This is a genomic window from Microtetraspora sp. AC03309, from assembly GCF_020826795.1.
GTDB lineage: Bacteria > Actinomycetota > Actinomycetes > Streptosporangiales > Streptosporangiaceae > Microtetraspora > Microtetraspora glauca.
In genome coordinates, this window is sequence record NZ_JADDIL010000014.1 from 1 (window position 1) to 114040 (window position 114040).

Genomic DNA, 114040 nt, shown 5'->3' on the forward strand with positions numbered 1-114040 from the left:
TACGGTGACCGTCCCCAGCGTTCCTACGGGGACCGGGATGCCGCCCGTGGCGGTGACCGTCCCCAGCAGTCCTACGGTGACCGGCCGCAGCGTTCTTACGGTGACCGGCCCCAGCGGTCCTACGGTGACCGGGATGCCGCCCGTGGCGGTGACCGGCCCCAGCAGTCGTATGGTGATCGGGATGCTGCTCGTGGTGGTGACCGGCCGCAGCGTTCTTACGGTGACCGGCCCCAGCGGTCCTACGGTGACCGGGATGCCGCCCGTGGCGGTGACCGGCCCCAGCAGTCGTATGGTGATCGGGATGCTGCTCGTGGTGGTGACCGGCCGCAGCGTTCTTACGGTGACCGGCCCCAGCGGTCCTACGGTGACCGGGATGCCGCCCGTGGCGGTGACCGGCCCCAGCAGTCGTATGGTGATCGGGATGCTGCTCGTGGTGGTGACCGGCCGCAGCGTTCTTACGGTGACCGGCCCCAGCGGTCCTACGGTGACCGGGATGCCGCCCGTGGCGGTGACCGGCCCCAGCAGTCGTATGGTGATCGGGATGCTGCTCGTGGTGGTGACCGGCCGCAGCGTTCTTACGGTGACCGGCCCCAGCGGTCCTACGGTGACCGGGATGCCGCCCGTGGCGGTGACCGGCCCCAGCGGTCCTACGGTGACCGGGATGCCGCCCGTGGCGGTGACCGGCCCCAGCGGTCTTATGGGGACCGGGATGCCGCTCGTGGCGGTGACCGGCCCCAGCGGTCCTACGGTGACCGGGATGCCGCCCGTGGCGGTGACCGGCCCCAGCGGTCTTATGGGGACCGGGATGCCGCTCGTGGTGGTGACCGGCCGCAGCGTTCGTACGGTGACCGTGACGCGTCCCGGGGTTCGGGCTTCCGCGACCGTGATGACCGTGGCGGGCGCCCGGCCCGTGAGGGCGGTGGCTTCGGCGGCCGGTACGGCTCCCGCGATCGGGATGGTGGACCGCGTCCGGCCGACGAGCGAGGCGGGGACCGCTTCCAGCGCGGCGATGACCGGGGTGGGCGTCCCTTCGGTGACCGGCCGCAGCGTTCGTACGGTGACCGTGAGGACCGTGGCGACAGGCCGTTCAGCCGGGAGGGCTCCGGTCCGGGCAGCCGTACGCGATACGGCCAGGAGAACGAGCCCAGAGAACGGGAGAAGCTGCCCGAGCTCGCCCCTGACATCACGCCGGACGAGCTGGACAGCGAGGCGCGTGCCGAGCTGAGGTCGCTGCCGAACGACCTCGCCAACCTGGTGGCCAGCCACCTCGTGGCGGCGGCCCGCGCCCTCGGCGAGGAGGAGCCCGAGCAGGCGTACGAGCACGCGAAGGTGGCCCGTCGGTTCGCTGGCCGGATCGGGGTCGTGCGTGAGGCGGCAGGGATCGCGGCATACCACGCGGGCCAGTACGCCGAGGCGCTCGGTGACCTCCGGGCCGCGCGACGGATGACGGGTTCAGACGCGTACCTGCCGATCATGGCCGACTGCGAGCGTGGACTCGGCCGCCCGGAGCGGGCTCTGGACCTTGTCCGTTCCAAGGAGGCCGAACGGCTGGACCGGGCAGGCAAGATCGAGCTGGCCATCGTGGAGTCCGGCGCCCGCCGTGACCTCGGCCAGCACGACGCCGCGGTGATCACGCTGCAGCGTGTGCCCGAGCTGCGTGACCCGCAGCCCAGGCCGTGGTCGGCCCGGCTCGCGTTCGCATATGCCGACGCGCTGGCCGACGCGGGTCATCAGGGCGCGGCCACTGACTGGTTCGCCAAGGCGATGGCGTTCGACGAGGACGGCGCGACCGATGCCGCCGAACGCTACGCCGAGCTGACCGGCGGCGTCATCGAGGATGTCGAGGAGGACTTCGACGACCTCGACGAGCTGGAGGACGAGGCGGAGGCGGAGAAGGACCTCGATGAGGCCCCGGAGCCCGTGGCCGAAGACGAGGACGCGGACGACGAGCGGGTCGAGGACGTCCTCGAGGCTGAGGAGCCCGAGGAGGAGGCTGCCGCCGAGCCCTCGTCGGCGGAGCCCTCCGCCAAGCCCGTGAAGGTGGCCGACACGGCAGCCGCCGATGCTCCTAAGGAGGAGGTCGGCTCCGGGGAGGACCAGGCGGCGAAGGGTGACCCGGGGGCGCTGGGGCCGGCTTTCATAGAGCCGAACTTCGGTGACGTCCTGGACGGTCCGGAGGACCGGGACAAGCCGGCATCCTGATCAGTACGGCGAAGGGCGGCGCCATCAGGTGATCACACCTGATGGCGCCGCCCTTTTCGTACGGACCTGCTGGGAGATGCCTCGCCACGTCACATCGCCGCGTGGAGAGGCCCGTCGCCCGGCTGTGCGGCCCGGCCGCGTCAGCCGGCCGTACGCTCGAGCCAGTGCAGGATGCCCGCGACGTTGGACGGCGCGCCGCTCAGCAGCTCGAACTGCTCGGCGGTCGTCTCGTCACCTTGGAGGGCCACGTACCGCTCACGCGTCCGATCACGGACCATGGCGACCGCGTGGTCAAGATCGAGTCCCTCCGCGTGGGCCTGCCGGGTCAGGTCCACCCAGACGCGCAGCTCCTCGGCGGACCTTTCCAGGGTCTCCGTCACATTCGCGACCGGACCGTAGTGGCTGAACAGCAGTCGCTGCGGACCGAGCGCCTCGAACAGGGCGATCGAGTCGAGTGCCACACCGAGGTCGAAGTCCGGCGGCGGCGTGGCCGGGCGCAGGTCGCCGGTCTCAGGCAGGTAGACGCCGGCGGCGTCACCCACGTACAGGTCTCCGCTCAGCGAGTCGAGCAGCCCGACATGGTGCTTGGCGTGGCCGGGTGAATAGTGGCTCGACAGCGTCCTCCCGTTGCCCAGGTCGATGCTGCCGGTGTCGCCGAGCGCGCGGATCCGGGCGGCGTCGGTGGGGGCCAGGGCACCGAACAGGACGTCGAGTTTGTCACCCCACACCATCTTGGCGCTGGCCATGAGACGGGACGGGTCGGCGAGGTGCCGGGCGCCCTTCTCGTGGACGACGATCTCGGCCGAGGGATAGTAGCCCGCGATGTCGCCGACACCGCCGGCGTGGTCGAGGTGAATGTGCGTCACGACCACGGTCGCCAGGTCGGCGGGTCCGACGCCGAGCGACGTCAGCGCGTCCCTGACGATGGGCGCGGACGTGGACGTCCCGGTCTCGACCAGGCATGGCCGATCACCCAGGATCAGGTAGCCGGCCGTGATGCCGGAGTATCCGGCCATCCTCGTGTCGATCTCGTAGACGTCCCCGCCGAGCGGTGTCACGTTGTCCACAGTCACCCCACTATCCCCAGAATCTCGTTCGGGCAAAGCTCCTTCAGCCTAGTGAACGACAGTGGTCTCTCGACGAGAGGGGAGAGACCACATGCATCTGAACTCCGTGGTGCTGCGGGGCCGGCTGTCGATGGAGGCCGAGGACCGAGCGTTGCCCAGCGGTGTCGTGCTCACGCGCTGGCGGCTCGCGGTCCGCAGGCCCGAGGAACGTCCCGGTCACCAGCGTGCCGACGGCATCGAGTGCGCCACGTTCGATGATGACGTTCGCGCGGTTGTGTCCGCCTGGCGGCTCGACGATGTGGTCGAGGTGGAGGGAGCCGTGCGCCGCCGCTGGTGGCGCGGGGGAAGCCGCTATGAGATCGAGGTCCGTACGGCGCGCCGGATCGAGGGCCGCCGATCTTCCCAGAGGTCACGCGCCCCGGCGGTGCGGTCAGCGCAGGGCGAGGAGACCGCCGAGATAGATCAGACGTCTGCCACCTCACCGACCGCCGTGCCTCCGCTCGTCACGACGCCCTCGGCTGTGCTGCCGTCATCCGATTCGACATCGCCAGCCGCGTTTCGGCCCGTGTTCACACCGCCGGTGGTGACCACGTCCGCCATGGAGCGCGGCGACGCTGAGGCCGAGCGGTGCGCCGGCCCATTGGATCAGCCGATCGGGTGAGCCATGTCGTCGGTGGGATCACTCCGCGGCGAAGATCCGCATCACGAGACCGGTGCGCGGCTTAGGGCTGAACGAGGTCGACTTCCGGGGGACGCGCTCCCCCTGTGCGGCCACGGCCAGGGCGTCCTCGGTCGCCAGCGGGTTGAGCAGGACGGCGGTCCCCGAGAGCTGCCGCGCGAGCCGTACGGCGGCGTAGGGGTCGTGATGCACCACCAGCACCCGGCGCTCGTCGTCCGGGATGCCCCACACCTTCGGCAGCAGGAACTCGGTGAGGATCGAGGTGTCCATGGCCCGCCAGCGGGCGGAGCGATCGGGAGGCATGGCGTGCTCCACCTGGAGCGGATCAGGACTGGTGAGGAGATGCGACGGGCCGTCTCCGGCGAGCACGAACGCGGGTCCCGTGGCGGTGGCGAGCCCGGAGAGCGCGTCCTCGAGCGAGACGAACTCCTGCACCTGCCAGGCCCCCTTCGCCCGTGCCGCGGCCTCCGACAGGGGGAGGTCGGGGATGACCCGGTGAATCGCCTTCAGGTCCGGGGGATATGCCGTGGAGTCGACCAGCAGAGCGAGCCCGTGGTCCCATGGGCCGGACTCCTCACGATCCCCGCGCAGCTTCTGGTATGTGGCATAGCGGTGATGCCCGTCGGCGATGAGCGCCTGCCGGTTCCGCAGGTCCTCGCCGACGGCGGCGATCTCCACCGGGTCGGTGATCCCCCAGAGGCGATGGCGGAAGCCGTCGCCGGTCTGGACGTCGAGGAGCGGGACGCGCAGCGAGGCCACCTCGTCCACCAGCCGGGAGGCCGTTCCCCCGCCTTCGTACAGCAGGAAGATCGGTTCGAGATTGGCCTCCGTCGTCCGCATCAGCGCCAGGCGGTCGGCGACCGGGCCCGGCATGACGTCCTCGTGCGGCAGCACGGCGGGAGAACCGACCTCCACCGCGCCGATCAGGCCCCGCTGCAGGACGCCGGGCGCGCTCTGCTCGTACACGTAGAGCGCGGGCAGGGGGTCCACGGTGAGCACTCCGGACGTCATCCACGCGTCCAGCTCGGCGCGCGCGTCCGTGTAGTGGCTCGCCCCGGGAAGGATCAGGCGCACCACGTTGTTGGGGTGGGAGTCCAGCAGATCCTGGACGTCCTCGGGGGAGACGAGGTCGTACGGCGGCGAGGTCACCGCAGCGAGATCGTCCACCGTGAACCGCACGCCGCGGAACGGACGCAGCACCAGTGCCGGCCGTTCAGAAGTCTCCATACCGGGCATGTTGCCATAAATGCCCGGTCTTCCCGAGGCTGCGGTGGCCGGTTGGTCAGGAAATCGCATTGCAGGAGGCCCCACAGAATGATCCAGGGACGACATGGACCATCGGATTACCAGCAGGACGGCCCAGCCGGGGGTGTTTACGAATGGTTCCAGCGTGGCGTCAAGTTGTTGGAAGAGGGTAGCCCCGCCGCCGCGGCGGCGCTCCTGGAACGGGCGGCTCAGGCGGAACCGGAGTCGCGCAGCATCCGCGAGGCGCTGGCCCGGGCACAGTTCAACTCCCGCAGGTACGCCGACGCGGCGGGTAGCTTCCGCTGGATCGTGGACGCCAACCCCGCCGAGGATTACGCCTACTACGGACTCGGCATGGCGCTGTGGCGCACCGGCGACATCGAGGCCGCCCAGGAGCCGCTGGCCGTGGCCGTGGCCATGCGCCCGGATCTCCGGCACTACGTCTCCGCGCTGACCCAGGTGCGCGCCACCCTCCGGGCGAGGCAGGTATGAGCCCCCACACGAACGCCGCGGCCCTGATCGAGGGCTACGACACTCTCCTGCTCGACCTGGACGGCGTGGTCTACCTGGGTAGGCACGCCGTCCCTGGTGCTCCCGAAGCCCTGGCCGCGGCGCAGGTTCGCGGGGTACAACTCGCCTTCGTCACCAACAACGCCTCTCGAACGCCGGGCGCGATCGCCGCCCATCTGAGCGGCCTGGGCATTCCGGCGGCCCCCGAGGACGTCGTGACCTCCGCCCAGGCGGCCGCCCGGCTGGTGGCCGAGCGGTTCCCACCCGGGTCCCCCGTGCTCGTCGTCGGCGGCATGGGCCTGCGCACGGCGGTGCGGGCGTGCGGCCTGCGTCCCGTGACCACCGCGCTCGACGGCCCCGTCGCCGTCGTGCAGGGCATCTGGGACGCCATGTCGTACGGCCTGCTCTGCGAGGGCACGCTGGCCGTACGCGCCGGAGCCTGGTTCGTCGCGGCAAACGCGGACACCACCATGCCCACGAACCGCGGCGAGCTGCCGGGCAACGGCTCGATGAGCAGGGTGATCGCCACCGCCACCGGGGTGGAACCGGTCGTCGCGGGCAAGCCCGAGCCGCCGCTGCACCGCGAGTCGATGATCCGTACGCGGGCGGAGCGGCCGCTGATCGTCGGCGATCGGCTCGACACCGACATCGAGGGCGCGACCCGGGCGGGCGTGGACAGCCTGCTCGTCCTCACCGGGGTGGCCGGGCCGCTGGACCTGCTCACCGCGACGCCGCGGCACCGGCCCACGCACATGGCGACGGACCTGTCCGGCCTGCTCGAACCCCCTGCGCGTGTACGGCGTGGGCCGGACGGCTGGGAGTGCGGCGGGTGGACGGCCCGCTGGGAGGGCGGTCGGCTCGGCCTGTGCGGCGCCGCGGACCCGATGAACGGGCTGCGTGCGGCATGCGCGGCGGCATGGGAGGCGGCCGGTGACGGCCGGGCGGACGAGGACGCGGTGAAGCCCGTTCTCGCGGCTCTCGATCTCTAGGGACCCACGCCGTCCGTCACCGGTGCGGATCCGGATGGCGCACCGGGGAAATCAGGAGGGGGACTCGCGGGGGATGTCAGAGGAGCTTGCGGAGCCGCAGCAGGTCCCCGAGGCTGGCGTCGATCTTGACCCGGCCGCCGAAGAGGGCACGGCCCATGTCGAGCTCGCCGTTGACCATGGAGATCAGATCCGCGCTGGCGATCGTGATCTTCACTTCGGTGGGCCGGCCGTCCTGAGGAGGAGCGTCCGTGAACGGGTCGAGCCCGGCGCGGTGGATCCGGCCGTAGAAGGTCATGCCGAGGTCGGAGATGTGGCAGGCGAGCCTGCGTTCGACCACATGCCTGGCACGATCCTCCGCGCTGATCTCGTCGAAATGCTCGACGAGCTTCTCGAGCGCCGCCCGGCATTCCTCGACGGTCGCCATGCGTATGCCTCTCTTCCCGCGGCCGGTCAGATGCCTCTGTACCTACGGACGGTAGCGTTCCTCATGAGTACTGCGCGAAATCTGACACGTACCGGCGTATCAGCGACAAGGGGGGCCGCATGGTGTTCGAGGCCCTGCCAGGGTACGTCCCACGGGAGAATGCCCTGACCACGGCCACTCCGCCGGCACGGCTCGCCGGACGCCGGGTGGAGCCGGTGGCATCCTCTCCTGGACCACGCTCGACGGCCGGCGCGGTCCGGGCTCCGGAACCGCGCCGTGCGGAACGCCCAACGCGAAGCCGTCCCGTTCCGATTCCGCTACCGTCGAGACGGCGAGCGTCACATGTGGCCGCCGGCGCGGCGTCGACCCGTGCGGCCGCGATGACGGACGGGGAACCATCCAGCACGACGAGGACCACGGATGCCGGGTCCACCGGAGGGGACGAATGACCGAGAGCGGCGCCGAGCCGGCGGCGGGGCTGCGGTTCCTGCGGGGCGTCTCCGCAGCGCACGAGTCCCGGCAGGAACCTCGGCAGGACGCGCGGCAGGCGGATCGGGACGCGGTGGAGTACGTGCCCGGGCCGGACACCCTGCCGGGGATCCGGCAGGAGCCCCGGCCCGTACCGCAGGCGCCACGCGGAGGCGAGGAGGCCGTCCAGGGGGCGCTGTCCGCGCTCCGCAGGCTCGGCGACCTGCCCGTCGCCGCGCATGTCGGCGTGTTCGAGGAGGCGCTGACCTGCCTGGAGAGCGCGCTCGCGTCCGTGGACGAGCCCGCGGGAGAGCCGCGCAGGTGAACCGCCGATCAGAGGGCGCGGTGTCCGCGCCACATGTCATGTCCCGTCCGGCGGCGGACTGCGGGTGGGGCCGATGAAGCGGATACGGCTGGACAGCGAACTCGTCCGCCGCGGGCTGGCCCGGTCCCGGGAGCAGGCGGCGCAGCTCATCGAGGCGGGTCGCGTCACGGTGGGTGGGCGCACCGCGGCCAAGGCGGCGACCCAGGTGGACACCGCCGCCGCGATCGTGGTGGCCGAGGACGCCACGGGGCCCGACTACGTCTCCCGCGGCGCGCACAAGCTGCTCGGTGCCCTGAGCGCCTTCGAGGGGCTCAAGGTCGAAGGCCGCCGCTGCCTGGACGCGGGCGCGTCCACCGGCGGCTTCACCGACGTGCTGCTCCGGCACGGCGCCGCGCACGTCCTGGCGGTCGACGTCGGGTACGGCCAGCTCGCCTGGTCGCTGCGCACCGATGAACGCGTCACCGTGATGGAACGCGTCAACGTCCGCGATCTGACGCCCGACATGGTGGGAGAGCCGCCGACCCTGATCGTGGGCGACCTGTCGTTCATCTCGCTCCGCCTGGTACTGCCGGCGCTGGCCGCCTGCGCGGCGGAGGTGGCCGAGTTCGCGATGCTGGTCAAGCCGCAGTTCGAGGTGGGGAAGGACCGGGTGGGAGCGGGCGGCGTGGTCCGCGACCCCGCGCTGCGCGCCGGAGCCGTACGCGACGTCGCGACGGCCGCCGGAGGGCTGGGCCTGGTCGTGAAGGGCGTGACCGCGAGCCCCCTGCCGGGCCCGTCGGGCAACGTCGAGTACGTCCTCTGGCTCGGGAAGGGGCCGGGGCACGAGCCGGTCGCCGACCTGGACGAGGCCATCGAGCGGGCAGTGGCGGAAGGGCCGCGGTGACGACACAGAAGCAACCTCCGCGGACCGTCATGGTCACCGCCCACACGGGCAGGGAGGCGGCGGTGGACAGTGCCAGGCTGGTGATCCACCGGCTGCTGAGCGCCGGGCTGCGCGTACGCGTGTTCGACGTCGAGGCCGAGGAGATCGCCTGCCCGGGCGCGGACGTCGCGCCCACGAATCCCGGCTCCCTCCACGAGGCCGAGCTGATGATCGTGCTCGGCGGTGACGGGACGCTGCTTCGCGCGGCCGAGATGGCCCGTCCGGCCGGGGTTCCGCTGCTCGGGGTCAACCTCGGCCACGTGGGTTTCCTCGCCGAGGCGGAGGTGGCGGACCTCGCCGCCGCCGTGGACCGCGTGGTCGACGGCCACTACGAGGTCGAGGAGCGGATGACGGTCGAGGTGGCGATCCGGCTGAACGGCTCGACGCTCGCCGAGACGTGGGCACTCAACGAGGCCACCGTCGAGAAGGTGGACCGCATGCTCGAACTCGTCGCGGAGATCGACGGCCGGCCGTTGTCGCGGTGGGGATGCGACGGGGTGATCTGCGCCACGCCGACGGGATCGACGGCCTACGCGTTCTCCGCCGGAGGGCCGGTCGTCTGGCCGGAGGTGGAGGCGCTGCTGATGGTGCCGATCAGCGCGCACGCCCTGTTCGCCCGGCCGATGGTGATCTCACCGCGCTCCACGCTCGCCATGGAGATCGTGCCCGAGACCAGCGCGGGCGTGCTGTGGTGCGACGGCAGGCGCCGGTTCGACGTCCCGCCCGGCGCCCGGGTCGAGGTGCGCAGGGGGAGCGTGCCCGTACGGCTGGCCCGGTTGTTGGGTGTGGAGACCACGGGAGCGCCGTTCACCGACCGCCTGGTCGCCAAGTTCGGGCTCCCGGTGGAGGGCTGGCGCGGGCGCGTACGGTCCCCCTGACACCCCCCGTCCTCGAAAATCTTGGCGATTTGTGCGTAGGATCTCTGGCGGGATCTGTCGGCGAAACGGGAGGGGACCAGTGCGGCCACGGGTCGAGGAGGTCCGGATCCAGGGGCTCGGCGTGATCGACGAGGCCGTTCTGGAGTTGTCACCGGGATTCACCGTGGTGACCGGTGAGACCGGCGCGGGCAAGACGATGGTCGTCACCGGACTCGGCCTGCTGTTCGGCGGCCGGGCCGACCCGGCGAGGGTCCGCCCGGGCACGGACAAGGCGACGGTCGAGGGCACCCTTGTCGTCGACCCCGGTGGCAAGGTGGCCCAGCAGGTGTCCGACCTCGGGGGCGAGGTCGAGGACGGCGCGCTGATCATCTCGCGGACCGTCTCCTCCGAGGGGCGCTCACGTGCCTGGCTCGGCGGGCGCACCGTCCCGGTCGGGACGCTCACCTACATCGCCGACGACCTCGTCGCCGTGCACGGCCAGATGGACCAGCAGCGCCTCCTGCAGTCGGGCCGCCAGCGCGCCGCGCTCGACCGCTACGCGGGAGACGACCTGGTCAAGCCGCTCCGGGCGTACGAGCAGGCGTACAAGCGCCACCGGCAGATCACCGAGCAGCTCCAGGAGCTGACCGCCCGGGCCAGGGAGCGCGCGCAGGAGGCCGACGTGCTGCGCTTCGGCCTGGACGAGATCGAGAAGGCCGACCCCAAGGTGGGAGAGGACGCCGAGCTCAAGGAGGAGGCCGAGCGGCTGGCGCACGCCGACGCGCTCCGCACGGCCGCCACCACGGCGCACACCGCGCTGCTCGGCGACCCCATGTCCGGCCCGCAGCTCGCGCAGGACGCGGTGTCCCTGGTGGGACAGGCGCGGTCGGCGGTGGAGGCGGTGCGCGACTTCGACCCGACGCTCGGCGGGCTCGCCGACCGGCTGGCCGAGGCCGGATACCTCATCTCCGATGTGGCGACCGAGCTGGCCGCCTACGCCGAGTCGGTGGAGGCCGACCCGGCCCGCCTCGCCGCCGTCCAGGAGCGCAGGTCACTGTTGACCGGGCTGACCCGCAAGTACGGCGCGGACGCCGCCGCGGTGCTCGACTGGGCGAGGAACGCCGCGGGGCGGCTGGGCGAGCTCGACGGCGACGACGAGCGCATCGACGAGCTCACCCGGGAGCACGCCGAGCTCACCGCCCGACTGGGGGAGCTCGCCGCCGAGTTGACCGGCATACGGGAGGCCGCGGCGGAGCGCTTCGGCGCGGCGGTCACCGCCGAGCTGTCGGCGCTCGCCATGCCGCACGCGCGGGTGGGCGTCGCCCTGACCCGCGGCGACGACTTCGGCCCGCACGGCGTCGACGAGGTGGAGCTGCGGATGGCCTCCCATCCGGGGGCTCCGCCGCTCCCGCTGAACAAGGGCGCGTCCGGCGGCGAGCTGAGCCGCGTCATGCTGGCCATCGAGGTCGTGTTCGCGGGGGCGGACCCCGTGCCCACGTTCGTCTTCGACGAGGTCGACGCGGGAGTCGGCGGCAAGGCCGCGGTCGAGATCGGCAGGCGGCTCGCGCGGCTGGCCAGGAGTGCCCAGGTCATCGTCGTCACCCACCTGCCTCAGGTGGCCGCGTTCGCCGACCAGCATCTGGTCGTGGAGAAGGCGAGCGACGGCAGTGTGGTGCGCAGCGGTGTGGTCGCCCTCACCCAGGAGGGCAGAGCCCGGGAACTCTCCCGGATGCTGGCAGGACTGGAGGACTCGGAGCTGGGTAGAGCGCACGCCGAAGAGCTCCTCACGATCGCATTGGCGGATAAGACCACACCCTGACTGGGTGTGACAAACCCGACACGCTCTGAGCTGCGGGACCATCTAGGTCGCCCACTCTGGCAGGATGGTCACGATGAAGGTCCCGAGCTTGAACGTTCCGGGCCTCCGCCGCAGGAAGGCAGACGACCTTCCCGGGGTGACGGCAGTGGCGAGAATCGACAGGCGGACCAAGAGGCTGACCAAGCGCCTCAAGGCCGGGGAAATCGCGATTATCGATCACGTTGACGTCGACCGAGTGAGCGCGGAGGCCCTTGTCGCGTGTGGCGCGGCCGCGGTGGTCAACGTGGCGGCGGGCATCAGCGGGCGCTACCCCAACCTCGGGCCGCAGATCCTTGTCGACGCGGGCGTCACGGTCGTCGACAACGCCACCCCCGAGCTGTTCGAGCGGATCAAGGACGGCGACGTCGTCCGCGTGCACGAGGGGCTCGTCCACCTCGGCGACGAACTGGTCGGCAAGGGCGAAGTGCAGACCGTCGAGACGGTCGAGGCGGCCATGACCGAGGCGAGGGCCGGGCTGTCGGTCCAGATCGAGGCGTTCGCCGCCAACACGATGGAGTACGTCCGGCGCGAGCGGGATCTGCTCATCGACGGCATCGGCGTGCCCGACGTCCGCACCTCCATGGAGGGCAGGCACGTCCTCATCGTCGTCAGGGGATACCACTACAAGGAAGACCTGGCGACGCTGCGGCCGTACATCCGGGAGTACCGCCCGGTGCTCATCGGGGTGGACGGCGGGGCGGACGCCCTGGTCGAGGCCGGATACCTGCCCGACATGATCGTCGGGGACTTCGACTCGGTGTCCGAGAAGGCGCTGTGCTGCGGCGCCGAACTCGTGGTGCACGCCTACCGTGACGGCCGCGCGCCGGGGCTGGAGCGCGTGCACCAACTCGGCCAGCAGGCCGTCCTCTTCCCCGCCACGGGCACCAGCGAGGACATCGCCATGCTGCTCGCCGACGACAAGGGCGCGTCGCTGATCGTCGCCGTCGGCACGCACTGGACGCTCGTCGAGTTCCTCGACAAGGGGCGCTCCGGCATGGCCAGCACGTTCCTCACCCGGCTCCGGGTGGGCAGCAAGCTCGTCGACGCCAAGGGCGTCAGCAGGCTCTATCGCAGTCGTATCTCCACGCCGTCCCTGCTGCTTCTCGTCGCCACCACGCTGATCACGATCGGCGTGGTGCTCTCGGTCTCGCCGGTCGGCCGGGTCTGGCTGAACGGGCTGAGCGACGCCTGGAACGGCTTCACCTTCTGGCTGGTCGGACTCTTCTCGTGATCGATTTCCGCTATCACCTCGTCTCCATCGTGGCGATCTTCCTCGCGCTCACGGTCGGCATCGTGCTCGGCAGCACCGTGCTCGAGACCGCGTTCTACAAGTCGGCCGAGGAGACCACCGCCCAGCTGCGCCAGTCGAACGCGGAGAACCGTGACACGATCACCGCGCTGAAGTCCAGGGAGGACGGCAACGCCTCCTTCGTGACCGCGCACACGGCCGATCTGGTCCGCGGCCAGCTCCCGGGCGAGCGGTTCGTGCTCATCGAGGCGCCCGGCGCCCCCGCCGGCCGCCGCGACGACATCGTGAAGGTCCTCGGCGACTCCGGCGCGGTGTACACCGGCCGGGTCAGCCTGACGGAGAAGTTCCTCGCCGCGGACCAGACGAACGTCGTCGACCAGCTCGCGAGCACCGTCGCCCCCGCCGGTACGCGGTTCGCCGACGGCGCCTCGCCGTACGCGAAGGCGGCGACGGTGCTGGCCGGGGCCGTCGTGACCGGCGACCGCGGCCAGGCGGGCCGGGAGGATCCGGCCGCGGTGAGCGTGCTCGAGGCGTTCCAGACCGGCGGCTTCCTGGCCATGGGCGGCTCCCCGGCGCAGCGCGCCACCATCGCGATCGTGGTGTCCCCCGACCAGGCGTACGAAGGGGAGGACGCCGAGGCACAGACAGCCGCCATCGTCTCCCTCGCGGCGGGCCTCGACTCGGCCGGCCTCGGCACCGTCATGGTCGGCACCACAGCCGCGTCCGGCACGGGCGGCGTGATCTCGGCGCTGCACGACGCGGGCGAGGCCGCCTCGAACGTCTCGACCGTGGACACCGTCGATATGCCCGCGGGCCGGATCGCCGTCGTCTACGCTCTGCGGGAGCAACTGGCCGGTCGTTCCGGCGCGTACGGTGTGGGAAGCGACATCACGGCGTTCGCCCCTCCCGCCGCGCCGGGTGTCAGCCCCAGCCCCAAGCCGATGGCGTCGGGCGGCTGACCGGTCGCATCCCGAGGAAGATCCGAGGAAGAGGAGCCTGCTGTGGCCAGTCGTCCCTGGACCGGTCTGGCGGCGAACACCCTGCCGCGCCCGTCGTGGGGGAAGCCGTCGCCGGGTGCCGCGCCCGGATCGGTGCTCGGCGTCCTCGCCGCCGTCGCCGGTGCGGCCGCGGGCGCCGTCGCGGCCCGCGCGGCCTACGCCGCCTTCCGGCGCCGTCCGCCGATCGGCGACGAGAAGACGTGGACCAGGACCAACCACAGAGGCGAGCCGATCACGCTGCTGGAGGGCCCGGCCTTCGTCGCCGGAGCCGGTGCGGCGGCGGCGCTCACGCCCGGGCTGTCCCCGCGCCTCCGCTCCGCCGCGCTGCTCGCCGGACTCGGCGGCGGCGTCCTCGGCGCGTACGACGACGTCCTCGGCAACGCCTCGTCCAAGGGGTTCAAGGGGCATCTGTCCGCGCTGGCTCGCGGTGAGGTCACCAGCGGGGCCGTGAAGATCCTCGGGATCGGGGCGACCGGCCTCGCAGCCGCGGTGATCGCCCGTGGCCCGGCGGCCACCCGCCCGCACGGTGGAGCGGCCGCCGGGGTGCTCGACACGCTCGTGAACGGTGCCATCATCGCCGGGAGCGCCAACCTGGCGAACCTGTTCGACCTCCGGCCGGGACGAGCGATCAAGGTCGCGCTGCTGGCAGGGACGCCGCTGCTGGCGACGTCACTTGCGGCCTCGGCGGCCTCTTCGGGGGCGTCGCGTGACGGCTCTCCCGGTACCGCCGTGCTGGCCGCGATCCCGCTCGGCGCCGCCGCGGCGCTGCTGCCGGAGGACCTGGGGGAGCGCGCCATGCTCGGCGACGCCGGCGCGAACGCCCTCGGGGCGCTTCTCGGGCTGGCCGCCACCGTGCGGCTGGGCCGTACCGGCCGGCTGGTCCTGCTCGGCACGGTCGCCGCGCTGACCGCAGCGTCGGAGAAGATCAGCTTCACCAAGGTGATCGCCGCCAACCCCGTGCTCAACCGCATCGACATGCTGGGCCGCCGTCCCGTGCCGCCTCCGCCCGTCGTCGTCTCCCCGACCCCGTGAGATGCGGCTCGGCATGATCGGTCGCCTGAGCGGGCGGATGACCAGGCGCGTCGGCGCGGGCGTCGCCGGAGCGGCCGTGCTCATCGGGGCCATCAGCATCCTCGCCCGTGCCACCGGTTTCGCCAAGCAACTGGTCTTCGCCCGCGCGGTCGGGACGAACTGCCTGTCCACCGCGTACGTCACCGCGAACAACGTGCCGAACATCGTGTTCGAGCTCGTCGTCGGCGGGGCGCTCGCCGGGATGGTCGTCCCGGTCCTCGCCGGGGCCGCCGGACGGTACGCCGCGGTTCCCGCGCGCTCGGGCGTGACCGTACCCGCGACCGGGCCGGACGGATCCGACCTTGAGGCCCACGAGGGCCGTGTGGCCGACGACGCCGACGAGGCGGGCGCGCGCGAGGAGGTCGGGTGGATCTCCTCGGCGCTGCTCACGTGGGTGATCGTGCTGCTGGTCCCGCTCGGCGTTCTGACCGCGCTCCTGGCCCGGCCGCTCGTCGGCCTGGTCGCCTCGACCGTGCCCGGCTGCGACGCGAGCGAGGTGGTGGCGGTCGCGAGCCGCATGCTGGTCGTCTTCGCGCCGCAGATCCCGCTGTACGGCGTGGCCGTCGTGCTCTACGGCGTGCTCCAGGCGCACCGCCGGTTCTCCGCCCCCGCCGTCGCGCCGCTGGTCTCCAGCGTGGTGGTCATCGTCGCGTACCTGGTGTTCGTCCCGCTCGGCGGGAACGGCGCCGACCTGGCCGCGCTGCCGCGCCCGGCCGAGCTCGCCCTTTCCGTCGGGACGACGCTGGGTGTTCTCGCGTTGGTCGTCACCGTGCTCGGGCCCGTCTCCCGGCTGGGAGTGCGGCTGCGGCCCACGCTGCGCTTCCCTCCCGGTGTCGCCGTCCAGGTACGGCGCCTCGCCCTGGCCGGGTTGAGCGCGCTGGTGGCGCAGCAGGCGGCCACGGCGATCGTCATCCCCGTGGCCAACCGGATCGGCGGGGGCGCACTCGCGGCGTACGGCTACGCGTGGGCGATCTACCAGGTGCCGTACGCCGTGCTCGCGGTGCCGATCGCCACGAGCGCGTTCCCCGTGCTCTCGACCCGGGCGGCGGGAGGTGACCTGGCGGGCTTCGCCGCGCTGTCGGCCCGGACGACGCGTGCCGTGGTGCTGGTCTCCGGCCTCGCCGCCGGGGCGCTCGCCGCCGTCGCCATGCCCGCCGCGCAGGTCTTCCTGGACCAGGCGGACACCAGCGTGGACCCCGCCGAGTTCGCCCGCGCGATCGCGCTGTTCGCCCCCGGACTGGTCGGGTACGGTCTGACGGCCCATCTGAGCCGGGTGCTGTACGCGGACGGCCGGGGAAGGGAGGCAGCGCGCGGCATGGTCGCCGGATGGCTGATCGTGATCGTCGCCCAGGTGGCCTTCGCGGCCGTACTCCCCGCCGGGTGGAAGCTCGGCGGGCTGGCGCTCGGCCAGGCGGTCGGTATGACGGCCGGGGGAGCGCTCCTGCTCGTCTCCGTGCTCAGGGCCCGTGGTGGCAAGGCGCTTCACGGGATCTTCCGGGCGACGGCCGCCGGGCTGCTCGGCGGAGTCGCGGGCTGGCTCGCCGGCACGGGCGTGGTACGGCTCGTGGGCGGGACCGGGCCGTGGGCGAGTGCGGGCGTGGCGGTCCTCGCCGGGCTCGCCGCCGTCGCCGCCGGTGCCCTGGTCGCGGCCGCCGTCGATCGAGAGGACCTGCGGGCCGCCAGGCGCCGCGGGAAAGAGGGGGAAGGTGTCTGATCACGAGGCGCGGCGGGTCGCGCTCGTGCTGGGAACCAGCGCGGGAGGCGTGGGCCGGCACGTGCGGATGCTCGCGGAACGGCTGGCCGGGGACGGCCGCCAGGTGGTGGTCGCGGGACCGCCCGCCACCGAGGAGGCCTTCGGCTTCACCGGGGCCGGAGCACGCTTCGCCGCGGTACCGATCGCGGAACGGCCGCGCCCCTTCGCCGACCTCAGGGCCGTTCTCCGGCTGCGGACCGCTCTCAGAGGCGCCCAGGCCGTACACGCCCACGGGTTGCGGGCCGGCGCCTTCGCGGTGCTCGCCTTGGCGGGAACACGGCGGCGAGGCCGGAGGACGGGACGACGGAGCGGAGGGCACGGCGCGCGGCTTGTGGTCACCCTGCACAACGCCGTCACGGCCGGGGGGATGACGGGCGCGATCTACGGAGTGCTGGAGCGGATCGTCGCGCGCGGGGCCGATCGCGTCCTGGTCGTGTCTCCCGACCTCGGGGACAGGATGCGGGCCAAGGGTGCCCGGCGCGTCGACGCCGCCGTCGTGCCCGCGCCGCCCCTGGCGCCGCCCGCCCGTTCCCCCGAGGAGGTACGGCGGGAGCTCGCCGAGCGGGTCGCCGGGTTCGCCGGGGACCGGCCCGTCGTGCTCACGATCGCCCGGCTGGCCCAGCAGAAGGGACTGGAGACGCTGCTGGACGCGGCGGCGGGGCCGTACACGGCGGCGCCGCTCTTCGTCGTCGCCGGCGAGGGCCCGCTGCGCGGGGAGATCCAGCAGCGCGTCGACGCCGAGCGGCTGCCCGTGCTCCTGTACGGCTGGGCCGCCACGGCGGAGTTGCTCCAGGTCGCGGACGTTCTGCTGGTCCCGAGCAGGTGGGAGGGGCAGCCGCTGAACGTCCAGGAGGCGCTCAAGGCGGGCATGCCGATCATCTCCACGCGGGTGGGCGGGATTCCCGACCTCGTCGGCGACGCCGCCGTCCTGGTCCCGGAGGGGAACGCCGCCGCGATGCGGGGAGAGCTCGACCGGCTGCTCGGCGATCAGGGCCTGCGTAAGGCGCTCGCGGAGGCCTCGGCCGTCCGGGGGCGGGAGCTGCCGGGCGAGGCGGAGGCGCTGCGATCGGTGCTGCGGGCGTACGCCGACGCCGACGCCGACGGCTGACGGGCAGACGCTCGCATTTGGCTGCTGACCTGCGGATACGCGCGTCTTGAACCTTCGATTAGGCGCGGTGGACCCTGATCCCTATACTGAGCGCGTTGGGGGGGAGTATCCCTTCGCGGCAGTTCCGTCATCACGGTGTCAGCACCCGGGACTGTCGGTCCGGCGCGTCCGGGCGGGAGAGACCTCCGGCAGTGTGTTTCGCGCGCGTGCCGGAGGTTAGTGATCTTGAGCGTTTCCATTTGGGTGTGGGCGGCGGTCATCGTCGGGCTCCTGCTCGTCCTGGCCTTCGACCTGTGGATCGTGGACCGCGGTGAACCCCGTGAGTTCTCGATGCGCCAGGCGACCTTCTGGGTCGGGTTCTACGTGGCGTTGGCGGTCCTCTTCGGCATCGGTCTGCTCGTCTTCCGGAGTCCTGAGGCGTCGGGCGAGTTCTTCGCCGGCTATATCACCGAATACAGCCTCAGTGTCGACAACCTGTTCGTCTTCTTCATCATCATGTCGCGGTTCTCGGTGCCGCGGTTCCATCAGCACAAGGTCCTGCTGGTCGGGATCCTGCTCGCCCTGGTCATGCGAGGGGCGTTCATCGCCGTCGGCGCCGCGGCGCTCGCACGGTTCAGCTGGCTCTTCTACGTCTTCGGCCTCTTCCTCATCTACACGGCGTACACGCTGGTCCGTGACCACAACAAGCAGGAGGAGGAGTTCAGCGAGAACCTCCTGCTGCGCACCGCCCGCCGCGTCTTCCGTACCACCCCGGACTACGTCGGCTCCCGGGTGACCGTGAAGGTGAACGGGAAGCGGCTGGTCACCCCGATGCTCATCGTGATGATCGCGATCGGCACCACCGACCTGCTCTTCGCGCTCGACTCGATTCCCGCGATCTTCGGGCTCACCAAGGACCCCTTCATCGTCTTCACCGCCAACGCGTTCGCCCTGATGGGACTGCGCCAGCTGTACTTCCTGCTGGGCGGGCTGCTCCAGCGCCTGGTGTACCTGAGCTACGGTCTCGCGTTCGTCCTGGGGTTCATCGGGGTTAAACTCGTTCTTGAGGCGCTGCATGAGAGTGATGTCTCTTGGGCGCCGCAGATCCCGATCTGGGTGTCTCTGGTGGTCATCGGCGTCACCATGACCGTGACGACCATCGCGAGCCTGATGAAGGCTCGTCGGGATGAGGTCGTCGCCTCCGGCTGAGGCCCTACAGGGCTAGCGCAACGGGAAATGACACTGTTTGCTTGTCTCGTTGTGCCGTACAAATGACCACGGGATCGGTAATATCGAGCGTTCAGGCGCATATCGGTCCCCAGTCGCATAAGAGTACAAAGGTTCCCTGTGTCCAACGATTCTGAAAATCCCCGTGGTCGGGTTCGGCTCGCGCGTGGGGTGTCCCCATGGTTGGCTCCGACCGCCGCGGCGGCGGCTGTCACCACGGCACTTGTTCGCAAGTCGCCGAAATGGGCCGTGGCGGCCGTGCCGCTCACGGCGCTCACCGGCGCCATGCTCTGGTTCTTCCGCGATCCCGAGCGCGTCCCCGGCGAGGGACGGATCGTCTCCCCGGCCGACGGCGTCGTGCAGAGCATCGACCCGTGGGCCGACGGCCGCACCCGGGTGGCCATCTTCATGAGCCCTCTGAACGTGCACGTCAACCGCGCTCCTGCGGCGGGTACGGTGACCTCGGTCGAGCACGTGCCCGGCGGGTTCGTGCCCGCCTTCAACAAGGACAGCGACAAGAACGAGCGCGTCGTCTGGCACTTCGACACCGCGCACGGCGATATCGAGATGGTGCAGATCGCGGGAGCCGTGGCACGGCGCATCGTGCCGTACCTCTCCGCGGGCGCCAAGGTGGCGCAGACCGACCGGATCGGCCTGATCCGGTTCGGATCACGGGTGGACGTCTACCTGCCCGAGGGCATCGCCCCGGCGGTGAGCGTCGGCCAGAAGACCGTGGCGGGGGTGACTCGCATTGACAACGCCTGAGCTCGGCGCCGAGAGCTGGCCGGTGGGCGAGCTGGAGGAGGAGCCTCGCGGCCCCGTGGGCAAGGCGTTCCGCCTGTCCGCCGCGGACTCCCTCTCGCTCGGCAACGCGCTCAGCGGCTTCCTCGCCGTGTGCGTCCTGGCCTGGTCGGCGATCTCCGACCTCCAGTCCCATGGCAAGTTCGAGCCCGACCACCGGTTCTTCGGGACCGCGGTGGTCCTCCTTCTCATCGGCGCGACCTGTGACCTCTTCGACGGTCTGGTGGCCCGCAGGTTCCGCGCGTCCGCGATGGGCGCGGAGCTGGACAACCTGGCGGACGTGATCAGCTTCGGGTTCGCGCCCGCGTTCATGGTCGTGATCTGGGCCGGCTTCTCCGGACGGCTCCCACTGTGGCTGGTGCTGTGTGCGGCGGCCTCCGTCCTGCTCGCCGGTGTCGTACGGCTGGCGCGTTTCGCCTGCGTCAAGACCAAGAGCGGTGATTTCATGGGCCTGCCCATCCCCATGGGCGCCATGACCGTGGTCTCGATCGTGCTGCTCTTCCAGCCGAACTACGTCACGATCGCCGGCATTTTCGCGGTCGCCTGGCTCATGGTGAGCCGCATCGAGTACCCCAAGCCCAAGGGCAACGTCGCGGCGGTGGTCCTCGCCTGGATGATGATCAACGTCGCCTGCCTGAGCATCTGGGCGTCCGGCCTGGCCGGGGGCGACCAGCTCATCACCGTGGGCGCGGTCATGCAGATCGCCATCGTCGCCGCGATCCCACTTCGCGTGCTGGTGTTCAAGTGGGAGCGCCGCAGAGCGGGCCGCTCCGAGCACGTCGGCTGACGGCGCGCCTCGACGTGCGCGTCCGAGAGCGCACGACGCGAAGGGCCCGGATGTGCATCCGGGCCCTTACGCTTTCGTCTCCGGCTTCCGTGCGTGATTCCCCTGCTGGTAATCCGGCAGCCGGTCGTCCGGCTGGACATAATGAGGCATGACAGCTACGCCGCCTCGTGAGCACACCCGGACGTACTTCCTCGGCAAGCTGGCCGAGGTGCTGGAGATCAGGGGACTCGAGGTCGCGCTCCGATCCAATCCTCCCTCGCTGAAGGCGACAGATCCGGACGCCGCGATGCTCAGCGAGACCGTCGACTGCGTGGCCACGGCGGACGGCTGGTACTACCGCTGGTCCTGGGGAGAGATCGTGGAGAGCACGAACGACCCGGAGGCGGCTGCCGACCGCATCCTGAAGGTCTTCGCCGGCCGGTCACCGAGCGGGCCCGCGTGACGCGGGCGGCGGCCTGAGAACCGAGTCCCGGGACGATCGACGTCCGACGTTCACCAGCCGCGGGCGCGCCACTCCGGCAGCGAGGGGCGCTCCGCGCCGAGGGTCGTGTCCTTGCCGTGCCCCGGATAGACCCAGGTCTCGTCCGGCAGGCTGTCGAAGATCCGCTCGACGACGTCCGTGTAGAGCTGGTCGAACCTCTTCGGGTCCTTCTGCGTGTTGCCGACCCCGCCGGGGAACAGGGAGTCGCCGGTGAACAGGTGGCCGCCCCCGCCCTCGTAGAAGAGGGCGATCGACCCGGGGGTGTGCCCGCGCAGGTGGATGACCTCCAGCGGGACCCGTCCCACGGTGATCCGGTCGCCGTGCTCGACCGTACGCCCGACGGCGACCGGCAACTCGGGGGCGTCGAGGGGGTGGGCGATCACCCGCGCGCCGGTCGTCCCGGCCACCTCCTCCAGGGCCATCCAGTGGTCCGCGTGCCGGTGCGTGGTGACGATCGTGCCGACGGGCCGGTCCCCGATCAGCCCGAGCAGGCGGCGCGGCTCCGCGGCGGCGTCGATGAGCAGGCCCTCACCCGTCTCCGCGCAGCGGAGCAGATAGGCGTTGTTGCCGAAGTCGCCGACCTCGATCTTGGAGATCGTCAGCTCCGGCAGCTCACGCACGTCCGCGGGACCGCCCTTGGTCACGTCACCGGTGTAGCTCATGCCGCTCCTTCATCTCTGGTCCCGGGCGTTGCCGGGGCGTACGCCATCATCTCCGACTCCGGGGACGTACGGTCGATGGAGCCCATACCCTGGACAGACAGGGGCCGCGCCCCCCGGAGCGTGCACGCGGACCCGGCGGCGATTCCGGCCCCCACGAAATTGTCAGTGCCTCTGGATAGCCTGCCCGTGCACCTCCTGTTGACTCCAACGACCTATCGGGACCGCTGTGGCTGACCGCCTGATCGTGCGTGGCGCACGTGAGCACAATTTGAAGGACGTCTCGCTCGACCTCCCGCGAGACGCTCTGATCGTCTTCACCGGGCTTTCTGGCTCGGGCAAGTCCAGCCTGGCCTTCGACACCATCTTCGCCGAGGGCCAGCGTCGCTATGTCGAGTCGTTGTCCTCCTACGCCCGGCAGTTCCTCGGCCAGATGGACAAGCCCGACGTCGACTTCATCGAGGGCCTGTCCCCGGCCGTCTCGATCGACCAGAAGTCGACCAGCCGCAACCCGCGCTCCACCGTGGGCACCATCACGGAGGTCTACGACTACCTCCGGTTGCTCTGGGCGCGCATCGGCAAGCCGCACTGCCCCACATGCGGGCGGCCCATCGCCAGGCAGACCCCGCAGCAGATCGTGGACCGCGTCCTCGAGCTGGAGGAGGGCACCAGGTTCCAGGTGCTGGCGCCCGTCGTCCGAGGCCGCAAGGGCGAGTACGCGGAGCTGTTCCGCGAGCTCCAGACCAAGGGCTTCGCCAGGGCCAGGGTGGACGGCACGATCGTCCGGCTCGAGGAGCCGCCCACTCTCAAGAAGTACGAGAAGCACGACATCGAGGTGATCGTCGACCGTCTCTCGGTGAAGGACGGCGCGCGCCGCCGGCTGACCGACTCGATCGAGACGGCCCTCCAGCTGTCGGGCGGCACGATCACGCTGGACTTCGTCGACCTGCCCGAGGGCGACCCGAACCGCGAGCGCTTCTACTCCGAGCACCTGTACTGCCCCTACGACGACCTGTCGTTCGAGGAGCTGGAGCCCAGGTCGTTCTCGTTCAACTCGCCCTTCGGCGCCTGCCCGGACTGCACCGGTCTCGGCACCCGGATGGAGGTCGATCCCGATCTCGTGGTGCCCGACCCGGAGCGGACGCTCGGTGACGGGGCGATCAGCCCGTGGTCCGGCGGCCACACCAGCGACTACTTCATCCGGCTGATCGAGGCGCTCGGCCACGCGCTCGGGTTCGACCTCGACACGCCGTGGGAGCGGCTGTCCAAGAAGGCGCAGAAGGCACTGCTGCACGGCTACGACGAGCAGGTGCACATCCGGTACAGCAACAGGTTCGGCCGGGAGCGCTCCTACTACACCTCCTTCGAGGGCGTCATCCCGTGGGTTCAGCGCAGGCACGCCGAGGCGGAGAGCGACGCCATGCGCGAGCGCTTCGAGGGGTTCATGCGGGAGATCCCGTGCCCCTCCTGCAAGGGCTTCCGGCTCAAGCCGGTGTCCCTGGCGGTCACGGTGGGCGACGCCTCGATCGCCAAGGTCTCGGCGATGTCGATCGCCGACTGCGCCGCCTTCCTGTCCGCTCTCGAGCTCTCCGAGCGCGACATGCACATCGCCGAGCGGGTGGTCAAGGAGATCAACGCGAGGCTGGGCTTCCTCCTCGACGTCGGCCTCGACTACCTCACCCTCGACCGGGCCGCGGGCACCCTCGCGGGCGGCGAGGCGCAACGCATCCGCCTGGCCACCCAGATCGGCTCCGGACTCGTCGGCGTGCTGTACGTCCTGGACGAGCCGTCGATCGGCCTGCACCAGCGGGACAACCACCGGCTGCTCGAGACCCTGATCAGGCTCCGCGACATGGGCAACACGCTCATCGTCGTCGAGCACGACGAGGACACCATCGCGGCGGCCGACTGGGTCGTGGACATCGGCCCCGGCGCGGGCGAGCACGGCGGCCAGGTCGTCGTGTCGGGCACCGTCCAGGAGCTCCTCGCCAGCGAGCAGTCGCTCACCGGGGCCTACCTGTCCGGCCGCAAGGCGATCGAGGTCCCCGCCAAGCGCCGCAAGCGCGACAGGAAGCGCCAGCTCGTCGTCAAGGGGGCTCGGGAGCACAACCTGGCCGGCGTCGACGTGGAGTTCCCGCTCGCCGTCTTCACCGCGGTCACGGGCGTTTCGGGTTCCGGCAAGTCCACGCTGGTGAACGACATCCTCTACAGCGCCCTCGCCAAGGAGTTGAACGGCGCCCGCACGGTACCCGGCCGCCACGCCCGCGTGACGGGCACCGACCTGGTGGACAAGGTCGTGCACGTGGACCAGTCGCCGATCGGCCGCACGCCGCGGTCCAACCCCGCCACCTACACCGGCGTCTTCGACCACGTACGCAAGCTGTTCGCGGCGACCACCGAGGCGAAGATCCGGGGCTACCTGCCGGGCCGGTTCAGCTTCAACGTCAAGGGCGGCCGGTGCGAGGCCTGCGCGGGCGACGGCACCATCAAGATCGAGATGAACTTCCTGCCGGACGTCTACGTCCCGTGCGAGGTCTGCCACGGCGCCCGGTACAACCGGGAGACCCTGGAGGTCCACTACAAGGGCAAGACGATCTCCGAGGTCCTCGACATGCCGATCGAGGAGGCGCTGGAGTTCTTCGACGCCATCCCGGCGATCCGGCGTCACCTGCAGACGCTCCACGACGTCGGTCTCGGTTACGTACGGCTCGGCCAGCCGGCGACCACGCTCTCCGGCGGCGAGGCTCAGCGCGTGAAGCTCGCCTCGGAGCTCCAGCGCCGGTCCACCGGCCGGACGATCTACGTGCTCGACGAGCCGACCACCGGCCTGCACTTCGAGGACATCCGCAGGCTGCTCGGTGTGCTCAACCGGCTCGTCGACAACGGCAACACGGTCATCGTCATCGAGCACAACCTCGATGTGATCAAGACCGCGGACTGGATCATCGACATGGGGCCCGAGGGTGGTTCCCGGGGCGGCAGGGTCGTCGCCACGGGCACCCCGGAAGAGGTCGCGGGGGTTGAGGCGAGCCACACCGGCCTGTTCCTGCGCAAGATCCTCGACGTCTGACCGGCGATTGCGCCGGGCGTGAACGCGGCCGGGCCGGTTTCGGAGGCGGGTGGCTCCGTCCATAGGCTGGAGCCACACCCCGATCCCCGAGAAGGACTTCACGATGACCAGCAGTTCCTCAGGTATGCCCACGCGCCGCCAGGTGCTCGGGACGGCCGGCGCCGCCGCCTGCGGCGTCGCACTGGCCGGATGCGGCGCGGGCGTGCCACCTGAGCCCGTGGTGCCCCCCGGGATCAAGGGGAAGGTCATCGCCAAGGTGGCGGAGGTCCCGGTGGGTGGCGGCACCGTCATCAAGGACTGGAAGATCATCCTCACCCAGCCGTCGGAGGGCGTGTTCAAGGCGTTCACGGCGAACTGCCCGCACAAGGGTTGCCTGGTCGGGCGATTCGAGGGCAAGGCGGTGGAATGCCCGTGTCACGGGAGCACGTTCGCCATCGACACCGGCGCGTGCCTCAGCGGTCCGGCGGGCGCGCCGCTCAAGGAGTTCCCGCTCAAAGTGGAGGGCGACGGCATCGTGATCGTCTGACCGCGCCGCCGGGAGCGGTGGGCGTCAGATCGAGATCGTGGATTGTCGGTAGCTGACAGTAGGCTGGTTTTTGTGGCGGATCCGGCAACTTATCGACCAGCGCCCGGCGCGATTCCCGAGTCACCGGGCGTCTACCGCTTCCGCGACCCCGGCGGCCGGGTGATCTACGTCGGCAAGGCCAAGAGCCTGCGCCAGCGGCTCAACTCCTACTTCGCGGACTTCGCCGGGCTCCACCCGCGGACGCAGACGATGCTGACCAGCGCGGCCGGCGTCGACTGGACGGTGGTCGGCACGGAGGTCGAGGCGCTCCAGCTCGAATACTCCTGGATCAAGGAGTTCGACCCCCGGTTCAACGTCAAGTACCGGGACGACAAGTCCTATCCGTACCTCGCGGTCACGATGGGGGAGGAGTTCCCCCGGGTGCAGGTGCTGCGCGGCGCCAAGCGCAAGGGCACACGCTATTTCGGGCCCTACTCGCACGCGTGGGCCATCAGGGAGACCGTCGACCTGCTGCTGCGGGTCTTCCCCGTACGGACCTGCTCGGCCGGGGTGTTCCGGCGGGCCGGCCAGATCGGGCGGCCCTGCCTGCTCGGATACATCGACAAGTGCTCCGCGCCCTGTGTGGGCCGGGTCACCCCCGAGGAGCACCGTGCGCTGGCCGAGGACTTCTGCGACTTCATGGCCGGGAACACCGGCCGGTTCATCAAGCGGCTGGAGCGCGCCATGCGCGACGCCGCCGCGGTGGAGGAGTACGAGCGGGCGGCCAGGCTGCGCGACGACATCCAGGCGTTGCAGCGGGCGCTGGAGAAGCAGACCGTGGTGCTCGGAGACGACACCGACTGCGACGTGATCGCCCTGGCGGAGGATGCGCTGGAGGCCGCGGTCCAGGTCTTCTACGTGCGCGGGGGCCGCATCCGGGGCCAGCGTGGCTGGGTGGTCGACAAGGTCGAGGACTCCACGCCCGGCGACCTGGTGGAACACTTCCTGCTCCAGATGTACGGCGAGGGCGCGATCCCCCGGGAGATCCTGGTGGCCGCGGAGCCGCCGGACACGGACGCCCTGGCCGAGCTGCTGACCGAGCAGCGGGGCGCCAGGGTCGACCTGCGCGTGCCGCGGCGCGGCGACAAGAAGAGCCTGATGGAGACCGTCGAGCGCAACGCCAAGGAGTCCCTGGCGCAGCACAAGCTCCGGCGCGCGAGCGACCTCACCACCCGCAGCCGCGCGCTGCAGGAGATCGCCGACGCGCTCGGTCTGGACCAGGCCCCGCTGCGCGTCGAGTGCTACGACGTCTCCCATATCCAGGGCACCGACGTGGTGGCGTCCATGGTCGTGTTCGAGGACGGCCTGGCCCGTAAGAGCGAGTACCGCCGGTTCGCGATCAAGAGCGCCGAGGGCGACGTCGCGTCCATCCACGAGGTGATCTCGCGGAGGTTCAAGCGCTACCTGGAGGAGCGGTCGGCGACCGGCGAGCTGGGAGCCGAGCCCGCCCCCGACGCCACCGCCTCGGCCGCCTCGGCCGCCGACGGCGCCGAGGGCGAGGGCGAGGGCGCCGATCCGCGCACGGGCATGCCGATCGACCCCGACACCGGCCGCCCGCGCAAGTTCGCCTATCCACCCAACCTGGTCGTGGTCGACGGCGGGCCCGCGCAGGCGGCGGCCGCGCAGCGCGCGCTCGACGAGCTCGGCGTGGACGACGTCGCGGTCTGCGGCCTCGCCAAGCGGCTGGAGGAGGTGTGGCTGCCGGGCGACGACCAGCCGGTGATCCTTCCGCGCTCCAGCGAGGGCCTTTACCTCCTGCAACGCGTCCGAGACGAGGCGCACCGGTTCGCCATCACCTACCATCGTTCGAAGCGGTCCAGAGCCGTGAAAGAGAGCGCGCTGGACGAGGTTCCCGGCCTCGGGCCGGCCCGCAGGCAGGCGCTTCTGCGGCATTTCGGGTCGCTGAAGCGGTTGCGCGAAGCCGGTGTGGCCGAGATCTGTGAGGTTCCCGGCATCGGGCCCGCGACGGCCGAGGCCATCGTGGCGGCGCTGAGCGGTGCGCGGGACGCCGACCGAGAGAAAGCGGTGAGCGACTGATGTGCGCTGCGAGAGAACCGGCGTTCGTGATCGTCACGGGCATGTCGGGGGCGGGACGCAGCACCGCCGCCAAGGCCCTTGAGGACCTGGGCTGGTTCGTCATCGACAACCTGCCGCCCGGTCTGCTGTTCTCGCTGGCCGAGGAGGCCGGCCGGGTCAAACTGGCCGCGGACAAGGTCGCGGCGGTGGTCGACGTGCGCAGCCTCGCCTTCACCTCCGACCTCAACGCGGCGATCGGCGAGCTGGACGGCCGCGGTGTCGGCTTCCGGGTGGTCTTCCTGGAGGCCAGCGACGAGGAGCTGGTGCGCAGGTTCGAGAACGTGCGGCGCCCGCACCCGCTGCAGGGTGACGGGCGGCTGGTCGACGGGATCGCGCGCGAGCGCGGCATCCTCCGCGAGGTCAGGGCCAACGCCGATCTGATCATCGACACCTCGTCGCTGAACGTGCACGAGCTGCGCAACAAGATCGTTTCGTTCTTCGGCGGGGAGGACCGGCCGGGGCTGAAGGTCAACGTGGTCTCCTTCGGCTACAAGTACGGCCTGCCCGTCGACGCGGACCTCGTGGTCGACTGCCGGTTCCTGCCCAATCCGCACTGGGTTCCCGAGCTCCGCCCGATGAGCGGTCTCGACGCCTCCGTCCGCGAGTACGTCCTCGGCCAGATCGGGGCCAAGGAGTTCCTCGACGCGTACGAGGAGGTCTTCGGCGTGGTGGCCGCCGGATACGCCCGTGAGGGCAAGAGCTACGCCACGCTCGCCGTCGGCTGTACCGGAGGCAAGCACCGCAGCGTGGCCATGGCCGAGCAGATCGGCACGCGGCTGCGCGACAGGGGCATGGAGGTGCAGGTCAGCCATCGCGATGTGGGGCGCGAGTGACGCCGGTCGGCGAGCGTGACCGTGTCAGGGGGCGGGTTCGGCCCGTCAGGCGAGGAGGGACGGCATGAGCGGGCCGGCCGCTGAGGACGAGGGGGCGAAGGACGCCGGTCCGGCCGGCCCGAGAGTGGTCGCCCTCGGCGGAGGACACGGCCTGTACGCCTCCCTGTCCGCGCTGAGGACGGTGACGCGCGACCTCACGGCCATTGCCACCGTCGCCGACGACGGGGGCTCCAGCGGCCGTCTCAGGCGCGAGCTGGGCGTCATCCCGCCCGGTGACCTGCGGATGGCGCTCGCCGCGCTGTGCGGCGACGACGAGTGGGGCCAGACCTGGAGCCGGGTCGTCCAGCATCGCTTCCTCAGCCAGGGCGAGCTGCACGGGCACGCCGTGGGCAACCTGCTGATCGTGGCGCTGTGGGAGCTGCTCGACGACCCCGTCATGGGCCTCGACTGGGTGGGCCGGCTGCTCGGCGCGCACGGGCGGGTGCTGCCCATGGCGTCGGTCCCGCTGGACATCCAGGCGGAGGTCGAGCTGGACGGCGAGGTCACGACCGTACGCGGGCAGGTGGCCTGCGCGCTGACGCCGGGCCGGGTCCGGGCCATCTCGCTGCTGCCGCCGGATCCTCCCGCGTGCCCGCAGGCGGTGGAGGCCATCCAGGAGGCCGACTGGGTGGTCTTCGGGCCGGGCTCCTGGTTCACCAGCGTCCTGCCGCATCTCAAGGTCCCCGAGCTGGCCCGCGCGCTTCACACGACGAGCGCACGGCGGCTGGTGATCCTCAACCTGGCTCCCCAGCTCGGCGAGACGGACGGCTTCTCGCCGGAGAAGCATCTGGAGGTGCTCAGGGAGCACGCCCCCTCGCTGCCGGTGGACGCGGTGCTCGCCGACCACGGGGTGGTCGACGATCCACGCGAGCTGGAGAAGGCCGCGGTGTCCATGGGGGCACGTCTCGTATTGGCCGATGTGGGTGCCTCTGACGGTTCTCCACGGCACGACGGACCACGTCTTGCCAGGGTCCTGGACGAGATTTTCCGTGAGAAGCGGTGAGACCGGCCCTGTGTGGTGCGAGAGACTGGCTGTCAAAGTCTGTTTGGGGGAGGACACGCGCAGATGGCCATGACGGGTGTGGTGAAAGACGAGCTGAGCCGCCTTGCGGTGCTGAAGCCTTGTTGCCGTAAGGCCGAGGTCTCGACGCTGTTGCGGTTCGCGAGCGGCCTGCACCTGGTCGGCGGGCGGATCGTGATCGAGGCCGAGCTCGACACCAACGTCACCGCGCGCCGGCTGATCAGGGACATCGGCGAGGTGTTCGGCCACAAGGCGGAGGTGCTGGTGCTGGCGCCCGCCGGGCTGCGCAAGGGCTCCCGCTACGTCGTACGGGTCTACCGGGACGGCGAGGCGCTGGCCCGCCAGACCGGTCTGATCGACAACCACGGCCGTCCCGTCCGCGGGCTGCCCCGCCAGGTGGTCGCGGGCGCGACCTGCGACGCGGAGGCGGCCTGGCGCGGCGCGTTCCTGGCCCATGGGTCGCTGACCGAGCCCGGCCGCTCCATGTCGCTGGAGGTGACCTGCCCGGGCCCCGAGGCGGCCCTGGCCCTAGTCGGCTCCGCCCGTCGGCTGAAGATCCACGCCAAGGCGCGCGAGGTGCGCGGCGTGGACCGGGTCGTGGTCCGCGACGGTGACGCGATCAGCGCCCTGCTCACCCGGCTCGGCGCGCACGACAGCGTGCTCGCCTGGGAGGAGCGGCGGATGCGCCGGGAGGTCCGGGCCACGGCGAACCGGCTGGCCAACTTCGACGACGCCAACCTGCGCAGGTCGGCGCGGGCCGCCGTCGCCGCGGGCGCCCGGGTGCAGCGCGCCCTGGAGATCCTGGGAGAGGAGGCGCCCGAGCATCTGGTGGTCGCCGGGCGGCTCCGCGTCGAGCACAAGCAGGCGTCGCTGGAGGAGCTCGGCCAGATCGCCGACCCACCGCTGACCAAGGACGCCATCGCGGGGCGGATCCGCCGGCTGCTCGCCATGGCGGACAAGCGCGCCCAGGACCTCGGCATCGCCAACACCGAGGCCAATCTCACAGCGGACATGCTGGCCACCTGACCTGGTCGTTTTCCCGCGCCGTCTCCGGCGTGCGACGTGGCGGCCGGTTTGCGCGAACAAGCCGGCCGCTTTGCTGTGCGCCGCGTCCTGTGACGCCTGCTTTGCCGCTGTCGATCACCGGTGGGGCGCGTTGGTCTAAACCAATTTGAGTCGGATAGGGTCTGTGACTGAGGTTTCAAAGCCAGCACTGTCGCCGGAGAGACAGCCGGCGCACGACGTACGAGGAGACCGATTCCGTGAGCATCCGCGTAGGCGTCAACGGCTTCGGCCGTATCGGCCGCAATTTCTGGCGCGCTGTGGCAGCCAGCGGTAAGGACATCGAGATCGTCGCGGTCAACGACCTGACCGACAATGCCACTCTTGCCCACCTGCTGAAGTACGACAGCATCCTTGGCCGCCTGCCGTACGAGGTGAAGGCCTCGGCGGACGAGATCACCGTGGACGGCAAGGCCATCAAGGCGTTCGCCGAGCGTGACCCCGCCAAGCTGCCCTGGGGCGACCTGGGCGTCGACGTGGTCGTCGAGTCGACGGGACTGTTCACCGACGCCACCAAGGCCAAGGTGCACGCCGAGAACGGCGCCAAGAAGGTCATCATCTCCGCTCCGGCGAAGAACGAGGACGTGACGATCGTCATGGGCGTCAACCACGACACCTATGACCCGGCCGCGCACACGATCATCTCCAACGCGTCGTGCACGACCAACTGCCTGGCCCCGATGGCCAAGGTCATCAACGACACCTTCGGTATCGAGAAGGGTCTGATGACCACGATCCACGCGTACACGCAGGACCAGAACCTGCAGGACGGCCCGCACAAGGACCTGCGCCGGGCCCGTGCCGCCGCGCTGAACATCGTCCCGACCTCCACCGGTGCCGCCAAGGCGATCGGCCTGGTCCTGCCCGAGCTCAAGGGCAAGCTGGACGGCTTCGCGCTGCGCGTGCCGATCCCCACGGGTTCGGCCACCGACCTGACCGTCGAGATCCGGCGCGAGGCTTCGGTCGAGGAGGTCAACGCCGCGCTGAAGGCCGCCGCCGAGGGCCCGCTGAAGGGCATCCTCAGCTACACCGAGGACGAGATCGTCTCCTCGGACATCGTGACCGACCCGGCCTCCTGCATCTTCGACGCCGGCCTCACCAAGGTGATCGGCAACCAGGTCAAGGTCATCGGCTGGTACGACAACGAGTGGGGCTACTCCAACCGCCTCGCCGACCTGATCGAGTACGTGGGCGCCTCTCTCTGATGCGAACCATCGACTCGCTCGACGTGAAGGGCCGGCGCGTCCTCGTGCGCGCCGACCTCAACGTCCCTCTCGACGGGGAGACGATCACCGACGACGGGCGGATCCGGGCCTCGGTGCCGACGATCAGGACGCTGCTGGACAGCGGCGCCAAGATGATCGTCTGCGCCCACCTCGGCCGCCCCAAGGGTTCGCCCACCCCGAAGTACTCGCTGGCCCCCGTCGCCCGGCGGCTCTCCGAGCTGCTCGGCGAGCAGGTCGCCTTCGCCACCGACGTGGTGGGCGAGTCGGCCCGTGCGACCGTGGCGGCCCTGCAGGACGGCCAGGTCGCGCTCCTGGAGAACCTGCGCTTCGAGCCGGGTGAGGAGTCCAAGGACGACGCGGTCCGCGGGGCGTTCGCCGACAAACTGGCCGCCCTCGCCGAACTGTACGTCGGCGACGGCTTCGGCGCGGTGCACCGCAAGCACGCCAGCGTCTACGACGTGCCCAAGCGGCTTCCGCACGCGGCCGGCGGCCTGATCGTGGCCGAGGTCGAGGTGCTCAGGAAGCTCACCGAGGACCCGGCCCGGCCGTACGTCGTGGTGCTGGGCGGCGCGAAGGTCTCCGACAAGCTCGGCGTCATCGCCAACCTGCTGTCGAAGGTCGACCGGCTGCTGATCGGCGGCGGCATGGCCTACACCTTCCTGGCGGCCCAGGGCCACGAGGTCGGCCAGTCCCTGTTGCAGGAGGACCAGCTCGACCAGGTGCGCGGCTTCCTGGAGGAGGCGAGGACCCGCGGCGTCGACCTGGTGCTGCCGGTCGACGTGCTCGCCGCGACCGAGTTCGGGGCGGACGCGCCGTACGAGGTGGTCGACGCCACCGCGATCCCGGCCGACCGGCAGGGGCTCGACATCGGCCCGCGTACGCGCGAGCTGTTCGCGTCCAAGCTGGCCGACGCGCGGACCGTGTTCTGGAACGGCCCGATGGGCGTGTTCGAGTTCGACGCGTTCGCGGGCGGGACCCGCGCCGTGGCCGAGGCGCTGATCGCCTCCGAGGCGTTCACCGTCGTGGGCGGCGGCGACTCCGCCGCGGCCGTGCGCCGGCTGGGCCTGCCGGAGGACGGCTTCTCGCACATTTCCACCGGTGGCGGGGCCAGCCTCGAATACCTCGAGGGCAAGACCCTGCCCGGACTCGCAGCTCTGGAGGACTCGTGAGCCGCACGCCGCTGATCGCCGGCAACTGGAAGATGAACCTCAACCATCTCGAGGCCATCAACCTGGTCCAGAAGCTGGCGTTCTCGCTCACCGCCAAGGACTTCGACGCCGTCGAGGTCGCCGTCCTGCCGCCGTTCACCGATCTGCGCAGCGTGCAGACCCTGGTCGACGGGGACAAGCTCCAGATCGCGTACGGCGCGCAGGACCTGTCCCGTCACGACGCGGGCGCGTACACCGGGGAGATCTCCGGCACGATGCTCGCCAAGCTCGGCTGCACCTATGTGCTGGTCGGCCACTCGGAGCGGCGGCAGTACCACGGCGAGGACGAGGTCGTGTGCAACGCCAAGGTGAAGGCGGCCTACCGGCACTCGATCACGCCGATCCTGTGCGTCGGGGAAGGCCTTCCCGTCCGCCAGGCCGGCGAGCAGGTGGCCCACACCCTGGCCCAGCTCGACGGCGCGCTCGAGGGGATCACCGCCGAGCAGGCGAAGTCCCTCGTGGTCGCGTACGAGCCGGTCTGGGCGATCGGGACCGGCGAGGTCGCCACTCCGGCGGACGCGCAGGAGGTCTGCGGGGCGATCAGGACGCGACTCGCCGAGCTCTACGACGGCGAGGTGGCCGCGGCCGTCCGTATCCTTTACGGAGGATCGGTGAAGTCCGACAACATCGCCGGGATCATGGCGCAGCCCGACGTCGACGGCGCCCTCGTCGGAGGGGCCAGCCTCGACTCGGGTGAGTTCGTGAAGATCTCCCGTTTCGGCGAGATGTCGGCGGGCTGAGCCGTTTGGAGGGTGCGACTTGACAACAGGTCGTACCCTCATAGGGCAAGATTGAATCGTCACACCGCTGGTGCCGCGCGGACGCGCGGGTTATAGGAACAGGTCAACGGTGATTATCGGAATCTCCATCGCCCTCATTCTGTCGAGCGCTCTGATGGTGCTGCTCGTCCTGCTGCACAAGGGCAAGGGTGGTGGTCTCACGGACATGTTCGGCGGCGGGTTCTCGTCGTCGTTCGGCGGGTCGGCGGTGGTCGAGCGCAACCTCGACCGTCTCACGATCATCACGGGCGTGGTGTGGTTCGTCTGCATCATTGCGCTGGGCCTGCTGCTCAAGCCGTAACAACCGGTACACCGAAACCGGTCAGGCTGTAAAAAATCGGGCAGAAATGGCTTATCTGCGGCGACACGTGACATAGATTCATCTTTCCCCCGTGTCCCGCGGGGCGTGAGTGCGAGGAGTTCATTCGTGGGTAGTGGCAACGCGATCCGTGGCAGCCGAGTCGGTGCGGGCCCCATGGGGGAAGCCGAACGCGGCGAGGCGGCCCCCCGAGTGCGGGTCTCGTTCTGGTGCGCGAACATGCACGAGACGCGTCCCAGCTTCGCCAGCGACGCGGCCATCCCTGAGCACTGGGACTGCCCCCGGTGCGGGCTTCCGGCCGGTCAGGACGAGGCTAACCCGCCCGCTCCGCCGCGAAACGAGCCGTACAAGACGCACCTCGCGTACGTGAAGGAGCGTCGCAGCGACAAGGACGGTGCGCAGATCCTGGCCGAGGCCCTGGAGCGGCTGCGGTCCTCGTCGCGCCCGATCTACTAGGCCCGTCTCACGGCATACGGCGAAGGCCCCCGTTCCCCTGCGGAGCGGGGGCTTTGCCGTGCACCCGGGCTCCGGTCTCGCATGGATCATCCGTAGGAGCGGCTCCTCCAGATCCGGATCGTGACCGTGATCCGGCCCGCGTTGTCGCCCAGGCAGCGGTCGTCGTCGTTGATCCGCAGCCGGAGCGTTCCCGACCCTTTGGCCCGCAGTTTGCGATAGCTGCCCATGGCGGTGAGCGAGCGCCCCCTCTTGGCGAGGAGGGTGCCGTAGGTCTCGTCATCGTCGATCTTGCAGCCCTGGTAGATGCGGGCGTCGGTGTCCCAGTCGTAGCCGTCGGCGTCCACCCAGCCGAACCTGGCGCGGTCGACGGTCCACTCGCCGCGCACGTACTCGACGCTGTAACGGTCGCCGCGCCGCACATAGATGCCGGTGCTCTGCCATCCCGAGGTGGCGCTGACCACATACCGGTAGGAGCGGTAGCTCTGGGAGCCGGCCGTCGCCGCCTCGGCCGCGCCCGCGGGTAAGAGCGCCAGAGCCGTGGTCGCCGCGGCCGCCGCGGCCGCCGAGCGCGCCAACAATCTGCGCATGAGGGGGGTTCTCCTGTCGTGGGTGATGATGGTTTTTCTCGAATGTAAGCGCGAACCACCGCGTGATCCAGAGGCCCGGATCGCGCACCCGCTCCGGGTACGGTCAACCGGACCGAAGGGCGATGAGACGGTGGTTGACCAGAGCGAGCCGGCGTTCGATCTCGGGGAGGAAGACGGGATCGAGCAGGTCCCGGTCCGCGGCCAGGCGCTCCGACGCCTCGCGGCCCGCGTCCTCGACCAGGCGCAGGACGTCCGCCCGGCCGGCCAGGAAGCCCGCGGCGGCCGCCGCGTCGTGGGCGTCGGCGACGGAGTTCGCGAAGGCGCCGGTGTCGCGATCGAGCAGGTCCCGGAGCCCTGAGGCGCCGACCGTGAAGGCGAGCGGCCACACCAGGGTGGACAGGTCGGCGACGGAGACGGAGTGGGGCAGCAGCCAGGCGCAGCCGCCCAGGACGAGGAGGAGGAAGGCGAGCGCGGCGACGCGCCGGTGCATCGTGAGGTCGCGGAGATACATGGCCGTCAGCGGTCCGGTCCAGAGCAGGAAGTGCAGGAACGGCAGCCGGGTGAGGCCACCGGCGGTGACGTTGCCGAGCAGCGCGGTGGACACCGTCGCGTCGAGCCCGCCGTACGCGAGGGCCGCCGCCAGCACGGGGGCGTGCGCGGCGGCCCCGCGCCGGACGATCAGGGCATGCGCCCAGTACGCGAGGCAGAACGCGAGCAGCGCCAGGGGGATCGTGGCGGCGAGGGGCACCCTGTCCATATCGGGCCAGGAGTGCGCCAGCGAGCCGACGCCTCCGATGGCGATCACGGGCGGGCCGAGATCCAGCGGCGGTACGGCCGCCCTCCCGTCGGCGGGCAGGACCACGCGCCGGCCCGCCACCCGCAGGACCTGTTCCCCGCCCAGCGGCGCGGCGCGCACGACCGCCACCTCCGCCGTTCCGGAGAGGTCCATGGCGTCCAGAGATGTGCCGAGCTCCGCCACCTGGGCGGGGGACAGCAGGAGGCCGCCGTCCGGCGTCGCCGGGAACTCGACGTCTCGGGAGAGGTCGGGTCCGGCGGCGTTGTGCCGCTGCTCCCAGCGCAGCAGTGCCGTACGCAGGTATTCGGCGTGACCGGCCGTCTCCTCCGCGAGCCGGTGGCGCCAGGCGGCCAGCGGGGAACCGACCGGCCGGCCCGTCACGGCAAGCAGCGGCCAGGTCCTGGTGAGCACGTCCACGATCGTGTCGGCCCCCACCGCGACGCTGTTGCGCCCGGCGAGCACCGCCTGGCTGTAGGCGGCCTCCCTCTCGGCGGCGGCGGTGCGGAGTCGCCGGCGCACCCGTCGCTGCAGGTAGCGGCTGAGGAGCAGCCCCTGGGCGAGGCCGAACGCGGGCCAGACGAAGGGAGCGAGGGACTCGGGACGGCCCCCGAGGCGCAGGACGAGGGTCGTCACGCCGCCCACGACCAGTGGCACGAGCACGGCGGCCACTCCGCGCTCGATCACCGCCTCGGCGGCGAGGGGCGCGGCGAGGAGCGCGGGGGCGTCCACAGGATGGCCGAGTGTGACGGCCCAGGCGGAGACGTCGGCGGCGTCCAGTGCCAGCCGGTACCCGAGCCGGATCCGCCCGCCGCGCCGGAAGTACAGGAAGGCCGCCACGTCGTAGGCGCAGCAGGCGGCCCCCGCGGCGCAGGCGACGGCGGGAGGCAGAGTGCCCATGACGACGGCCATGACCACGCAGGCGACCCGGGAAGCCAGCCGTACGTTGAGGTAGACGCGCCGCAGGGTGTACGAGGCCGAGCCGGCCGCCACCTGGGTGATAGGGGGCAGATCAGCCATCGCGTGGCGGCCGCCGGGTCTTCACCCGGGTTGCCCAGGCCAGGAACCGGGAGATCTGCGGCAGCGACGGCGTGGTCTGCTCGCGATCGGGAAGCCGGCCGTCCGAGGTCATCGCCTGCAGGCGGGCGTGCCGGTTGAAGTCGCGGCGCAGCCGTTCCCACGAGCGGGACCGGGGATCGGCCCGCTCGGCCAGCCGCTCGGGCACCCCCTCGGCGAGGGCGTGGTTCACCGCGGCGTTCACCCGGCTGTGCGCCGAGACCCCGAGGCGGATCTCCTCCTCGGGGTCCTCCGGCTCGGGCACCGGACGCCCGGACGGCCGCAGTACGGCGTCGCGCAGGGCGGCGGAGTCGGCCAGTTCGCTCCTGTGATAGAAGAAGTCGGCCCCGGCCTCGCGGACCCTGCGCCGCAGAGCGCCGTTGAAGAAGTGCCCGGTGAGGACGATGACCCGGGTCTGCCGGCGGTCGCGGTGGCGCCGGACGCACTCGATGACGGAGACGCCGGGGAAGTGGTCGTCGTCCCTGCGCTCGTCGGCGGCGTCCACGAGGACCACGTCCACTCCGCGCCACCGCTCGCCCCACGCCGCCGCGGTGTCGTGGTCGAGCGCGGCGACGATCTCCACTCCGGGAGCGGCGCCGAGTATGGTCGTGATCCCCGCGCGGCTGATGTCGTCGTCGTCCACGACGACCAGCCGGAGGCCGGTGTGTGGTGTGTGCTCTGTCCCGTTCACGTCACCCCCTGGGGGACGGATGCACGCAATCTTTACCCGGTGAAGATCGGGATGGTCAAGTGTTCCCGGACATCCCCCAGGTCGGGGGGTAGGCGATGTGACGTGAGCGTGTCCTCGCGGCCCGGCGGGTTCTCCGGGGAGGGTAAGCGAGCCGGGTGTGTGATCTCGGGGACCGGATCACGCATCGTGGGCTCCTACTTTCTTCCGTGAAGGTTCGGCGAGGTTGTCACGGGAGGAAAGATGCGTGGACGCGCGGGAATTGTCACGGCGGCTCTGCTGACGGGGCTGGTGGTGTCGCTGCCGCAGGGCGCGGGCGCCCAGACCGGGGCGTCCGCCGACTGGCGGCAGGGAAAGGTCTTCGGCGGTAGCGAGGCCGCCGTCGCCGTACGCGATCGGCCGTACGGGAGCGTGGTCGGCTTCGCCACCGCCGAGTCGACCATCCGTGCCCTCTGCTATGTCGACGGCGGCAGGCAGGTCACGGGCTGGTGGCATCCGGCCAATCCCTACTGGGACCGTGTCGAGGTCGCGGCGAGCGGCGGCCGGGGGTACACCGGATACGGGTACGTCGCCGACGTGTGGCTCGACACCGGCGGCGACATCACCGCGCAGCTCAAGCCCTGCTCGTCCAGGAAGGCCGGATAGGGGGCAGATACGGGAGAACGTCGAGGACTGCGCGCCGGCACCGCACCTGATCGCCGCCGCCTTCACCCGCTGAGCGGGAGGGCAATGGTGATGTCGAGGCCGCCGCCGGCCCGGGAGGTGACCGCGATCCGTCCGCGGTGGGCGAGGGTGACCGCGCGTACGATCGACAGTCCGAGCCCCAGGCCGTCAGTACGGACGCGGGTCCCCTGCCCGTGTACGAACGGTTCCAGCAGCGTCTCCGCCTCGTCGGGCGGGATCTCGCGGCCGGTGTTGGAGATCCGCAGAACGGCGCGTCCATCCGCCGTACCGGTATCGACGACCAGCCGCCCGCCGGTCTTGTTGTAACGGACCGCGTTGTCGACCAGGTTGCTGATCATCCGTTCCAGCAAGACCGGTTCGCCGCTGACCGGCGCCGGCCGGAGCTCGGACTGTACGGCGACGTCGGCGGCTGCCAGCCGCGCCCGGGCGGCGTCGAGGGCGGCGGCAGCGGTAGCGGCCAGGTCGGCCGGTTCCCGTACTGCGAGCCCGGCCTGGCTGCGCGCCAACAGCAACAGCCCGTCCAGGACGCGCCGCATGTGATCGACGGCGTCGCGGACGTCGGCGGCCATGGTGAGCAGTTCGGCACGGCTGGGGTTCCCGTCCAGGGTCACGTCGATCGCCGTACGCGCGGTGGTCAGCGGCGTACGCAGCTCGTGGGCGGCGTTGGCGGTGAACAGTCGCTGGCTGTCCAGGATCCGGTCCCGTTCGGCCACGCCGCGCTGGATGCGGTCCAGCATGTCGTTGACCGTGCCCGCCAACGCCGACAACTCGTCGGCAGGGGTGGTGACCGGGACCCGCTCGGTGAGGTTCTCGGCCGACAGCCGCCGGGCAGTGGAGGAGATCACGCGGATCGGCCGCAGCACCCGACCGGCCACCACCCAGCTCAGCGCGGCGGCCAGGGCGGTCACCACGACGAGCGCCACACCGGCATGGGGCAGCAGCGCGGACAGGGCGTCGGCCTGCACCCGGTCGGCCAGAGCGCGCAGGTCCCCGGCCTCCGGTGGCAGCGGCTGGGGCGTGCCCGGCGGGCCAGAGCCGGTCAGATGGTAGGTGAGTAACGCGCGGCGCGGCATCAACAGGTAGGTCAACCCGGTCAGCGCGGCGCCGGCGGCCAGCACCAGGGCGGTCTGCAGCGATGCGAGCCGGGCCCGGGCGGTCAGCCGGACCATCCTGCGCCGGGCCATCCTTCAGCCGCCGACGATCCGGTAGCCGGCGCCGGTGACGGTCTCGATCAGCGGCGGGTCGCCGAGCTTGCGGCGCAGCGTGCCGACGGTGATCCGGACCGCGTTGGTGAACGGATCCGCGTGCTCGTCCCACACCTTGTCCAGCAGCGTTTCCGCGCTGACCACATCACCGTCGGCGGCCAGCAGTTGCTCAAGGACGCCGAACTCCTTGGGCGTCAGGCTCAGCAGCCGCCCGTCCCGCTCGGCCGTGCGCCGGGCCGGATCCAGGGCCACGCCGGCGGCGCGCAGCACCGGCGGGCGGGCCGGTGTGCTGCGCCGTAGCAGGGCATGCACCCGCGCGACCAGCTCGGAGAACGCGAACGGCTTGCCCAGGTAGTCGTCGGCGCCCAGCATCAGCCCGCCGACCCGGTCCTCGACGGCGTCGGACGCGGTCAGCATCAGCACCCGCGACCTGCCCGCCCGGGCGAGCCGGCGGCACACCGCGTCGCCGTGCACGAGAGGCAGGTCCCGGTCCAGGACCACCACCTCGTACGGCGTGATCTCGCACTTGTCCAGCGCACTCCGGCCGTCCAGGGCGACGTCGACGGTGAAACCGTGCTTGCGCAGCCCGGCCTGAATGTATCCGGCGAGGGGTTGCTCGTCTTCGACCAAGAGCACACGCATCCCGGAAGTATCGCAACGCCCGCATATGGAACACATATGGTCCGCCGATCGCCCGCCGATAGATGCCGGCCGGTAGATGTGATCACCCTCGAATCCCCAACGCCGAGAGGATCACAAGAAATGAGTCGTGCAAGAACGGCCGGCATGGCCGGGCTGACAGGAGCGGTACTGGCGCTGAGCCTCCCAGCACCCGCGACCGCCGCCGAGCATGCCGGCCCGAGCGCAAGCGCTGTCGCGAACTCCCGCTCGGGCTCCGGTCTGTCGTCCGTGCAGTGGAAATCCTGCCCGGCCTACTCCGACGAGGTGATCCGCAGCCTGGGCGTGACGGAGGACAAGGTCGCGGCCTTCCACTCCTTGATGAAGCGCCTGGAATGCGGGACGGTCAGCGTCCCGCAGGACCACCGTGACCCCGCCGGGCGGAAGATCGACATCGCGGTGACCCGGCTGGCCGCCACGGACGAGGCCAACCGGCTCGGCGCCGTCGCCGTCCTGCCGGGCGGGCCGGGCGGCAGTGGATATCTGGACCCGATCCTGCGGGTCACGCTCAGGAACGCTGAGATGGCCGAGCTGAACGAGCGGTACGACATCATCGGCTTCGACCCGCGCGGGGTCGGGTACAGCACCAAGGTCGCCTGCGAGCCCGGCCCGAGAGGCCCGGACAAACCGGGCCCGTTGACCAAGGAGTCGGCCAGGAAGATCTACGACGCCCAGGTCGCGGCCAACCTGAAGTGCGCGAACTCCAACCCGGACTTCCTTGGGCAGCTCACCACCGACACGGTGGCCAGGGATCTGGACCAGGTACGGACCGCGCTGGGCGACCGTACGCTCAACCTGCTCGGTCTCTCCTGGGGCACCTATCTGGGCGCGGCGTACCGGAGCCTGTTCCCCACGCACACCGGACGGGTCTTCCTGGACAGCCCGGCTCCGCCGTGGACCCGTCTTGACCGGCACATCGAGGAGAGCGCGGCGGCGGTCGAGCGCAACTTCGGGCGGATGGCCGCCTGGTTGGCCCGCGGTGAGGCGACCTACGGCCTGGGCGCCACCGCCAAGCAGGTGCGCAAGCAGGTGGTGAAGCTGGTCCGCGACTACGACAAGAGCCCGAAGACCTACACCGACCTGCCGCTGCCGATCGACGGCTCGGCCGTCGCCGACCTGGCCAGGCGCAACTCGACCGAGTGGGCGCGCGCGGGCAAGGCCCTCTCCGAGCTGCGGACGGCGACCGGGACCACCGCCCCGCCCACCGTCAAGGAGCTGCTCGGCGCCCCGATGGGGGCGCCTGTGCCCGGCGCGCCCGAAATGACGAACGCGACCATGAACTGGGCGGTCACGTGCAACGAGGACGGCAGCCGACCGAGTTTCGACACCACCTGGCATGACTACCGGCGGCTCCAGAAGCGCTTTGCGGCGACCGGCCGCTCCTGGGGCATGACCGCGCTGTGTTCCGGCTGGCCGCTGCCGGTGCAGCAGGCCACGTTGAAGCGGGGCAGCGGGTCGCTGGTGCTGGCCGCGCACCTGTACGAGTACATGTCGGTCTATGACTGGGCGCTGCAGACGCGGCGCGCCGTCGGCGGCACCGTCTACACGATCGCCGACGACGTGCACGTGTCGGCCACCCGGGTTCCCGAGTGCGCCGCCGACCTGGTGAAGTACTTCGAAACGGGCCGGATCGACAGCGGTTGCGAGGGCAGCGGAACCCCGAACTGACGGGGCGCCCGCTTGGGCGCCCCGCGACGGCGGAGGCGTCAGGCGGAGCCGTTGTCCGCGACGCATTCGCCGTCGACGAACGTCATCCGTACGCGGGTGGTCCAGATGTCCTGCGGATCGAGGGTGAAGGGATCCCGGTCGAGCACGACGAGGTCGGCCGGGCGGCCCTCCTCGATCACCCCGGCGGGCGAGCGGTTCAACCAGGCCGATCCGGCCGTGTACGCGGTCAGGACGGTCCGCAGGTCGATGCTCTGGCCGGGGAGGAACGGCGTCTGCGCGGTCGGGTACGACGCGTGGACCGAACTTCCCGGCTCGGTCCGGTTGACGGCCACGTGCACGGCCTGCAGCGGGTCGGCGGAGGAGACCGGCCAGTCCGACCCGGCGGCCAGCCGCGTGCCGTGCCGTACGAGATCGGCGAAGGGGTACTGCCACGACGAGCGCTCCTCGCCGAGGTAGGGGATGCACAGCTCGTCCATCTGCGCGTGGTGGGTGGCCCACAGCGGCTGGAGGTTGGCGGTCACCCCGAGCGCGGCGAAGCGCGGCACGTCCTCGGGGGTGACGATCTGCAGGTGGGCGATGTGGTGCCGGTTCTCCGGCGCGGTGCCCGCGAGCGCGTCCAGGGCCTCCCGCACGGCGCGCTCGCCGATGGCGTGGAAGTGCACCTGGAACCCGTGGGCGTCGAGCTCCCTGACGTACCCCTTGAGGAGACCGGGGTCCACGTACGACAGCCCGGTCCCGCCGCAGCGGCAGTAGGGCTCGATGACGGCGGCGGTGAAGTTCTCCGCGATGCCGTCCTGCATGATCTTCACGGAGGTGGCGCGGAAGCGGTCCAGGCCCTCCGCGGCGGCCCGCCGCTCGACCAGCTCGGGGATCTGCTCGGCCCCCCGCGTACGGTCCCACCACAGGGCGCCCACCACGCGGGCCTTGAGGCGGCCGCTCGACGCGGCGGACAGGTAGGCGGGCAGCTGGTCGTCGGAGCCCGCGTACGAGCCGACGATGGCGTCCTGCCAGCCGGTGATGCCCAGGGAGAACAGGTACTGCTGGGCCTCCAGCAGGGCCGCCTCGGCGTCGGCGGCGGTCGGGCGCGGCGTGAGCAGGCCGACGAGGTCCATCGCCCCCTCGTGCAGCACGCCGCTGGGGGTGCCGTCGGGGTCGCGCTCGATCCGGCCGTCGGCGGGGTCGGGCGTGTCCTTGGTGATCCCCGCCAGTTCGAGCGCGCGCGTGTTGACCCACGCGGCGTGGTGGTCGCGCTGGATCAGGTACGCCGGGCGGTCGAGGAAGTCGAGCTGGGTGCGATGGGGGAGCCCGCCGGGGAAGGCCGCCATGTCCCAGCCGCCACCGCTGACCCACGTCTTCTCCGGATGCGCCGCGGCGAACGACGCGATGTGCGCCAGATACTCATCGAGTCCGTAGATTTCCGCCAGGTCGCACGCGGCCCGCTCCAGTCCCGCCTGGACCGGATGGATGTGGGCGTCGACGAACCCCGGGGTCAGCAGCCCGCCGCGCAGGTCCACGGGTTCCGCGGCGGGCGAGAGCCGTACGAGATCGGACTCGGCGCCGACGGCGGCGATGACGCCGTCGCGGACGAGCACCGCCTCGGCGAAGCCCTCGGGGGTGAGGACCCGGCCGCCGCGAAACAGGATGTGGGAGCTCACGAAGCCGCCCTTTCTTCATCGGTTGTTCCACGTCACCCGCGCCGACGTGGTGGCGAACACGGTATCCGCGCGCCCGGCACGCGCCGGAACGCGCGGCGCGTCAGTGGCCGGTGATCCGGTCGGCGACGCGGGCGAGCACGGAGGTCCGGGTCATGCCCTTGGCCTCACGGGCGTCGGCGATGCGGTACAGGCGGTACATGGAGTGGACGCCGAGCCAGCGCAGCGGCTCCGGCTCCCAGGCGCGGACACGGCGGTCCACCCAGGGCAGGCCGGTGAGCGGCGTCTCCCGCCCGAGCACCAGGTCGCGGAGGGTACGCCCGGCCAGGTTGGTCGTCGTCACGCCGTGCCCGGTGTACCCGCCCGCCCATCCGAGGCCGCTCGCGCGGTCCAGGCCCACCGTGGCGCACCAGTCGCGCGGCACGCCGAGCACGCCCGACCACGCGTGCGCCACCCGGGAGGAGGCGACGGCGGGGAAGAACGACGTCAGCAGGTTCCACAGCGCGTCCACGGTCCAGTCGTGCGTGTGCCCGCGGTCGTCCACGCGGGAGCCGTACAGGTAGGGCCGGCCACGCCCGCCGAAGGCGATGCGGTCGTCGGCGGTGCGCTGCGCGTACATGTAGTAGTGCGCCATGTCGCCGAGCAGCTCGCGCCGCTCCCAGCCGATCGCCTCCCACACCTCGGCGCCCAGCGGCTCGGTGACGATCAGCGAGCTGTTCATCGGGAGCCAGTCGCGGTGGTGGCCGGGCACCGTCGCGGTGAACCCCTCGGTGCAGCGCAGGACATGTGCCGCCCTCACCGTGCCGTACGGCGTGACCGCCCGGCCGGGCGCGATCGTGGTCACCGGGGTCCCCTCGTAGAGCTCGACGCCGAGGGCGCGTACGGTCTCCGCCAGCCCGCGAGCGAGCTTGGCGGGCTGGATCCTGGCACAGTGCGGGCTCCAGGTGGCGCCGGCCGCCCCGGAGACGCGCAGCCGCTCGTCCATCTCGGCGGGGGAGAGCAGCCGGACGTCCTCCTCGGTCCAGCCCCACTCCCGCTGCCCGGCCAGCTCCTCGCGCAGCCGGGCCTCCTGCGCGGGGCCGCGCGCGACGTTGAACAGCCCGCCCTTGACGATGTCGGCGTCGATGCCCTCGTCCGCGCAGACCGCGATGACCTCGTCGATCGCGGCGAACATCTCCCGCTGCAGCCGCTGGGTGGCGTCCCGCCCGTGGGTCCTGGCGTAACGTTCCGGCGATCCCGCGAGCGCGCCGGTCAGCCAGCCGCCGTTGCGCCCGGACGCGCCGAAGCCGGCGAACTCCTTCTCCAGGACGGCCACCCGCAGCGACGGGTCGGCCTTCTTCAGGTAGTAGGCGGTCCAGAGTCCCGTGTAACCGCCCCCGACGATCGCGACGTCCGCCTCCCGGTCCCCGTCAAGAGGGGCGCCCGGCGCGGGAATCCCGAGGGATCGGAACCAGAAAGACACATCACCGTTGACGAAATCTGAGGACAGCGGAGCGTTCATGAGCTATATCCTGCTATATCCGTACTACTTGGTGAACCTCGCCACGGAAGCCGTGGCGAAAAGCCGCTTTACATGCCGATAACGTCGGTCATGACAGGATTCGCCAGGATGAAACGGTCGGCACACCTCCGTGTAGCAATCACGTAACAGATCTACGACAGGATTGCCTCAGTGACGGAGGGAGCGGTACCGATGGGGTTCTTGCGGATTCGAACGACGGTGGACGAGCGGCCCGGGCGGCTGGCCTCGCTGGCCACGGCGCTGGCCGAGAAGGGCGGCAACATCCTCGGCCTGTCCGTCCAGCCGGACACGGACGGCACGGTCGATGAGTTCGTCGCCGAGATCCCCGCCTCCGCCGAGAGCGTACGCGAGGCCCTCGAGGCCGTCGGCGGACGCAGAGTCCAGGTTGTGACCGCGACCGCCCATGACCTCACCGACGAGCCCACCCGCGTGCTGCTGCTCGCCGCCCGCCTGCGCTCCATGCCGTGGCGGCTGCCGGAGATCCTCCGCGAGCTGCTGCGGGCCGACGACGCCCGCTGGGTCTACGGCGCGGACCTCTCCGACCTGCCCGACCCGACCCTGCTCACCGTGCCCGTGGCCCCCCGGCGCGCGATCCGGCTGCGCCGCGTGGAGCTGCCGTTCACGCTCACCGAGGCGGCCCGCGCCGCCGCGCTCGTACGGCTCGCGCAGCCTCCGGTCGAGGCGCAGAGCGCCGAGCGGCCGGTACGGCTCGGCGACGGGTCCGAGGCCGTCATCAGGCCGCTGACGTCGCTCTACCGGGAAGCCGTCCGCGACCTGCACGAGCGCTGCTCGCCCGAGTCCCGCAGGTTCCGCTACTTCACCGCCATGCCGTCGCTGCCGCCGCGGGTGTTCGAGCGCCTCTGCGACCGCAACCACGGCCACTCCATCGTCGCCGGGCACGACGGCCAGGTGGTCGCCATGGCCAACCTGGTGTTCACCCCCGACCCCGGGATCGCCGAGATGGCCTTCCTCGTCGAGGACCGCTGGCAGGGACGGGGCCTCGGCCGCGTGCTCGGCCGGATGCTCCTGGAGGAGGCGCGCGACCTCGGTTTCGCGGAGGTCAGGGCGTCCTTCCTCTCCGACAACGCCCGCATGCGCAGGCTGCTGCTCTCCCTCGGCGCCACGCTCGCCTACACCGAGGACCCCGGTGTGGTCGAGGCGCGGATCGCCGTGGGCGTGATGGCGACGGCATCCCCGAGCTGATCCCATCACGGTGAATCATCCCGGCTCGCGGCAGCTCAGGGGGCCGCGGGCCGGGATGGTCGCTTCCGCCGGCCGTTGACCCGCTCCGCGGGATGACCGGCCGTCGCCTGCCTCAGCCGCGCCGTCGCCCAGCCTCAGTCGCGCCGTGGCCTGCCTCAGTCGCGCCGTCGGCGCCCGAAGGCATAGGCCATGTTGACGGCCACGATGCCGGCCCACGCGACCATCATGCCGGGCATCCCGCCGGTGGCCCCGGCCGCCGCCGTCAGCGGGATGGCGATGCCGAGGGAGCCGAGGGCCAGCCCGAGGCCACGCTTGCGCTCCTGCTGTTCCTCCCACGCCGTGTGCCGCGCGTCCGGAAGCCTGCTGTCGGCCTCCGCCTTCACCCGCTGCGCGATGGCGGTCTCGATCCGGTCGAGGAAAGCGTCCGTCAGGGCGGGCTCATATTCGGGACCCAGATCGCGGCGCGCCTCGATGGTCGCGCGCAGCTCGTCACGGGGTAGGGAGGCATCCGGCATACGACTAATGTGCCAGATTTCTCCGGGCTTCGCGTCTTCCGGCGACGCGGATCGCGGGTAGGGACCGGACGTGGACCTCAACGCGGCCGCCGACCGGCTGTACGGGCTTCCTCCCGACGATTTCACCGCCGCGCGCGACGCCCTGGCGAAGGAGATCAAAGCCGCGGGGGACGGCCGCCTGGCCCGCGACATCGGGAAGCTGCGCCGTCCCACGGTCGTGGCCTGGGCGATCAACCAGGCGTCCCGGCGCCATCTGGAGGAGCTCGGAGAGCTGCTCGACCTCGGGGAGCGGCTGCGCGCGGCCTGGTACGCGCAGGACGCGGCGGCGCTCTCGGAGCTGACCGGCAGGCGCTCCGAGCTGACGGGCCGGCTGTCCCGGCTCATCGCCGGCGACGCCGAGAGGGAAGGCCGGCGGCTCACGGCGCTCCCGGAGGTCGAGCAGACCCTCGACGCCGCGATCGTCGACGCCGACGCCGCCGAGCGGGTACGGAGCGGCCACCTCGTCACCGCACTGAGCTACAGCGGCTTCGCCCCCGCCCCCACGCCCCGGCCGTCCCGTACGGGGACCGGGGAGCGCCCCGGGGCCCGGCGCGGAGGACGGGCCCGTGAGCGCGAACGGGAACCGGAACGGCGAGCCGCGGGCGGCCGCGCGGAGGACCGGCGGGACACGGAGCGGGAACGGGAGCGGAGAGACAGGGAACGGCGGGAGCGGGAACGCCGGGCCGAGCGGCTGCGACGCGCGGCCGACGACGCCGGACGCGCCGCCGCCGAGGCGGAGCGGAGCCACGCCGAGTGGGCCGCCGAGCTGGAGACGGCCGTGCGGGAACGCGACCGGCTGGCGGCCGAGGTCGCCGTCCTGCGGGACAGGCTCGACACGGCCGCGGAGCGGCTGGGCGCGGCCGAGCAGCGCCTGCGGGTGACGGAGAGGGACGAGGCGGCCGCCGCGAAAGCCGCCGCCGGCGCCCGCGACGAGGCCACCCGCGCCCGCGCCGCCCTTGAGGACTGAGAGCGAGGCCGGCCGCCCGTGCACGGTGCCGCCCCGGGGGCCTCACGGTCTGCCGACCGCGCACGGCACCGCCGCCCCCGTCAAGGGGAGGCGATGCGCCCGAGGCCGGGCGGGATCTTGCCTGCGGCGGCCCGGTCGAGCAGGAACAGCGTGCGCTGGCGGCCACGGGCACCGGCCGCCGGGACCTGGATCGGGCCCGCGCCGGACAGGGCCAGGTGGACGGCCTGCGCCTTCTCCGCCCCAGCGGCGACGATCCACACCTCGCGCGCGGCCCGGATCGCGGGGAACGTGAGCGACAGGCGGGTCGGCGGCGGCTTCGGAGAGCCGTGCACCGCGACCACCGTGCGGTCCTCCTCGTAGAGGGCGGGCTGCCCGGGGAACAGCGACGCGACGTGGCTGTCCGGGCCCATGCCGAGCAGCAGCACGTCGAACGACGGCACCGGGCCGTGGTCCTCGGGCCTGGCGGCCTTCTCCAACTCGGCGGCGTAGACCTCGGCCGCCTCCTCCGCGGTCAGGCCGGAGTCCGGGGACGGCATGGCGTGCACGCGTGCCGGATCCACGTCCACGTGGTCGAGCAGGGCCGTACGCGCGCCGGTCTCGTTGCGCTCGGGATCGCCGGTGGGAAGGAAACGCTCGTCCCCCCACCACACGTCCAGGGCGCGCCAGTCGATGGCGTCGCGCGCGGCCGTTCCGGCGACCGCCGCGAGCGTCGCGATGCCGACGCTTCCGCCGGTCAGCACGACGTGGGCCGACCCGCGGGCCGCCTGGGTGTCGGCCAGGCGGGTGATCAGGCGGGCCGCCACGGCCTGGGCGAGCACGTTGGCGTCGCGGTGGACGATGACGTTCGGAACAGTCACGGCGTCTTCTTCTCCATCAGGACGTCGGGGACTTCGCCAGCCACTGGATCGCCGCCCCGTAGGTGTCGTCCGGGTCGAGGCGGCGCAGTTCCTCGGCGAGTAGTTCGGCGGTCGGCCTGCGAGCGAGGGCGACCCGCCGGTCCGGCTGACCCGGCCGGGACAGCGTCGCCAGCCGGGCGTCCGTCCTGGCGATCTTCAGGTCGCCGTCGGCGAGCGTGAGCCGTACCTCGGTGAGACCCGGCCCGTCGCTCTCGGCGAGCTTCATCGGGATGCCGAGCCGCTCGGACAGCCACGCCGCCAGCAGCGGCGCGCTCGGGTTGCCCGCGGCGCCCGACACGACGCCGGACCGCACCGGCCCGGTCGGCCGGTCGAACGCGGCGGCCAGCAGGCTGCGCCACGACGTCAACCGCGTCCACGCGAGATCGGTGTCGCCGGGCAGATAGCCCGCGTGGCGGCCGCCGATCGCCGCCACGGCGTCGCGTGCCGCCCGGGCGTCGGTGATCCGGCGGGTGGCGAGCTGGCCGACGGCGTCCCGCGCCGGTACGGCGGGCGAGTCGCCCGGCCACCACGCCACGACGGGCGTGTCGGTCAGCAGCAGCGGGCTGATGACCGAGTCGGCGTGCTCGGTGAGCCGGCCGTACAGGCGGAGCAGGACGACCTCGCCCGGGGACGACTCGCCCATCCGCACCTCGGCGTCGAGCCGGTCGGGTTCGTAGGGGTCGCGCTTGATGACCGTCAGCACGCGGGACGGATGCTCACGCGCGGCCTCGGTGGCCGCCCGGACGGCGTCGTACTGGCCGGCCTCGTCGCACACCACGACCAGGGTGAGGACCATGCCCACCGCGGGAGCGCCCATCTGGTGGCGCAGCTGGGTGAGCGTCGCGGAGATCTTCGAGGCCGTCGTGTCGGTCAGGTTGAAGGTGGTCACGGCGCTTTCCGTTCACTCACAGCCGACGCCAGACACGCCCGTCACGGGCCATCATGGCGTCGGCGGACGGCGGGCCCCAGGTGCCCGCGGGATAGCCCTCCGGACGGCCCGAGGCCGCCCAGTGCTCCTCGATGGGATCGAGGATCATCCAGGACAGCTCGACCTCCGCCTGGTGCGGGAACAGGGGCGGGTCCCCGATGAGGACGTCGAGCAGCAGCCGCTCGTACGCCTCGGGGGAGGACTCCATGAACGACTCCCCGTAGGCGAAGTCCATGCTGACGTCTCTGACCTCCATGGCCGTGCCCGGCACCTTCGAGCCGAAACGCACGGTGATCCCCTCGTCCGGCTGGACGCGGATGACCAGGGCGTTCTGCCCGAGGATCTCGGTGTCGGTCGAGCTGAACGGCAGGTGCGGCGCCCGCTGGAAGACGACCGCCACCTCCGTGACCCGGCGGCCGAGACGCTTGCCCGCCCGCAGGTAGAAGGGGACGCCCGCCCAACGGCGGTTGGCCACCTCCAGCCTGATGGCGGCATACGTGTCGGTGATCGAGTCCGGCGGGATGCCGTCCTCCTCCAGGTAGCCGACGACCGGCTCGCCGCCCTGCCAGCCCGCGGTGTACTGGCCGCGGGCGGTGCCGAGCGACAGGTCCGCCGGCAGCCGGACCGACCGGAGCACCTTCTCCTTCTCGCGGCGCAGCGAGTCGGCGTCGAAGGACGTCGGATCCTCCATCGCGACCAGGGCGAGGAGCTGCAGCAGGTGGTTCTGGATCACGTCACGGGCCGCGCCGATGCCGTCGTAGTATCCGGCCCTGCCGCCGATGCCGATGTCCTCGGCCATCGTGATCTGGACGTGGTCCACGTAGCCGCGGTTCCAGATCGGCTCGTACAGCGTGTTGGCGAACCGCAGGGCCAGGATGTTCTGGACGGTCTCCTTGCCGAGGTAGTGGTCGATGCGGAAGACCGACTTCTCGGGGAACACGCCGCTGGTGATCGCGTTGAGCTCGCGCGCGCTCTTCAGGTCGTGGCCGAACGGCTTCTCGATGACCACCCGGCGCCAGACCCCCTCGGGCGCGTTGGCGAGGTTGGTCCGCTTGAGCTGCTCCACCACGACGGGGAAGAACTTCGGCGGCACCGAGAGGTAGAACGCGTAGTTGCCGCCGGTGCCGCGCGTCTCGTCGATCTCCTTGAGCATCATCGCGAGCACGTCGAAGGCGCCGTCGTCGTGGAACTCGCCGGGGCAGAAGTGGATGCCCTCGGCGATCTGCCGCCATACCTCCTCGCGGAACGGCGTACGCGCGTGCTCCTTCACCGCCTCGTACGTGACCTGGGCGAAGTCCTCGTGCGCCCAGTCGCGGCGGGCGAAGCCGACCAGGGAGAAGCCCGGGGGCAGCAGGCCCCGGTTGCCCAGGTCGTAGATCGCGGGAAGCAGCTTCTTCTTCGCCAGGTCGCCGGTGACGCCGAAGAGGACGAGCACGCACGGGCCGGCCACGCGGGGCAGCCGTTTGTCGCGCGGGTCCCGCAGCGGGTTCTCCGCGCTCATGTCCTCCACCGACAGGCCGAGCGCGGCCTCCAGGTCGCGCTGCTCCGGCGTCACCTCCGGGCCGGCCCCCGCCGGGACGTCGCGCGTCCCGGCGGGGGTCTCCGCCGTCTCGGTGGGGTGGTTGTCCCGCTCACCCATCGGACCTCCTCGCCTCCCGGCTCGTCGCCAGCGGCGTGTTCATGGTCAGAGTTCCTCGGCCACGGACAGCAGGTGCTTGACGCCCGCCACGCGGTCGGTGAGGTGCAGGCGCACGGCGGGCCGGCCCCGCGACGCCAGCGCGCCGAAGTCGCCCAGGGCCTGGGCGAGCTGCAGCCTGCCCAGGGTGTACGGCTTGCCCGGCACCTCGACGTCCTCGGTGACCGCGCCGGTGATCTGCAGGAACACGCCCGCCTGCGGACCGCCCTTGTGGAACTGGCCGGTCGAGTGGAGGAAGCGCGGTCCCCAGCCGAAGGTCACCGCGTGGTCGGTGCGGTAGTCGAGCAGCGCCCGGAGCGTCGCCGGGTCGGCGGCCGCCCACGCCTCGGTCAGCTCCTCGAACGAGGCGTCACCGACCCGGGCGGCGTCGAACGCGGCCTCCCGGTCCAGGTACGCCATGATCGCGAGGTAGCCGCGCTTCGGGACCGCTCGCAGCAGCGCGGTCAGCACGTCCGCCAGGTTCTTCGGGTCGCCGGGCACGTCGCCGTAGATCTCGACCGGGCCGTCCGTCAGGAACGGCGTGCCGGTCGGCAGCGGCCCGTCGCCCGCCTCCTGGAGGATCCGGGTGGTGTTCTCCTTGGACTCGGCCACGTTCGGCTGGTTGAACGGGTCGATCCCGAGCGCCCGGCCGGCGATCGCCGTGGCGTACTCCCAGACCAGGAACTGCGCGCCCAGCGGGCCGTCGACCGACGTGCCGCCGTCCGGGCCGATGTGCACCAGGAACTGGTCGTCGGCCTCGGCCGCCTCGGCGCCGACGACGGGCAGGATGCCCTTGCCCGACTTGCCGGTCGACTCGGCGACGAGCTGCTCGATCCAGTCGGGCAGCCCGTTGATGTCGGTCATGCTGTCACGCAGGACCATCTTGTCGCGTCCGGCGAGGGCCTCGGAGCCGAGTAGCACGCCCAGGTCGAGACCCGGGTTGCCGTCGCTGTCCGCGAGCCGGGGGACCACCGCCGCCGCGTCGTCGAGCAGCCGCCCGACGTCGGCGCCCGCCAGCGCGCTGGGCACCAGCCCGAAGGCGCTGAGCGCGCTGTAGCGGCCCCCGACGTTCGGGTCGGCCAGGACGACCTGGTACCCCGAGTCGATGGCCGTCTGCTCCAGCGGGGAGCCCGGGTCGGTGACCACGACGATGCGGTCGGCCGGGTCGATCCCGGCGTCACGGAACGCCTTCTCGTAGATCCGGCGGTGGCTGTCGGTCTCGATCGTGCCGCCGCTCTTGCTGGCGACGACCACGAGCGTGCGGTCCAGCCGGTCGTTCAGCGCCCGCCGCACCTGCCCGGGGTCGGTGGTGTCGAGCACGGTCAGCGGCACGTCCTCGGTCGCGCAGATCACCTCGGGGGCCAGCGACGAGCCGCCCATCCCGGCCAGCACGATGTGATCGAGGCCCTCCGCGCGCGCCATCTCGACGAGCTTGGTGATCTCGGGCAGCAGTTCCCTGCTGGTCAGGGGGAGGTTCAGCCAGCCGAGGCGGGTGGCCGCCTCGGCCCTGGCCTCCGGCCCCCACAGGCCGGGGTCGCCGGCGGCGAGCGCCGCCGGCACCCCCTCGGCGACCAGCTTCTCCCGGAGGGCGTGTACGGCCTCCGGCTCCTGGCCGAGCGTTACCTCGATGGTCATCTCAGGCCTTCCCGAGCTCGGCGGCCACGGTCTCCAGGAGCTCCTTCCAGGAGACCTCGAACTTCTCCACGCCTTCGTCCTCGAGCGCCCGCACGACGTCGTCGTAGTCGACGCCGACCTCCTTGAGCGCCGCCATCGTGTTCCACGCCTGCTCGTAGAACGGCCGTACGGTGTCGCCCGAGATCTTCCCGTGGTCGGCGACCGCGTCCAGCGTCTTCTCCGGCATCGTGTTGACCGTGCCCGCGGTGACGAGCTGGTCGACGTACAGCGTGTCCGGGTAGTCGGGGTTCTTGACGCCGGTCGAGGCCCACAGCGGACGCTGCGGCCGGGCACCCGCCGCGCGCAGCGCCTGCCAGCGCGGGCTCGCCATGACCTCCTCGAACGCGGCGAACGCGAGCCGCGCGTTGGCCACGGCGGCCCGGCCCTTCAGCGCGATCGCCTCGGGCGTGCCGATCCCGTCCAGGCGGGCGTCGATCTCGGTGTCGACGCGGCTGACGAAGAACGACGCCACCGACTCGATGGTGGCGAGGTTGACGCCGTTCGCCCTGGCCTTCTCCAGGCCCTCAAGCCAGGCGTCCATGACCGCGCGGTACCGCTCGAGGGAGAAGATCAGCGTGACGTTGACGCTGATGCCCTCCGCGACGCACTGGGTGATCGCGGGCAGGCCCTCGACGGTCGCGGGGATCTTGATGAACAGGTTGGGCCGGTCGACCAGCCACCACAGCGCGCGCGCCTCGGCGATGGTCTTCTCCGTCTCCCTGGCCAGCCGCGGGTCGACCTCGATGGAGACCCGGCCGTCCACGCCGTTGGTGGCGTTGAAGACCGGCCGCAGCACGTCGGCGGCCCAGCGGATGTCGAAGGTCGTGATCGCCCGGACCGCCTCCTCGACCGTGACGCCACGCACCTTGAGGTCGTGCAACTGCGCGGCGTACGCGTCGCCCTTGCTCAGGGCGCCCGCGAAGATCGTGGGGTTGGACGTGACACCCACGACCTGCTTGTCGCGGATCAGGGCGGCCAGATTGCCGGTGCGCAGCCGGTCACGGCTGATGTCGTCCAGCCAGATCGACACACCGGCTGCGGTGAGGCGCTTCAGGTTCTCGCTCATGATCTCCTCAGTTTCCGGTCGTCTCGCCCTTGTCGGCCCCTGTCTTGGCGAGGCTCGCCCTGGCGGCGGCCACCACCCGGTCCGCGGTCAGGCCGAACTGCTCGAAGATGGTCTTGTACGGCGCGGAGGCGCCGAAGTGCTCAAGACTCAGCACTTCCCCTTCATCACCGACGAACTCGCGCCAGCCGAGGGAGATTCCCGCCTCGACGGCGACCCGGGCGCGGACCGCCGGGGGCAGCACGGACTGCTGGTAGGCGGCGTCCTGGGCGCGGAACCATTCCACGCACGGCATCGACACGACCCGGGTCGGGACGCCCTGCTCCTCAAGGATCCTGCGGGCGCCGACGGCCAGCTCGACCTCGCTGCCCGTACCGATGATCACGACGGAGGGCTGGCCGGTGGAGGCCTCCTCCAGGATGTAGCCGCCGCGCGCGACGCGGGCGGCGTCGCCCGTGCCCTCGTACACCGGCAGGTTCTGCCGGGTCAGCGCGAGAGCCGCGGGACGGTCGTCGTGCTCCAGGATCGCCTTCCAGGCCGCCGCCGTCTCGTTCGCGTCGGCCGGTCGTACGACGTCGAGGCCCGGGATGGCGCGCAGCGACCACAGGTGCTCGATCGGCTGGTGGGTGGGGCCGTCCTCGCCGAGGCCGATGGAGTCGTGCGTCCACACGTACGTCACCGGCAGCTTCATCAGCGCGGCGAGCCGTACGGCCGGGCGCATGTAGTCGCTGAAGACCAGGAACGTGCCACCGTACGGGCGGGTGCCGTTGTGCAGGGCGATGCCGTTGAGGATGGCGCCCATGCCGTGCTCGCGGATGCCGAAGTGCAGCGTGCGGCCGTAGCGGTTGCCCGGGAACTCGCGGGTCTGGTACTCGTCCGGAATGAAGGACGGCTCGCCCTTCATGGTGGTGTTGTTGGACTCGGCGAGGTCGGCGGAACCGCCCCACAGCTCGGGCAGCACCGGCGCGAGGGCGCTCAGCACCTCACCGGACGCCTTGCGGGTCGCGATCGACGCGCCGGTCTCGAACGTGGGCAGCGCGTTGTACCAGCCGTTCGGCAGCCGGCGGGCCGAGATCCGGTCGAACAGCTCGGCGCGCTCGGGGTTGTCCACCCGCCAGCTGTGGTAGGTCTTGTCCCACTCGGAGCGGGCCTCGCGGCCGCGCTTCACGACCTCCCTGGAGTGGTTCAGGACGTCGGCCGGTACCTGGAAGGTCTGCTCCGGGTCCAGGCCGAGCACCCGCTTGGTGGCGGCCACCTCGTCCTCGCCCAGGGCCGCTCCGTGGATCTTCCCGGTGTTCTGCTTGCCCGGCGACGGCCAGCCGATGATCGTGCGCAGCTTGATGAACGTCGGCCGCTCGGTGTCCGCGCGCGCCTCCTCCAGCGCGTCGTACAGCGCCTGGACGTCCTCCTTGTACTCGCCGGTGGCGGTCCAGTCGACCTCGAGGACCTGCCAGCCGTACGCCTCGTAGCGCTTGGAGATGTCCTCGGAGAGGGCGATCTGCGTGTCGTCCTCGATGGAGATGTGGTTGGAGTCGAAGACGACGACGAGGTTGCCCAGCTTCTGGTGGCCGGCGAGCGCACTGACCTCGTGGCTGATGCCCTCCTCGATGTCGCCTTCGGAGGCGAAGCACCAGATCATGTGGTCGAACGGGGACGTGCCGGGGGCGGCCTCGGGGTCGAACAGGCCGCGCTCGCGCCGGGCGGCCATGGCCATGCCGACGGCGTTGCCCAGGCCCTGGCCCAGCGGGCCGGTGGTCGTCTCCACACCCACGGTGTGGCCGTACTCCGGGTGGCCGGGGGTGAGGCTGCCCCACTGGCGGAGCGCCTTCAGGTCCTCCAGTCGCAGGCCGTAGCCCGACAGGTACAGCTGGATGTAGAGCGTCAGGCTGCTGTGACCGCAGGAGAGGACGAACCGGTCCCGGCCCACCCACTTCGCGTCGGACGGGTCGTGCCGCATGACTCGCTGGAAGAGGAGGTAGGCCGCGGGGGCCAGACTCATCGCCGTTCCGGGGTGACCCGAGCCCGCCTTCTCGACCGCGTCCATCGCCAGTGCTCGCACCACGTCGACTGCTCGCCGGTCGAGGTCGGTCCACTCAAGGCTTGCGCTGCTCAACTGCTCGATCCCCTCTAGTTCATTGCGCCGGTTTTGGCATTTCCCGCCCACACCGGACCCTAACGGGTCGGGGGTCCTACCGTTCGGTAGACCACCACCGCACCGGCCGCCCGGCGCCCTGAGCGGCGGCGTTCTCATGGGTGTCCGGACGCGTCGCTTCCGGCCCCAGTTCAGGGACCACCGGCTCTCCCGACTACAGTGAGTCCACAAGTGCCTGGCTGCTGCCCGGAGATCCGCTCAATTCAGAGGTTACGCGTTGACCCCGCACGTGCTGGAAGCGCCTTGACGGTGCTGACGAAGATGGAATCGGTGCCCCCGCTCGGAACGGCGGTGGCGACCGCGCCGCGCTCCCTGGGCGCGCTTGTCCGCGCGTACGTCGCGCTCACCAAGCCGCGGATCATCGAGCTGCTGCTGATCACGACCCTTCCCGTCATGTTCCTCGCCGCGCGCGGCCTGCCGCCGCTGTGGACGGCCATCGCGACGATGGTCTTCGGTACCCTGTCCGCGGGTAGCGCCAACGTGCTGAACTGCTACATCGACCGGGACATCGACAAGACCATGCGGCGCACCCGCCGCCGTCCGCTGGCCAAGTCCGAGGTCTCCCCGATGGGTGCGCTGGTCTTCGGCGTGGCCCTGGGCGTGGCCTCCACGGTGGGTCTCGGCCTCACGGTGAACTGGCTCGCCGCCGCGTTGTCGCTGGGCGCGATCCTGTTCTACGTCCTCGTCTACTCGATGGTGCTCAAGCGGCGCACCGTGCAGAACATCGTCTGGGGCGGCATCGCGGGCTGCATGCCCGTGCTGATCGGCTGGGCCGGCATCACCGGCAGCCTCTCCTGGGCTCCCGTCGTCCTGTTCGGCGTGGTGTTCTTCTGGACGCCGCCGCACACGTGGACGCTGGCCATGCGCTACCGCGAGGACTACGCCTCGGTCGACGTGCCCATGCTGCCCGTCGTCGCGACCGAGCGCCGGGTGATCCGCGAGGTGATCGCCTACACCTGGGCCACCGTGCTCTGCTCGATGTTGCTGTGGCCCGTCGCCGGGACCTCGCTGCTCTACCCGATCGTCGCCGCCGTCCTGGGCGCGGCCTGCCTGTGGGAGGTCTACCGCCTGCTCGGCCGGCTAAACGCGGGCAAGACCGGCGTGGACCTGCGCCCGATGCGCTTCTTCCACTGGTCGAACATCTATCTCGCGCTGCTGTTCCTCGCCGTCGCGGTCGACTCGCTGCTGATCTGAGCCGCGCCCGGGCGCGCGCCCGGGTCGTTCCTCCACGAGATCCTCTCCGCGCGGTTCCACTACGCGCAGGCTCTCTACGCGTACGCGCGGTTTCTCTACGCGTAGAACGCGTGGACGTTGTCACGCGGGGCCGCGCGGTGCTCCCCGGCCGGCCCCCTGGCGAAGGCGCGCAGCAGGTTGGCCGTCGTCTTCGTCACGAACTTGCGGGTCCTCGCGTTCATGTCGTGCGCGCGCGGGCCTCCGGGGCGGCCCGCCATGAGCGCCTCCACCCACCGCATCGTCCCCGTCGCGAAGACCCCCGCGCCGCTGGGCGTGGTGTAGTACGCCGAGTCGGCGAAGCTGGGCCGGTTCCCGCACATCAGCGGGGAATGGGCGAGGATCTCGATCGGCCGGGGCGTCGGCACGCTGGGCGTCACCCTGTCGTACTCGACGCCGACCAGGTGCGGGAACGCGTCGCCGCGCCGTACCCCTGTTCCCTCGAACAGCCAGTGGTGCGGGTTCGTGACGACGTACGGCGCGTCGGCCGGGTATCCGTCGTAGTAGACCCCCGTGAGCGAGGACTCCGGGTCGGGCGCGGGAGAGGACCGGAAGTCCGCAGTCACCTCCGCGGGGCGCCGCCCGTACATGGGGTCGCTGGCGTACTGGTCCTTGTAGCAGATGACCAGGCGGCCCTCGTTCGCCACGCGGATCCGGCGGTAGCAGGTGTTGGCCCCGAGGAAGGCGATGTTGGATCCGGCGTCCCTGGCCCGGGTGACCTGCCTGCGTGCCTGCGGCGTCCAGTACTCGTCGTGGCCGAGGAAGACGATGGAGGCCGCGCCCCGCATCGACTCGGGGGTCAGGTCCAGGTTCGTCGTGTACGCCAGAGGGATGCCGAGACGCTCGGCGAGCACGACCATCGCGCGCTCGTGGACGAGGAACTTCTCCGCGCCGTTCTTGTCGTAGGGGCGGTCGAAGCTGACCGCGAGGGAGCGGGCGCCGTAGCTGCCGTCCCGCCCGTAGTAGAGGCTGTAGCCGCCCCACTGGTTGTACGCCTGCCAGGTGGTGGCGGCGTGCACCAGCAGTGTCCTGCCCGTGGCGTCCGTGGACCGCACGACCAGCGGCACGTACCGCTGGTGCCCCTTCGCGGAGTCGAGTCGCAGCAGGTAGGCGCCCTCCGGCCAGCCGGCCGTCGGGACGGTGAGGGACCGCCTCCAGTTCGCGTGCACGGTACGGGTGGCCCCGTCGAGGTCGCCCCGGCCCTGCCTGCGGCCCGGCAGCCACTCCGACCGCCACACCCGGCGCGCCTCCGCTCCGCCGTACCAGCCCATGCGGTAGGCGGTGACACGGAAGCGGTCGGCGGTGGTCGAGACGCGCAGCTCCACCGGATGTCCCGGAAGCACGCTCGCCTGGTCGCAGTATCCCTCGATCGCCTCGGCCGGGCCGTACGAGCGGGCCCGCCAGCCGGGGTCGCCGGGCCTGAGCCGTTCGAAGCGTACGGACTCCGCGGTGGCCGACGGGCTCGCGGACGGGAGCGGCGGCTCGGACGCCGAGGAGGTCCCCGGGCCGGGTTCGGCCGTGACCGGTTCCGCCGCCGTGTTCGCGCAGGCGGAGGCGCCGGCGGTGGCGGCGGCCACCACACCGAGGAAGCTTCGGCGGCTCAGCCGGCCGTCGTCGGTCTCGCTCATCCGCTCCGCCCCCCTGTGACGAACGACCCATGGGAAGATCAGTTCGGCAGCACCGTACTGCGGCCCAGGGAAGGGCCGGTCCAGCTGACGGTCAGACGGGTGTCCGCATTCGGGAAAGGCGGGGAGTGCGCGCGGTCCGGAGGATCTTCGGGGGCGGGGCGGACAGCGGGTCTCCGGTCGGTTACATTCGCGGAATGGCGACCCTGGATCCGCGAAACGTGCTGAAGGAACGTCCGTCGGTCGGCCTGATCATCGGCCTGGTCCTCGCAGGCATCTGCACCCTCGTGACCTTGTCGTTCGACATATTCAACGGCGGTGCCGTCCAGTTCTTCATCGCCCTCGTGCTCGCGGTCGCCCCCGTCCCGCTGCTGCTGGCCGGAGTGCTCGCCCTCGACCGCATGGAACCGGAGCCGCGCGCCAACCTCGCCTTCGCGTTCGCGTGGGGAGCCGGGGTCGCCGTGCTCTTCGCCGGCCTGCTGAACTCGCTCAACCTGATCTACGTCGAGCACCAGATCGGCAACGCGGCCAACGCGCGCAACATCGTCGCGACGTTCGTCGCCCCGCTGGTCGAGGAGACGATGAAGGGCCTGGTCCTGCTGGGCCTGCTCCGGTTCCGCCGCCAGGAGCTCGACGGGCCCACCGACGGCATCATCTACGCCAGCATGGTCGGCCTCGGGTTCGCCATGTCGGAGAACGTCAGCTACTACCTGGCCGCGCTGTCCGAACACGGCGCCGAGGGGCTCGCGGCCACGGTCGTGCTCAGGGGCGTGCTGTCCCCGTTCGCGCATCCGCTGTTCACCTCCCTGATCGGCATCTCCGTGGCGTACGCGGCGCAGCGGCAGGGGAAGTCGGGCATCGGGGTCATCGTCGCGGGCTGGATCGGCGCCATGGTCCTGCACGGCCTCTGGAACGGGCTCGCCTCCTTCGGGGGCTTCGCCGGGCTCGCCGTCGCCTACCTGGCGCTGATGATCCTGCTCTTCATCGAGCTCGGCGTCATCTTCAGGGACCGCAAGCGCATCGTCGGGCTGATCAACCGCTTCCTGCCGCCGTACGAGGCCAACGGTCTGATCAACCAGGCGGACATCTTCATGTTGTCGTCGCTCAAGGGCAGGCGCCAGGCCCGCCAGTGGGCCAAGGCGCACGGGGGCAAGGCGGGCGCGCGGGCGATGAGCGACTACCAGCTCGCCGCCACCGAGCTGGGACTGCTCCACGAGCGGGCGTACCGCGGCGGGATCGACGAGAAATCCTTCCGCGAGCGGCAGTGGGCCCTCGCGGACCTCATGGCGCACGCGCGCATGTCGTTCCCGCTGCCGGGACGGCACCAGTCGGCGGCCGCCAGAGGAATGCCGCCGCCCGGATACGCGCCGGGAGCCCCGCCTCCCGGCCATCCGCAGAACGGCCGGGAGGGGACGCCGCCGCCGTATCCGCCTCCTCCGTTCCCGGGGCCCGGTCAGCATCCTCGCGGGAACCAGCCGCCGAGGACGTAGCCGGTAGTTCTCCGGCGAAGGCGCTCTTTTCCGGCGATGTTCCCGCGTGCTTGAATCGGGGTGCGCGATGGCCCTGATGGGTGGGCTCAGGAGGGGCGTACGGCGTGCCGTACGCGGTTCTCGTACCGACCAACGCCGTTCCGGCGTGCCCGGCGCGCTCCACCGCAGGGAGGGGCGCGCGTCCGCGGCGCGCCCGCCCATCACGAGGAGAACCCCTGTGAGATCCAGGCGCGAACTCGCCGTCCTCACCACGATCATGGTGGCGGTCGCCGGAGTCGCCATCGCACTTTTCCAGGGCGCCGCCGAAGCGCACGGCGCGCTTCAGGCCCCCGCCAGCCGGACCTACGCCTGCTACGTCGACGGCCTGACCGGGGGCGAGATCAAGCCCAACAATCCCGCCTGCAAACAGGCCGTGGCGACCGGCGGCACCCAGCCGCTCTACGACTGGTACGGCGTGCTCCGCTCCGACGGCGCCGGCCGTACGCGGGGCTTCATCCCGGACGGCCAGCTGTGCAGCGGCGGGTCCAGCAAGTACGCCGCCTACGACGTGCCCCGGGCGGACTGGCCGACCACCACCGTGCGGGCCCGTGACGTCTACAACTTCGTCTATGGCGCCTGGGTGCCGCACCCGGGCGGGTTCAAGCTCTACGTCACCAAGGACGGCTACGACCCCACCAAGCCGCTCACCTGGGCGGACATGGAGGATCAGCCGTTCCTGACGGCTGACCCGGAACCCGCGGTGAGCAACGGCGCCTACCGCTTCTCCGGCACGATGCCGGCCAAGCACGGACGGCACATCATCTACGCGGTGTGGTATCGCTCCGACAGCCACGAGACCTTCTACGGCTGCTCGGACGTCGACTTCATCGGCGACATGGCGTCCCCGTCCCCCTCGGCGTCGCCGTCTCCGAGCGTCTCGCCCAGCGTGTCCCCGAGCCCGTCCCCGAGCCCGTCGCCCAGCGGGCCGCTCGGGGCGTCCTGCACGGCCACGGTGACGCTGACCAACTCCTGGTCCGGCGGCTTCCAGGGTGAGGTCACCATCAAGAACACCGGCACCTCGGTGCTGAACGGCTGGTACGTCCAGTGGACGCTGCCGACCGGTGCCAAGGTCACCCAGGCGTGGAACGGCACGTCCATGCAGAGCGGGCCGACGGCCATGATCCATGCGGAGACGTGGAACTCGGCCCTGGCGCCCGGGGCGAGCGCGACCGCCGGGTTCCTCGGCACGTCCGCCTCGACGCCCACGTTCACGGACGTGAGCTGCGGCTGATCCGAGCAGGGAAACGGAACCGGGGAGGGCGGCGTCCCGCTCTCCCCGGTTTCTGCGATGGGTGGGCGGAGGAGGGTCCGCCCTCATACACGCGATGCGATGGCCTCGGTCGTACGGCCTCACCTCCTGAAACGGCTCTGGGAGCGCTCCCATGGACACGGTGATCGGACCCTACGTCCGGGCTGGGAGAGAAGGCCAGGCAAGCGGCCACAGGCGGCCGGATCGCCACAGGTCAGAGGGGGCGCCGGGATGAAAGTTTCGTTCTCCGGCGCGTCGCGGACGTGGCTCGGGACGCGAGTGCCCGGTCGAGCGTGACCTCGCGCGGGCCGAGGAAGTGAGGGTCCGCATGGAGCACCTTCGCCTCCAGCAGCGCCTTCGCCGAGGCGAAGAACTCCCGTGTGGCGTAGACATACGTGTCGACCGGCCAGTCCTTCGAGGAGTCGTCGCCGACCCCGAACGAGTCCAGCCCCGCCGTACGGCACAGCGTCACGGCACGGGGGATATGGAAGTCCTGGGTCACCACGACGGCGCGGGACGCTCCGAAGATCTTCTTGGCGCGGACGCAGGAGGCCCACGTGTCGAATCCGGCGTAGTCGAGGACGACCTTCTCCGCCGGGACCCCGTGCGCGGTCAGGTAGTCGCGCATCGCGGTCGGCTCGTCGTAGCCGACGCGGCTGTTGTCGCCCGACACCAGCAGCGCCCGGACCTTGCCCGCGCGGTAGAGCCGCACCCCGATGTCGAGCCGGGTGCGCAGCATCGGCGTGGGCCGGGCACCCGCGGTGATCCCGGCGCCCAGCACGAGCGCGACCGGCATCGAGGGAACCGAGGCCATCCACGCGTCCGACCGGCCGGCGCTGACGCGATGGCCGGAACTGTCCAGCCAGGCCCAGGTCATCGGGGCGAGGGCGAGGACGCTCAGCGCCACCAGGATCTGGAAGCCGCGCCGCAAACCGGTGCGGGACCAGGTCCAGGGGAGGAGACGGCTCAGAGAGTGGCTCATGGAGCGCCAAGTCTAGATCGAGTCTGCACGGATCTCTCCCGGTTCGCGGAATCGCGCGTCGACGGCGGGCGCCTCCGCGGGTGGCCGCGCGGCGTGCCGCCGCCCCCGGGGCCGCTCCGAGAACGCAGGCCGCCCTGGTGTCAGGACGCCCGTCCCGCCGCCTCGGCGTCATGGACGATCAGCGCGATCTGGACCCTGTTGTTCAGCCCCAGCTTGGTGAGGATCCGCGACACGTGCGCCTTGACCGTCGGCACGCTCATGTAGAGCTCGCCGCCGATCTGGGCGTTGGACCTGCCCTCGCCGACCGCGATCGCGACCTCCCGCTCACGCCCGCTCAGCCTGTCCAGCTGGGCGCGGGCCCGGTCGCGGCGGCCGCCCGCGCCGCCGTCGGAGACATGCGAGATGAGCTGGCGGGTGACCGCCGGCGACAGGATGGGCTCGCCCGCGGCGACCCTGCGCACCGCGGCGACCAGGTCGGCCGGGTGGATGTCCTTCAGCAGGAACCCCGCCGCTCCCGCCCGCAGCGCCCGCAGCACCTGCGCGTCGGCGTGGAAGGTGGTCAGCACCACCACCTCGGGAGGGCCGGCCGTGGCGCGCAGCCTCTCGGTGGCGACCAGCCCGTCGACGCGGGGCATCCGGATGTCCATCAGCACGACGTCGGGCCGGTGCTCGGCGACCATGGAAGGCACCTGGTCGCCGTCCGACGCCTCACCGATGATCTCGATGTCGCCCGCGCCCGCGAGGATCATCGACAGTCCCGCGCGTACGAGCGCGTCGTCGTCGACGACGAGCACCTTGATCGGAGCGTTCACGCCTTCCCTTCCCGCGGTGTCTCCCGGCGGCTTCCAGGATGTTCCGACGTCTTTCTCAGGGTGGTCCGGCGTCACGGCCACGGCAACCACGCGTGCAGCACGAACACGCCCCCGGGCGTGCGGTGATGGTCCAGGCGGCCGCCGGCCAGCTCCGCGCGCTCGGCCAGGCCGATGAGGCCGGTGCCCGTACCCGGGATCTCGGAGATCATCGAGCGGCGGTGCGCCGCCACGGGCGCCGGGTTGCTCACCTCCACCGTCACCCCCTCGCCCGGCGCGCCCGACACGCGTACGGTCACCGGCGCGCCGGGGGCGTGCTTGCGGGCGTTGGTGAGCGCCTCCTGGACGACGCGGTAGGCGTTGCGGCCCAGGACCTCGGGCGGGGCGGCCTCGTCGGACATCGGTACGGCGAGTTCCAGCGCCACCTCGGTACCGGCCTGGCGCGACTCCTCCACCAGCGGGGCCAGGTCTGCCAGCGTGGCCTGCGGACGCTCCGGCCGCGCGTCATCCGGGACCTGCCGCAGGACGCCGATCACCTCGCGCAGGTCCTGCAGAGCCTGGTGCGCACTGGCCCTGATGGCGCTCGCCGCGCGCCGGATCTGCTCGGGAGGGGCGCCCGGGCTGTACTCCAGCGCCCCCGCGTGCAGGCTCAGGATCGAGATGCGGTGGGCGAGCACGTCGTGCATCTCCCGGGCGATCCGCTCCCGCTCCAGCCGCCGCGCCTCCTCGGCCGCGATGGAGGACCTGGCACGCAGGGAGAGGACCAGCTGCCGCCGGGCCCGTACGACGATGCCCCAGGCGAAGATCATCAGGATGAGGGTCGTCATCAGCAGGAACGACCCCCAGACGCCGAGGAGGGGGTCCGGCCGCAGGTGCACGTACGGGATCGCGGTCAGGATCCCGAACGCCACCACCGGTCCGGCGATCTTGAACGGGCGGTGCACCGCCACGGTGAACAGCGCCACGACGGACGCGCCCCCCACCAGCGTGAGCACCGAGGTGAGTAATGACGTCACCAGGGCCAAGGTGACCGGCCGGCGGCGGCGCAGCCACACCGCCGCGCAGGACAGCGCGCCCAGGACCTGCTCGACCACGATGTAGCCCCGTGCCTCGCCCGCGATGTCCGGCGCCGAGAGCAGCGTCACCCCGCAGGCCGCCAGGAACATGCACGTGTCCACGATCCAGTCGCGGGTCGAGCGCCGTACGGGGCGGTCCCCCTCGCTCTCGCCGAGAAGGACCGAGGGCAGCAGCCACCGGTATTCCATTCTCGACGTCATGGTCATCGAGGTTACGGCGTGGCCACCGATCCACGACACCGACCAAAGTAGGTAGCGCCGGCTACCTCGGCACGAAGCGGCCGGCCACGCCGCGAGCCGATGCTTGGAGCATGAAGACGTTGCTCGAAATCGCGGGCTGGGCGGCGGTCGTCCAGGGAGCGGGCGGAGCCGTCACCCACCTGCTCGGCTGGTGGAGGTGGGCGCACGACCTCCTGATCGTGAACCACCTCGACATCCTGGCCGGATACGAGGTGTTCGCCTCGCTCGCGCTCGTGGTGCTCGGGTTCGCCCTGCTCGGGACCTCCGAGACGCTGAACAAGGACGGGACCTCGTGACGCCGTCCCTGCGGATGCGGCCGCCGCGCAACCAGGCAGACCCGCGCGCGGTGGCGTGGTGGACGGTCCAGGCCCTGCTGCTCGCCGTCCCGCTGATGATCGCCGCGTCCCTGGCGTACTGGCTCCTCACCGACCGGTCCGTCTGGCTCGGTGCGATCGTGATCGCGTTCGGGCTGGTCTGCCTGGGGTTCGTCGTCCTGGCGCCCCGGGCGTACTACCGGGTCGAGCGCTGGGAGGTGACCGGCGAGGCGGTCTACACGCGTACGGGCTGGCTCACGCAGACCTGGCGGGTCGCGCCGATGTCGCGCATCCAGACCGTCGACACCGTCCGCGGGCCGGTGCAGCGGCTGTTCGGGCTCGCCGGCGTGACGGTGACCACGGCCTCGGCCGCCGGTCCGGTCAAGATCGAGGCGCTCGACCGGGAACTGGCCGCGGAGCTGGCCGAACACCTGACCCTGATCACCCAGAACACCCCCGGGGACGCGACATGACCCTCGGCACCGAAGAGGCCGCCGCGCGGGAGGAGACCGACTGGCTCGCGCCGCACCCGCGCGTCGTGGCCGCGGCCGCCGTGTTCTCGCTCGGCGTCGCGGTGCCCGCGGTGGTCGCGTTCGCGCGCTTCCTGCTCGGCAGGGACGTCGCCGTCGGCCTGGTCGTCGCCGCGGGGGCGGGCGCGACGGTCTTCATCGCCGCCGCGGCCGCGGCCTACGAGACCGCGCGCCTGCGCACCACCCGCTACCGCCTCACCGGGCAGCGCCTGGAACTGCGCTCCGGCATCTGGACCAAGGAGCACCGCGCCGTCCCGCGCGAGCGGGTGCGCAGCGTGGACGTCACCGCCGATCCCGTACGGCGTGCGCTCGGCCTGGCCGTGGTGAAGGTGGGCACCGGCCAGCACACCTCCGGCGAGCGGGCGGAACTCACGCTCGACGCGCTCGCCGTGGCCGAGGCCGAGGCGCTGCGCCGCGTCCTGCTGGCCGAGCGCCCGGCGGAACAGGCGGACGGGCCGCTCGCCGAGCTGCGCTGGTCGTGGATCAGGTACGCGCCGCTGACGGTGTGGACGGTCGTCGGCGGCGGGCTGGTGCTGGGCGGCCTGTACAAGCTGTTGGGCACGCTGGGATTCGAGCCGTCGGAGTCGGAGGCCGCCGCACGGGCCTGGGAGTGGTTCACCGCCACTCCGTGGCTCACCGTCCCGCTCCTCCTGCTGGCCAACGTCCTGGTGGGGCTGGTGGGCGCGATCGCGCTGTACGCCGAGTCGTGGGGGAAGTATCGCCTGGAGCGCGAACCGGCCACGCTGCGGATCCGCCGCGGCCTGCTCACGACCCGCTCGCTCACCTTGGAGGAGCGGCGGCTGCGCGGGGTGGCGGTGGCGGAGCCGCTGCTGTTGCGGCTGGGCGGCGGGGCGAGGGTCACGGCGGTCGCGACGGGCCTGAAGAAGGCGGAGGAGAACCAGACCGAGGACGTCGCCGCGCTGACGCCGCCACTGCCGGCGGGAGAGGCCCGCCGGATCGCCTCCGGCGTCCTGCGGGAGGAGTTCGACCCCGCCGGGCTGCGCGGCCACCCCCGGGCGGCCAGGGGCAGGCGGGTGCGCCGGGCGCTCCTCACCGTGGTGACGCTCGCCGCCGGGCTGGGCGTGCTCGACTGGCGGACCTCCTGGGTGCCCGGCTGGGCGTGGGCGCTGCCGGTCCTGGCGGTTCCGGCCGGATGGGCGCTCGCCGCCGACGCCTATCGCTCGCTGGGCCACGGCCTCACCCGGCGGCACCTGCTGACCCGGTCGGGTACGGCACGGCGCAGGACGGTCGCCCTGGACCGCGCGGGGATCGTCGGCTGGACGATCAGCCAGTCGGTGTTCCAGCGCCGGGCCGGCCTGCTGAACGTGTCGGCCACGACCGCCGCGGGTGCGGGCCGCTATGACGTGCTGGACGTGGGCCAGGACGACGGGCTGCTGCTGGCCTCGCGGGCGGTGCCCGGCCTGCTGGAGCCGTTCGTCGAGGAGGTCGGGTAGCCGCTCAGGCGGACCCGCCGTGCGGCGCCGCGGCCTCCAGGGGCTGGGCGTCGCCCGCCGTGGCCGCCGCGCGGCCGTCCGCCTCGGGGTCGACGGGGTCGCGGGTCCGCATCAGGAACACGACCCGCAGGGTGGAGATCCACACCAGGGTCGAGCCGAGCACGTGCAGCAGGACGAGCAGGGCGGGGATGGCCAGGAAATACTGCACGTAGCCGATCACGCCCTGGGCCAGCTCCACGCCGAACAGCACCAGAGCGGCCCGCCGGACCCTCGCGGGCGAGTCGGTCAGGTGGAGGGCGAACAGCAGCGCGAACGTGAGGCCGACGACGATCCAGACGATGTCGGCGTGCAGCCGGGCCACGGTCTCGATGTCGAAACCGAACCGTGAGGCGGCGTCGTCGCCCGAATGCGGTCCCGTCCCGGTGACCACGACGCCGGCGACGAGGAGCAGGCCGACCGCGCCCAGCAGGACGAAGCCGAGTGTGCGGATGTCCCGGTGCACGAGCCGCCGCGGCGGCTCGTCGCCCTCCCCGGCCCGCGCGAACATCGCGTACGCCGCCGCGATCATGGCGATCGACAGCAGGAAATGCACGCTCACCGTGAACGGGTTGAGCATGGTCCGCACGACCAGGCCGCCCCACAGCGCCTGGGCGAGCACGCCGATCGGCTGGAGCCAGGCGAGCCGTACCAGGTCGCGACGGCCCCGGCCCCCGCCGTCGGTGTCGCGGACGAGCCGGACGGCGGCGAGGACGCAGGCGACCGCGACGGCGAGGACCACGAAGGCCAGCAGCCGGTTGCCGAACTCGATCGCCATGTTGAACGCGGAGTGCGCGTCGTGCTGGGCCGGGACGAAACTGTCCGGCGTGCACCTCGGCCAGGTCGGGCAGCCGAGGCCCGATTTGGACACGCGTACACCCGCGCCCGTGACCGTGATACCCGCGTTGACGACGACGCTCGCGAGCGCCCATCGACGCATCGTGACAGTGCTGGGCAGCCAGTACGACCGGTGGAAACCGGTGGCGCGATCACGGATCTGGGCGGAGAGGCTGGTCACGCTCAAATGGTAGGCGGCGGTAGGGGTGGTCCTGCCTCCGGCCCGTTTGGACGGGTATCGCCGGGTATTGCGACCACCCAGTGAAATATGACACATTACTGAGCCGAAAGGGAGGTGAGCGGGCGTGCCGGATGTCGTGGTCATCGGTGCCGGAATGGTCGGCGCCGCCTGCGCCTATTACGCGGCCCGCGAGGGCCTGACCGTCACGCTGGTGGACCGGGGATCCGTCGCGGGGGGCACCACGGGATCGGGTGAGGGCAACGTCCTCGTCTCGGACAAGGAGCCCGGTCCCGAGCTCGACCTCGCCATGCTGTCCTGCCGTCTCTGGACCGAGCTGGCCTCCGAGGCCCGCGAAGTCGGCGGGTTCGAGTACGAACCCAAGGGCGGCCTGGTCGTCGCGGAGAACGACGAGGTGCTGCGCGCGCTGACCGAGCTGGCCGGGCACCAGGGCGGGAGCGGTGTCGTGGCCCGTCCCGTGGCCGCCGACGAGCTGGCCGACCATGAGCCGCATCTCGCGCCGGGGTTCGCCGGCGGGATCCTCTACCCCCAGGACGCCCAGGTGCAGCCGATGCTCGCCGCCGCCCGGCTGATCCGGCGGTGGCCGGGCGTCACTCTGCGTACCGGAACCGAGGTCACCGGCATCCTCATGGAAGGCGGCCGGGTCACCGGTGTGCGCACCGCCACGGGCGACATCCCGGCCGGCGCGGTGGTCAACGCGGGCGGCACGTGGGGCGGGGAGATCGCCGCGCTCGCGGGCGTGGAGTTGCCGATCCTGCCGCGCCGGGGCTTCATCCTGGTCACCGAGCCACTGACCGGAGGGCCGTCGGGTGGGCCCTCCGGGGCCTCCGGGCCGCTGGTCCGGCACAAGGTCTACACGGCCGCCTACGTGACCAACGTGGCCAGCGACTCCGAGGGCCTGGAGACGTCGGCCGTGGTGGAGGCCACCCAGGCGGGCACCGTCCTCATCGGCGCCAGCCGCGAGCGTGTCGGCTTCGACCGGACCGTCTCCCTGCCCGTGCTCGCGCGGCTGGCCCGGCAGGCGGTCGCCCTGTTCCCCGCGCTCGCCGACGTCCGGGCGATCCGGGCCTACTGCGGCTTCCGGCCCTACTGTCCCGACCATCTGCCGGTGATCGGGGCCGACCCGCGGGTCCCCGGGCTGTACCACGCGTGCGGCCATGAGGGCGCGGGCATCGGCCTCGCCCCGGTGACCGGGCTCCTCGTCGCGCAGCTCATCACGGGAGCGGAGCCCGAACTCGATCCGGAGCCCTTCAGCCCCGGCCGCTTCGCCGGAGCGGCCGCATGAACGGCGTGGACAGCGTGAACGGCGTGAACAGCGTGACCGGCGCCGAGGGTACCGACCATGCCGACCGCACCGGCGGCACCGGCCGCGTGGACGGCGCGGTGAGCGGCAACGTGGACAAGGGAGGCGGCATGTCCGGGGCTTCGCCGTACCGGCTGGTGGGGGCACGGCCCGATCCGGGGTTCGAGGTGCGCGTGGACGGGCGGGCCGTTCCGGTGGTGCCGGGCCAGACCGTCGGCGCGGCCCTCCACGCCGCCGGGATCCGCACCTGGCGCACGACCCGGTTCGGCGACCGCCGGCGTGGCCTGTTCTGTGGCATCGGCGTCTGCTTCGACTGCCTCGTCACGGTCAACGGGGTGGAGAACCTGCGGGCCTGCCTGACCGAGGCCCGTCCCGGGGACGAGGTGACCACCTCGTGACCGCGTACGACCTGGTGATCGTGGGCGCGGGGCCGGCCGGCCTGGCGGCGGCGGGCGTGGCGGCGCGGGCGGGCCTGCGCGTGGCGGTGCTGGACGCCGGGGCGCGGATCGGCGGCCAGTACTTCCGCCAGCTCCCGGACGGGTTCAACGCCGCGCGGCCCGGTGCGCTCCACCACGGCTTCTCCACGTTCGTACGGCTCCGCGAGGCGCTCGGCGGCGCCGACGTCCTGCTCGGCCACCGGGTCTGGGCCGTCGAGCACGGGCCGGAGGGCGGCTTCGCCGTCCACTGCCTGGAAGGGAGGGAGGAGCGGGCGCGCACCGTCGCGGCGGCACGGCTGCTCATCGCGACCGGCGCGTACGACCGCGTCCTTCCGTTCCCGGGCTGGGACCTGCCCGGGGTCATGACGGCGGGCGCCGCCCAGGCCCTGCTCAAGGGCAACCTCGTGCTCGCCGGGCGGCGCGTCGTCGTCGCGGGGACCGGACCGTTCCTGCTGCCCGTCGCGACCTCGCTGGCGGAGGCGGGCGCGAAGGTCGCCGGGGTCTTCGAGGCGGGCGGCCGGTTCGGGCTCGCGCCCCAGGCGCTCGCCCGGCCGGGCAAGGCCGCCGAGGCGCTCGCGTACGGCTACCGCCTGGCCCGGCACCGCGTGCCGTACAAGGGCGGCCGTGCGGTGGTGGCGGCGCACGGCGACGGCGAGCTGACCCACGTGACGGTGGCGAAGGTGGACGCGGACTGGCGGCCCTACCGGGGCGGTTACGAGACGATCGAGTGCGACACCCTCGCCGTGGGCTACGGTTTCGTGCCCCAGCTCGACCTTCCGGCGCAGCTCGGCTGCGAGATCGCCGGGGACGCCGACCGTGGCCCCGTCGTGCGGGTGGACCGGCGCATGCGGACCAGCGTCGAAGGCGTGTACGCCGCGGGGGAGACCACGGGGGTGGGCGGCGCCGACCTGGCCGCGCTCGAAGGAGCGATCGCGGGCCGCGCCGTCGTGGCCGACGCCCTGGGCGCCCCCGCGGCCGGAGACCCCGAGGATCCCCGCATGGAGGCCAGGAGGCGGCGGCTCGCCGGGTTCGCGCTGGCGCTGCTGCGCGCCTACCCGGTCAGGGACGGCTGGATGTCCTGGCTGCGCGACGACACCCTGATCTGCCGCTGCGAGGAGGTGCCCTACGGCCGGATCAAGGAGGTCCGCGACCTGGGCGCCGCCGACGCGCGCTCCATCAAACTGCTGGCCCGGCCCGGGATGGGCTGGTGCCAGGGCCGGATCTGCGGCCACGCCGTGGCCCGCCTCGCCGGGGAGGACCCGGCGCCGCCCCGGCGGCCGATAGCCCAGCCCGTACGCCTCGGCGACCTCGCCGCCATGGATGGAAGGACACTTGATGACGACACGTGAGAAGCCCTGGCACGGAGTGATGGTGGCCACCGCGCTGCCGCTGCGTGACGACCTGACCGTCGATCACGACGCGTACGGCGAGCACTGCCGGTGGCTGGTGGACAGCGGATGCGACGGCGTGGTGCCCAACGGCTCCCTTGGGGAGTACCAGACGCTGACGCCCGAGGAGCGGGCCGGCGTCGTGGAGACCGCGGTCGCGGCCGTCGGCGGCGACCGGGTCATGCCGGGCATCGCCGCCTACGGCGCGCTGGAGGCGCGCCGCTGGGCCGAGCAGGCCCGCGACGCCGGCTGTCGGGCCGTCATGCTGCTGCCGCCGAACGCGTACCGGGCGGACGAGCGGGCCGTCCTGGCGCACTACCGCGAGGTGGCCGCCGCCGGTGTGCCCGTCATTGCCTACAACAACCCGATCGACACCAAGGTGGACCTGACGCCCCGGCTGCTCGCGACGCTGTACGCCGAAGGGCTCATCGTGGGTGTGAAGGAGTTCACCGGGGACGTGCGGCGGGCCTACGAGATCGCCGAACTCGCCCCCGGGCTGGACGTGCTCATCGGCTCGGACGACGTGCTGCTCGAAGTGGCCCTCGCCGGGGCGGTCGGCTGGGTCGCGGGCTATCCCAACGCGCTGCCCGCCTCGACCGTCGAGCTCTACCGCGCGGCCGTCGCCGGCGACCTGGAGACCGCGCTCCCGCTGTACCGGTCCCTGCACGCGCTGCTGCGCTGGGACTCCAAGACGGAGTTCGTCCAGGCGATCAAGCTGTCCATGGACATCGCCGGACGCAGGGGCGGGCCGTGCCGTCCGCCGAGGCGGCCGCTCACCGCCGAGCAGGAGGCCGCCGTGCGCGCCGCCACCGAGAAGGCGCTCGCCGAGGGGTTGCGCTAGTGGGGCGTCGCCGTACCATCGGCCGGTCCGGTGATTCCGGACCGGCGCATCGGAGAGCGGACCGGAGAGGGGTGCGATGAGGACGAAGCGGGTCTTCCACGCGGTGGACTCCCACACCGAGGGCATGCCCACCCGCGTGATCACCGGCGGGGTGGGGGTGATCCCGGGCGCGACCATGGCCGAGCGCAGGGAGTACTTCCTGGCCAACCTCGACCACGTGCGCACGCTGCTGATGTACGAGCCGCGCGGCCACTCGGCGATGAGCGGGGCGATCCTGCAGCCGCCCACCCGGCCCGACGCCGACTTCGGCGTGCTCTACATCGAGGTGTCCGGCTGCCTGCCGATGTGCGGCCACGGCACCATCGGCGTCGCCACGGTCCTCGTCGAGACGGGGATGGTCGAGGTGACCGAGCCGGTGACCGTGATCCGGCTGGACACTCCGGCGGGGCTGGTGACCGCCGAGGTGCGGGTCGAGGACGGCGCGGCCGTCGCGGTGACCATCACCAACGTGCCGTCGTTCAGCGTCGCGCTGGACCGCACGGTGAAGGTGCCCGGCCTCGGTGAGGTGGCCTACGACCTCGCCTACGGGGGCAACTTCTACGCGATCCTGCCCATCGAGTCCGTCGGGCTGCCCTTCGAACGGTCGCGCAAGCAGGAGATCCTCGACGCGGGACTCGCCGTGATGGCGGCGATCAACGACCGGGACGAGCCGGTGCACCCCGAGGATCCCGGGATCCGCGGCTGCCATCACGTCCAGTTCGTCGCGCCGGGCTCGGACGCGCGGCTCTCCCGGCACGCGATGGCGATCCATCCGGGCTGGTTCGACCGCTCGCCGTGCGGTACGGGCACGAGCGCGCGGATGGCGCAGCTGCACGCGCGGGGGGAGCTGCCGCTGGACACCGATTTCGTCAACGAGTCGTTCATCGGCACCCGGTTCGTCGGCCGCCTGGTGGAGGAGACGACCGTCGGCGACGTCGCCGCGGTGGTCCCCGCGATCACCGGGCGGGCGTGGGTGACCGGGACCGCGCAGTACTTCCTCGACCCGCGCGACCCCTTCCCCGCCGGGTTCCTGCTCTGATCCGAAGGTCGGGCAGTGACGGGCCGGGCGTGCGGCCCAGACCGCGGACAGTGCGAGGGTGTCCAGGATCCGCTTCACGGAAACAGGTCCGGACACCCTCGTGATCGCGCTGTCGCTCGCGGGGGCGGGCCGGCTCTCGTTTGTCAGATGTCGAGCAGGTCGCGGGCGGACTCGACGGCGACGGCCGCGCGGATCCAGGCATCGAGCTGGTCGATGTCCGTGCAGGCGCCTATCTCGGCGCGTACGTCGTCCGGCACCTCGAGGCCACGTGCGGACAGTACCTGGAGGATCGACTCCGCTTTGCCTTGAGCTTTGCCTTCCGCTTTGCCTTGAGCAATGTTGTTGCGGGCCCACTCGCTGAGGTATTCGTAGGTTTCGGTCTTCATGAGCTTCTCCAGGTGCTCCCAGATCTCACGGGGCAGCGCCGCACGTACCATGTCAGCGTATCGGCCGCCCTTGTACGGGTCGAGGTCATGTACGGCTTTGAGCAGGGCGTTCAGAATGTCGGGGCCCTGCGGCGTGTCGGCGTGGGTGATCACCGACAGCACAGCGAGTTCCGGGTCTTCGGCCGCGTCACACGGGTCGAGGATCATGGGGACTTCAGTGGGGCCGGCGACGAGTGGGGTCAGCGTCAGCCCCGGATGGCCCAGCTCGATGGGGTGCCGGGACCAATGGGCGATCGCGGCGTCGGGACAGACCACAAGCAGGATCGCGGGGCACCTCATGCGGGTGCGAAGGCTGATGAGGTACATCGGCCAGGACCAGCGTTTGCCATTGTCCCGACCACGTTGGACTTCCATGACCACGGCGAGGACAGGCTCGGGGTCGGCGTCGGACTGTTTCTTGCGGAAGACGATGACGGAGTCGGCGCGGAGTTCGGTGGGGGTGACCTCGGTGAGGTCGCCGGACTCCACGGCCGCGTGGTCGTAGTCGGGCAGGGGGATCTTGAGGGTTTCAGTGAGAAGCTCGGCCGCCAGAACCGGACGTTCATGGAACAGGCGCACGATGACTTCGTGTTCGCTCGTAAGCACAGCGTGACCGTAAAGTGGGCTGGGCTGCTGGCGCGCCAATTGGTGACCATCTGTAATTGAACGGTTACCGAATGCCCTCTGGTCTGAGTGGATATGAGGGGAATGATTCGGAGTCCCCACCCCGGGCGGTCACCATTCGGGCGGCTGCTCCGTTCGCCATCTCGTGCGTCACGATCCGGAGGAGGGTTTCGCCGTCTCCGGTGATCAGTGCGGTGACGCCGAACGCGAGGATCACGGCCACGTAGGCGACTGCGATCAATACGGCGATTCAGTCGAAACGGTAGTGGCGCACGTGGGGTTTCCGGGGCGCGGGCCGGCCAATCGTCCAACCCCGGCGCCTCGGGTCCCAAAAACGATCTTCAGTGATGCGCTCGGGGGGGGGTGTTGCTTACCTTTTCGCGGCGGTGTCTTCACAGGGGGCTAACGGTCTGATATCAGACCTTGACGCGATCTTCCGAGGACGTGCAATGTCACATTCCACATTCGGAAGAGGAGGCGCGGATGCGCAAGCTCTACGGGACGGCTCTCGCGGTCGTCATGGCATCGGCGGCCCTGATGACCGCGGGCTGCGGGCAGGGTCTGCTCGGCGGGGACGACGCCGGCTCCGCTGAGAAGAAGGACGAGCCGATCGTGCTCGGCATGCTGATCCCGCAGTCGGGCAGCGAGGCGGCGATCGGTCCCTACATGAGCAACGCCGCCCAGCTCGCGGTGGACGAGATCAACGCCAAGGGCGGCGTCCTCGGCCGCAAGCTGGAGTTGAAGACCGCCGACGACGCGTGCGACCCGCAGACGGCCGCCGCGGGCGCCAACAAGCTGGTGACGGCGGGCGTCCACGTCTCCATCGGCGGTTACTGCTCGGGCGCCACCCTGCCCACGCTGCCGATCTTCGGCAAGGCCGGGATCCCCATGATCATTCCGGCGGCGAACTCGCAGGAACTGGTCGACCAGAAGCTCAAGAACGTCTTCCTCATCAACGGCACCGGCTCGCAGCAGGCCGGAGCCGCGGCCGCCTGGATGACCAAGGATGGGGCCACGAAGGTCGCCCTCATGCACGACAACACCAGCTATTCCAAGGACATCGCGCTGCGGACCCAGACCCTGGTCGACGAGCCGGGTGGCCCGGAGACCGCGATCCTCGAGGCGGTCACCCCCAAGGAGAGCGACTACAGCGCCAACATCACCAAGGTGCTGGCCAAGAAGCCCGACTACGTCTACTGGACGGGCTACTTCCAGGAGGGCGGCCTGATCGCCAGGCAGCTCCGCCAGGCCGGTTACCAGGGCAAGATCATGGTCGGGGACGGCTCGGTCTCGCCCAAGCTGATCGAGATCGCCGGAGCCGAGGCGGCCACGGGCGTCTACGCCACCATGACCCAGACCCCGGACACGCTCCAAGGCGCGGAGAGCTGGATCGCGGACTACACGAAGAAGTTCGGCTCCGAGCCGGGGCCGTACTCCAACCAGGCCTACGACGCCGTACGGCTGGCCGCCGAGGCGGTCACCAAGGCCGGCGGCACCGACGGCCAGAAGGTCATCGCCGCCCTTGAGGCGATCGACGGGTTCTCGATGTTCTCCGGGCCGCTGAAGTTCACGCCCGAGCACACCCTGAGCACCGGCGGCTTCCAGATCCTGGTCGTCAAGGACGGCAAGTTCGCCCTCCAGGACGCGCTCCAGTGACCTCCAGGGAATCGTGACATGTCACAGTTGGTCTGGAACGGACTCTTCGTCGGGTCGTTCTACGCGCTCGTGGCGCTCGGCTACAGCATGGTCTACGGGATCATCAAGCTGCTCAACTTCGCCCACGGCGACCTGTACATGCTCGGCGCGTTCATCGGCTTCGCCGTCCTCGGCGCGGCCGGTGGCGTGTCCGCGGGCATGGCCCTGCCCCTGCTGCTCTTCGTGCTCGTACTCACCATGGGCGTCACCGGCCTCGCCGGGGTGCTGCTCGAGCGGGTGGCCTACCGCCGGCTCCGCGGCGCCCCGCGCCTCTCGCTGCTCATCACCGCGGTCGGCGCCTCCTTCGCCCTGGAGTACGGCATGCGGGCCGCCTCGGGCGCCGACCCCCGCGTCTACCCGGTGCGGCTGGGCGGCACCTCGCTGGAGGTGTTCGGCGCCCGCGTCACCCTCCAGCAGCTCGCCCTGGTCGGCGTGGCTGTCCTCCTCATGATCGGCCTCAACCTGCTCGTCACCCGCTCCAGGGAAGGGCGGGCCATGCGGGCCGTCGCGCTCGACCCCAAGGCCGCCGCGCTCATGGGGATCGACGTGGACGCCGTCATCTCCCGGACGTTCTTCCTCGGCTCCGCCCTCGCCGGCGCCGCCGGAGTCATGGCCGGCGCCCACTACGGAAAGATCGACTTCATGATGGGCTTCCTGATCGGCCTCAAGGCGTTCACGGCGGCCGTGATCGGCGGCATCGGCAACATCCCCGGCACCATGCTGGGCGGGCTGCTCCTCGGCCTGCTCGAATCGTTCGGCACCTTCTGGCTGGGCGGCGAGTGGCGGGACGTCTTCGCCTTCGGCGTGCTCATCCTGTTCCTGACCGTGCGGCCGACCGGCCTGCTCGGCGAACGTGTCACGGAGCGGGTGTGACCGGGCCGGGGGACCAGGCGCCCACCGGCGCCGGCCCCGCCTCCGACACCACCACGGGCACTCCCACCACGGACGCTTCCACCACGGACGCTTCCACCACGGACGCTCCCAGCGGGGGCATCCCGCCCCGCCGCACCGGACCCCGTGGCGCCGGGCCGCGCTCGATCGCGTCGCGGCTGATGGACAACCGGTGGGCCGGGCTCGCCGGGCTGCTCGTCGCGCTGCTCGCGCCCTTCGTCAACGCCACGCCGTACGCGCTGTCGGTGATGACCAGCGCCGCCATCTTCGTGATGCTGGCGGCCGGGCTCAACATCGTCGTCGGCTACTGCGGCCTGCTCGACCTCGGATACGTCGCCTTCTTCGCGGTCGGCGCGTACACGAGCGGGGTGCTGTCCACCCGGTTGGGGCTGCCGCTGGTCGCCACGCTGCCCGCCGTGCTGGTGGTCACCGTGATCGCCGGCCTGGTCATCGGGGCCCCGACGCTCCGGCTGCGCAGCGACTACCTGGCGATCGTCACGCTGGGCTTCGGCGAGATCATCCGGGTGACCGCGAACAACCTCGACGTGACCGGGGGGCCGTCCGGGATCTACGGCATCCCCGGGCTGACCGGGGGCCCGGTCTCCTTCTACTACGTGACCGTGCTGATCGTCGCGCTCGCCGTGGTCGGCGCCGCCCGGCTGGGCCGGTCGCGCCTGGGCCGGGCGTGGCGGTTCGTCCGCGAGGACGAGGACGCCGCCGAGGCCATGGGCGTGCACACCTACAAGGTCAAGATGGCGGCCTACGTCGCCGGGGCGATCTGGGGCGGGCTGGCCGGGGTCCTGTTCGGCGCGCACCTGTCGGCGATCTCCCCGACGAGCTTCACGTTCCTGCAGTCCGCGCTGGTGCTGATGGCCGTCGTGCTCGGCGGCATGGGCTCGATCAGGGGCGTCGTCGTCGGCGCCGTGGTCATCAGCGTGCTGCCCGAGCTGCTGCGCGACCTGGCCGACTACCGCTACCTCGCCTTCGGCGTGCTGCTGATCATCGTGATGCTGGTCCGGCCGCAGGGCCTGTGGCCGGCCAGGTCCCGGGAGGCCGCCCAGTGAACAGCACAGTGAAGAGCACAGTGAAGAGCACGGCGAACGCCCCGCTGCTGTCCGTCGAGGACCTGCGGCTCTCCTTCGGCGGCGTGCTCGCCATCGACGGGCTGTCCTTCGGCGTCGGCGAGGCCGAGATCGTCTCGGTGATCGGCCCCAACGGCGCGGGCAAGACCTCCGCGTTCAACTGCGTGACCGGCTTCTACCGGCCGACCGCGGGAGCCGTACGGCTGCGCGGGCGCGACATCACCGGGCTGCGGCCCTCGGCGGTGGCCGCGCTCGGCGTGGCGCGGACGTTCCAGAACCTTCGTCTCTTCGGCGAGATGTCCGTCCTCGACAACGTCAGGGCGGGCACCCACCTGCGGATCAGGCAGAACGTCTTCGACGCGCTGCTGCACACCCCGCGCTACCGCAGGGGCGAGCGGGAGAGCACCGAGCAGGCCCACCATTGGCTCGACTTCGTCGGGCTGCGCGGCGACAGGTACGGCCCCGCCCGCGCCCTGCCGTACGGCGAGCAGCGGCGGGTGGAGATCGCCAGGGCGCTCGCCCGCGAACCCGACCTGCTGCTGCTGGACGAGCCCGCGGCCGGCCTCAACCACGGCGAGAAGGCCGAGACGCTCGACCTCATCCGCCGCGTCCGCGAGCTCGGCGTCGCGATCGTCCTGATCGAGCACGACATGGGGCTGGTGATGGACGTCTCGCAGCGGGTGGTCGTGCTCAACTTCGGGCGGGAGATCGCCGACGGGCCCCCGGACGAGGTGCGGCGCGATCCCGAGGTCGTCGAGGCGTACCTCGGCAGGGACGCCGACGAGGCCGAGATCGAGGAGGCCAGGGCGAGCGTGGCGGGAGGACGCGATGGCGGCGCTTGAGATCGACGGGCTGGACGTCCACTACGGCGGCGTCCACGCGCTGCGCGGGCTGTCCCTGACCGTCGGGGAGGGCGAGGTCGTCGCCCTGCTCGGCAACAACGGCGCGGGCAAGACGACGACCCTGTCGGCCGTGTCCGGGCTGGTCCGGCCCAGCGCGGGACGGGTGGCCTACGAGGGGCGCGACATCACTGGCGCCAAGCCGAGCGCGATCGTCCGGCTCGGCCTGGTGCACGTCCCCGAGGGGCGGCGGGTGTTCAGCACGCTCAGCGTCCACGACAACCTCCTGCTCGGCGGGTACGCGGTGGGCGACCAGGCCGAGGTCCGGCGGCGGATCGACCGGGTGTACGCGCTGTTGCCCCGCCTGGCCGAGCGGAGCGGTCAGCAGGGCGGCACGCTGTCCGGCGGCGAGCAGCAGATGCTCGCCATCGGCCGCGCGCTGGTCACCGGACCCCGCCTGCTGCTGCTCGACGAGCCGTCCATGGGCCTGGCCCCGCTGGTGGTCGCCGCCGTGATGGACGTGATCAGGGAGATCAACGCCGAGGGCACGGCGGTGCTGCTGGTCGAGCAGAACGCCAGGGCCGCGCTGAAGATCGCGCACCGCGGATACGTCATCGAGAACGGGACATGCGTCCTGACGGGGACGGCCGCTGACCTGCGCGAGGACACGCGGGTCGCCGAGGCGTACCTGGGCGGCGTGTGATGGGCCCGCGCGTGACGGACATGCCTGTGATGGATGTGGGGCGAGCGCTGGAACGGGAACGGACACCGGAGTGAGCACAGGGATGAACGCGGGGAGCGCGGCATGGGCGCCCGCCCGGATGGCGACGAGCCGGGACGTCCGCACGGTCGACTACCACACCGGCGGCGAGCCGTTCCGGATCGTGGTCTCCGGAGCGCCGGACATCCCCGGCGCGACGGTGCTGGACCGCAGGACGGCCGCCGCCGCTCCCGAGGTGGACGCCGTGCGGCGGCTGCTCTGCCACGAGCCGCGGGGCCACGCCGACATGTACGGCTGTTTCCTCGTCCCGCCCGACGACGACGGAGCCCACCTGGGCGTGCTGTTCTGGCACAAGGACGGCTACTCCACGGCGTGCGGGCACGGCACCATCGCCCTCGGCGCCTACGCCGTGGAGTACGGCCTGGTGCCGGCGGACCCCGACGGCGAGACCGACGTCGCGGTGGACGTCCCGTCGGGCCGGGTGCTCGCGCGGGTGCGCTGCGCGGGCGGGCGGGTCGAGGCGGTGACGTTCCGCAACGTGCCGTCCTACACCGTCGCCCGCGACGTGCCCGCGCTCGGGACCGCGGTGGATGTGGCGTACGGCGGAGCCATCTACGCCTCCGTTCCGGCCGCCGCCTTCGGCCTCGCGGTGACCCCGGGAGACCTCACCGAGCTGATCGCCCTCGGCCGGGCGATCAAGGCCGACCTGGCCGGGCACCCGTCGTCGCGGCATCCCGTGGACGACCGGCTCTCCGGCGTCTACGGCGTGATCTTCCACGACGATCTCGGGTCGGACGGCGACCGGTACCACCAGCGCAACGTGACCGTCTTCGCGGACGGGGAGGTCGACCGGTCCCCGTGCGGGTCCGGCACCGCCGCGCGGCTGGCGCTGCTCGCCGGGAACCACCCCGACCCGAGGACGGTCACCCTGCGGCACGAGGGCATCGCGGGCAGCGTGTTCCTGGCGAGCGTGGCCGCGGTGACCGAGGAGGCGGGACGGCCCGCGATCGTCCCGGAGATCGAGGGCACGGCGTTCCGCACCGGGGAGCACCGGTTCACGCTCGACCCCCGGGACCCCCTCGGCACCGGATTCACCCTCCGGTGACGCGGGCGGGACGAGACGAGGACGCGAGACGCGGGGGGCGAGATGAGGGGGCGAGATGAGGGGGACGGGCGGATGAACGGAGTGCCCCACCTGGACGACGGGCTGCCCTACCTGGACGGGGATACGGTGCGCGGGCTCGTGCCGCCGGGCCGGGCCGTCCAGGCTCTGGAGGACGCGCTGCGCGGCGGGCTCGACCCCGAGACGACCCCGCCGCGGCCGGTCGTCGACGTTCCGGCGGGACAGCTCCTCCTCATGCCCGCGTTCTGGGGGGCGTACGCGGGCGTCAAGATCGCGACGGTGGCGCCGGACAACCCCGCGCGCGGGCTGCCCCGGATCCAGGCCGTCCACCTGCTTCTCGACGCCGCCACGCTGAGCCCCGTGGCGACGATGGACGGCACGGCGCTGACCACGCTGCGCACGCCCGCGGTCTCGGCGCTCGCCGTACGGCGTCTCGCGCCGCCGGACGCCCGGTCGCTGGTGGTGTTCGGCAGCGGCCCGCAGGCGTGGGGGCACGTGGCGGCCCTGCGGGAGGAGCGGCCGGTGGATCGGGTCACCGTGGTGGCCCGCGATGCCGGCGGCGCGGCCCGGCTGGCGGAGCGCTGCGCCGCCGAGGGGCTGACCGCACGCTCCCATCCCGCGTCGGATCCGGCGTGGCACCGGGCGGTCGAGGAGGCCGACCTGATCGCCTGCTGCACGACCGCGAGAACCCCGCTGTTCCCCGGCCGTCTGGTCCGCGACGGCGCCGTGGTCGTGGCCGTCGGATCGCACGAACCCGGCGCGCGCGAGCTGGACGACGACCTCGTCGCCCGGGCGGTCGTCGTCGTGGAGGCCCGCTCCGCGGCCCTGACGGAGGCCGGGGACCTGGTCGTCCCGATACGGGACGGTAGGATCACGGCTGACCATCTCGCCGGGAACCTCGCCGAACTCGTCGCCGGCCGTGTTGACCCCGGCTCGGGCCCCCGCGTCTTCAAAAGCGTGGGCATGGCCTGGCAGGACCTTGTGGTCGCCGCCGCCGCGTACGAGGCGTGGACCTCCCGGCGGGGAGATCTCCAGTGAGCACGAAAGAGGGTGGGGACATGGCGCCTTCGGCCGCGGACGGGCTCGGCCTGCCGTTGGTGGGCGAGCGGCAGAGCCTGCGCGAGCAGGTGGCACAGGCGCTGCGGGACGCCCTGGTCGCGGGCGAGATGCGGCCGGGCGTGGTCTACTCCGCGCCGGTGCTCGCCGCGCAGTTCGGCGTGTCCGCGACCCCCGTACGCGAGGCGATGCTCGACCTGGCCAAGGAGGGCCTGGTCGAGGCTGTGCGCAACAAGGGTTTCCGGGTGACCGAGATGACCGACCGCGATCTCGACGAGATCACCGAGATCCGCCAGCTCATCGAGGTCCCGACGGTGGCCCGGCTGGCGGGCACCCGCGCGGCCGCCGACTTCGAGGAGCTGCGGCCGGTCGCGGAGGAGATCGTCGCGGCGGCGCGGAGCGGCGACCTGATCGCCTACGTCAACGCCGACATGCGCTTCCATCTGGGACTGCTGAGCCTGTCCGGCAACACGCACCTCGTCGAGGTGATCCGCGACCTGCGCGGCCGGGCCCGCCTGTACGGCCTGCGCGGCCTGTCGGAGCGCGGCACCCTGATCAACTCGGCCCGCGAGCACGTCAGCATCGTGGACGCCCTCGTCCGGGGCGACGCGGGAGCGGCGGAGCGCGTCATGAGCCACCACATCCAGCACGTGCGCGGCATCTGGGCCGACAAGCCCGAGAGCCCGGAGCGGCCGGAGCGGCCGGAGAGCCCCGAGATCCCGGAGCGGCCGGAGAGCGCCGGACAGCCGGGCAATCCGGGAGCGTAGGCCCGCCCGACCGGTGCCCGGTTCAGCCGGATCTGGTCGCGCCGATGGAGGCGATGACGACGCAGCCGATCGCCGCCCACTCGCGCACCTCGAGGAACTCGCCGAGCACGAGAAGGCCGACCATGGCGGCGACGGCGGGTTCGAGGCTCATGAGGATGCCGAAGACCCGCTTCGGCATCCTCCGCAGGGCCTCCAGCTCGATCGAGTACGGGATGACCGAGGAGAGCAGCCCGACCCCGGCCCCCAGCAGCAGGATCTCGGGGCGCAGCAGATCGGCGCCGCCGGAGACCACCCCCACCGGGGCGACGGCGACGGTGGCGACGACCATGGCGAGCGCGAGCCCGCTGGACCCGGGGAACCGGGCGCCGGTGGCCGCCGACAGCACGATGTAGGCGGCCCACAGGGCACCCGCGAGCGCGGCGAATCCGATGCCCACCCAGTCGGCGCCGCCCGCCCCGCCCCACGGCGCGAGCAGGATCACCCCGGCGCCGGCCAGCGCCACCCAGAGGAGGTCGAGCCGCCGCCGGGAGGCGACGACCGCCACGGTGAGCGGCCCGATGAACTCGATCGCGACCGCGATCCCCATGGGCAGCCGGGCCAGCGCCTCGTAGAACGACAGGTTCATCAGGCCGAGGCTGAGCCCGAAGGCGGCGCCGACGGCGAGGTCGCGCCGGGTGAGACCCCGCAGGCGGGGCCGGGCCACCGGCACGAGGATGAGCGCGCCGATCGCGATACGCAGGAACACCACGGCGCTCGGCGACAGCTCGGCGAAGAGGTTCTTGGCCAGCCCGGCGCCCACCTGCACGGACAGGATCGCGAGCAGCACCAGGCCGGGCGGCGGGATCGAGTCCGACGCCGCCCGCAGCAGCGCGCCGGGACCGGCCCCGGCCCGCCGGGCGCGCAACGGCCTGATCCGGTACGGCTCCGCCGCCCCCCACACGGGTTCAGCCGTCATCCGGCCGCCACCTCCCACGTTCGCCGGCCGCCTCGAACCGGCGCCGACCACTCGATCCGAGTCGATCCGAGCGCAGAACCTATCGCCTCGGTTCGAGTCGCATGGCACCGAGGTCGGGCTCGTCCGCCGCGCTCGCCTCCGTGCCGTTCCTCTGTGCCGTTCCTCGGCGCCCTCCCGGGCGCCGCTCTCCAGGCCCTCTCCCGGGCGCCTACTCCCAGCGGAAGGTGCGGCCGGCCAGCCCGAGCGTGACCACGGCCCACACGAGCAACACGAGCACCGGGCCGGTGGGGCACCCGCCGCCGGAGGCCAGCACCGAGCGCATGCCGTTCGTCAGCGCGGTGATGGGCAGGAGCTCCAGGATCGGGCGGACGCCCTCCGGGAACGAGGCGACCGGGAACACGACGCCGCCGAGCCCCAGCAGGACGAGGTAGACGAGGTTGGCCGCGGCCAGCGTGGCCTCGGCCCTGAGCGTGCCGGCGATCAGCAGGCCGAGCCCGCTGAACGCGGCGGTGCCGAGCACGATGAGCAGTGCGATCCAGAGCGGGTCGCCGTGCGGGGACCATCCCATCAGCAGCGCGACCACGGTGATCACCGCGACCTGGATCACCTCGACGCCGAGGACCGCGGTGGTCTTGGCGAACATCAGCCCCGGCCGGGACAGGGGCGTGGCGCCCAGGCGCTTGAGCACGCCGTACCGGCGTTCGAACCCGGTGGCGATCGCCTGGCCGGTGAAGGCCGTCGACATGACCGCGAGCGCGAGCACGCCGGGGGTGACGAAGTCGACGCGGGTGCCGTCCACGCTGATCAGGGGCGCCCGTGAGAAGCCGACGAGCAGCAGCACGGGGATGATCAGGGTGAGCAGCAGTTGCTCGCCGTTGCGCAGCATGGCGCGCATCTCCGCGCCCGCCTGCGCCAGCACCATCCGCGGCAGCGGGGCCGCCCCCGGACGGGGGGCGAAGTCGAGCGTCGAGGTCATCACGTGGTCCGATCGGAGGGGGCCGGCCGCGCCTGGCCCCGCCTGAGGGGGGTCATCGCAGCTCCCGGCCGGTGAGTTCGAGGAAGACGTCTTCGAGGGTGCGCCGCTCGATGCTGAGGTCCTCGGTGGTGACGCCCTCGCTCGCGCACCACGCGGTGACCGTCGCGAGCAGTCCGGGGGCGACCTGACCCTCGATGATGTAGTGCCCGGCGGGCGACTCCTTGGCGGCGCTTCCCTGGGGCAGGGCGCTGAGCAGCTCGTCCAGGTTCAGCCCGGGACGGGCCCGGAACCGGAGCTGGCGCTCCGCGCCGGTCAGCGTCGCGGGGGTTCCGGTGGCGACGACCCGCCCATGGTCGATGATGATCACCTGGTCGGCGAGCTTCTCCGCCTCGTCCATGTAGTGCGTGGTGAGGACGACGGACACCCCTGCCTCGCGCAGGCCGGTGACGACGTCCCAGCAGGCGTACCTGGCCTGCGGGTCCAGGCCCGCCGTCGGCTCGTCGAGGAAGACCAGCTCCGGCCGCCCCACGATGGCCCCGACCAGCGACAGCCGCTGCTGCTGCCCGCCGGACAGTCGCCGGTACGGCGTACGGGCGTGCTCGCTCAGGCCGAGGCGGTCGAGGAGCGCGGCAGGGTCGAGCGGGTGCGCGTGGAAGCGGGCCATGAGGCGCAGCCACTCCCCGGCGCGCATCGCGGGCGGCACCCCTCCGCTCTGGAGCATCACGCCGACCCGCGCCTTCAGGGAGGAGTCGGACGGGTCGCGGCCGAGCACGCGCACGGAGCCCCCGTCCGGCCGGCGGAATCCCTCGCAGATCTCGATCGTGGACGTCTTGCCCGCGCCGTTGGGACCGAGGATCGCGGTGACCTCGCCGCGGGCGCAGGACAGCGTCAGCCCGTCGATCGCGGTGGTGCGACCGTAGCGTTTGACGAGGTCGCGCACCTCGACCGCGGGAGCGCTGGCCGCGTCTCCCGCGGATCGCGTGTTCGCGGCGTCCGGCATCATGGTTCTCCTGCCTGCCGTCCGCACCATGGCAGACACCGGGGCACACAGTGGCCGGCAGTCCCCACGCTACCGGCCTCCCCCCAGCCAGATGGGACACACTTCTTGACGAAACGAGTCTAGGGAGGCGACGGTGTGCCTCCGCCGCCGGAGGTCTCCTCGCGCGTGCCGGGGCCCGTCCGAGCAGGTTAGGTAAGGCTACCCTGCGTGACAAATTGCATTCCGGACGGCTCCCTCTTCATTTGTGGCGCGGGAAGGAATTACGGCACACTGATGTTGTGAAATACGTGCCCGGGAAGACGCACGCCGAGAACGCCGCCACCGCGCGGCGATCCGGCGCGTCCGAGAGCACAGCCGGGAACACGTCCGGGAACACGTCCGCCGCGAACGCCTCCGCCGCCCATCTGTCGGCCGAGCGGGGCACACGCGCGCGGGTCGCGCGTCTCATCCTGGAACACGGCCCGGTGACGGCCGCTTCCCTGGGCGAACGGCTGGGGCTCACGCCCGCCGCCGTCCGCCGTCACCTGGACGCGCTGCTCGCCGACGGGATGATCGAACCCCGTACGGCACGGCCGCGCGGCCAGCGGGGCAGGGGCAGGCCGGCGAAGCTGTTCGCGATCACCGACGCGGGTCGCAGCACCTTCGTCCACGCCTATGACGACCTGGCGGGCAGCGCGCTGCGCTTCCTGGCCGAGCGCATGGGCGACGAGGCCGTGTCCGAGTTCGCGCGGGCACAGGTGTCCGGCCTGGTCAGCAGACTGGAGTCGGTCATGCGCGAGGTCCCCGCCGACCAGCGGATCCGCGTGCTGGCCGAGGCGCTGTCCGCCGAGGGCTACGCGGCCTCGGCGACCGAGACGGGCAAAGGGGGCGAGCAGCTCTGCCAGCACCACTGCCCGGTCGCGCACGTGGCCGCGGCGTTCCCGCAGCTGTGCGAAGCCGAGACAGAGGCCTTCGGGCAACTTCTCGGCACACCGGTGCAACGACTGGCCACGATCGCCAACGGCGACGGGGTCTGCACCACACACGTGAGTTCTCACGCGTTGGCCGTACGGCACGCGCGTAGTCATGAAACGACGAGCAAGGAGTCCGGAAGGTGACTGTCACCGACCGCCCGGAGCTTGAAGGCCTCGGGAATTACAAGTTCGGCTGGGCCGACTCGGACGTGGCCGGAGCCGCGGCCCGCCGCGGTCTCTCCGAGGAGGTCGTCCGCAACATCTCCGCGCTCAAGAACGAGCCGGAGTGGATGCTGGACCTGCGCCTCAAGGGCCTGCGGCTGTTCGGAAAGAAGCCCCTGCCGACCTGGGGTTCGGACCTCACCGGCATCGACTTCGACAACATCAAGTACTTCGTGCGCTCCACGGAGAAGCAGGCCGCCTCCTGGGACGAACTGCCCGCCGACATCAAGAACACCTACGACAAGCTCGGCATCCCCGAGGCGGAGAAGCAGCGCCTCATCGCCGGCGTCGCCGCGCAGTACGAGTCGGAGGTCGTCTACCACAAGATCCGTGAGGACCTTGAGGAGAAGGGCGTCATCTTCGTCGACACCGACACCGGCCTCAAGGAGCACGAGGAGCTCTTCAAGGAGTACTTCGGCTCGGTGATCCCGGTCGGCGACAACAAGTTCGCCTCGCTGAACACCGCGGTCTGGTCCGGAGGGTCGTTCATCTACGTCCCGCCGAACGTCAACGTGGAGATCCCGCTGCAGGCCTACTTCCGGATCAACACCGAGAACATGGGCCAGTTCGAGCGCACCCTGATCATCGTGGACGAGAACTCCTACGTCCACTACGTCGAGGGCTGCACCGCGCCGATCTACTCGTCCGACTCGCTGCACTCCGCGGTCGTCGAGATCATCGTGAAGAAGGGCGCCCGCTGCCGGTACACGACCATCCAGAACTGGTCGAACAACGTCTACAACCTGGTCACCAAGCGCGCCGTGGCGTACGAGGGCGCGACCATGGAGTGGATCGACGGCAACATCGGCTCCAAGGTCACGATGAAGTACCCCGCCGTCTACCTCATGGGGGAGCGGGCCAAGGGCGAGACCCTGTCGGTCGCCTTCGCCGGTGAGGGCCAGCACCAGGACGCCGGCGCCAAGATGGTGCACCTCGCGCCGAAGACGTCGAGCACGATCGTGTCCAAGTCCGTCGCCCGCGGCGGCGGCCGCACCTCCTACCGCGGTCTCGTGCAGATCGAGGAGGGTGCCGCCGGGTCGGCCTCGACGGTGAAGTGCGACGCGCTGCTCGTCGACCAGATCAGCCGCTCCGACACCTACCCCTACGTCGACGTCCGCGAGGACGACGTCTCGATGGGCCACGAGGCCACGGTCTCCAAGGTCTCGGAGGACCAGCTCTTCTACCTCATGAGCCGCGGCCTGAACGAGGACGAGGCGATGGCGATGATCGTGCGCGGCTTCGTCGAGCCGATCGCCAGGGAGCTCCCGATGGAGTACGCCCTGGAGCTGAACCGCCTGATCGAGCTGCAGATGGAAGGGGCCGTCGGCTGATGGGTCTGGAAACGATGCCGGTGTCCAAGCTCCACGCGGAGTCCTCGTACGACCCGGCCGACTTCCCGGTGCCGACCGGCCGCGAGGAGGAGTGGCGCTTCACGCCGCTGTCCCGCCTCAAGGGACTCCACGACGGCACGGCCGCCCCCACGGGGAACGTCGTGATCGACGTGGCCGCGGCGCCCGAGGTCACCGTCGAGACGGTCGGCCGCGACGACGCCAGGATCGGCCAGGCGTACGTGCCGGCCGACCGGGTCAGCGCGCAGGCGTACGCCTCGTTCGAGAAGGCGACGATCATCACGGTGCCCCGGGAGGTCGTGGCCTCCCGGCCGACCGTGGTCAACGTGCGCGGCCTCGCGGAGGGCGCCGGCCACGGAGCGGCCTTCGGCCACATCCTGGTCAAGGTCGAGCCGATGGCCCAGGCGGTGCTGGTCCTGGACCACACCGGCGGCGCCGTCTACGCCGACAATGTCGAGTTCGCGATCGGCGAGGGCGCCACCCTCAAGGTCGTCAGCCTGCAGGACTGGGCCGACGGCGCCGTCCACGTCTCCCACCACCACGCGCAGCTGGGCAAGGACGCGACGTTCCGGTCCTTCGTGGTGACCCTCGGCGGCGACCTCGTACGGCTCTCGCCGTCCGTGTCGTACAGCGCGTCGGGCGGCGACGCCGACCTGACCGGCCTCTACTTCGTGGACGCCGGGCAGCACCTGGAGCACCGCCTATGGGTCGACCACGCCGTGCCCAACTGCCGCAGCAACGTGACCTACAAGGGTGCGCTGCAGGGCGAAGGAGCGCACGCCGTGTGGATCGGCGATGTGATCATCCGGGCCGAGGCCGAGGGCACCGACACCTACGAGCTCAACCGGAACCTCCTCCTCACCGACGGCGCCCGCGCCGACTCGGTGCCGAACCTGGAGATCCTCACCGGCGAGGTCGCCGGGGCGGGCCACGCCTCCGCATCCGGCCGTCTCGACGACGAGCACATCTTCTACCTGCAGGCCCGCGGCATCCCGTACGACGAGGCCAGGCGCCTCGTGGTGCACGGCTTCTTCGCCCAGCTCCTGGAGAAGATCGAGGTCGAGGAGATCCGCGAGCGCGTGCTGTCCGCGGTGGAGGCGGAGCTCGCGCGATGAGTTTCGAGAAGGTCTGCAAGGTCAGCGACATCCCCGACGACGGCGCCCTGGGCGTCGAGGTCGGGGAGACCCCGGTCGCGCTCGTACGCACCGGCGGTGAGGTCTTCGCGCTGCACGACGTGTGCTCGCACGCCGAGGTGAAGCTGAGCGAGGGCGACGTCTACGACCACACCCTCGAGTGCTGGCTGCACGGCTCGTGCTTCGACCTGCGCAGCGGCAAGCCCACCGGCCCGCCGGCCACCAAGCCCGTGAACGTCTACCGAGTCAAGATCGACGGCGATGACGTGTACGTCTCGCTCTCGAAGGAGTAATACGTGTCAACCCTTGAGATTCGTGACCTGCACGTCGCCGTCGGCGACAAGGAGATCCTCCGCGGGGTCAACCTGACCGTCAGCGCGGGCGAGACGCACGCCATCATGGGGCCCAACGGCTCCGGCAAGTCCACTCTCGCCTACGCGGTCGCGGGGCATCCGAAGTACACCATCACCTCCGGCAGCGTGCTGCTCGACGGTGAGGACCTGCTGGCCATGTCGGTGGACGAGCGCGCCCGCGCCGGCCTGTTCCTCGCGATGCAGTACCCCGTCGAGGTCCCCGGCGTCAGCGTCTCCAACTTCCTGCGCTCGGCCGTCACCGCGGTCCGCGGCGAGGCCCCGAAGCTCCGTGACTTCGCCAGGGACCTGAAGAACGGCATGGACGCCCTGTCCATCGACTCGGCCTTCGCGCAGCGCAACACCAACGAGGGCTTCTCCGGCGGTGAGAAGAAGCGGCACGAGATCCTCCAGCTCGAGCTGCTCAAGCCGAAGATCGCCGTCCTGGACGAGACCGACTCGGGCCTCGACGTCGACGCGCTGCGCGTCGTCTCCGAGGGCATCAACCGGTTCCGCGCCTCCGGCGACACCGGCGTGCTGCTGATCACCCACTACACCCGCATCCTGCGTTACGTGCAGCCCGAATTCGTGCACGTCTTCGCCGGCGGCCGGATCGTCGAGGAGGGCGGCCCCGAGCTCGCCGACAAGCTGGAGGACGAGGGATACGAGGCCTACGTGAAGGCGTCCGCGTAATGAGCGTTCCGAGCTTCGACGTGGAGAGGGTCAGGAAGGACTTCCCGATCCTCTCCCGCGAGCTGCCCGGCGGCCGGCCCCTGGTCTACCTCGACTCGGGCAACTCCTCGCAGAAGCCCAACCAGGTGATCGACACGATGCGCGAGCACCTGGCCCAGCACTACAGCAACGTCGGCCGGGCCCTGCACGCGCTCGGCAGCGAGTCCACCGAGGCGTACGAAGCCGCCCGTGACAAGGTGGCCGGGTTCATCGGCGCGCCGTCGCGGGACGAGGTCATCTTCACGAAGAACGCCTCCGAGGCGATCAACCTGGTCGCCTACGCCTTCGGCAACCCCGTGAACACCGACGACAGGTTCCGCGTCGGCCCCGGCGACGAGATCGTCATCACGGAGATGGAGCACCACTCCAACATCGTGCCGTGGCAGCTGCTCGCGCAGCGCACCGGCGCGAAGCTGCGCTGGTTCTCCGTCACGGACGAGGGACGCCTCTCGCTGGACGACCTCGACGAGCTGGTCAACGAGCGCACGAAGATCGTCTCGATCGTGCACCAGTCGAACGTGCTCGGCACGGTCAACTCGATCTCCCCGATCCTGGCGCGGGCCCGCGAGGTCGGCGCGCTGATGATGGTCGACGCCTCCCAGTCGGTGCCCCACCAGCGGGTGGACGTGGACGACCTCGACGTCGACTTCGTCGCCTTCACCGGGCACAAGATGGTCGGCCCGTCCGGCATCGGCGTGCTCTGGGGCCGCCGTGAGCTGCTCGACGCCATGCCGCCGTTCCTCGGCGGCGGCGAGATGATCGAGGCGGTCTGGATGGACCGCTCGACCTACGCCCCGCTGCCGCACAAGTTCGAGGCGGGGACGCCGCCGATCGTGGAGGCCGTCGGCCTCGGCGCCGCGGTCGACTACCTCACGTCGATCGGCATGGACGCGATCAAGCAGCACGAGAGGGAGCTCACCGGCTACGCCCTGGAGGCGCTGCGGGAGATCCCGGGGCTGAGGATCATCGGTCCGCGCACGGTCATCGCCCGTGGCGGCACGGTCTCGTTCACCTTGGAGGGCATCCACCCGCACGACGTCGGCCAGATCCTGGACGACGTGTTCGGCGTGGCCGTCCGGGTAGGACACCACTGCGCCCGCCCGCTTCACCTGCGGTTCGGAATTCCGGCGACCACGCGGGCGTCGTTCTACCTGTACAACACGACGGCCGAGATCGACGCTCTGGTTCGCGGCCTCCACCATGTCCAGAAGGTGTTCGGCTGAGCCATGATCGCTGAATCCATGTACCAGGAGCTGATCCTGGAGCACTACAAGCATCCGCAGGGCCGCGGGCTGCGTGAGCCGTACGACGCCGAAGTGCACCACGTCAACCCGACCTGCGGTGACGAGGTCACCCTGCGGGTGAAGCTGGGCGACGGCGGCAAGGTCCTGGACGTCTCCTACGACGGCCAGGGGTGCTCGATCAGCCAGGCCGCCGCCTCCGTCCTGTACGAGCTCGCCACCGACTCCACGGTCGAGGAGTCCCTCTCCGTCGTCGACGAGTTCACCCGGCTCATGCAGGGCCGGGGCCAGGTCGAGGCGGACGAGGACGTCCTCGGTGACGCCGTGGCCTTCGCCGGCGTGGCCAAGTTCCCCGCCCGGGTCAAGTGCGCGCTGCTGTCCTGGATGGCCTACAAGGACGCGGTACTGCGGAGCCAGGCGTGACCCCTCGAACGAACGTAAGGAGGATGGCGTGAGCAAGCCGACCGAGACCCCCACGGCGACGTTCGACGGAGAGACCTCCCTCGACGACGTCCTGGAGGCGCTGAAGGACGTCGTGGACCCCGAGCTCGGGATCAACGTGGTCGATCTCGGCCTGATCTACGGAGTGAACCTCGACTCCGCCGGTGAGGGCGAGCAGCCGATCGCCACGATCGACATGACGCTGACCAGCGCCGCCTGCCCGCTGACCGACGTCATCGAGGACCAGGCCAACTCGGCCCTCGCCGACCTCGTGTCCAGCGTCGTGATCAACTGGGTGTGGCTTCCGCCGTGGGGCCCGGACAAGATCACCGACGAGGGGCGCGAGCAGCTCCGCATGCTGGGGTTCAACGTCTGAACCCGGGTCGTACAGCCCTTGAGGGGCCGCGACGGCCGATCATCCGGCCGATCCACCGATGGTGCCGCGTCACGCACGATGAGGCGGCACCATCGGCATGATCGGCCGACCGGTCGGCCGTGTTCAGCCGTGCGCCGGGGACGTTCGTCGTGATGTTGACGTCCCGGGAATGGTGTATGGTTGCATCTCGTTATGCCCGAAGCGACTTGAATGACGGTGTCCGTGACAAGGCCGCTCGCGTCGACGCGAGTGCCCTGCACGTCTGCGGGAACGCCGAAGTCGCCGGTTTGACCGCAGTGCCGCATCACCAACGCGCAGATCGCGTGGCACTGCCGCCCGACGCAGGGGCCAGCCCGCCGGATGAATCGGCGGCGCCGGACTTTGTGTCCGTCCAGGAAAGCAGTCCTGGAAGCTCCGCCCTGAACACCCCTGCGTCCGAATGAATGTATGAAGTACGGCCACGCCGTACCCGTCCTGGCTCGTCCTTTCGCAGAAGTGACGCGCCCCCGTGTTTCGACACGTCATCTTCGATGAAAGGCACGAACCTCGTGACCATGCTTGACGCTGGCCATATTTCCCCCGATTCGTCGGTGGATTCCTCCACGGATTCCTCCACGGTCTCCTCCGCGCCGTCCGAGGCCCCCGACGCCGAGCAGGCGAACGGCTTCGCGCTGCTCGGCCTGCCGAGGCCGCTTGTCTCCGGGCTGGCCAGGGAGGGCATCACCGCGCCGTTCCCCATCCAGAGCGCGGCCATCCCCGACGTGCTCGCCGGACGTGACGTGCTCGGCCGGGGCCAGACCGGCTCCGGCAAGACGCTCGCCTTCGGCCTGCCCACCATGGCCCGCATCGCCGGGGAGCGCGCGCTGCCCAAGCGCCCGCGCGCCATTGTCCTCGTGCCCACCCGTGAGCTGGCCCTGCAGGTGGCCGACGCCTTGGAGCCGCTCGGCCGGGGCTTGTCGCTGCGTACCAGGACCGTCGTCGGCGGCATGTCCATGGGCAGGCAGATCGAGGCGCTGCGGCGCGGCGTCGAGATCGTCGTGGCCACCCCCGGGCGCCTGACCGACCTCATGGAGCAGGGCGAGTGCTCGCTCCAGGACGTCCAGGTCACCGTGCTCGACGAGGCCGACCACATGTGCGACCTCGGCTTCTTCCCCGTGGTGAGCGCGATCCTCGACGCCACCCCCGCCGACAGCCAGCGGCTGCTCTTCTCCGCCACCCTCGACGGTGACGTGGACAAGCTGGTCCAGCGCTTCCTCACCGACCCGGTGACGCACTCGCTGGCCCCGGCGACCTCCTCGGTCGAGACCATGGAGCACCACCTCTTCCAGGTCCACAGGGACGACAAGGTCGACGTGACGGCCGAGATCGCCAACCGCGAGGGCCGTACGATCCTGTTCGTCCGCACCCAGCACGGTGTGGACCGGGTCGTCAAGCAGCTCGCCCGGGTCGGCATCCGCGCCGGCGGCCTGCACGGAGGCAAGCGGCAGAACCAGCGCACCCGCATCCTCGGGGAGTTCCGCGAGGGCAACGTGAGCGTGCTCGTCTGCACCGACGTCGCCGCCCGCGGCATCCACGTCGACGACGTCAGCCTCGTGCTGCACGTCGATCCTCCGATGGACCACAAGAGCTACCTGCACCGCGGCGGTCGTACGGCCCGCGCGGGCGAGAGCGGCAGCGTCGTGACGCTCGTCATGCCGAACGAGCGCCGCTCCACCGACGCGATGACCCGGCGTGCGGGCATCAGCCCGTCGCGCCACCGGGTCCGCCCCGGTGACTCGGTGCTCACCGAGGTCGCCGGCGCGCGTCAGCCCAGCGGCGAGGCGATCCCCGTGTGGGAGCCCGACGTGCGCAAGCCGCTGCGTCCGCGCCGTGAGGGCCAGGGCGGAGAGGGCCGTTCCCGCCGCTTCGGCGACCGCCGCGACCGCCGGTTCGACCGCGACGGCCGGCCGGGCCGCGACGGTGGACGGCGCTTCGAGGGCCGGGGGAGTGACGAGCGCGATTCCGAGAACCGTGCCGCCGAGCACACCGGCGCCGAGAACCGGGGCTTCGAGAGCCGGGGCCAGGAGAACCGCTCCTTCCAGGGCAGGGAGTACGGAGGGGCCCGCGACGGAGCGCGCCCGTTCCGTGGCGACCGTGACAACCGTCCGTTCCGTGGCGACCGTGACGGCGGCTCCTACCGGGGCGATCGGGAGAGCCGTCCCTTCCGTGGCGACCGCGACGGCGGTTCGTTCCGTGGCGACAGCCAGGGCTCCTACCAGGGAGACCGTCCCGCCTACCGTGGTGACCGTGACGGCGGTTCGTTCCGCGGCGACCGTGACGGCGGCGACAACCGCCGCTACCAGGGGGACCGCTCGCGCGGTTCCTTGAGCGACAACCGGGGTTCGTACGGCGGCTTCCGGGGCGACCGGTCGCGTGGAGGGAACGGCGAGGGCCGCCCGGACCAGCGTGGCGCCGGCTTCCGTGAGGGCGACCGCACCGGGGACCGCAGCGGGGCTCCCCACGAGGGCCACCGTGATCACCGTGACGGTTACCGCGGCGAGCGCCGCCCGGATAGCCGAGGCGACTTCCGCGCTCCGCGCGGCGGCGGCTTCCGCCAGGGCGGCCGTCCGGGCGGTCGCGCCGGAGGCCACTCCGGCAACCGTTCCGGCCACTGAGCACACACCGTTCGACCCGGCAGGCGCCGGTGTCCCGCAGGGGGCACCGGCGCCTGCCGCGTTTCGGCGGACCCGCCTGACGGCACACCCTCTCCGGGCCCGGACCCGGCGTGATGGACGACAGGCTCAGTCGCCGTGCCAGGAGCGCCAGAGGCCGGCGTAGGTCCCGCCCGCGGACACCAGGTCGTCATGGGGGCCGAGTTCGGTGATCACACCGGCGTCCGTCACCGCGACCCGGTCGGCGTCGTGCGCCGTGTGAAGCCGGTGCGCGATGGCGATCACGGTGCGCCCGTCCAACCGGTACGCGGCTTCCCCCAGGTCGGTGTCGAGGCCGTCCGGCAGCTCGTCGGCCCAGCGGGCGCCGACGGTGGCGAGCGCGGCGCGCAGCCGGTCGTCGTCCGCGTCCGGCGCGGCGATCAGGTGCACCACCACGTCCGCCTGTTCCAGCACGAAGGGCGAGGTGCTGGTGACGACGGTGGTCAGGCCGGCGCGCGCGGTACGCAGCCGGGCGGCCAGCACGGCCTCCGTGTGGGCGTCGACCGCCGAGGTCGGTTCGACGGCCAGCAGCACCTCCGGTCCGGCGCACAGCGCCCGGGCGAGCCGGAGCCGCTGGCGTTGTCCCCCGGACAGGCTCAGGCCCCGGGCGGCGACGACCGAGTCGAGACCGTCGGGCAGCGCGTCCACGATGTCCGCGGCGGCCGCCGCGTGGATCGCGGCCCCCACGGCCGAGTCCTCGGGGTGGCCCCTGCCGCTCACCACCTCGCGGACGGTTCCGGCGAACAGATCGGCGTCGTTGTCCGCGACCAGGATGCGCTCGCGGACCTGGGCCAGGGGGACCGCGTCCAGCCGCACGCCGCCCCAGAGGACATCGGAGTCCTCGAACCGGCCGATGCGCTCGACCACAGACGCGGCGTCCGCGGGGCGCGCGCCGGTGAGCACAATGAACAGGCCCGGCGGCACCTCGACGCCGGAGACGGGATCGTGGAGCACGGCCGGGCCCGCGGGCGCGTCCGCGGTGGTGGCGGGGCTCGTCCGGCCGGGTGCCAGAGCGAGGAATCCGGTGACCCGCCGGGCGGCGACCACTCCGCGGGCCAGGTTGGAGCCACCCATGATGAGGACGGTCATCGGAATGGCCAGCATCGCGACGTACCCGTAGGCCGCGACCAGATCGCCGATGGTGAGCGATCCCTCGGCGGCCATCCGGGCGCCGAGCCAGGTGACCAGCGCGAGGAAGAGCAGGGGCAGCCCGCCGCCGAGCGCGCCGACCCAGCTGGTGGCGGCGCCCACCCGGTAACCCTCCTGGCACAGCTCGCGCGAGTGCCGCCGGTAGCGGTCGGCGTGCGTCTCCTTGCCGCCCAGACCGTTGAGCACCCGCAGGCCGGCCACCACGTCCACCAGCCTGGCGGCCAGCGCGCCCTGCCGCTCCCGGTAGTCGTCCCCGGCGCTCAGAACCCGGCCCAACAGGGGCCCGATGACGACGGCGAGCAACGGCGCACCGGCGAGTACCACGAGGGCGAGCGTGAGGGAGATGTCCGCGAGCACGAATGCGACGACCACGTACCCGACGACGGCGCCGATCCCGGACCGGCGACGGACATCGCCTGGGAGATCGTCCGCGCGTCGCTCAGGCCGATCGCCACCACCTCACCGGTCGCGACCCGGCGGGGCAGCGTGTCGCCGAGCCGGAACGACTGGTCCATGATCGCCCGCACGGTACGGAACATCGCGTCCATCCGGACCTTCGTCGTCGTCCGGTGTTGTGCCATGCCCAGCAGGGCGGTTCCCGCCCCCGCGGTCAGCATCGCGGCCGTCCAGCCCGCCAGCGCCCGGGAGTCGTGGGCGGATAGGCCGCGTCGACGGCACGGGAGAGCAGGTACGGCGGTAGGGCCATGGTGACCATCCACGCGCTGCTCAGCAGCGACCCGGTCAGGATGCGGCGCTTCTGGCGGATCGTCAGCCACAGGAGGAACCGCACCGGCCCTCGGATCTTCGCGTCAGGGGATGTCACCGGCGAAGGTTAGTGGCGGGCGGAGGGGTGATCAACGCATTATCGCGCCCGCTCACGCTCCCGCCGGATGAGAGGTTCGCCCTCTGAGCCGCCCGGATCATGAACGACCATGCTCGGCCGTCGTTCCTGTACGGTTCCACGTCACCGGGATCACGCGCGACGCGCGCTCCCGGCACGTCCGCGTCACCCGGGATCCCCACCCGTGTGCGTCTGTCGCAAGTCGTAAGGAGCCCCCTTGTTCGTCGACCTGCCGCTCGACCAGCTCCGTGCCTACCTGCCCGAACGCGGCGAGCCCGCGGACTTCGACGACTTCTGGGAGCGCACGCTGTCGGAGTCACGGGCGCATGATCTGGCGGCGACCTTCACCCCGTACGACGCCCACCTCGCACGCGTGGACGTGTACGACGTGACCTTCGCGGGCTTCGGCGGGCACCCGATCAAGGGATGGCTGCTCACCCCCGCGTCCCCGGAGGGGCCGCTGCCGTGCGTCGTCGAGTTCATCGGCTACAACGGCGGGCGCGGCCTGCCGCACGAGTGGCTGCTGTGGCCCTCGGCGGGATACGCCGCCTTCGTGATGGACACGCGGGGCCAGGGCGGCGGGTGGCGGCAGGGCGACACACCCGATCCGGCCCCGGGGACCGGTCCCGAGACGGCGGGGAAGCTGACGCGTGGCGTGCTCGACCGCGACGATTACTACTACCGGCGCCTGTACACCGACGTCGTACGCGCCGTCGAGGCGGCCAGGGCGCATCCCGCCGTGGACGCGGAGCGGATCGCCGTCGCGGGCGGCAGCCAGGGCGGCGGCATGGCACTGGCCGCGGCCGCGCTGGCCCCGCGAATCGGCGCGGACATCTCCTACGCTTTCGTCGACGTGCCGTTCATGTGCCACATCCGCCACGCCGTGGAGATCACCGACGCCCTGCCGTACGGGGAGCTGAGCCGGTTCTGCGCGGTCAACCGGGACAGGGCCGAGGACGTCTTCGCCACTCTCGCCTACTTCGACGGGACGAACTTCGCGGCCAGGGCGACGGTGCCCGCCCGGTTCTCCGTCGGGCTGCGCGACGAGGTGACCCCGGCCTCGACCGTGTTCGCCGCCTACAATCACTACGCCGGTGCCAAGGACATCTCGATCTGGCCGTTCAACGGGCACGAGGGCGGCCAGTCCCTCCAGGCCTTGGAACACCTGAGGATCGCCAGAAAGATCTTCGGCTGACGCGGACGGGTGGCGCGATGCGGCTGGTCGTACGGACCGACTACGCTGGTTCCGCATCGCCCGACGACCCTGAAAGAGATCATGAAGACCTTCGAAGAGCTGTACGCCGAGCTGTCGGAGAAGGCGCGCACCCGGCCAGAGGGCTCGGGCACCGTGGCCGCGCTGGACGCCGGGGTCCATGCCATCGGTAAGAAGGTCGTCGAGGAGGCCGCCGAGAGCTGGATGGCGGCCGAGCACGAGTCCACGGATCGGGCGGCGGAGGAGATCTCCCAGCTGCTCTACCACGTGCAGGTCCTCATGCTGGCGCGCGGCATCGGGCTGGACGAGGTCTACAAGCATCTCTAGGCCGCCCACCGGGTGGCCTGAATGCGTTCCGTGACCTCGTCATCCGCATCCCGAAGGGTTTCTGCCACACCATGTTGCGTCTCGCCGTACCGAACAAGGGCGCGCTCGCCGATGCCGCCCAGACCATCCTGAAAGAGGCCGGATACCGTCCGCGCAAGGACAGCAAGGAACTCGTGGTCATCGACCCCGAGAACTCCTGCGAGCTGTTCTTCCTGCGTCCCCGCGACATCGCCGTCTACGTGGGCGAGGGCACGCTCGACGCGGGCATCACCGGCCGCGACATGCTGTTCGACTCGGGCGCCCCGGCCGAGGAGGTCGTCCCGCTCGGCTTCGGCGGGTCCACGTTCCGCTTCGCCGCCCCCGCCGGGCGGTACGGCAGCGCCGCCGACCTGTCCGGCCTGCGGATCGCCACCTCCTACTCCGGCCTCCTCGGCAAATACCTGGCCGACGAGGGCATCGACGCCCGGGTGATCAAGCTCGACGGCGCCGTGGAGACGGCCATCCGGCTGGGCGTCGCGGACGCCGTCGCCGACGTCGTCGAGACCGGCACCACGCTCCGCAACGTCGGCCTGGAGGTCTTCGGCGAGCCCATCGCCCACTCCGAGGCCGTGCTCATCAAGCGGAGCGGCGCCCCGGAGACGAACGGCTTCCAGCAGCTCATCCGGCGGCTGCAGGGCGTCCTGGTCGCCCGCGACTACGTCATGATGGACTACGACATCCGCGCCGAGCGCATCGACGAGGCCATCACGATCACGCCGGGCGTCGAGGGGCCGACGGTGTCCCCGCTGCACCGCGAGGGGTGGGTGGCGGTCCGCGCCATGGTGCCGCGCAAGGGCCACCAGCAGATCATGGACCAGCTCTGGGAGATCGGCGCGAAGGCCATCCTGGTCACCGCCATCTACGCCTGCCGTCTCTGACGCTCCGGCGCCGCGGTGACGGGCCGGCCGCGCGCGCCCTCGTCCAGGGGGAGCGTGTGGCCGGGTTCACCATCGGGCGGATGGAACGTTTCCTGTTCGCCGGTACCCGCGGCCCCGCCAGGCACGTCGTCCTCGGCGGCGCCCGCCGCTGAGCCCGTCCGGGTCGTCCGCGGTCAGCGCCTCGGGCCCGACAGGAGGCCGGACCGGTTCAGATAGTCGATCAACGGTCCGCTGGAGGCCAGCCGGCCCTTGCGCTGAGCCTTGCTCAGCGTCCTGCCGAGGTCCCGCAGTTTCTTCTGGACCTTCCTGGGCTCCCCGTCCGCGAGCTCCTCCCGGATCTCCTCGATCTCCTCGCGTACCTTCTCCGCCGTGTCGGAGTCGATGCCGTGCTGCCGCTCCTGGGCGGTCAGGGCGCTCTCCAGTCCGGCCAGCCACGCCTGAGGACCGCTCGCGGTCCTGCTCGGCGAGGGAGACGGCGCGGCGGACGGCGTCGTGGACGGGCTCTGCCGGGTGGGGGAGGGCGTCGTGGCGACCCCCGTACTCATCGCGGCGGGGGAGGCGCCGGGCGACGGCGTCGACGAGGGGGACGCGAGCCACACCACCGCCACGACGGGGAGGACCGCGGCCGCCGCGATCATCGCGCCCTTGCGCCGGGACATCCCGCCACGCGTCGCCCGCCCACCCGGTCCCCCGTGTACGGAGGTCCCGTGTAAGGAAGGGGCGGACAGGGACGGCTGGTACGCGGTCGGCCCTCCATACGCGGTCGACCCCCCGTACGCGGTGGACCCGCCGGGTCCGGTCGGCCCTCCATACCCGGTCGGTCCTCCGTACGCGAGAGGGCCGAGCGGGGACGCAGCGGGTGGCCAGGCGGCGGGCGGGACGCCGACGTCGTGCGACGCGGCGCCTCCCACGTCGAGCACCGCGGTGTCGCCCGCCCGCGCCGGGCGCGGGTCCACGCGCATCCGGGCGACCACCTCTCCGGCGGCCGGTCGGGCACGGGGCTCCTTGTCCAGCAGCGCCAGCACCAGCGCCTCCAGCTCGACCGGAAGGTCGGGCCGGTAGCGGCGCAGCGGAGCCGGAGCCTGTTGGACGTGTTGGAAGACCAGCTCGGTCGAGCTCCCGGCGAACGGCGGGTGGCCGCACAGGAGCTCGTAGCACACGCAGCCGAGCGCGTACATGTCGCTGGCGGCGTCCCCGGGCCGGCCCATGATCTGCTCTGGGGACAGGTACGCCGCGGTGCCGACGATCATGCCGACGGCGGTCAGCCGGCCCGCCGCCTCGTCCGCCAGCCGGGCGATCCCGAAGTCGACCACCTTGAGCTGGCCGTCCTCGGTCAGGTGCAGGTTCGCGGGCTTGACGTCGCGGTGCACCACCCCGGCCCGGTGCGCGGCGTCCAGGCCGATCGCGGCCTGTGCCGCGAGACGGCGGACCTCGTCCACCCCGAGCGGCCCGCGCGCCGCCAGTTCCTCGGCCAGGCTCCGCCCGGAGAGCAACTCCATCACAAGGAACGGGCGCCCGCCCTGCTCGCCCACGTCGTACACGCTGACCACGTTGGGGTGCACCACCCGCGCGGCGGTGCGGGCCTCCTGGGCGAACCGCGCCCGCATCGACGGGTCGGACGCCTCGGCCGCGAAGATCTTGACCGCCACGGGCCAGTCGCGGTGCAGGTCGCGGCCGCGCCACACCTCGGCCATCCCGCCCCGGCCGATCAGCGCGTCCAGGCGGTAGCGGTCGCCGAGCACGGAGGTGTTCCCTGCCGAGCCGTTCACCGCGACCAGACTCCCAACAAATCACCGCCAAAGGATGCAAGACACCCTAACGGAGCGATCAAGGGGTCCGGCCCGGCATCGCGCGGGGAGCCTGACAAATGTCACGGAGAAGGCCGGAGGTATGGAACTGCCGGTCCGCGCCGCACGCCTCTAGCGTCGAGGACATGGACGCCATCTCCTTCTCCGGAGTCACCAGGACCTACGGGGACGTGCTCGCGGTCGACGGGCTGGACCTCGACATCCCGGCGGGCCGCACGGTCGCCCTGCTCGGACCGAACGGCGCCGGCAAATCCACCGCGATCAACATGCTGCTCGGCCTGCTCCGCCCCACCAGCGGCGAGATCAAGGTCTTCGGCGACACCCCGTCGCGTGCCGTCGCGCGCGGCCGCGTCGGCGCGATGCTCCAGGAGGGCTCGCTGATCCCCGAGCTGACCGTCGCGGAGACCGTCGGATTCGTCCGCGGCCTCTACCCCGACCCCCTCCCCTTCGACGAGATCCTGCGCATGGCCGACCTCACCGACCTGGCCGGACGCCGGGCCGACCGGCTGTCCGGCGGGCAGACCCAGCGGGTGCGGTTCGCCCTGGCCGTCGCGGGCGCCCCCCGGCTCCTCGTGCTCGACGAGCCCACCGCCGCCATGGACGTCGAGTCGCGCCGCGCCTTCTGGGACTCCATGCGGACGTACGCGGCGCGCGGCCACACGGTCCTGTTCGCCACGCACTACCTGGAGGAGGCCGACCAGAACTCCGACCGGGTCGTCGTCATCGCACGCGGGCGGGTCGTCGCCGACGGCACGGCCGCCGAGATCAAGGCCGGGGCCGGTGGCCAGGCGGTGAGCTTCACGCTGGGCGCCCAGCCCGCCGCCGGCCTCGACGCGCTTCCCGGCGTCGTCGCGATCGAGATAGCGTCGGGCCGCGCCGTACTCAGGACGAGCGACGCCGACGCCACCGTCGACGCGCTCTATCGAAAGACCACTCTCGACGTGCACGGGCTCCGGATCGACGGAGCCGATCTCGAAGACGCCTTCCTCGCACTCACCCAGGAGTCCTGATGCCGGAGCACGTCAAGATCGAGGCGCTGCGGATGCTGCGCAACAAGCGTTACGCCATCTTCGTCGTGGCGTTCCCCGTCGGCTTCTACCTGCTCTACGCCAATCTGTGGGGCGACCAGGTGGACGACACGACGGGACTGAAGGCCGGCGTCGTCCTCATGGTCTCCATGGCCGCCTACGGCGCGCTCGCGTCCTCGATGATGTCCACGGCGGTGCCCTGGGCGCAGGAACGCGAGAGCGGCTGGCTGCGCCAGCTCCAGATCACCCCGCTCCCCAGGTGGTCGATCATCGTCACCAAGCTGATCGTCTCCCTGCTGCTCACGCTGCCCTCGCTCGTGCTCGTCGGCCTCGCGGCCGTGCTCACCCAGGGCGTCTCGCTCCCGCCGGGGCAATGGGCCGGGCTGGTCCTCGCGATGTGGCTCGGCGTGATCCCGTTCGCCGCGCTCGGTCTGACGATCGGCTCGCTGGTACGGGCCGACACCGCCCAGCCGCTCGCCATGATCTGCATGTTCGGGCTCGCCCTGCTGGGCGGCCTCTGGTTCCCCATCGACATGATGCCCTCGGCCATGAAGGCGATCGCGCACGCGCTGCCGTCGTACGACTACGCCACCATCGGCTGGAACATCGTCGCGGGCCAGGCGCCCCCGGCCTCCGCGGTTCTCGGCATCCTCGGCTGGGGCGCCGTCCTGGCCGCCTTCGCGCTCTACACCTACCGGCGGGCAACCGTACGCGCATGACCGGGAGGCTGGACGGTGTCTTCACGTTCGGCGTGGAGAAGGGGCGGGGATCACGCCTGCGGCGCCTGATGGGCGTCTCGTTCGGCTTCGTGTACCTCGTCTATCCGGTGGCCGACATCGTGACGGGAAAGGTGGGCGGAGCGGGGGCGGCCTGGCAGCTCGCCGCGCTCGCCGCGTTCGTGACCACCTACGTCGCCGCCGTCCTCAGCCCCGGGGACTACGGCGACCGCGGCAGGTGGACGGTCCCGCTGATGGCCGTGACCACCGCGATGGCGATCGTGTTCCCGCTCCTGTTCGGAGGCGGCTGGACGGCGCTGCCGATCTACGTCACCGTGATGCTCTCCATGGCGCTGCCGCTGCGCCCCGCCCTGGTCGCCATGGCCGTGATGGCCCTGGTCGTCCTCGTCGACAGCCGGCTCGCGGGCGCGGACGCGGAGACGATCGTGCTGCTCGTCGTGCAGGTGTGGACGCTCGGGATCCTGTTCGCCAGCGTGCGGAACACCCGCATGCTGGTGCTCCGCCTCGAGGACGCGCAGCGGGAGGTGGCCCGGCTGGCGGCGGGGGAGGAGCGGCTCCGCATCGCACGGGACCTGCACGACCTGCTCGGGCACAGCCTGTCGCTGATCGTGCTCAAGAGCGAGCTGGCCGGGCGACTGGCCGAGCAGGGGTCGGACCGTGCGGCCCGGGAGATCGCCGACATCGAGTCCGTGGCGCGGCAGGCGCTGGTCGAGGTGCGCGAGGCCGTCACCGGCTACCGCAGGCGGGGATTCTCCGAGGAACTCGACGGCGCCCGCGCGGCGCTCACCGCCGCCGGGCTGCGGGTGGCCGTCCGGATCTCCGGCACCCCGCTCCCGGACGGCCTGGACGGCCTCTTCGGCTGGGCCGTACGCGAGGCGGTCACCAACGTCGTACGGCATGCCCGCGCGACCCGCTGCGAGATCGGAGTGGCCCACGACGGCTCGGGCGCGGTCCTGGAGGTCACGGACGACGGCGACGCCGGGCCGTACGAGCCGGGCAGCGGTCTGCGCGGCCTGGCGGAGCGGGTCCGCGCGGAGGGAGGCGTCATGGAGGCGGGGCCGGTCCCGAGCGGCTTCCGGTTGAGGATCACCGTGCCCGGTCCGGCCGCCGGTCCCGCGACGGCGGACCCTGGCGCCCCGGGAGGCCGGGACTCCGGCGTCCCGGCCGTCTAGGCTCGGGCGACATGATCCGCGTCATCCTGGCCGAGGACCAGGCGATGGTGAGAGGGGCCCTGGCGTCCCTGCTGGACCTGGAGCCGGACATCGAGGTCGTGGGGGAGGCCGCCACGGGCGAGGAGGCCGTCGCCGTCGTCGCGCGGGTCCGCCCCGACGTCGCCCTTCTGGACATCGAGATGCCCGGGATGGACGGCATCGCCGCCGCCGCGGAGATCCGCGACCGGGTGCCCGGATGCCGGGTGATGATCCTGACCACATTCGGCCGCCCGGGATACCTGCGCCGGGCGATGGAGGCCGGCGCCGCCGGGTTCCTGGTCAAGGACAGCCCCGCGCGCGATCTGGCGGTCGCGATCCGCCGTGTGCTGGGCGGCGAGCGGGTGATCGACCCCGGGCTGGCCGCCGCCGCGCTGAGCGCCGGGCCGAACCCCCTCTCGCAGCGGGAGCGCGACGTGCTGGCCGTGGCGGCGGACGGTTCGACGATCGCGGACATCGCCCGAGCGTTGCACCTGTCCGAGGGCACGGTGCGCAACTACCTCTCCTCGGCCATCCAGAAGACCGGCGCGCGCAACCGCATCGAGGCCGTGCAGCGGTCGCGGCTGCAGGGCTGGCTCTGACCCGCGGTCCGCGCGCGGCGGACCACACGATCGCACGGTCACGCGGCAACGGCGGTCGCACGGCCACGCAGTCGCGCGGCCACGCGGCCACGCGGCAACGCGGCAACGCGGTCGCACGGTCAGCGGGACGACGACGGAATGGTGGCGACGTGGCGGATCAGGTCGCCGACGCGGACGATGCCCATGCAGCGGCCGACCTCGTCGACCACGACCAGGTCGTCGTAGACGCGGGTCGCGTCCCGGCCCGCGAGCTGCATGGCGGCGATCGCCGGTGTGGTCCTGGGGACCGTCCTGGTGGTGTCGGCCAGGCGTCTGGCCGGTTTCTTGGCGTGCAGCGCGTGGCCGTACGCGCCGGCCATGAAGAGCAGGAAGCGGCTCCGGTCGACGCTGCCGACCGGCCGCTGGTACTCGTCCACCAGGATGACGCTGGTGATCGACGGCTCGGAGCCGAAGGCCGCGACGACGTCCTCCGCCGTCGCCTCGGAGGACAGCGTCACCGCCGGGAGCAGCAGCTCCTGGACTCGCGGCCCGAGCAGCGCGGCCACGGGCGTGGTGTCCGGGACGGGCAGCGGGACGTGCAGCTGGACCCGTCCGCTGGACGGCTTCCAGTCGATCGGCGCGAGCAGCGGGCCCTGGGCGAGCCGGATCCCCCATCCGCGCGTCGCCGCGAGCTGGGCCTCGTCCCGCAGGCCGGGGGCGAGCACGTGCGCGCCGAGGGCGCGCGCCACCCCCACGAGCGACTCGGCGAGCGCGCTCCTGCGCGGATCGCGTGGCACCCGGTCCACGAGGTCGCGGGCCAGCACGATCACGTACGGCGACGCGTCGGCGAGCAGGTCGAGGGGCAGGTGCGCGCTGCCGAGCCCGCCGAAGGCGACGAGGTATCCGGCGGCGCGCAGGCCGTCGATCCCGGCGAGGAGCGCTCTCCGGTCCGCCGCCGGGATCTCTCCCTCGATCACGAGGATCAGTTCGCGCGGCCGCCTGCCCGAGACGCGTACCGCCTCGTGCAGCGGGGCGAGGCCGCCGGACCCGCCGATCACCGCGCGGGCCGGGATCGGCAGCACGAGGGGGAGCAGGGCCTCCGCGCGTGACGCGGCGAGCAGGCCCCGCACGGTGCTGGAGATGTCGGACGGCGCGAGCCCGGGGACGTCGCCCGCCGCGACCTCGACGGCGATGACGCCACCGGTGTCGAGGTCGACGATCGGCAGGAAGACCGGAGCGGGAGCGTGGCCGGGACCCGGGGGATCCGCGGCGAAGGAGCCGGACGCGGTGACGTCCGGGGCGGACTGGGCGAGCGGCGCCGCGAAGGGAAGAGGGACCGACACGGTTGAATTGTGCTGTTCCTCTATCGGTGACAGGAGTGACGCGAAACGAAGTTCACCGACTTTTCCCCTACCGTTCTGTCGGGATATATCACCCCTGGTCCGGCGGCCGTGACAGGGCCGGACACGGCGCGGCGCGGTCTCGGGATAGCCTCGGGTCCCATGACGGCACGACCGGCGGCGGGCGGGGGCAGATGGGTGACGGTCGCCCCCGAACGCGTCGAGCGCTGGATCGAGGGCTTCACGGCCCGCCACGGCGCCGCCGAGGTGACGGCCACCCCCGATCTCGTACGGCTGACCGCGGCCGGTGGGGCGGTGGCCGAATGCCACGTGCCGTTCCCGCCCCTGGCCGTCCAACCCGGCGAGCCCTCGGGACGGCCGTTCGGCGCGTCTCCCGGACAGCCGATCGCCGAGACGCCCGGACACCCCCTCGAATCTCCCCTCGCACATCCGCTCGTACATCCGTTCGGACATCCACCCGACCGGTTCCTCGGGGTGAGCGAGGCGGTGGCGGCGCTCGCCGCGCACGCGCGGCGCGACCGCCTGGTGGGCGTCCTCCTGGTACGGCTCGGCGGCTACGCCGCGGGCGTGTTCGACGGAGAGCGGCTGGTGGCCTCCAAGGTCGGCTCCCGGCAGGTCCACGGACGCAGCGCGGCGGGAGGGTGGTCCCAGCAGCGGTTCGCCCGGCGCAGGGAGAAGCAGTCCGGCGAGGCGCTGGGGGCGGCGGCCGAGGTCGCCGCGCGGGTGCTGCTGCCGTACGCGGGGGATCTGGAGGCCGTCCTGCTCGGCGGCGACCGGCGGGCGATCGACGGGGTGCGCGGCGACCGGCTCCTGGCACCGCTCCTCGCCCTCGAACGCGAGCCGTTCCTCACGGTCCCCGATCCCCGGCTGGCCGTGCTGCGGGAGACACCGGGGCTGTTTCGCGCGGTCCGCGTCCGCGTCCTCGACCAGGGAGCGTCCGGCGGCGCGTAGCAGTGGTGTGACGCATCCGCTGAACCGGTACAGGCTCCGGCGATGTCCTCCAACGCCTGGCGAACCGGGCTTCGCGGCCGTGAGACCGGAGGTCACCGGCGGACAGGCCGTACACTGGGCGGTATGCGCGCTCCCGATTGATCATCTCCCCGAGTTCGCGCGGATCCGTTCTCGCACTCGCCGGCCATCCGTGCGACCACGCGCCGGTCCTGACCCCATCACACGGGATGTTCCCCTAATCATGATCATTGCTACTGACGTCGAGCTGCGCGCCGGGTCCCGGCTGCTCATCGAGGGCGCCTCGTTCCGGGTGAATCCCGGAGACAAGATCGGCCTCGTCGGCCGCAACGGCGCCGGCAAGACCACGCTGACCAAGGTGCTCGCGGGCGAGGGCATCCCCGCCGCCGGCTCGGTCACCGCGGCCGGCAGCGTCGGCTACCTGCCCCAGGATCCCCGCTCCGGCGACCTGAGCACCCTCGCCCGCGACCGGATCCTGTCCGCGCGCGGTCTGGACGAGGTGCTGCGCGAGCTGCGGGCCGCCGAGCTCGGCATGGCCGCCGACGACTCGCGCACCCGCGACCGCGCGGTCCGCGCGTACGGCCGGCTGGAGGACCGCCTGCACGTGCTTGGCGGCTATGCCGCGGAGTCGGAGGCGGCCTCGATCGCCTCCAGCCTCGGACTGCCCGACCGGGTGCTCACCCAGCCCCTGGAAACCCTCTCCGGAGGGCAGCGCCGCCGGGTCGAGCTGGCCCGGATCCTCTTCAGCGGAGCCGAGACTCTCCTGCTTGACGAGCCGACAAACCACCTCGATGCGGACTCGATCGGGTGGCTTCGTGATTTTTTACGATCCCACCAGGGCGGCTTGGTGATCATCAGCCATGACGTCAACCTCCTTGAAGCGACGGTAAACCGCGTTCTGCACCTCGACGCCAACCGCTGCGTGGTCGACACCTACAATGTCGGCTGGAAGGCCTACCTCGCCCAGCGCGAGACCGACGAGAAGCGCCGCAAGCGCGAGCGGGCCAACGCCGAGAAACAGGCCTCAGTGCTGCTCTCGCAGGCCGACCGGATGCGGGCCAAGGCCACCAAGGCCAAGGCCGCGCAGGACATGGAGCGCCGGGCCCGGCGCATGCTGGCCGGGGTGGAGGGCGAGCGGCGCAGTGACCGGGTCGCCAAGCTCCGCTTCCCCGAGCCCGCCCCCTGCGGCAAGACCCCGCTGACCGCCACCGGGCTGTCGAAGTCGTACGGCTCGCTGGAGGTCTTCACAGACGTGGACGCCGCCGTGGACCGGGGCTCCCGCGTGGTCATCCTGGGCCTGAACGGTGCGGGGAAGACCACGCTGCTGCGCCTGCTCGGCGGCATCGAGACGCCCGACACCGGCGAGGTCAGGCCGGGTCACGGCCTCAAGCTGGGCTACTACGCCCAGGAGCACGAGACCCTCGACCCGGACCGCACGGTCCTGGAGAACATGCGCTCCGCGGGCCCCGATCTCGCCGACGTCGACCTGCGCAAGGTGCTCGGCTCGTTCCTGTTCAGCGGGGACGACGTGGACAAGCCCGCGGGGGTCCTGTCCGGCGGGGAGAAGACGCGACTCGCCCTGGCGACGCTGGTGTTGTCGAGCGCCAACGTGCTACTTCTGGACGAGCCCACCAACAACCTCGATCCGGCCTCGCGGGACCAGGTCCTGTCGGCGCTGCGGTCCTACGCCGGCGCCATCGTGCTCGTCACGCACGACGAGGGAGCCGTCGACGCACTTCAGCCGGACAGGGTGATCCTGCTGCCCGACGGAGTAGAGGACGCCTGGAGCGACGAATTTTCCGATCTTGTGGCCCTCGCCTGATCTTAATTTGAGCGGGTAGGGATCTTTTCCCGCCGAGTAGGTAGCCGATCCCGCCGAAATGACTGATCATGGCGTGAGTAACGCTGCGGAAGTCTGGCACTACAGGAGGTACTCGTGGCCGAGACTCTGAAGAAGGGCACCCGGGTGACCGGGGCCGACCGTGAAAAACTGGCCAGCGATCTCAAGAAGCGGTACGCCGCGGGTGAGAGCATCCGCGCGCTGGCCGCTTCGACCGGCCGGTCCTACGGGTTCATCCACCGCATCCTGAGCGAGTCCGGTGTGGCTCTGCGCGGGCGCGGCGGGGCGACCCGAGGGAAGTCCAAGCGCTAGAGATCCGCCTCGCAACGCGCGCGACCGCAGCCGCACGTTCCCGCATGCCGGGCGGTCCTGTCAGGAGCCATCCGAACGATATTCGGTAGGCTCGGGGTGGGACCGCGGAGACCACTCGACCGGGATGTAGGAGCTGAGGATGGCGGAAGCGACACTTGGGGGGAGCACGGAGGCGATCTCGGCGACTGAGCTCGCGGAGATCGGACTGCGCTTTGAGGTGGACGGCGAGATCGCGACCATCACCCTGGACCGGCCGGAACGGCGCAACGCCCAGACGTTCGCCACCTGGTCGGCACTGACCCGGATCGGGGACAATCTCCCGGATCAGGTACGGGTGGTCGTGGTCCGTGGTGAGGGGCCGTCCTTCTCAGCGGGCATCGACCTGCGCATGTTCACGCCCGAAGGGGTGCCGGGGCAGGGGTCGTTCGGCACGGTCGCCGGGCTCGACGACGCGGCCTTCGAACAGGCGGTCGCGCGGGCCCAGCGCGGGTTCCTGTGGCTCCGCCGGCCCGGCATCGTCTCCATCGCCGCCGTCCAGGGCCATGCGATCGGGGCCGGGTTCCAGCTGGCGCTCTCCTGCGACCTGCGGATCGTCGCGGAAGACGTCATGTTCTGCATGAAGGAGCCGGCGCTCGGGCTGGTTCCCGATCTCACCGGCACCAAGCCGCTCGTCGACATCGTCGGCGTGCCTCGGGCCATCGAGATCTGCCTGACCGCCCGCACCGTCGGCGCGCAGGAGGCGTTCCGGCTCGGCCTGGCCGAGCTGGTGGTTCCCGGTGAGGAGCTGCCGCAGGCCGTACGCGACCTCGCGGCCGCGCTGCTCAGTACGAACAGGGACGCCGCGACGGCGACCAAGCGGCTGCTTCAGGGGGCTCCCGGCCGGACCCTGGAGGAGCAGGCCGCCGCCGAGCGTGCGGAACAGGCGGTCCGGATCCGCGCCCTGTTCGCCTCCAGCTGACGAAGGAATCGGGAGTATCCTCCCGGGTGCTTCACAAGCGGGAGGACGAACGTGGCGATGATGGGTGGGGGCTACGGCCCCCAGATGATGCGGTCTCTCCGGCGTGACAGCTCGGTGACGAAGGAGCGGCTCGCGCCGGGCACCGTCCGGCGCATCGCGGGGTACGCCCGCCCGTTCAAGGGGCAGATCGCCGGGTTCCTCGTGCTCGTCGTGCTCGGCGCGCTGATCGTGGTCGCGAACCCGCTCCTGATGAAGTCGATCATCGACGACGGCATCAGGCTCGGCCGCGTCGACATCGTGCTCTGGCTGGCCGCCGCCATCGGCGTGCTCGCGGTGCTGGACGCCGGGATCGGCCTGGTCCAGCGGTGGTTCTCCGCGCGGATCGGCGAGGGCCTGATCTACAACCTCCGCACGGAGGTGTTCGACCACGTCCAGCGCATGCCCGTGGCGTTCTTCATGCGGGCGCAGACCGGCGCGCTGGTGTCCCGGCTGAACACCGACGTCATCGGCGCGCAGCGGGCCCTCACGAGCACGCTGTCGTCCGTGGTCTCCAACGTGGTCAGCCTCGTCGTGGTGCTCGGCGCCATGCTCGCGCTGTCCTGGCAGATCACCCTGGTCGCTCTGGTCCTGCTGCCGATCTTCATCTTCCCCGCGAAATGGGTCGGCCGGCGGATGTCGGCGCTCACCCGCGAGCAGATGCAGCTCGACGCGGAGATGAGCTCGATGATGACCGAGCGCTTCAACGTCGCCGGCGCCATGGTCGCCAAGCTGTACGGCAGGCCCGACGACGAGGCCGTCCACTTCGCCGGGCGGGCCGGGCGGGTGCGTGACGTGGGCGTGATCGTCGCGATGTACGGCGCGGTCTTCCGGATCGCGCTCGGCCTGGTCGCGGCGCTCGCCACCGCGCTGGTCTACGGCTTCGGCGGCGTCCTGTCGGTGAACGGGGTGTTCGAGGTCGGCACGCTGGTCGCCCTCGGCGCCCTGCTGATGCGCCTGTACGGCCCGCTGACCAGCCTGTCGAACGTGCACGTGGACGTGATGACCGCGCTCGTGAGCTTCGACCGGGTCTTCGAGGTGCTGGACCTCAAGCCCATGGTCGCGGAGGCGGCGGACGCCCGGCCGATCCCCGGCGGACCGGTGACGATCGAGTTCGACGACGTGCACTTCCGCTACCCGGCGGCTTCCGAGGTGTCGCTGGCCTCGCTCGAATCGGTCGCGCGGCCCGACACCGGTCCTTCCCAGCCGGTGCTCAAGGGCGTGACGTTCACCGCGCGGCCGGGGGAGCTGGTCGCCCTGGTCGGCCATTCCGGCGCGGGCAAGACCACCCTCACGTCGCTGGTGTCCCGCCTGTACGACGTGAACGAGGGCGTCGTCCGCCTCAACGGGCACGACGTCAGGCACGCCACGATGGACAGCATCAGGGACACGGTCGGCGTCGTCATGCAGGACTCCCACCTGTTCCACGACACGATCGGCAACAACCTGCGCTACGCGCGTCCCGATGCGACCGACGACGAGATCTGGGAGGCGCTGCGCGCGGCCCAGATCGGCGACCTCGTCGGCGCGCTGCCCGAGGGACTGGACACGGTCGTGGGTGACCGCGGATACCGGCTCTCGGGAGGTGAGAAGCAGCGCGTCGCGCTGGCCCGGCTGCTGCTCAAGGCGCCCGACGTCGTCGTGCTGGACGAGGCCACCGCCCATCTCGACTCCGAGTCCGAGGCGGCCGTGCAGAAGGCGCTCAAGATCGCGCTGGCCGGGCGGACGTCACTGGTGATCGCCCACCGGCTCTCCACGATCAGGGAGGCCGACACGATCCTGGTGATCCAGGACGGCCAGGTCGTGGAGCGCGGAGGCCACGACGAGCTGCTCGCCCGGGGCGGCGCCTACGCCGAGCTGTACCGGACCCAGTTCACAGGTAGCCCAGACGTGTGAGCTCCTCGCGCGCGACCTTCTCCACCAGCGCGAGGTCGGAGGCGGACAGCCGCGTGCGCCGGGCGGCCGCCGTGCCGTACAACGCGACCGTGGAGACCGCGGTCCCGAGGAACTCGGCCACGCCTTCGACGGCCTCGCCGGGCGCGGCCAGCATGTCCTCGTAGCGGAGCGTCAGCAGCTGCTCGCGGGGAAGCTCCTGGCGGAGCGCCGCGCTGAGCCGTACGGCACCCCGCCAGCGCAGCGCGCACTTGCCCGCGGCGGGCATCACCTTCCACCGGTCGCGGTGCTCGGCGGAGTTCACCCCGAGGAAGGGGTTGGGGAACTCCGCGTCCTCGGTGAGCATGTGGGGACGGAACCAGGCCATGCAGGCGGGGTCGGCCAGCATGTCGGCGACCACGTCCCGGCCGTCCCTGATGATCTGGACGAATCTGGCGTCGGGGAACGCCTGGAGCAGCACCGGCGCGCTGTAGAGCAGGTCGGGACCGGCGTCCCCGAACCTGGCCAGCGTCGCCGTCTGCGCGCACGGGCCCGTCCCGACGATGCCGCCCGCGTCCCGGCAGGCGGCGGGGCACTCGGCGCAGGCGTCCGGGCCGATCCGCCACGCCTCCGCGAGCGTGTCCCTGATCACGCTCGGCGCCCCGCCGCTGCGCGCGATGGACGGCCTGCGGGCGAACGCGTAGACGACGCGGGCCACCGCGGCGCGGCCCATCGTCACGTGGAAGCCCGGCGAACGTTTCAACGCACGGGCGAGGAGATCCGCGCCGGAGTGCGGGGCGGCGAGCACGAACACGGGACGGCGGACCTTGACGCCGTTGACAACCAAGATGTGTGTCGGAGGTCGCATAGGTACGGCTAGTCTGACAGCCTTTGCGAGGTGAACGAACGCATCCACACCGGGGCGCGCCGTGGCTGAGCTTCCACGCCGGTTGCGTCCCGGCGACACCGTGGCGGTCGTCGCCCCCTCGGGCCCGGTCGATCCGGCCCGGCTGGAACGCGGCGAGGACGTCCTCAAGGGGCTCGGCCTCGACGTGATCGTCGGCTCGCGGGTGCTGGGCAGGGAGGGTTTCCTCGCCGGTCCCGACTCCGCCCGCGTCGTCGATCTCCAGGCGGCGTGGTGCGATCCCGCGGTGTCCGCGGTGATCTGCGCCAGGGGCGGGTACGGCGCCACCCGGCTGCTCGAACCGCTCGACTGGGACGCGATGCGCGCGGCCGGGCCGAAGATCCTGCTCGGGTCGAGCGACATCACCGCGCTCCACCTCGCCTTCGCCAAGGAGATGGGCGTCGCGACGCTCTTCGGCCCCATGCCCGCCTGCGCGCTCCTCGGCGACCCGGAGGGCCCGGAGCCGGAGACGCTCGGCCATCTGCGCGGAGCCCTGTTCGAGGGGGAGCGGGCCGCCCCCGTCCACGGTGACCGGGTCCTCCTCCCCGGCCGGGCCGAGGGCCCGCTCGGCGGCGGGAACCTGAGCCTGCTCGCCGCCCTCTGCGGCACCCCGTACGGCTTCCGCGCCGACGGGCACATCGTGCTTCTCGAGGACGTGGGCGAGCAGCCGTACCGGATCGACCGGATGCTCACCCAGCTCCTGCAGGCGGGCAGCCTCGACGGCGCGGCCGGATTCGCGCTCGGCTCCTGGGTGGGGTGCGGTGACCCCGGCGAGGTGCTCGACGTGCTGACCGACCGGCTGGCCCCGCTCGCCGTGCCGATCATCGCGGGGCTCCCGATCGGCCACGGCTCACCACAGTTCAGTGTGTGGATGGAGGCGGATGGGGTTATTGATACACAATCGTGTTCTCTGACGGGTCTCTTCCGCGATCCTGAGAGGGCACCCTAAAGTCCGCCCGGAAATTTCCTGGCAGCGGCGGAGGGATGGTGCTTTGGGACTCTTGCGGCGACTGCGCGGCCGGAAGCGGCCTGACCTTCCCGCACCGAGATCCGTCGAGGACGTCGACCTCGACTCCCTGCTCGCCCTGGTCGCCGAGACCATGGGCTTCACGTGCGTGTTCGCCCCGGACGGCGGGTCACTGACGATGGGCTCCCCGCCGCTCGGCGACGGCCACGACACCCGGCCGGGCCAGGTCCGCGTGGTGAATCTGGTCGGGCTGCGGCGCGAGGCCGCCCGCCGGTCC

107 protein-coding genes and 1 pseudogene (1 of these 108 cut by a window edge) are annotated in these 114040 nt (G+C 71.7%); 74 read left to right on the forward strand and 34 right to left on the reverse strand.

Annotated elements, in window-relative coordinates; all coding sequences use genetic code 11:
- Positions 1-1266 (reverse strand): annotated as a pseudogene (locus tag IMZ11_RS10040) (hypothetical protein); the annotation flags it as partial.
- On the opposite strand from IMZ11_RS10040, the gene IMZ11_RS10045 reads away from it, so the two are divergent.
- Positions 1255-2202: a hypothetical protein gene (locus tag IMZ11_RS10045; protein ID WP_228639894.1), complete on the forward strand. Its 948-nt coding sequence runs from the start codon at positions 1255-1257 to the stop codon at positions 2200-2202. The pseudogene IMZ11_RS10040 and the gene IMZ11_RS10045 overlap by 12 nt on opposite strands.
- 140 nt (positions 2203-2342) lie before the next feature.
- On the opposite strand, the gene IMZ11_RS10050 is transcribed toward IMZ11_RS10045, so the two are convergent.
- Positions 2343-3269, reverse strand: coding sequence for an MBL fold metallo-hydrolase (locus tag IMZ11_RS10050; RefSeq protein WP_228640138.1), 927 nt, complete (start codon positions 3267-3269; stop codon positions 2343-2345).
- Positions 3270-3360: 91 nt separating this feature from the next.
- Between IMZ11_RS10050 and IMZ11_RS10055 the strand changes: the two genes are divergently transcribed.
- Positions 3361-3930, forward strand: a complete 570-nt coding sequence (locus IMZ11_RS10055) for a single-stranded DNA-binding protein (protein ID WP_228639896.1) — start codon at positions 3361-3363, stop codon at positions 3928-3930.
- An 18-nt stretch (positions 3931-3948) separates the two neighbouring features.
- Here the strand turns inward: IMZ11_RS10055 and IMZ11_RS10060 are convergent, their stop codons facing one another.
- Positions 3949-5175, reverse strand: a complete 1227-nt coding sequence (locus IMZ11_RS10060) for a DUF1015 family protein (protein ID WP_228639898.1) — start codon at positions 5173-5175, stop codon at positions 3949-3951.
- Between the two features lie 177 nt (positions 5176-5352).
- On the opposite strand from IMZ11_RS10060, the gene IMZ11_RS10065 reads away from it, so the two are divergent.
- A complete protein-coding gene (locus tag IMZ11_RS10065) occupies positions 5353-5685 on the forward strand; it encodes a tetratricopeptide repeat protein (protein WP_255706253.1) in 333 nt (110 codons plus the stop codon).
- On the forward strand, positions 5682-6692 hold the full coding sequence (locus tag IMZ11_RS10070) for an HAD-IIA family hydrolase (protein WP_228639900.1): 1011 nt from the start codon (positions 5682-5684) through the stop codon (positions 6690-6692). The genes IMZ11_RS10065 and IMZ11_RS10070 overlap by 4 nt, the downstream gene beginning before the upstream one ends.
- Before the next feature lie 76 nt (positions 6693-6768).
- Here IMZ11_RS10070 and IMZ11_RS10075 read toward each other — a convergent pair whose 3' ends face one another.
- Positions 6769-7116 (reverse strand): SCP2 sterol-binding domain-containing protein, encoded by a 348-nt coding sequence (locus IMZ11_RS10075; RefSeq protein ID WP_061255534.1) that lies wholly within the window; start codon positions 7114-7116, stop codon positions 6769-6771.
- Between the two features lie 445 nt (positions 7117-7561).
- Here IMZ11_RS10075 and IMZ11_RS10080 point away from each other — a divergent pair, with 445 nt between their 5' ends.
- The 13 genes from IMZ11_RS10080 (at position 7562) to IMZ11_RS10140 (ending at position 20961) form a co-directional block, all read left to right on the forward strand.
- The gene (locus IMZ11_RS10080) at positions 7562-7909 is read left to right on the forward strand and encodes a hypothetical protein (RefSeq protein WP_228639902.1); all 348 of its coding nucleotides are present in this window, start codon (positions 7562-7564) and stop codon (positions 7907-7909) included.
- Between the two features lie 73 nt (positions 7910-7982).
- Positions 7983-8792 carry a TlyA family RNA methyltransferase gene (locus IMZ11_RS10085; protein WP_061255536.1) on the forward strand — a complete coding sequence of 270 codons (810 nt, stop codon included), beginning with the start codon at positions 7983-7985 and terminating at the stop codon, positions 8790-8792.
- Positions 8789-9709, forward strand: a complete 921-nt coding sequence (locus tag IMZ11_RS10090; RefSeq protein ID WP_228639906.1) for an NAD kinase — start codon at positions 8789-8791, stop codon at positions 9707-9709. The genes IMZ11_RS10085 and IMZ11_RS10090 overlap by 4 nt, the downstream gene beginning before the upstream one ends.
- Positions 9710-9788: 79 nt before the next feature.
- Positions 9789-11507, forward strand: a complete 1719-nt coding sequence (recN, locus tag IMZ11_RS10095) for a DNA repair protein RecN (protein ID WP_228639908.1) — start codon at positions 9789-9791, stop codon at positions 11505-11507.
- Between the two features lie 73 nt (positions 11508-11580).
- Positions 11581-12777: a putative cytokinetic ring protein SteA gene (steA, locus tag IMZ11_RS10100; protein WP_061255538.1), complete on the forward strand. Its 1197-nt coding sequence runs from the start codon at positions 11581-11583 to the stop codon at positions 12775-12777.
- Positions 12774-13754, forward strand: a complete 981-nt coding sequence (locus IMZ11_RS10105; protein WP_228639911.1) for a copper transporter — start codon at positions 12774-12776, stop codon at positions 13752-13754. The genes steA and IMZ11_RS10105 overlap by 4 nt, the downstream gene beginning before the upstream one ends.
- A gap of 132 nt (positions 13755-13886) precedes the next feature.
- A complete protein-coding gene (locus tag IMZ11_RS10110) occupies positions 13887-14825 on the forward strand; it encodes a hypothetical protein (RefSeq protein ID WP_228640141.1) in 939 nt (312 codons plus the stop codon).
- Between the two features lie 13 nt (positions 14826-14838).
- On the forward strand, positions 14839-16578 hold the full coding sequence (gene murJ / locus IMZ11_RS10115; RefSeq protein ID WP_228639913.1) for a murein biosynthesis integral membrane protein MurJ: 1740 nt from the start codon (positions 14839-14841) through the stop codon (positions 16576-16578).
- Positions 16571-17725 (forward strand): glycosyltransferase, encoded by a 1155-nt coding sequence (locus tag IMZ11_RS10120; protein WP_228639915.1) that lies wholly within the window; start codon positions 16571-16573, stop codon positions 17723-17725. The genes murJ and IMZ11_RS10120 overlap by 8 nt, the downstream gene beginning before the upstream one ends.
- A gap of 225 nt (positions 17726-17950) precedes the next feature.
- Complete coding sequence (locus IMZ11_RS10125; protein WP_228639917.1) at positions 17951-18913, forward strand: TerC family protein; 963 nt, start codon at positions 17951-17953, stop codon at positions 18911-18913.
- A gap of 117 nt (positions 18914-19030) precedes the next feature.
- Positions 19031-19696 (forward strand): phosphatidylserine decarboxylase, encoded by a 666-nt coding sequence (locus IMZ11_RS10130; protein WP_374462255.1) that lies wholly within the window; start codon positions 19031-19033, stop codon positions 19694-19696.
- On the forward strand, positions 19683-20519 hold the full coding sequence (pssA, locus tag IMZ11_RS10135) for a CDP-diacylglycerol--serine O-phosphatidyltransferase (protein ID WP_228639921.1): 837 nt from the start codon (positions 19683-19685) through the stop codon (positions 20517-20519). Before IMZ11_RS10130 ends, pssA begins: the two co-directional genes overlap by 14 nt.
- Before the next feature lie 148 nt (positions 20520-20667).
- Positions 20668-20961 carry a hypothetical protein gene (locus tag IMZ11_RS10140; RefSeq protein ID WP_061255542.1) on the forward strand — a complete coding sequence of 98 codons (294 nt, stop codon included), beginning with the start codon at positions 20668-20670 and terminating at the stop codon, positions 20959-20961.
- Between the two features lie 50 nt (positions 20962-21011).
- Here IMZ11_RS10140 and IMZ11_RS10145 read toward each other — a convergent pair whose 3' ends face one another.
- Complete coding sequence (locus tag IMZ11_RS10145) at positions 21012-21662, reverse strand: MBL fold metallo-hydrolase (RefSeq protein WP_228639923.1); 651 nt, start codon at positions 21660-21662, stop codon at positions 21012-21014.
- 226 nt (positions 21663-21888) lie between these two features.
- Here IMZ11_RS10145 and uvrA point away from each other — a divergent pair, with 226 nt between their 5' ends.
- The 11 genes from uvrA to IMZ11_RS10200 all read left to right on the forward strand — a co-directional run bounded on the left by uvrA (position 21889) and on the right by IMZ11_RS10200 (position 34313).
- On the forward strand, positions 21889-24729 hold the full coding sequence (gene uvrA / locus IMZ11_RS10150) for an excinuclease ABC subunit UvrA (protein ID WP_228639925.1): 2841 nt from the start codon (positions 21889-21891) through the stop codon (positions 24727-24729).
- A gap of 103 nt (positions 24730-24832) precedes the next feature.
- Positions 24833-25255, forward strand: coding sequence for a Rieske (2Fe-2S) protein (locus IMZ11_RS10155; protein WP_228639928.1), 423 nt, complete (start codon positions 24833-24835; stop codon positions 25253-25255).
- A gap of 72 nt (positions 25256-25327) precedes the next feature.
- Positions 25328-27331, forward strand: a complete 2004-nt coding sequence (gene uvrC / locus IMZ11_RS10160) for an excinuclease ABC subunit UvrC (protein WP_228639930.1) — start codon at positions 25328-25330, stop codon at positions 27329-27331.
- Positions 27331-28203: an RNase adapter RapZ gene (gene rapZ / locus IMZ11_RS10165; protein WP_228639932.1), complete on the forward strand. Its 873-nt coding sequence runs from the start codon at positions 27331-27333 to the stop codon at positions 28201-28203. The genes uvrC and rapZ overlap by 1 nt, the downstream gene beginning before the upstream one ends.
- A 64-nt stretch (positions 28204-28267) precedes the next feature.
- Complete coding sequence (gene yvcK, locus IMZ11_RS10170; protein ID WP_228639934.1) at positions 28268-29245, forward strand: uridine diphosphate-N-acetylglucosamine-binding protein YvcK; 978 nt, start codon at positions 28268-28270, stop codon at positions 29243-29245.
- Between the two features lie 63 nt (positions 29246-29308).
- Complete coding sequence (gene whiA / locus IMZ11_RS10175) at positions 29309-30289, forward strand: DNA-binding protein WhiA (RefSeq protein WP_061255547.1); 981 nt, start codon at positions 29309-29311, stop codon at positions 30287-30289.
- Positions 30290-30525: 236 nt separating this feature from the next.
- Positions 30526-31530 carry a type I glyceraldehyde-3-phosphate dehydrogenase gene (gene gap / locus IMZ11_RS10180; RefSeq protein WP_228639936.1) on the forward strand — a complete coding sequence of 335 codons (1005 nt, stop codon included), beginning with the start codon at positions 30526-30528 and terminating at the stop codon, positions 31528-31530.
- Positions 31530-32720, forward strand: coding sequence for a phosphoglycerate kinase (gene pgk / locus IMZ11_RS10185; RefSeq protein WP_228639938.1), 1191 nt, complete (start codon positions 31530-31532; stop codon positions 32718-32720). The genes gap and pgk overlap by 1 nt, the downstream gene beginning before the upstream one ends.
- Positions 32717-33499: a triose-phosphate isomerase gene (tpiA, locus tag IMZ11_RS10190; protein WP_228639940.1), complete on the forward strand. Its 783-nt coding sequence runs from the start codon at positions 32717-32719 to the stop codon at positions 33497-33499. Before pgk ends, tpiA begins: the two co-directional genes overlap by 4 nt.
- Positions 33500-33608: 109 nt before the next feature.
- The gene (gene secG, locus IMZ11_RS10195; protein ID WP_061255550.1) at positions 33609-33839 is read left to right on the forward strand and encodes a preprotein translocase subunit SecG; all 231 of its coding nucleotides are present in this window, start codon (positions 33609-33611) and stop codon (positions 33837-33839) included.
- Positions 33840-33965: 126 nt separating this feature from the next.
- On the forward strand, positions 33966-34313 hold the full coding sequence (locus IMZ11_RS10200; protein ID WP_082776862.1) for an RNA polymerase-binding protein RbpA: 348 nt from the start codon (positions 33966-33968) through the stop codon (positions 34311-34313).
- 86 nt (positions 34314-34399) lie between these two features.
- Here the strand turns inward: IMZ11_RS10200 and IMZ11_RS10205 are convergent, their stop codons facing one another.
- The 3 genes from IMZ11_RS10205 to IMZ11_RS10215 all read right to left on the reverse strand — a co-directional run bounded on the left by IMZ11_RS10205 (position 34400) and on the right by IMZ11_RS10215 (position 37440).
- Positions 34400-34900, reverse strand: a complete 501-nt coding sequence (locus tag IMZ11_RS10205) for a hypothetical protein (protein ID WP_228639942.1) — start codon at positions 34898-34900, stop codon at positions 34400-34402.
- Positions 34901-35003: 103 nt separating this feature from the next.
- Positions 35004-36713, reverse strand: a complete 1710-nt coding sequence (locus tag IMZ11_RS10210; RefSeq protein ID WP_228639944.1) for a hypothetical protein — start codon at positions 36711-36713, stop codon at positions 35004-35006.
- A complete protein-coding gene (locus IMZ11_RS10215; RefSeq protein WP_228639946.1) occupies positions 36706-37440 on the reverse strand; it encodes a hypothetical protein in 735 nt (244 codons plus the stop codon). The genes IMZ11_RS10210 and IMZ11_RS10215 overlap by 8 nt, the downstream gene beginning before the upstream one ends.
- Positions 37441-37680: 240 nt before the next feature.
- Between IMZ11_RS10215 and IMZ11_RS10220 the strand changes: the two genes are divergently transcribed.
- On the forward strand, positions 37681-38082 hold the full coding sequence (locus IMZ11_RS10220) for a hypothetical protein (RefSeq protein WP_228639948.1): 402 nt from the start codon (positions 37681-37683) through the stop codon (positions 38080-38082).
- A 62-nt stretch (positions 38083-38144) separates the two neighbouring features.
- On the opposite strand, the gene IMZ11_RS10225 is transcribed toward IMZ11_RS10220, so the two are convergent.
- Together IMZ11_RS10225 and IMZ11_RS10230 are read right to left on the reverse strand one after the other, a co-directional pair.
- Complete coding sequence (locus tag IMZ11_RS10225; protein ID WP_228639950.1) at positions 38145-39290, reverse strand: cell wall metabolism sensor histidine kinase WalK; 1146 nt, start codon at positions 39288-39290, stop codon at positions 38145-38147.
- A gap of 18 nt (positions 39291-39308) precedes the next feature.
- A complete protein-coding gene (locus IMZ11_RS10230; RefSeq protein ID WP_228639952.1) occupies positions 39309-39968 on the reverse strand; it encodes a response regulator transcription factor in 660 nt (219 codons plus the stop codon).
- Between the two features lie 120 nt (positions 39969-40088).
- Between IMZ11_RS10230 and IMZ11_RS10235 the strand changes: the two genes are divergently transcribed.
- Entirely contained in the window at positions 40089-41672 is a 1584-nt protein-coding gene (locus tag IMZ11_RS10235) for an alpha/beta fold hydrolase (protein WP_228639954.1), read from the forward strand.
- Positions 41673-41710: 38 nt separating this feature from the next.
- On the opposite strand, the gene IMZ11_RS10240 is transcribed toward IMZ11_RS10235, so the two are convergent.
- Positions 41711-43327 carry an amidohydrolase gene (locus tag IMZ11_RS10240; protein WP_228639956.1) on the reverse strand — a complete coding sequence of 539 codons (1617 nt, stop codon included), beginning with the start codon at positions 43325-43327 and terminating at the stop codon, positions 41711-41713.
- 100 nt (positions 43328-43427) lie between these two features.
- The gene (locus tag IMZ11_RS10245; RefSeq protein WP_228639958.1) at positions 43428-44825 is read right to left on the reverse strand and encodes an FAD-binding oxidoreductase; all 1398 of its coding nucleotides are present in this window, start codon (positions 44823-44825) and stop codon (positions 43428-43430) included.
- 192 nt (positions 44826-45017) lie between these two features.
- On the opposite strand from IMZ11_RS10245, the gene IMZ11_RS10250 reads away from it, so the two are divergent.
- Positions 45018-46049 (forward strand): GNAT family N-acetyltransferase, encoded by a 1032-nt coding sequence (locus tag IMZ11_RS10250; protein ID WP_228639961.1) that lies wholly within the window; start codon positions 45018-45020, stop codon positions 46047-46049.
- A 155-nt stretch (positions 46050-46204) separates the two neighbouring features.
- Here IMZ11_RS10250 and IMZ11_RS10255 read toward each other — a convergent pair whose 3' ends face one another.
- Positions 46205-46564, reverse strand: a complete 360-nt coding sequence (locus IMZ11_RS10255) for a hypothetical protein (RefSeq protein WP_228639963.1) — start codon at positions 46562-46564, stop codon at positions 46205-46207.
- 70 nt (positions 46565-46634) lie between these two features.
- Here IMZ11_RS10255 and IMZ11_RS10260 point away from each other — a divergent pair, with 70 nt between their 5' ends.
- A complete protein-coding gene (locus IMZ11_RS10260) occupies positions 46635-47570 on the forward strand; it encodes a hypothetical protein (RefSeq protein WP_228639965.1) in 936 nt (311 codons plus the stop codon).
- Positions 47571-47650: 80 nt separating this feature from the next.
- Here IMZ11_RS10260 and pgl read toward each other — a convergent pair whose 3' ends face one another.
- The 6 genes from pgl to tkt all read right to left on the reverse strand — a co-directional run bounded on the left by pgl (position 47651) and on the right by tkt (position 55919).
- Entirely contained in the window at positions 47651-48427 is a 777-nt protein-coding gene (gene pgl / locus IMZ11_RS10265) for a 6-phosphogluconolactonase (protein ID WP_228639967.1), read from the reverse strand.
- Positions 48428-48443: 16 nt separating this feature from the next.
- Entirely contained in the window at positions 48444-49355 is a 912-nt protein-coding gene (opcA, locus tag IMZ11_RS10270; protein ID WP_228639969.1) for a glucose-6-phosphate dehydrogenase assembly protein OpcA, read from the reverse strand.
- A gap of 16 nt (positions 49356-49371) precedes the next feature.
- Positions 49372-50895: a glucose-6-phosphate dehydrogenase gene (gene zwf / locus IMZ11_RS10275; protein WP_228640143.1), complete on the reverse strand. Its 1524-nt coding sequence runs from the start codon at positions 50893-50895 to the stop codon at positions 49372-49374.
- A gap of 183 nt (positions 50896-51078) precedes the next feature.
- On the reverse strand, positions 51079-52704 hold the full coding sequence (locus tag IMZ11_RS10280; protein ID WP_228639971.1) for a glucose-6-phosphate isomerase: 1626 nt from the start codon (positions 52702-52704) through the stop codon (positions 51079-51081).
- A 1-nt stretch (position 52705) separates the two neighbouring features.
- On the reverse strand, positions 52706-53809 hold the full coding sequence (tal, locus tag IMZ11_RS10285) for a transaldolase (RefSeq protein ID WP_228639973.1): 1104 nt from the start codon (positions 53807-53809) through the stop codon (positions 52706-52708).
- Positions 53810-53816: 7 nt separating this feature from the next.
- Positions 53817-55919, reverse strand: coding sequence for a transketolase (gene tkt, locus IMZ11_RS10290; RefSeq protein WP_255706255.1), 2103 nt, complete (start codon positions 55917-55919; stop codon positions 53817-53819).
- A 282-nt stretch (positions 55920-56201) separates the two neighbouring features.
- Here tkt and IMZ11_RS10295 point away from each other — a divergent pair, with 282 nt between their 5' ends.
- Positions 56202-57152, forward strand: coding sequence for a heme o synthase (locus tag IMZ11_RS10295; RefSeq protein ID WP_374462252.1), 951 nt, complete (start codon positions 56202-56204; stop codon positions 57150-57152).
- A gap of 95 nt (positions 57153-57247) precedes the next feature.
- Here IMZ11_RS10295 and IMZ11_RS10300 read toward each other — a convergent pair whose 3' ends face one another.
- Positions 57248-58816: a N,N-dimethylformamidase beta subunit family domain-containing protein gene (locus tag IMZ11_RS10300; protein WP_228639975.1), complete on the reverse strand. Its 1569-nt coding sequence runs from the start codon at positions 58814-58816 to the stop codon at positions 57248-57250.
- Between the two features lie 194 nt (positions 58817-59010).
- Here IMZ11_RS10300 and IMZ11_RS10305 point away from each other — a divergent pair, with 194 nt between their 5' ends.
- Both IMZ11_RS10305 and IMZ11_RS10310 read left to right on the forward strand, forming a co-directional pair.
- Complete coding sequence (locus IMZ11_RS10305; protein WP_228639977.1) at positions 59011-60303, forward strand: PrsW family intramembrane metalloprotease; 1293 nt, start codon at positions 59011-59013, stop codon at positions 60301-60303.
- Positions 60304-60520: 217 nt separating this feature from the next.
- Positions 60521-61573, forward strand: coding sequence for a lytic polysaccharide monooxygenase (locus IMZ11_RS10310; protein ID WP_228639979.1), 1053 nt, complete (start codon positions 60521-60523; stop codon positions 61571-61573).
- 232 nt (positions 61574-61805) lie between these two features.
- Here IMZ11_RS10310 and IMZ11_RS10315 read toward each other — a convergent pair whose 3' ends face one another.
- The 3 genes from IMZ11_RS10315 to IMZ11_RS10325 form a co-directional block, all read right to left on the reverse strand.
- Complete coding sequence (locus IMZ11_RS10315) at positions 61806-62573, reverse strand: vancomycin high temperature exclusion protein (RefSeq protein WP_228639981.1); 768 nt, start codon at positions 62571-62573, stop codon at positions 61806-61808.
- A 140-nt stretch (positions 62574-62713) separates the two neighbouring features.
- Positions 62714-63385: a response regulator transcription factor gene (locus IMZ11_RS10320; protein WP_228639983.1), complete on the reverse strand. Its 672-nt coding sequence runs from the start codon at positions 63383-63385 to the stop codon at positions 62714-62716.
- A 71-nt stretch (positions 63386-63456) separates the two neighbouring features.
- Positions 63457-64659, reverse strand: a complete 1203-nt coding sequence (locus tag IMZ11_RS10325; protein WP_228639985.1) for a sensor histidine kinase — start codon at positions 64657-64659, stop codon at positions 63457-63459.
- A gap of 110 nt (positions 64660-64769) precedes the next feature.
- Here IMZ11_RS10325 and IMZ11_RS10330 point away from each other — a divergent pair, with 110 nt between their 5' ends.
- From IMZ11_RS10330 to IMZ11_RS10340, 3 genes are read left to right on the forward strand one after another with little or no spacing between them, the layout of a single operon-like run.
- Positions 64770-64994, forward strand: coding sequence for a hypothetical protein (locus tag IMZ11_RS10330; RefSeq protein ID WP_228639987.1), 225 nt, complete (start codon positions 64770-64772; stop codon positions 64992-64994).
- Positions 64991-65485: a PH domain-containing protein gene (locus IMZ11_RS10335; RefSeq protein WP_374462253.1), complete on the forward strand. Its 495-nt coding sequence runs from the start codon at positions 64991-64993 to the stop codon at positions 65483-65485. The genes IMZ11_RS10330 and IMZ11_RS10335 overlap by 4 nt, the downstream gene beginning before the upstream one ends.
- Positions 65482-66996: a PH domain-containing protein gene (locus IMZ11_RS10340; RefSeq protein WP_228639989.1), complete on the forward strand. Its 1515-nt coding sequence runs from the start codon at positions 65482-65484 to the stop codon at positions 66994-66996. The genes IMZ11_RS10335 and IMZ11_RS10340 overlap by 4 nt, the downstream gene beginning before the upstream one ends.
- A gap of 4 nt (positions 66997-67000) precedes the next feature.
- Here the strand turns inward: IMZ11_RS10340 and IMZ11_RS10345 are convergent, their stop codons facing one another.
- On the reverse strand, positions 67001-68050 hold the full coding sequence (locus tag IMZ11_RS10345) for a heme A synthase (RefSeq protein WP_228639991.1): 1050 nt from the start codon (positions 68048-68050) through the stop codon (positions 67001-67003).
- A gap of 124 nt (positions 68051-68174) precedes the next feature.
- Here IMZ11_RS10345 and IMZ11_RS10350 point away from each other — a divergent pair, with 124 nt between their 5' ends.
- The 5 genes from IMZ11_RS10350 (at position 68175) to IMZ11_RS10370 (ending at position 73115) form a co-directional block, all read left to right on the forward strand.
- Positions 68175-69353, forward strand: a complete 1179-nt coding sequence (locus tag IMZ11_RS10350; protein ID WP_228639993.1) for an FAD-binding oxidoreductase — start codon at positions 68175-68177, stop codon at positions 69351-69353.
- Positions 69350-69769, forward strand: coding sequence for a (2Fe-2S)-binding protein (locus tag IMZ11_RS10355; RefSeq protein WP_228639995.1), 420 nt, complete (start codon positions 69350-69352; stop codon positions 69767-69769). The genes IMZ11_RS10350 and IMZ11_RS10355 overlap by 4 nt, the downstream gene beginning before the upstream one ends.
- On the forward strand, positions 69766-71157 hold the full coding sequence (locus IMZ11_RS10360; RefSeq protein ID WP_228639997.1) for an FAD/NAD(P)-binding oxidoreductase: 1392 nt from the start codon (positions 69766-69768) through the stop codon (positions 71155-71157). The genes IMZ11_RS10355 and IMZ11_RS10360 overlap by 4 nt, the downstream gene beginning before the upstream one ends.
- A complete protein-coding gene (locus IMZ11_RS10365; RefSeq protein ID WP_228639999.1) occupies positions 71144-72037 on the forward strand; it encodes a dihydrodipicolinate synthase family protein in 894 nt (297 codons plus the stop codon). The genes IMZ11_RS10360 and IMZ11_RS10365 overlap by 14 nt, the downstream gene beginning before the upstream one ends.
- Positions 72038-72113: 76 nt before the next feature.
- Complete coding sequence (locus IMZ11_RS10370) at positions 72114-73115, forward strand: proline racemase family protein (RefSeq protein ID WP_228640001.1); 1002 nt, start codon at positions 72114-72116, stop codon at positions 73113-73115.
- A 143-nt stretch (positions 73116-73258) separates the two neighbouring features.
- On the opposite strand, the gene IMZ11_RS10375 is transcribed toward IMZ11_RS10370, so the two are convergent.
- Positions 73259-74146, reverse strand: a complete 888-nt coding sequence (locus IMZ11_RS10375; RefSeq protein ID WP_228640003.1) for a hypothetical protein — start codon at positions 74144-74146, stop codon at positions 73259-73261.
- A gap of 501 nt (positions 74147-74647) precedes the next feature.
- Between IMZ11_RS10375 and IMZ11_RS10380 the strand changes: the two genes are divergently transcribed.
- The 8 genes from IMZ11_RS10380 to IMZ11_RS10415 all read left to right on the forward strand — a co-directional run bounded on the left by IMZ11_RS10380 (position 74648) and on the right by IMZ11_RS10415 (position 82338).
- A complete protein-coding gene (locus IMZ11_RS10380; protein ID WP_061255576.1) occupies positions 74648-75820 on the forward strand; it encodes a branched-chain amino acid ABC transporter substrate-binding protein in 1173 nt (390 codons plus the stop codon).
- Between the two features lie 18 nt (positions 75821-75838).
- Complete coding sequence (locus IMZ11_RS10385; protein ID WP_228640005.1) at positions 75839-76732, forward strand: branched-chain amino acid ABC transporter permease; 894 nt, start codon at positions 75839-75841, stop codon at positions 76730-76732.
- Positions 76729-77814: a branched-chain amino acid ABC transporter permease gene (locus tag IMZ11_RS10390; protein ID WP_228640007.1), complete on the forward strand. Its 1086-nt coding sequence runs from the start codon at positions 76729-76731 to the stop codon at positions 77812-77814. The genes IMZ11_RS10385 and IMZ11_RS10390 overlap by 4 nt, the downstream gene beginning before the upstream one ends.
- Positions 77811-78674 (forward strand): ABC transporter ATP-binding protein, encoded by an 864-nt coding sequence (locus tag IMZ11_RS10395; protein WP_228640009.1) that lies wholly within the window; start codon positions 77811-77813, stop codon positions 78672-78674. The genes IMZ11_RS10390 and IMZ11_RS10395 overlap by 4 nt, the downstream gene beginning before the upstream one ends.
- Positions 78661-79374, forward strand: a complete 714-nt coding sequence (locus tag IMZ11_RS10400) for an ABC transporter ATP-binding protein (protein WP_061255578.1) — start codon at positions 78661-78663, stop codon at positions 79372-79374. The genes IMZ11_RS10395 and IMZ11_RS10400 overlap by 14 nt, the downstream gene beginning before the upstream one ends.
- A 70-nt stretch (positions 79375-79444) precedes the next feature.
- Positions 79445-80497: a proline racemase family protein gene (locus tag IMZ11_RS10405; protein ID WP_228640011.1), complete on the forward strand. Its 1053-nt coding sequence runs from the start codon at positions 79445-79447 to the stop codon at positions 80495-80497.
- Between the two features lie 72 nt (positions 80498-80569).
- Positions 80570-81553, forward strand: coding sequence for an ornithine cyclodeaminase family protein (locus tag IMZ11_RS10410; RefSeq protein WP_228640013.1), 984 nt, complete (start codon positions 80570-80572; stop codon positions 81551-81553).
- Positions 81550-82338, forward strand: coding sequence for a GntR family transcriptional regulator (locus IMZ11_RS10415; protein WP_228640015.1), 789 nt, complete (start codon positions 81550-81552; stop codon positions 82336-82338). Before IMZ11_RS10410 ends, IMZ11_RS10415 begins: the two co-directional genes overlap by 4 nt.
- A 22-nt stretch (positions 82339-82360) precedes the next feature.
- Here the strand turns inward: IMZ11_RS10415 and IMZ11_RS10420 are convergent, their stop codons facing one another.
- From IMZ11_RS10420 to IMZ11_RS10430, 3 genes are all read right to left on the reverse strand, one after another.
- A complete protein-coding gene (locus IMZ11_RS10420; protein ID WP_228640017.1) occupies positions 82361-83293 on the reverse strand; it encodes a DMT family transporter in 933 nt (310 codons plus the stop codon).
- A gap of 208 nt (positions 83294-83501) precedes the next feature.
- The gene (locus tag IMZ11_RS10425; protein WP_228640019.1) at positions 83502-84269 is read right to left on the reverse strand and encodes an ABC transporter permease; all 768 of its coding nucleotides are present in this window, start codon (positions 84267-84269) and stop codon (positions 83502-83504) included.
- A gap of 52 nt (positions 84270-84321) precedes the next feature.
- Positions 84322-85272: an ABC transporter ATP-binding protein gene (locus tag IMZ11_RS10430; protein ID WP_228640022.1), complete on the reverse strand. Its 951-nt coding sequence runs from the start codon at positions 85270-85272 to the stop codon at positions 84322-84324.
- A gap of 401 nt (positions 85273-85673) precedes the next feature.
- On the opposite strand from IMZ11_RS10430, the gene IMZ11_RS10435 reads away from it, so the two are divergent.
- The 9 genes from IMZ11_RS10435 to IMZ11_RS10475 all read left to right on the forward strand — a co-directional run bounded on the left by IMZ11_RS10435 (position 85674) and on the right by IMZ11_RS10475 (position 94720).
- Positions 85674-86366: a metalloregulator ArsR/SmtB family transcription factor gene (locus tag IMZ11_RS10435; protein ID WP_228640155.1), complete on the forward strand. Its 693-nt coding sequence runs from the start codon at positions 85674-85676 to the stop codon at positions 86364-86366.
- Entirely contained in the window at positions 86363-87775 is a 1413-nt protein-coding gene (gene sufB, locus IMZ11_RS10440) for a Fe-S cluster assembly protein SufB (protein WP_061255584.1), read from the forward strand. Before IMZ11_RS10435 ends, sufB begins: the two co-directional genes overlap by 4 nt.
- Positions 87775-88908 carry a Fe-S cluster assembly protein SufD gene (sufD, locus tag IMZ11_RS10445; protein WP_228640024.1) on the forward strand — a complete coding sequence of 378 codons (1134 nt, stop codon included), beginning with the start codon at positions 87775-87777 and terminating at the stop codon, positions 88906-88908. The genes sufB and sufD overlap by 1 nt, the downstream gene beginning before the upstream one ends.
- Positions 88905-89219: a non-heme iron oxygenase ferredoxin subunit gene (locus IMZ11_RS10450; protein WP_061255586.1), complete on the forward strand. Its 315-nt coding sequence runs from the start codon at positions 88905-88907 to the stop codon at positions 89217-89219. Before sufD ends, IMZ11_RS10450 begins: the two co-directional genes overlap by 4 nt.
- 3 nt (positions 89220-89222) lie before the next feature.
- Positions 89223-89969, forward strand: coding sequence for a Fe-S cluster assembly ATPase SufC (gene sufC, locus IMZ11_RS10455; RefSeq protein ID WP_228640026.1), 747 nt, complete (start codon positions 89223-89225; stop codon positions 89967-89969).
- Positions 89969-91231: a cysteine desulfurase gene (locus IMZ11_RS10460; protein ID WP_228640028.1), complete on the forward strand. Its 1263-nt coding sequence runs from the start codon at positions 89969-89971 to the stop codon at positions 91229-91231. Before sufC ends, IMZ11_RS10460 begins: the two co-directional genes overlap by 1 nt.
- A 3-nt stretch (positions 91232-91234) precedes the next feature.
- A complete protein-coding gene (gene sufU, locus IMZ11_RS10465; protein ID WP_061255589.1) occupies positions 91235-91672 on the forward strand; it encodes a Fe-S cluster assembly sulfur transfer protein SufU in 438 nt (145 codons plus the stop codon).
- A gap of 28 nt (positions 91673-91700) precedes the next feature.
- Positions 91701-92066, forward strand: coding sequence for a metal-sulfur cluster assembly factor (locus IMZ11_RS10470; RefSeq protein ID WP_228640031.1), 366 nt, complete (start codon positions 91701-91703; stop codon positions 92064-92066).
- Between the two features lie 554 nt (positions 92067-92620).
- Positions 92621-94720 (forward strand): DEAD/DEAH box helicase, encoded by a 2100-nt coding sequence (locus IMZ11_RS10475; protein WP_374462254.1) that lies wholly within the window; start codon positions 92621-92623, stop codon positions 94718-94720.
- A gap of 126 nt (positions 94721-94846) precedes the next feature.
- Here IMZ11_RS10475 and IMZ11_RS10480 read toward each other — a convergent pair whose 3' ends face one another.
- Genes IMZ11_RS10480 through IMZ11_RS10490 form a run of 3 tightly spaced genes read right to left on the reverse strand, consistent with a single transcriptional unit; the run spans position 94847 to position 96728 of the window.
- Positions 94847-96277 carry an ABC transporter ATP-binding protein gene (locus tag IMZ11_RS10480; RefSeq protein ID WP_228640037.1) on the reverse strand — a complete coding sequence of 477 codons (1431 nt, stop codon included), beginning with the start codon at positions 96275-96277 and terminating at the stop codon, positions 94847-94849.
- Entirely contained in the window at positions 96166-96522 is a 357-nt protein-coding gene (locus tag IMZ11_RS10485; protein WP_228640040.1) for a hypothetical protein, read from the reverse strand. The genes IMZ11_RS10480 and IMZ11_RS10485 overlap by 112 nt, the downstream gene beginning before the upstream one ends.
- The gene (locus IMZ11_RS10490) at positions 96516-96728 is read right to left on the reverse strand and encodes a hypothetical protein (RefSeq protein WP_228640043.1); all 213 of its coding nucleotides are present in this window, start codon (positions 96726-96728) and stop codon (positions 96516-96518) included. Before IMZ11_RS10490 ends, IMZ11_RS10485 begins: the two co-directional genes overlap by 7 nt.
- 235 nt (positions 96729-96963) lie before the next feature.
- Here IMZ11_RS10490 and IMZ11_RS10495 point away from each other — a divergent pair, with 235 nt between their 5' ends.
- From IMZ11_RS10495 to hisG, 3 genes are all read left to right on the forward strand, one after another.
- A complete protein-coding gene (locus tag IMZ11_RS10495) occupies positions 96964-97941 on the forward strand; it encodes an acetylxylan esterase (protein WP_228640046.1) in 978 nt (325 codons plus the stop codon).
- Between the two features lie 81 nt (positions 97942-98022).
- Positions 98023-98286 carry a phosphoribosyl-ATP diphosphatase gene (locus IMZ11_RS10500; RefSeq protein ID WP_061255594.1) on the forward strand — a complete coding sequence of 88 codons (264 nt, stop codon included), beginning with the start codon at positions 98023-98025 and terminating at the stop codon, positions 98284-98286.
- Positions 98287-98357: 71 nt separating this feature from the next.
- Positions 98358-99203, forward strand: coding sequence for an ATP phosphoribosyltransferase (gene hisG, locus IMZ11_RS10505; RefSeq protein WP_228640048.1), 846 nt, complete (start codon positions 98358-98360; stop codon positions 99201-99203).
- A 173-nt stretch (positions 99204-99376) separates the two neighbouring features.
- On the opposite strand, the gene IMZ11_RS10510 is transcribed toward hisG, so the two are convergent.
- The gene (locus IMZ11_RS10510) at positions 99377-100972 is read right to left on the reverse strand and encodes a serine/threonine-protein kinase (RefSeq protein WP_228640051.1); all 1596 of its coding nucleotides are present in this window, start codon (positions 100970-100972) and stop codon (positions 99377-99379) included.
- A 164-nt stretch (positions 100973-101136) separates the two neighbouring features.
- Here IMZ11_RS10510 and IMZ11_RS10515 point away from each other — a divergent pair, with 164 nt between their 5' ends.
- From IMZ11_RS10515 to IMZ11_RS10530, 4 genes are read left to right on the forward strand one after another with little or no spacing between them, the layout of a single operon-like run.
- Positions 101137-102021 carry an ABC transporter ATP-binding protein gene (locus IMZ11_RS10515; protein WP_228640053.1) on the forward strand — a complete coding sequence of 295 codons (885 nt, stop codon included), beginning with the start codon at positions 101137-101139 and terminating at the stop codon, positions 102019-102021.
- On the forward strand, positions 102021-102758 hold the full coding sequence (locus IMZ11_RS10520; protein ID WP_228640056.1) for an ABC transporter permease: 738 nt from the start codon (positions 102021-102023) through the stop codon (positions 102756-102758). The genes IMZ11_RS10515 and IMZ11_RS10520 overlap by 1 nt, the downstream gene beginning before the upstream one ends.
- Positions 102755-103948, forward strand: coding sequence for a sensor histidine kinase (locus tag IMZ11_RS10525; protein WP_228640058.1), 1194 nt, complete (start codon positions 102755-102757; stop codon positions 103946-103948). The genes IMZ11_RS10520 and IMZ11_RS10525 overlap by 4 nt, the downstream gene beginning before the upstream one ends.
- An 11-nt stretch (positions 103949-103959) precedes the next feature.
- The gene (locus IMZ11_RS10530) at positions 103960-104565 is read left to right on the forward strand and encodes a response regulator transcription factor (RefSeq protein ID WP_228640061.1); all 606 of its coding nucleotides are present in this window, start codon (positions 103960-103962) and stop codon (positions 104563-104565) included.
- A 119-nt stretch (positions 104566-104684) separates the two neighbouring features.
- On the opposite strand, the gene IMZ11_RS10535 is transcribed toward IMZ11_RS10530, so the two are convergent.
- Entirely contained in the window at positions 104685-105887 is a 1203-nt protein-coding gene (locus IMZ11_RS10535) for an EAL domain-containing protein (RefSeq protein ID WP_228640063.1), read from the reverse strand.
- Positions 105888-106046: 159 nt separating this feature from the next.
- Here IMZ11_RS10535 and IMZ11_RS10540 point away from each other — a divergent pair, with 159 nt between their 5' ends.
- The 5 genes from IMZ11_RS10540 (at position 106047) to IMZ11_RS10560 (ending at position 111916) form a co-directional block, all read left to right on the forward strand.
- On the forward strand, positions 106047-106856 hold the full coding sequence (locus tag IMZ11_RS10540; protein ID WP_228640066.1) for an acVLRF1 family peptidyl-tRNA hydrolase: 810 nt from the start codon (positions 106047-106049) through the stop codon (positions 106854-106856).
- A gap of 241 nt (positions 106857-107097) precedes the next feature.
- Entirely contained in the window at positions 107098-108696 is a 1599-nt protein-coding gene (locus IMZ11_RS10545) for an ABC-F family ATP-binding cassette domain-containing protein (RefSeq protein ID WP_061255602.1), read from the forward strand.
- A 114-nt stretch (positions 108697-108810) separates the two neighbouring features.
- Complete coding sequence (locus tag IMZ11_RS10550; protein ID WP_061255603.1) at positions 108811-109026, forward strand: helix-turn-helix domain-containing protein; 216 nt, start codon at positions 108811-108813, stop codon at positions 109024-109026.
- 139 nt (positions 109027-109165) lie between these two features.
- Positions 109166-109984, forward strand: a complete 819-nt coding sequence (locus IMZ11_RS10555; RefSeq protein WP_228640069.1) for an enoyl-CoA hydratase/isomerase family protein — start codon at positions 109166-109168, stop codon at positions 109982-109984.
- An 84-nt stretch (positions 109985-110068) separates the two neighbouring features.
- Entirely contained in the window at positions 110069-111916 is a 1848-nt protein-coding gene (locus IMZ11_RS10560) for an ABC transporter ATP-binding protein (RefSeq protein ID WP_228640072.1), read from the forward strand.
- Here the strand turns inward: IMZ11_RS10560 and IMZ11_RS10565 are convergent.
- A complete protein-coding gene (locus tag IMZ11_RS10565) occupies positions 111894-112760 on the reverse strand; it encodes a sulfotransferase (RefSeq protein WP_228640074.1) in 867 nt (288 codons plus the stop codon). The genes IMZ11_RS10560 and IMZ11_RS10565 overlap by 23 nt on opposite strands.
- A 61-nt stretch (positions 112761-112821) precedes the next feature.
- Between IMZ11_RS10565 and IMZ11_RS10570 the strand changes: the two genes are divergently transcribed.
- Both IMZ11_RS10570 and IMZ11_RS10575 read left to right on the forward strand, forming a co-directional pair.
- A complete protein-coding gene (locus tag IMZ11_RS10570; RefSeq protein WP_228640076.1) occupies positions 112822-113745 on the forward strand; it encodes an LD-carboxypeptidase in 924 nt (307 codons plus the stop codon).
- Between the two features lie 43 nt (positions 113746-113788).
- On the forward strand, positions 113789-114040 hold the 5' portion of the coding sequence (locus IMZ11_RS10575) for a hypothetical protein (RefSeq protein ID WP_228640078.1). Its footprint extends 705 nt past the window's final position; the window shows 252 of its 957 coding nt (coding positions 1-252); its start codon is at positions 113789-113791; its stop codon lies off the right edge, out of view.

Coding starts and splice junctions, on each gene's coding strand:
- IMZ11_RS10250 (WP_228639961.1), top strand. CDS start 45,018: ATGGGGTTCTTGCGGATTCGAACGACGGTGGACGAGCGGCCCGGGCGG.
- IMZ11_RS10425 (WP_228640019.1), bottom strand. CDS start 84,269: ATGACCTCGACGCTCGACTTCGCCCCCCGTCCGGGGGCGGCCCCGCTG.
- IMZ11_RS10300 (WP_228639975.1), bottom strand. CDS start 58,816: ATGAGCGAGACCGACGACGGCCGGCTGAGCCGCCGAAGCTTCCTCGGT.
- IMZ11_RS10530 (WP_228640061.1), top strand. CDS start 103,960: ATGATCCGCGTCATCCTGGCCGAGGACCAGGCGATGGTGAGAGGGGCC.
- IMZ11_RS10525 (WP_228640058.1), top strand. CDS start 102,755: ATGACCGGGAGGCTGGACGGTGTCTTCACGTTCGGCGTGGAGAAGGGG.
- IMZ11_RS10340 (WP_228639989.1), top strand. CDS start 65,482: ATGACCCTCGGCACCGAAGAGGCCGCCGCGCGGGAGGAGACCGACTGG.
- IMZ11_RS10145 (WP_228639923.1), bottom strand. CDS start 21,662: ATGAGCTACACCGGTGACGTGACCAAGGGCGGTCCCGCGGACGTGCGT.
- IMZ11_RS10055 (WP_228639896.1), top strand. CDS start 3,361: ATGCATCTGAACTCCGTGGTGCTGCGGGGCCGGCTGTCGATGGAGGCC.
- IMZ11_RS10210 (WP_228639944.1), bottom strand. CDS start 36,713: ATGGCTGATCTGCCCCCTATCACCCAGGTGGCGGCCGGCTCGGCCTCG.
- yvcK (WP_228639934.1), top strand. CDS start 28,268: ATGAGCGGGCCGGCCGCTGAGGACGAGGGGGCGAAGGACGCCGGTCCG.
- IMZ11_RS10430 (WP_228640022.1), bottom strand. CDS start 85,272: ATGATGCCGGACGCCGCGAACACGCGATCCGCGGGAGACGCGGCCAGC.
- IMZ11_RS10485 (WP_228640040.1), bottom strand. CDS start 96,522: ATGCTGACCGCGGGGGCGGGAACCGCCCTGCTGGGCATGGCACAACAC.
- IMZ11_RS10075 (WP_061255534.1), bottom strand. CDS start 7,116: ATGGCGACCGTCGAGGAATGCCGGGCGGCGCTCGAGAAGCTCGTCGAG.
- whiA (WP_061255547.1), top strand. CDS start 29,309: ATGGCCATGACGGGTGTGGTGAAAGACGAGCTGAGCCGCCTTGCGGTG.
- IMZ11_RS10400 (WP_061255578.1), top strand. CDS start 78,661: ATGGCGGCGCTTGAGATCGACGGGCTGGACGTCCACTACGGCGGCGTC.
- IMZ11_RS10080 (WP_228639902.1), top strand. CDS start 7,562: ATGACCGAGAGCGGCGCCGAGCCGGCGGCGGGGCTGCGGTTCCTGCGG.
- IMZ11_RS10305 (WP_228639977.1), top strand. CDS start 59,011: ATGGCGACCCTGGATCCGCGAAACGTGCTGAAGGAACGTCCGTCGGTC.
- IMZ11_RS10475 (WP_374462254.1), top strand. CDS start 92,621: ATGCTTGACGCTGGCCATATTTCCCCCGATTCGTCGGTGGATTCCTCC.
- IMZ11_RS10220 (WP_228639948.1), top strand. CDS start 37,681: ATGCGTGGACGCGCGGGAATTGTCACGGCGGCTCTGCTGACGGGGCTG.
- IMZ11_RS10555 (WP_228640069.1), top strand. CDS start 109,166: ATGGCGGAAGCGACACTTGGGGGGAGCACGGAGGCGATCTCGGCGACT.
- IMZ11_RS10565 (WP_228640074.1), bottom strand. CDS start 112,760: ATGCGACCTCCGACACACATCTTGGTTGTCAACGGCGTCAAGGTCCGC.
- IMZ11_RS10355 (WP_228639995.1), top strand. CDS start 69,350: ATGAACGGCGTGGACAGCGTGAACGGCGTGAACAGCGTGACCGGCGCC.
- IMZ11_RS10370 (WP_228640001.1), top strand. CDS start 72,114: ATGAGGACGAAGCGGGTCTTCCACGCGGTGGACTCCCACACCGAGGGC.
- IMZ11_RS10255 (WP_228639963.1), bottom strand. CDS start 46,564: ATGCCGGATGCCTCCCTACCCCGTGACGAGCTGCGCGCGACCATCGAG.
- IMZ11_RS10500 (WP_061255594.1), top strand. CDS start 98,023: ATGAAGACCTTCGAAGAGCTGTACGCCGAGCTGTCGGAGAAGGCGCGC.
- IMZ11_RS10450 (WP_061255586.1), top strand. CDS start 88,905: ATGAGTTTCGAGAAGGTCTGCAAGGTCAGCGACATCCCCGACGACGGC.
- murJ (WP_228639913.1), top strand. CDS start 14,839: ATGATCGGTCGCCTGAGCGGGCGGATGACCAGGCGCGTCGGCGCGGGC.
- IMZ11_RS10085 (WP_061255536.1), top strand. CDS start 7,983: ATGAAGCGGATACGGCTGGACAGCGAACTCGTCCGCCGCGGGCTGGCC.
- IMZ11_RS10245 (WP_228639958.1), bottom strand. CDS start 44,825: ATGAACGCTCCGCTGTCCTCAGATTTCGTCAACGGTGATGTGTCTTTC.
- IMZ11_RS10385 (WP_228640005.1), top strand. CDS start 75,839: ATGTCACAGTTGGTCTGGAACGGACTCTTCGTCGGGTCGTTCTACGCG.
- IMZ11_RS10315 (WP_228639981.1), bottom strand. CDS start 62,573: ATGAGCCACTCTCTGAGCCGTCTCCTCCCCTGGACCTGGTCCCGCACC.
- IMZ11_RS10280 (WP_228639971.1), bottom strand. CDS start 52,704: ATGACCATCGAGGTAACGCTCGGCCAGGAGCCGGAGGCCGTACACGCC.
- IMZ11_RS10420 (WP_228640017.1), bottom strand. CDS start 83,293: ATGACGGCTGAACCCGTGTGGGGGGCGGCGGAGCCGTACCGGATCAGG.
- tal (WP_228639973.1), bottom strand. CDS start 53,809: ATGAGCGAGAACCTGAAGCGCCTCACCGCAGCCGGTGTGTCGATCTGG.
- IMZ11_RS10225 (WP_228639950.1), bottom strand. CDS start 39,290: ATGGTCCGGCTGACCGCCCGGGCCCGGCTCGCATCGCTGCAGACCGCC.
- IMZ11_RS10380 (WP_061255576.1), top strand. CDS start 74,648: ATGCGCAAGCTCTACGGGACGGCTCTCGCGGTCGTCATGGCATCGGCG.
- rapZ (WP_228639932.1), top strand. CDS start 27,331: ATGTGCGCTGCGAGAGAACCGGCGTTCGTGATCGTCACGGGCATGTCG.
- steA (WP_061255538.1), top strand. CDS start 11,581: ATGAAGGTCCCGAGCTTGAACGTTCCGGGCCTCCGCCGCAGGAAGGCA.
- IMZ11_RS10230 (WP_228639952.1), bottom strand. CDS start 39,968: ATGCGTGTGCTCTTGGTCGAAGACGAGCAACCCCTCGCCGGATACATT.
- IMZ11_RS10560 (WP_228640072.1), top strand. CDS start 110,069: ATGATGCGGTCTCTCCGGCGTGACAGCTCGGTGACGAAGGAGCGGCTC.
- IMZ11_RS10515 (WP_228640053.1), top strand. CDS start 101,137: ATGGACGCCATCTCCTTCTCCGGAGTCACCAGGACCTACGGGGACGTG.
- IMZ11_RS10540 (WP_228640066.1), top strand. CDS start 106,047: ATGACGGCACGACCGGCGGCGGGCGGGGGCAGATGGGTGACGGTCGCC.
- IMZ11_RS10365 (WP_228639999.1), top strand. CDS start 71,144: ATGACGACACGTGAGAAGCCCTGGCACGGAGTGATGGTGGCCACCGCG.
- sufD (WP_228640024.1), top strand. CDS start 87,775: ATGGGTCTGGAAACGATGCCGGTGTCCAAGCTCCACGCGGAGTCCTCG.
- IMZ11_RS10070 (WP_228639900.1), top strand. CDS start 5,682: ATGAGCCCCCACACGAACGCCGCGGCCCTGATCGAGGGCTACGACACT.
- IMZ11_RS10140 (WP_061255542.1), top strand. CDS start 20,668: ATGACAGCTACGCCGCCTCGTGAGCACACCCGGACGTACTTCCTCGGC.
- IMZ11_RS10155 (WP_228639928.1), top strand. CDS start 24,833: ATGACCAGCAGTTCCTCAGGTATGCCCACGCGCCGCCAGGTGCTCGGG.
- IMZ11_RS10545 (WP_061255602.1), top strand. CDS start 107,098: ATGATCATTGCTACTGACGTCGAGCTGCGCGCCGGGTCCCGGCTGCTC.
- IMZ11_RS10330 (WP_228639987.1), top strand. CDS start 64,770: ATGAAGACGTTGCTCGAAATCGCGGGCTGGGCGGCGGTCGTCCAGGGA.
- IMZ11_RS10460 (WP_228640028.1), top strand. CDS start 89,969: ATGAGCGTTCCGAGCTTCGACGTGGAGAGGGTCAGGAAGGACTTCCCG.
- sufU (WP_061255589.1), top strand. CDS start 91,235: ATGATCGCTGAATCCATGTACCAGGAGCTGATCCTGGAGCACTACAAG.
- hisG (WP_228640048.1), top strand. CDS start 98,358: ATGTTGCGTCTCGCCGTACCGAACAAGGGCGCGCTCGCCGATGCCGCC.
- IMZ11_RS10205 (WP_228639942.1), bottom strand. CDS start 34,900: ATGCGCAGATTGTTGGCGCGCTCGGCGGCCGCGGCGGCCGCGGCGACC.
- IMZ11_RS10410 (WP_228640013.1), top strand. CDS start 80,570: ATGAACGGAGTGCCCCACCTGGACGACGGGCTGCCCTACCTGGACGGG.
- IMZ11_RS10520 (WP_228640056.1), top strand. CDS start 102,021: ATGCCGGAGCACGTCAAGATCGAGGCGCTGCGGATGCTGCGCAACAAG.
- pgk (WP_228639938.1), top strand. CDS start 31,530: ATGCGAACCATCGACTCGCTCGACGTGAAGGGCCGGCGCGTCCTCGTG.
- IMZ11_RS10235 (WP_228639954.1), top strand. CDS start 40,089: ATGAGTCGTGCAAGAACGGCCGGCATGGCCGGGCTGACAGGAGCGGTA.
- IMZ11_RS10325 (WP_228639985.1), bottom strand. CDS start 64,659: ATGACGTCGAGAATGGAATACCGGTGGCTGCTGCCCTCGGTCCTTCTC.
- zwf (WP_228640143.1), bottom strand. CDS start 50,895: ATGAGCGCGGAGAACCCGCTGCGGGACCCGCGCGACAAACGGCTGCCC.
- IMZ11_RS10060 (WP_228639898.1), bottom strand. CDS start 5,175: ATGGAGACTTCTGAACGGCCGGCACTGGTGCTGCGTCCGTTCCGCGGC.